The sequence below is a fragment of the Streptomyces sp. LUP30 genome (genome assembly GCF_001746365.1).
Classification (GTDB): domain Bacteria; phylum Actinomycetota; class Actinomycetes; order Streptomycetales; family Streptomycetaceae; genus Streptomyces.
Map to the genome: position 1 here is coordinate 1 of NZ_MJAJ01000017.1, position 107,223 is coordinate 107,223.

Below are 107,223 nucleotides of genomic sequence, written 5' to 3' on the forward strand. Positions count from 1 at the left end.
TGGCCGGGATCCGCCCCCGGGCATGGCCTTTCGAGGGTTGGCCCGGCAACCGCCGCGACGAGTGGCGGACCCTCACCCGTGTCGCACCTGCCCGGCAGGGCTCCTGGACGGTGACGGTCGCCGACCCCGCGGGTCTGCGCCCCGGCGCGCTCGTCCTCCTGCGCCTCGCCGACGACCCCGCGCACACCCTCCTGGAGCACATGGCGGGCGGGGGCCCCGGCCCGGAGGCCAGGACGGCGGCCCCTTCGGCGGCCCGGGCGGGTCCGGGGGCTCCGGGGGCTCCGGGGGCTCCGGGGGCTCGGGGGGCTCGGGGGGCTCTCCCTCACCCGGGCAGTCCGAGGCGCCGAAGATCCGAAGCGGCTCGGTGAACGACGCGCTCAACGGCATCAGCATCCCCATCCCGGCCGGCTGGGCCGGCCAGGAGATGACCGTGGGCGCGCAGGTGACCTCCGACTCCTCCTACAAGTGTCCGGGCGACACCTCCAAGACCTGCACGAAGGGGGGCGTGTACTCGGCGCCCGCGGAGGTGCTGAAGACCAAGGGGACGACGGCCGAGGAGGTCGCGAAGGCGGACATCGCGGCCAATTCCGTGGAGTCCTACGGCGGCACGACGTACGGCGCGATCACCTCGCACCAGGTGCTCGCCTCGAAGGCGGTGACGGTGGCCGGGCAGAAGGGCTACCTGGTGCGCTGGAAGGCGGTCACCAGCAAGGGCGCGGACGGTTACGTGGAGTCGCTGGCCTTCCCGGCCCCCGCCGACGCCAAGCGGCTGGTGGTGCTGCGCTTCGGCCTCGACGCCGACCAGAGCGCGTCCGTCATCGACACCATCACCCAGGGCATCAAGGTGTACACGGGCGGCGGCGCCGGACAGCACGTCTGAGCCGGGCCCGGCCTCGGGGAGACGGTCGGCCGGGTGGGGCGCTCCTCCGCTCGAGGAGCGCCCCACCCGGCCGGGGTGCGCGCCGCCCCCGTCCCCACGGTGCGGCGCGGGACAGGTCGCCGTCCGGTCATCCCGTGGACGGCGGCCTGAGCCTTGTGGCGAGCTCTCGTCGAGCTCTAGGTGAGGCCGAGCGCCGGCAGCACGGCGGCCTCCACGAAGCGGACCAGGTACTCCTGGTCCGCGTACTCCCCGTCCACGACCGGACGGGCCCGGATCACGCCGAACATCTGGGCCGGGACGTACTCCAGCGCCGGGTGGTCCCGCGGGACCTCGCCGCGTTCGACACCGCGCCGCAGGATCTCGCGCAGCGCGGCGATCTCAGGGTCGATGAGCGCCTCCCGCAGCGCCTTCGCGAGTTCCTCGTCGCCCGTGACGGCGTGGCCGAGCGCCTGCAGCAGCTTGGAGTCGTTGGTCGACCAGCGGCCGGTGGCCCGCGCGGCCTCGCGCAGGTCCTCGGCGAGCGATCCGGTGTCGATGCCGGACAGCCGGGCCCGGCGGCGTGAGCGCAGCGCGGCCACCACGAACTGGGGCTTGGTCTTCCACTGGCGGTAGAGCGTGGACTTGCTGCAGCGGGTGCTCGCGGCGACGCCCTCCATGGTGACGGCCTCGTAACCGCACTCGCGTACCTGGTTCAGGACGGCGTCGAAGAATTCCTGCTCACGCTCGGGCGTGAGCTTGGAGCGGCGCGTGGCGGCGACCGACTCGGGTCCGTCCGCAGCCTGCGACGTCATCTGCTCTTCCTCCCTGATCCGCTTCCGTTCCGGCCTGTGCACCGAGGGCCCGGACGGGCCCGGTCTCCAGTGTGGCGCACATCAATCGAGACGCCAGTGTACCGGTACGGGTCCGTATCGGTACACTGGCGTATCGGTACGACATCGTATCGATGGTGTATGCACGAGTTACGCGCACGGCAGCACCACTTCACCGCACCACCGTCAGCGAAGGGGCCGGGGGATGAATGCCCGCACCGAGCCTGCAGAAGCGGAGCCGGCCACACCGGCGCGGCCGCCCATAGTCCGCGAGTTCCTGCTCGTCGCAGGACTCTTCCTCGTCTACAAGTTCGGCCGGCAGCTGGTCGCCGGCCACACCGGCGAGGCCTTCCGCGACGCCCATGACGTGTGGCGCCTCGAACGATGGCTGGGGCTGCCCGGCGAAGGCACGGTGCAGTCCCTGCTGCTGCACGGCGACGCCCTGGCCGAGGTCGCGAACACCTACTACGCGACCGTGCACTTCCCCGCCACCCTGGCGTTCCTGGTCTGGCTGTACCTGCGCCGGCCCGCGCACTACGTCTGGGCGCGCCGGGTGCTGGCCGCGCTCACCGCCGCGGCCCTCCTGCTGCACCTGGCGTTCCCGCTGGCTCCGCCGCGGATGCTGGCGGCGACCGGACTGGTCGACACCGCGCGGGTCTACGGGCCGTCGGTGTACGGGCCGCCGCAGACGGACCATCTGTCCAACCAGTTCGCGGCGATGCCCTCGCTGCACTTCGGCTGGGCTCTGATGCTCGCGATCGGACTGATCGTCGCCACCCGGTCACGATGGCGCTGGCTGTGGCTGCTTCATCCGCTGCTGACCCTCCTGGTGATCGTGGGCACCGCGAACCACTACTGGCTCGACGCGATCGCGGCGGGCGTCCTGCTCGGCCTCGCACTCATCCTGATCCACGCTCCCCGAAGCACGGCCACCACCTCCGCACGCGGGCCGCGTGCCCTCGTCCCGGCCGAGGAGCCGCCGGTCCTGGTGGGAGCGGGCCGATGAACGCCAACCTGGTCGCCGTCGTCCTCTCCCTCTTCTCGGCCGTCGCCTACGCGGCCGCCGCCGTCGCCCAGGAGCGGCTGGCCTCCCGGCATCCCGGCGACGGCCTGCTGCGGCTGCTCGGCAACGGGGCCTGGTGGTGGTCGGTGGGGCTGAACGCCGCCGCCGCGCTGCTGCACGTCGTCGCCCTCAAGTACGGCCCGCTCACGGTGGTGCAGCCGCTCGGCGCGCTCACCCTGGTCGCGGCGGTGCCGATGGGCGCACGGGTGGCCGGGCGCCGGGTCAGCACCGCCGAGTGGCGGGGCACCGGCCTCACCCTGGCCGGTCTGGCCGCGATCCTGGTCACGGCGTCGGGACCCGCTCCCGAGGACGTGCTGAGCATGCCGGAGGCGGTCGCGGTGGCGGGAGCCACGGCGGCGCTGATCGGACTGCTGGCCCGGCGCGGCGCACGGCCCGGGCTGCGGCACGCGACCGCGTCCGGATTCGCCTCGGGCGTCGCCTCGGCGCTCACCCAGACGGTGACGGTGGCCGCCACGGACCGTTCGGGCTCGCTGCTGAGCATGCAGGTGATCGGAGTGGCGCTGCTGGTCGCGGCCTTCGCCACGGGCGGACTCCTGCTGTCGCAGACCGCCTACCGGGACGGCCTCGGCGCCCCGCTGGCGATGGTGACCCTGGCCAACCCGGTGGCCGCCGCGGCGATCGGCCTCGCGCTGCTCGGCGAACGGCTGCAGGGCGGCCTCCTGGGCATACTCCTCGCGCTGGCCGGGGCGGGGCTGGCGGGCCGGGGCGTGGTGCTGCTGTCGCGGGCCGCGCCGCACCCGGCGGCCGTGGCCGACGAGGACCGTCCGGTCGTCGACGACGAGGACCACCCGGTGGCGGCGGTGCTGGCCCTGAGGCCGGAGACCGCCTCGGCCGAACCCGCGCTGTTGCCCCGGCCGGCGAACGGACCTGAGCACCTGACGCCGCTGTAGCGCCACGCACACGGGGGCGCCTTCCCGGGGAAGGCGCCCCCCTTCGCCGTACCGGTGCGCGGCGGCGGCATGCCGGCCCAGCCGCGCGCCTCGGAGCGGACACGGCCCGGCCACGACCGGACCGCGCACGTCGACCCGGGCCGCGCGCGTCAGCCCAGTCCGCGTGCGTCAGCCCAGACCGCGCGCGTCCTGCTTGAGCGCGGTGTCCACGGTCAGGGCCGTGGCGACGACCAGGCTCAGCAGCGGCTCGGGCAGCTGGTAGTGGATCTGCAGGACGTAGTTGTCCGCGGTCGTGAACATCGTCTTGGCGAGGCCTTCCCAGGTCTTGGTGATCCGGGCGACCTCGTTGTCCTCGTGGTCGACGATCGCGAAGTTCCAGGCCCGCCAGTTCTCCGCCTTGATCGCGCCGACCTGTCGGCCGTCCGCGTTGATCGCGAAGTTGATCTTGCCGAAGACGTTCTGCTGGACGAGCTCACCGACCGGCTGCCCGTCGGGGCGGGTGACGATCACCCTCGACTTGAAGATCTTCGCCGGTCGGGTCAGCAGCAGCACCGGCTGCCCCTGGGCGTCGCGGATCTCCAGCTTGTGCCTCAGGTACTGGTCGAAGTCGGAGACGAAGCGCACGATCTTCCTGAGCACCCCCTGGCCGACCTGGACCACCGAGCCGAGCTGGTTGCCCTCCTGGTCCATGACCTTGTACTCGTTGGTCAGCTCGATGAGCTTGGCCTTCTGGTTCACCACCAGCACCGGCTCGCTGAACAGCGTGCCGCCGCCGGGGCCGCTCGGTGCGACGCCGGCCTGCTGCTGGACCTGGCGCCGGACCCGCTGGTCCGGCGCCGGCTGCTGCGGAACCTGCGGCGCGTCCTGCCCCGTGCCCTCGGGCTGGGTCTGCTCGGTCCACTGGACGCCGTCCCAGTAGCGCATGGTCCGGGAAGCCCCGTGCGGATCCGGATACCAGCCTGCAGGTGTGTTCGATTGCGTGGTCACCGGGGCACACTATCCCGAGGCCACCGGGGAGCTGAACAGCTCCAAGTCCCCGCGCCTCGCCGAGCGTTCACCGTCCTGACGGAGCCGGCGGGTCACTCCGTGACGATCGCCGGGTCGCTGAGGCCGGGCCGCCCGTTCTCGACGTGTCCGGCGAACCGCCTGAGGAACGCCCGGTCGGCGGCCGAGGTGACCGTGAGGTCGTACCAGCGTCGGCTCGCGTGCAGGTCGACGGTCCGCTTGAGCACGGCGCCGGGGCGCAGCCTGACGGTCGTGGTGCGCCCGCCGTAGCCGTCGGCCACCGTCAACTCCGCCGTGTCCTTGCCCCGGTGGGTGAAGATCAGCTCGACGCCGTCTCCGACGTGCCGTGCGACCACCTCGGGTCCGGTCGCCTTCCCCGCCCCCTTGAAGACGCGCAGGAATCCGTTCGGGCCGTGCACCGTCAGGTCGTGCGAGCCGCCGGAGTACGCCGAGTTCCAGGTGTCGGAGACGGTCGCGCCCGCCCCGGTGGTGTAGCTCCACGGGCCGTCGGCGCGGTTGCCGGAGGTCACCAGGAAGGCAGCTCCGGCCTTGGCGCCCGAGGCGAAGGTGAGGGTGAGGGTCCCGGCCATCGCATCGGCCGAACCGTCCACCTGAGGGGCGTACTTGAGCGGACGGGTGGGACGCGAGCCGCGCTCCTGCTTCGGCAGGACGGGGTGGGCCGGCGGGGTGGGCACATAGTCGGGGTGGCGCTCCCGGTCCGGGGGCCGGTAGCCGTCGGTGCCGGGCAGGGCGACGGGTCGGGTGTCCGTGCGGGAGAAGTCGAACGCGGAGGTCAGATCGCCGCAGACGGCGCGCCGCCACGGCGAGATGTTCGGCTCGTGCACACCGAATCGGCGCTCCATGAACCGGATGACCGAGGTGTGGTCGAGCGTCTCGGAGCAGACGTAACCGCCCTTGCTCCAGGGGGAGATGACCAGCATGGGCACCCGCTGGCCCAGCCCGTAGGGGCCGGCGGGGTGGCTGCTGTCGCCCGTGAAGAGGTCCGGCCCGACGTCGACGGTCGAACGGCCCTGCGCGGCCGAGGCGGGCGGGAACGGCGGGAGCAGGTGGTCGAAGAAGCCGTCGTTCTCGTCGTAGGTGACGAAGAGGGCCGTCTTCGCCCACACCGCGGGGTCGGCGGTGAGCGCGTCCAGGACCTGGGAGACGTACCAGGCACCGTAGTTGGCGGGCCAGTTGGGGTGCTCGGTGAAGGCCTCGGGCGCGACGACCCAGGAGACCTGCGGCAGCTTCCCGCACTTGACGTCCGCCTTCAGCCGGTCGAAGTAGCCCTCGCCCGTGCGGGCGTCCGTGCCGGTGCGGGCCTTGTCGTGGAGCGGGTCGCCCGGTGCGGCGTTCTGGAACTGCTTGAAGTACAGGAGCGAGTTGTCGCCGTAGTTGCCGCGGTAGGCGTCCTGGATCCAGCCCCAGCCGCCCTTCGCGTCCAGGCCGTCGCCGACATCCTGGTAGATCTTCCAGGAGACCCCGGCCTGCTCCAGGCGTTCGGGGTACGTGGTCCAGCTGTAGCCGGCCTCGTCGTTGCCGAGGACCGGCCCGCCGCCCTTGCCGTCGTTCCCGGTGTACCCCGTCCACAGGTAGTAGCGGTTGGGGTCGGTGGAGCCGATGAACGAGCAGTGGTAGGCGTCGCAGACGGTGAAGGCGTCCGCCAGCGCGTAGTGGAAGGGGATGTCCTCGCGGGTCAGGTAGGCCATCGTCGTGGCGCTCTTGGCGGGCACCCACTTGTCGTACCTGCCGCCGTTGAAGGCGGCGTGGCCGTCGTTCCAGCCGTGCGGCAGGTCCTGGACGAAGGCGAGGCCCAGGTCGTCCGCGTCGGGGCGGAAGGGAAGGACCTCCTTGCCCGCGGCGTCCGGCTGGTGCCAGACCGGCCTGCCGTTCGCGAGGGTGACCGGGCGCGGGTCGCCGAAGCCTCTGACGCCCCGCAGAGTGCCGAAGTAGTGGTCGAAGGACCGGTTCTCCTGCATCAGGACGACGATGTGCTCGACGTCCTCGATCGACCCCGTGCGGTGGTTCGCGGGCAGCGCCGCGGCGCGTTCCACGCTGCTGGACAGCGCGGTGAACGCCGTCGTGGCGCCCGCGAGTTGGAGAAAGCGTCGCCGGTTGACTTCGGACATGGGTGAGGCACCTCTCGTACAGAAGGGTTCTGCCGGCCGGTTCGTGACGGGATGCGCGCGCAAGGAGTTTTGCAAGGGCACCGAACGTCAGGGAAGGGTCGGATGACGCCCATGTGAAAGTCGTCGGTACGCGGGACGTGCGACAGGCCAAGAGATCGCCAAAAGGACCAGCACCGCCGGTCGCCCGGGACCGGCCCCGCTTCCTCCTGCGCCGCGTGCCGGGGCGACCGCACCATCAGCCGGCGCGGGGAGCCGGTGCGATCACCGGGGACGGCAGGTCGGAGCGGCGGGTGAGGTCGAGTGCCGGTAGGTCTTCTCTCCGCGCGAGTGGTAGGTGTTCGTCAACTGCTCCAACGTGCAGACGAGTTCGTGCACCGACCGAACGGGGTCGCGCAGGGGGCGGGGAGCGGCCGACGGGGGGCCGGTGCGCGGACACGTGCTGAGCGAGTCGCGCGACAAGGCTCTGACCGGCACTTCCGTAGAGATGCTTCCGCCTGGCGGAAGCCGCCTTGCGCGGCGACCACGGCCGTCAGGAACCTGTTCCCCATCACGGCACGCGGGGCGACGAGGCCCCGCCGACAGGGACGGGAAACGCCCATGCCTCACACCACCGCCTTCGCCAGGAACCAGTGGTACGTCGCCGCCTACAGTCACGAGGTCGGGCGCGAGGAGCTGCTCGGCCGGACGATCCTCGGTGAGCCGCTCGTCTTCTACCGGACGCAGGAGGACGGCACGCCCGTCGCCCTGCACGACCGGTGTGTGCACCGCAGGTTCCCGCTCTCCGAGAGCCGACTCGACGGCGACCGCATCGTGTGCGGCTACCACGGCTTCACGTACGACACGACCGGCGCCTGCGTCTACGTGCCGGGCCAGAAACGCATCCCGCGCACCGCGCGGGTGACCGCCTACCCGGTCGTGGAGCAGGACTCCCTGGTGTGGGTGTGGATCGGCGACCCCGCCCTCGCCGATCCGCGGACCCTCCCGCGCGCCCGGCACCTCGACTCCCCCGGCTGGACGACCGTGCGCGGGATGGAGCCCATCGACGCCGACTACGGACTGCTCGTCGACAACCTCCTCGACCTCTCCCACGAGACGTATCTGCACGGCGGTTACATAGGCACCCCCGAGGTCGCCGAGACGCCGATCACCACGGAGGTCGACGAGGGCGCGGGGATCGTGCGGGTCAGCCGGCACATGGACGACGCCGAGTGCCCGCCGTTCTACGCCCGTTCCACCGGCATCGACGGGCGGATCACCCGCTGGCAGGACATCGAGTACCACGCCCCCTGCCTGTATCTGCTGCACAGCCGCATCGCACCGGTGGGCGTCCTGCCCGACGCCGACGGCAGCGACCCGAACGGCTTCCACACCGAGATCACCTACGCCATCACGCCGTCCGCCGACGGCAAGGTGTACGACTTCTGGATGGTCTCGAGGGACTGGGCGACGGACGACGAGGAGGTCACCGAGTTCCTGCGGGGCAACAACCACACGGTGGTCATGCAGGACGTCGACGCGCTCAACCTCCTTCAGCGCACGCTCGGTTCGGAGCGCTCCGGCTACCAGGAGCTGAGCATCAACATCGACACCGGCGGCCTGGCCGCCCGCCGCATCCTCGCCCGGCTGGCGGAGGAGGGCGACAAGCCGGTGGAGAAGGTCCTGTGAGCACCGGCGACACCGGCGAGATCTACCGCGTCGACTGGCTGCCGGGCACGGACGTCCTGCACGGCACCTGCCACTGCGGCGCCGAGCACGCCTCGCAGGACCCGATCGAGATGTGGGAGTGGATGCTCGGCCACCCCGACGGACACCAGCCGCGGGGAAGCACCTCATGAGCGACGTGTACGAAGCCGAACTCGTCGTCGGGCGGCGGGAGTTCGCGGCCGAGGGAGTGCTCGCCCTCACCCTGCGCCACCCCCTGGGCGAGCCGCTGCCGGCCTGGGAGCCCGGCGCCCATGTCGACGTGGTGCTCGGACCGGGCCTGGAACGGCAGTACTCCCTGTGCGGCGACCCGGCCGACCGCGCCGTCTGGCGGATCGCGGTGCTGCGCGAGGCGGACGGGCGAGGCGGATCCGCCCATGTGCACGAGCGGGTGAGGCAGGGGGACAAGGTCGCGGTGCGCGGCCCGCGCAACCACTTCGCGCTGCGCCCGGCGCCCCGGTACCGCTTCATCGCGGGCGGCATCGGGATCACCCCCGTCCTGCCGATGCTGGCGGCGGCCGAGGCGGCGGGCGCCGAGTGGAGCCTGCTCTACGGCGGCCGCACCCGCGCCTCCATGGCCTTCACCGACGAGCTGGCGGCCTACGGAGACCGGGTCACCGTCGCCCCGCAGGACGAGGCCGGACTGCTCGACCTCGGTTCGGTGCTCGACGCGCTGCCCGAGGACGCCCTCGTCTACTGCTGCGGCCCCGGCCCGCTGCTGGACGCCGTGGAGAAGCGCTGCCCGGCCCACGCGCTGCGGGTCGAGCGGTTCCAGGCGAAGGAGCAACCGGTCGCCCAGGACGGGGCGTTCGAGGTCGAGCTGGCGCAGAGCGGCCGTACGCTCACCGTCGCACCGGGTGTATCGGTGCTGGACGCCGTGCGCGCGGCGGGCGTCGAGGTGCTCTACTCCTGCACCGAGGGGACCTGCGGCACCTGTGAGACCGACGTGCTGGACGGCACGCCGGAACACCGGGACTCCGTGCTCAGCGCCGAGGAGCGGGAGGCCGGGGAGACGATGATGATCTGTGTGTCACGGTGCCGGGGGAAGAAGCTCGTGCTGGACCTGTGACCCGAGGAACAGTGGGGCGCGCGAGTCTGCGTGCGGGCGTCGGCCGGCGTGGACGGGGTGCGTGCGGACCGGCGCGCCCGGTTCGTGTGGGGGACCCCCGCGCTTCGCCGGTCCGCCCGCCCCGTACCGGCACCCCGACCAGGGTGCCGTCGGCGACCTGAACGCCGACGGCACCCGGCCCGGCCCGGCCCGGCTGGGGAGGGGACCCCGTGGGGGCCGACCGGGAGAAACAGGAAGGCCGAGAAGGGACCGCTCGCTCACGGGCAGCCCGTCCGACGCCCGACAGGTGTCCGACGGACGTCCTCGCCGTGCACGGCGTGTCATCCACGGCCCGCAGCGGAGGCGGGAGCCTTTCGCAGAGGCGGGCGCGCCGACCGAGGTCAGCTCTCCCGGGTCGGGACCACGCTGAGGTGACTCGCGCCGCGGCGAGCGCTGCGCGCCCTGCGGGGCGTGGCCGCCGGACGGGTCTCGCGCAGCACCATGGTCAGCCGCGTGTACCCCATGTCCCGCAGGGTCCTGGGGGTCTCCCCGACGATGCGGCACTCCGTGGCGCCCCAGCGCGGGTCGGGGTGCAGGAGCGGGCGGACCGCCCCGTCGTGCTCGACGGCGCCCTCGCCGACCGCACGGATCCAGTGCGGCAGCCCTTGCCGGTAGGCGGCCTCCATGATCGGGTCCTGGGCGATCTCACGACGGATCGCCTGCAGCGCGTGGTCGTGCACGTGACGTTCGACGGCCGCCGCGAAGCCGGCGAGCATCGGCAGGCACCAGCCGGCCTCGTGGTCACCGAGAACCGAGGGCGCGTCAGGATGGAACAGGACGAACCGCAGGAAGTTGTCGCCCGGCAGAGCCGTCGGGTGGGGACTCACGTCCCGGAAAAGTGACGCGAAAGCGGCGTTGGACAGCACCACGTCCCAGCGGTGGTCGAGAACGACGGACGGGAAGGGCACGGCCTGCAGATATGCGGCGTAGTCCTGCAGATACGCCTGGGCCTCGGGACTCTCGGGGACGGGCCGCGGTACGGACCGCTGCCCTCCTGCCTGATATGCCATCGGGAGGTCACCCCTCTTGCCTATGCGGCCTTCACGCGGCGCCTCGATCCTGCTGCCCGGACGCGAGGCATGTCAACTATCGTGGCATTCCGTGGTCGTTGACGGCTGAAATTGGCCACAGTTGTGGCGAGACCTGGATGTGAGTTCGAAAAACCCGCTACCCTCCACCCAGTTCACGGCGACCGTCCGTGCCGGTGATCGTGTGCCTGTGAGAGGGACGTGAGAGACCTAGGAGACCTGTCGGTGTCGGAGGATGGCTTCGAGGTTCCGGGCGCCGCGGCGACCGTGCTGCTGTCGGCCGTCGTCGCCCGTGTCGCCGCGCTCGCCGACCGGCTGGGCGTGCCGCACGCGGAGGTCTTCGCCACGGGGCGGCTGTCCGTCGCCTCCGGGGTCCCGGAGTCCGTGGTCAAGGCCCTGCTGAGCGGCCGGCCCGCCGGGGAGCCCGACGTCCAGGCCCGGTTCCTGCAGCGCCTGGACCTGTTGCGCCGTACGCGGCTCAAGCCCAACGGCCGCAAGTACACCCAGCAGGAGATCGCCGACGGCGCCGGCATGTCGCGCCAGCAGGCGGGCGCCCTCATCAATGGCGACCGGCGCCCCACGATGGAGCACTGCGACGCCCTCCAGCGGTTCTTCCGCGTGCACGCCGGGTTCCTCACGGCCGAGGACCCGGAGGCGCTCGCGGGAACCCTGCAGCACACCGAGCAGGAACTGCTGCAGAAGCTCGCCGCGCGCGAGGCGGCCGCGGCCGCCGAGGACCCGCTGGAGCGGCTGCTGCAGGACCACGGCGTACGCGGGATCGCGTGGCGGGCGGCCCAGCTGCCCACCGACCAGCACCGCGACAAGGTCGCCGAGTGGCTGGACATGCTCCTGGAGAGCGTGAAGCGGCCCGAGTCGTGATCCGGGGGAGAAGCGTGAACATCGCCAAGGAAATGCGCCGTCTCAGCGGCGAGCTGGTCTCGGAGCTGACCCTCCCGGCCCCCTCGGCGCCTGCCGCCCTCTACACCGCCCTGTGCGACGGCATGAGCAGACGGCGCGGCCGCCCGGTCCACTTCCGCATGGCGTCCTTCCCCGCCGACACCGCGAGCGGGCTGTGGCTCGACATGGCCGACCAGGACCTGGTCGTCATCGAGGAACGCACCGCCCCCGACCACCAGTTGGTGATCCTGGGGCACGAGCTGTGGCACATGAAGGCGGGCCACTGCAGCCATCACGTCGAGGGCGCCGCGGTCGCGGCCCGTTTACTCAACGACGGGGCGGATCTCCAGGCGACCGTGCGCAGCGTCGCCGCGCGCACCCGCTTCGATCTCGCAGACGAGCGGCAGGCCGAGACGTTCGGCCTGCTGCTGGCCAGCAAGTGCCGTGCCTGGCTGCCGGGTTCGGCGCCACGCGGTCGTGGGCAGCGCGACCACCTGGCGGGCCGGATCGAGGCGTCGCTCGGATACCTCGGACCGCAGAAGTAACCGACCAGGTCCTGACGCGGGGCGGTCAGGTGCCGCTGCGTTCGCTCGCCTCGCGCAGGTCCTGCGCCGTGCCGTCGGGCAGGCCCGTGGTGACCGTGCGACGGCCCGCGCGCAGGAGTGCCCGCCAGTGGTCCCGGCTCCAGTCGGCCGGGGCGGTGGTCCGGGTGAACTCCTCGACCAGGGCACGGAACCGGTCCGGGTCGCTGTGGAACGGGAAGTGCCCGGCGCCCTCGAAGATCTCCAGCCGGCTGCCCGGCATCGCCTCGTGGGCGCCGTACGCGTGCCGTACCGGCACGACGCTGTCCCGGTCGCCCCACAGCAGCATGGTGGGCATCCCCGCCGTCAGATAGCAGCGGTCCAGCATGGTCACGACCTGCCCGCGCCAGTCGACGACCGCGCGCAGCGTGCGGATGAAGGCGTTGCGCGAGGTGGCGTCCGGCAGGGCGTCGACGAGCTGGAGCAGTTCGGGGGCGTCCTGCCCGAGGTCGGTGTCCAGAAGCCGCATCAGGCGCACGACGAGGCCGACCTGGAGGCGGGCGCCGGGCAACCGCAGGGCGGACAGCGCCAGATGGGCGCCCGGCAGCGACGCCAGGCGCAGCGCGGGGTTCACCTCCCGGCCGACCCCGCCCGCGCTGACGAGGATCAGCCGTTCGGTGCGCTCGGGGAACTGGTAGGCGAACTGCATGGCCACTCCCCCGCCGAGCGAGTGACCGACCAGCGTCGCCGACTCGACACCGAGGGCGCTGAGCAGATCGCGCAGCCCGTTGGCGTAGGCCGCCACGGAGTAGTCGGCGCGGGGCTTGTCGGAGGCGCCGTGGCCGAGGAGGTCGGGGGCGATGACGGTGTGGGTGCGGGCGAGGGCGGGGATCAGCCCGGCCCAGGTCGCCGAGGAGTCGCCGATGCCGTGCACGAGGACCAGCGCCGGCCCCTCGCCTGCCATGCGGAAGGCCCGCCGGTGCCCGTGCACGACCCGGTGGCGCAACTCCGGTTGCCCGTCGGCCGACGGACGCGCCGGTGCGGTGCGCACGGCGCGTCGCCGGGGGACGTCGATCACCTGCTCGCCTCCTGTTCCCGCCGTCCGCCGGCGCTGGACCGAAAGCCCTTCACCCCAGCGTAGGACCCGTTTCCCACCGGGGATTTCGCAGAGGTTTCGCCTCGGCTAAGCGGGCGAACCGACGCGGTGCACGGCCGGATTGTCAGTGGTGGACGGCAAGCTGGGGAGTGCGCCGCCGCACGGGGGCGTACGCGCCGTCGGGGCGCGTGGGAGACGACGCCGACACGGGGAGAGCCGACCGATGCCCACAGCCGTACTGACCGACCGCGAGCGCACCGCCGTGCAGGCCTACCTGAGGCTGCTGCACACGGTACGGGCGGCCTTCGGCGACGAGGGGAGGGGCGAGGGCGCCGGCTTCTCCGGCCCACCGCACGACCGGCTGCCTCCCGTGGTCCCGCCCGGGGTGCTGGCCGAGGCGGAGCGGGCGCTGGCGGATGCCGGGCTCACGGGCAACGAGGAGGAGTTCTTCCGGCTGCTGCACAGCTGGTGCCCCCGCGCGTGACCGCCGGGCCGGCGGCGTCAGCCGTGCCGGACCGTCACGGCCGTCGCCACCAGGCCCCGCCGGACGGTCCAGCGGCCCTCGAAGTGCCCGAGCCGCCGGCCGCCCACCACCGGGCCGGGCACGAGCAGCCGGGCCCGGAAGGTCCCCTGCGAGCCCGCGTCGGGGCCCGCGGCCGTGAGGTCGATGTCGGCCTCGCTGAAGTCCAGCCACTTACGGGTGAGGGGGAACCACGCCTTGTAGACGGATTCCTTGGCGCTGAACAGCAACCGGTCCCAGTGCACCTCGGGACGCTCCGCGGCCAGGCGTTCGTGCCGGGCCGCCTCGGCGGGCAGGGCGACGGCGGCCAGCACGCCCTCGGGAAGGGGGGCGTGCGGTTCGGCGTCGATGCCGAGGGAGGCCAGGTCGTCGACCCGGACCAGCGCGGCGGCGCAGTAGCCCTCGCAGTGGGTCATGCTGCCCGTCAGGCCGTCGGGCCACTGGGGCGCGCCGCGCTCCCCGGGCAGCACGGGCTGCGGGGCCACGCCGAGCTTCTCCATGGCCCGCCGGGCGCAGGCGCGTACCACGGTGAACTCGCGACGGCGTTTGTCCACCGCCCGCGTCAGCAGCGCCTCCTCCTGCGGGTACAGCGGCGCGTCCCCGAACTCGCGAACGCCCTCCTCGCCGAAGGCCTCCACCGCGACCACCGTCCCTGGCAGCAGATCCTCGATCACCGGGCCTCCGTCTTCCGTCCGGACTCGTCCGCGCGCTCCCCGGGCCGCCCGGGGCGTTTCGCGGGCTCCTCGGACTCCCCGGGGTCCGTGGGCAGGATGCGTCGCAGCCGGCCCGGCGGCTCGGAACGTCTGCGCCATTCTCGGGGGTAGCCCACCGACACCTCCTCGAAGCGGACGCCGTCCTGCCAGGTGGTCCGCGGGATGTGCAGGTGGCCGTAGACCATGGCGGCGACGCGGAAGCGGCGGTGCCAGTCCGCGGTCAGCGTGGTGCCGCACCACATGGCGAACTCCGGGTGCCACAGCACGTCCATGGGGTGCCGGTGCAGCGGATAGTGGTTGACGGGGACGACGGGCAGATCGCCCGGGATCTCGGCGAGCCGGCGTTCGGTCTCGGCGACCCGGGCCCGGCACCAGGCCTCGCGGGACGGATACGGGTCGGGGTGCAGCAGGTACTCGTCGTTGCAGACGATGCCGGTGCTCTCCGCGTAGGCCAGCCCCTCCGCCTTGGTCGTGCAGCCGGCCGGAAGGAGCGAGTAGTCGTACAGCAGGAACAGCGGCGCGACGACGACCGGGCCGCCTGGGCCCTCCCACACCGGGTAGGGGTCCTCGGGCGTCGTCACTCCCAGGTCGCGGCAGACCTCGACGAGGTGCTCGTAGCGGGCGACCCCGCGCAGCGGGACCGGGTCGCTGGGATGGGACCACAGCTCGTGGTTCCCGGGGGCCCAGACGACCTTGCGGAAGCGGCTCGCCAGGGTCTTCAGGACCCAGCGGATGTCGGCCACGTTCTCCGAGACGTCGCCCGCGACCAGCAGCCAGTCCTCGTCCGTCTCCGGGGCCATCGCCTCGACCAGAGCCCGGTTCTCCGGATATCCGATGTGCAGATCGCTGATGGCCAGCAGTCGTCCGGCGCCACCGGCCGTCGTCGTCACCTCGAGTCCCCGCTCACTAGACCACGCTCCGCGTTCCCGCGAACACACATGTGCTCCCCACGAGAACACATCCGGGCCCGCGGGACAAGGTCGAATCCGGCCGCCCGCGGCACCGCACCGGCCCCCACCTGCGCCGTAGCGCGCCTCTACCCGACCGGGCCCCGTTCGGGAACGAGATCGGTGAATCCGTAACACGCGTGTTGCACGCGGCACCCCCGAGAAGCCGTATGATCGCCCCAACACCACCGCCATGGATGCCCCTTCACGCAGGGCGGTTTGGTGACCCACCATTTCCCCTGCCCGGGCCGGGCCTGCTTCGCCCTGCCCGCACACCGTGAAAGGCGGCCTCGCATGGTCTCTCGCGTACGCGTCTGGCTCAACCGCACGTACGCGGAGAACGTGTTCTTCACGGATCAGCTGCGACGAAATCCCAGCGACCGGGCCGTCGAGATCCACGCCACGCACGGTGACGCCGACTCCCCCGTCCTGGCCGCCGCCGACACCGCCGAGCTGGAGCCGGAGGGCCTGTCCCCGGCCGCGTACGTGGAGTACGCGCTCGCCCAGTGCCGGCGTCGTGGCATCGACGTGTTCGTGCCGCGGCTGCACCAGGCGGCCGTCGTGGCGCACCGCGCCGACTTCGAGGCGGTCGGCACGGCGCTGCTGGCGCCGCCGCCGGAGGCGGTCGCCGTCTTCCACGACAAGGTGATCGCGTACGAGGCCGTGCAGGCGATCGGGGTGCCGGTGCCGCCGTGGTACCGGGTCCGCTCGGCGAGCGAACTCGTCTCCGCGGTGGAGGAGTTGGAGGAGGCGGGGCACAGGGCCTGCTTCAAGCCCGCGTCCGGCGCCGGCGGGGTGGGGTTCCGTGTGATCACCCGCAAGCCCTTCTCGCTCGCGCACCTGACCGGCTTCCCCAGCCCCTACGTCCAACTCGACATGGTGGTCGAGGTGTTGCGGCAGGCCGAGGAGCAGGGCGACGACCAGGTCGACTGGCTGGTCATGCCGCGACTCGAGCAGCCGGAGGTGTCGGTGGACTGCCTCACCGGCCCCGACAACGTCCTGCGGATGGCCATCGGCCGGACCAAGAACGGCCGCCGCCGGGGCTTCACCCTGCACGAGCAGTGGCTGGAGCCCGCGCGTCTCATCGCCGAGGGCTTCGGGCTGCACTACCTGTCCAACATCCAGTTCCGGATGTTCGGCGACCGGCCGGTCCTGATGGACGTCAACACCCGTCCGGCCGGCGGTCTGCACCAGCTGGCGCTGTGCGGCGTCAACGCGCCCTGGGCCGCGGTGCAGTTGGCGCTCGGCGAGGACCCGGGCGAGATCGTGCCGCCGTTCCTGGGGCAGGACTACACGGTCGTGTCGGGCCCCCGGCCGCTCCGCGCGGTCGCGCTGCCGCACCAGCGGCTGGAGGAGGCCGAGCCGTTGCTGTCGGCCGTGCCCGCACCCGGCGCTTCCACCGAGTCGGTCGCGTCCCTCGAGCCGGTCGCGGTGACGCACGCCGACGCCGCGGAGGCCCTGCCGCTGTAACCCGGCCGCCGCCCGCGGCCCGCGAGGAACAGAAAACAGCTCACCGGTATGGACCAATTCCGTCGCTCTCCTTGACAGGCGGATTGGTCCATACCAACTTTGTTGCGCACCCCTTGCACAGCTCTGCACTCCCCTGCACTCCCGGACACCCCCATTCCTTCAGGGAGATCGCGTGCGCAGCACACCCCTCGGACGCCCATGGCGTCGATTCCTCGCCCTGGTCGGCACCGCCGGCCTCGCCCTGGCCGGAGCAGTGGCCCTGCCGGGCACCGCTCAGGCGGCCAACATCCTCGCCAACCCCGGGTTCGAGTCGGGCTCCCTCTCGCCCTGGTCCTGCACCGGCAACCTCGGCTCCGTCGTCTCCTCGCCCGTCCACAGCGGCTCCAAGGCCCTCACGGGGGCGGTGAGTTCGAGTGACATCGCGCAGTGCAGCCAGACCGTCTCCGTCCAGCCGAACACCACGTACGCGCTGACCGGCTGGGTACGCGGCTCCTACGTCTACCTCGGCGTCGACGGAGGGGCCTCCACCTGGACGACGTCACCGTCGGCGTACAGCCGACTGTCGGTCTCCTTCACCACCGGGGCCTCGCAGACCAGCGCCACGATCTACGTCCACGGCTGGTACGCCCAGGGCGCCTACCAGGCCGACGACGTCAGCCTCGACGGACCGGGCGGCGGCGGCTCGGACACGCAGGCGCCGACCGCGCCCGGGGGGCTGACCTCGACCGGCAAGACCTCCTCCAGCGTGTCGCTGTCCTGGAACCCCGCGACCGACAACGTCGGCGTCACGGCCTACGACGTCTACAGCGGGTCGTCGAAGGTGCTCACGGTCTCCGGGACCTCCGCCACGGTCGGCGGGCTGTCCGCGAGCACGGCGTACTCCTTCACCGTGAGGGCACGCGACGCCGCCGGGAACACCTCCGGAGCCTCGAACTCCGTGAGCGTCACGACCAGCGCGGGCGGCGGAGGCGGTACCGGGTTCAAGCAGGCCGCGCCCTATCTGTTCGAGGGCTGGGGCGATCCCCCGAACGTGACCACGGTGATGAACGCGACCGGCGTCAAGTGGTTCACGATGGCGTTCGTCCTCGACGGCGGCGGCTGCAACCCGATGTGGGACGGCAACCGGCCGCTGACCGGAGGGGTCGACCAGAGCGTCATCAACCAGGTCCGCTCGGCCGGCGGGGACGTCGTGCCCTCCTTCGGCGGCTGGCAGGGCAGCAAGCTAGGCGCCAACTGCTCCTCCGCCGGCGCGCTCGCCGGCGCCCTGCAGAAGGTGATCGACGCCTACTCGCTCAAGGCGATCGACATGGACATCGAGAACTCGGACGAGTTCGAGAACGAGGCCGTGCAGGCGCGGATCCTCACCGCGCTGAAGACCGTCAAGTCGAACAACCCGGGGCTGAAGACCATCGTGACCTTCGGGACGTCGACGACCGGACCGACCTACTACGGCAACCGGCTCATCGAACAGGCCAAGTCGCTCGGCGCCGACATCGACGTCTTCACCATCATGCCGTTCGACTTCGGCGGCGGCTCGGACATGTACGGCAACACCGTGAACGCCACGGAGGGGTTGAAGAACAAGCTGAAGTCCACCTTCGGCTGGGACGACGCCACCGCCTACGGCCACATCGGCATCTCCGGTATGAACGGCCTCTCCGACCAGCAGGAGAACACCACCCCGGCGATCTGGACTCTCAAACCTGTTTAGGGATGGCATAAGTTCGCTAGCATCGGCGCATGCCCTACGCGCCTGAGTACCTGCACCTGGTCTTCCCCGGCACCCAGTTCGAGGCGTACCTCTACGGACGAAACAGCGATGGCGACGGCACAGGCAGCTCCGTCTCCGACCAACTCGCAACCGGCCGCAAACTGTGCAACAGCCACAGCTGGCACGTGAAGCGCGAGTTCGAGGACACCGACACCTCAGCCAGCAGGCGCCGCTACTACCGCGACCTCGAAGCCTACGTCCGCCTCCGCAAAGTACTCCGCGCCACGAACACCCTGCTCTGCTACAACGGACAGGTCTACGACCTCTCCCGCAGAGACGACCTCAAAGCCACTGCGATGCACGCCGTCGACGCCGAGGACGAAGCCGAGGGCATCCGCGACGGCAACCTCCGCGCAGCCACCTCGCAAGCACAAGCTGGCCTCCCCCACGGAAAGCTGCTGTACGGGTACGTGCGCACGTACCAGGTCTCCAGCGGGCGCCGACGCTGCACCGGGCAGGACGAAGACCCGGTCCGCGGGCCGTTCGTGCTCCAGGCGATGCAGCGCGTCGATGCAGGGCATTCCCTCAGGTCGCTCATCAGGTGGCTGAACTCCGTTCCTGAGGCCGCGCGGCCGGACGGGAAGCCGTGGGATGAGAAGTTCGCCCGGTCGGTCCTGATGAACCGCGCCTACCTCGGCGAGAGGGCCCACAAGGGCCAGTACCTGAAAGCCGTCTGGGCTCCGATCAAGGGGCTGGAGACGCCTGAGGGCCGGGCGATGTTCAACCGGGTCACAGCGAAGCTCACCGACCCGTCACGCATCATGCAGCGCGGCTCGGAAGTGGCGCACCTGTTGTCGTACCTCGCTCTGTGCGGAGAGTGCGGCGACCATGTCGTGCTGCGTCATCTGTCCGGGAGCGCGAAGCGGAAGCCGGGCTTGTGCTGCAGCGAGAAGAACGACACCAGCATCGCGGAGTTCCGCCTGGACGCGTATGTGGAGGAGGCGTTGATCGCATGGTTCACCGATAAGGCCAAGGCTCGGGCGGCGTTGGTCCCTGCGGATGACAAGGTCAAGGAGATGGCTGCCTCCGCACAGAAGCTGATCAACGCGTATGAGGAGCAGCTTCGGGATGCGCGGGCGCAGGCTGAGGAGTATGACGCGGAAGCCGGCCGGTTCAGGCTGTCTGCTGCCTCACTTGCTGGCATGGAGGCACGGCTGATGCCGCAGTTGGAGGCGGCACGGGCGAAGTTGCGCACCTACACGCGGGTGTCTCCGCTGGTGTTGCGGATGTTGGAGTCTGATGACCCGGATGTGGTGTGGAACGGACGACCTGAGGGTGAGGGGAGGCCGGCGGTTCGGGGGCTCACGCTGGATCAGAAGCGGGCGATCATCAAGGAGATCGTCACGGTGAGACTGTATCGCGCCCGGGTGTCTGGTCGGCGCCCGTTGGACGAGGGCCGTATCGGGTTGGCGTTCTTCGGCGAGCCCGGGTTCAGGGCCCAACGACTCCGTGCTCCCGAGCCCGTTGACGCTGGGGCTCCTGCTGGGGGAAGGGGATGAGCTTCCCGGCGGCGGCTACGTCGGGGGCGAACTTGCCGTTGTGGAACATCTGGACGGTGGCTTCCATCGTCTGCGAGATGAGCGTGGCGCGCTGCTCCTCGAAGTCTTCTTCTGCTTTGCGGCGTTCGACGGCGAGGCGTTCGGTGAGCGCGGCTGATTCTGCGCTGATGTCCTGCCGTAGGCGGCCCTGTTCGACTTCGAGGGCCGCCTTGAGGGCGATGTAGCTTGCGTATTCGTCTTGGGCTCTGCGTTCGGCCGTGGCGAGGTCGAGGCGTTCATTGCTGGTGTCGGCGATCCAGCGGCGGATGGTGACGAGAACGATTGCGGTGCAGGCCGTAACGGTGAGGCAGGTGCCGCCGAGGGCGCGGGTGTAGTCGTCGAGGACGATGCCGTAGAGGGTGAGGGCTAGACCTCCGAGCAGTACCGTTCCCGCCGCTGTTGCCGTGGCTCGCGTGCCGCCCGTGAACTTCATGCACACCCCCGCTTCACATCTGAGCTGCCGTCCCTCCGTTGTCGGCGGTGTCGGGGGACTCGTCCTCAAGACGCTTGAGACGCTCAATGGTTGCGTAGAAAAGTTGGCGTCCTACTTCGTCCCGAATTCCGAGCCCCTCGGCCGCTTCTTCCGGAGTAAGGGCAGAGCCTACCTGCGACCGATCCGTTTCGGACAGTGACTGAAGGGATTCGGGTGACATGAGGCCGCTCTGCACGAAGAACTCGCCGGGGTGTACGCCGAGGGCGTCGGCGATGGCCTGAAAGAAGCGGGGCTCTGGGATCGTCTGGCCGCTGAACATGCGGCCGACGCTGGATTCGGTCATGCCGGTGTCTCGCGCGAACTTCGCCTTGGCGCCGCGGCCGGTGTAGCCGGCTCGTTCGGCGGCTGGCACAACGATGTCGCGGAATCGCTGCGCGCGCGTGGGGGTCGCATCGGTCATGTCCCGTGACTCTACCTCCCTAGATAGGGAGATAGCTAGAAACTTGCTGAGGCGCAAGGGTCGCATTTGGGTCACTGACCTGCATCAATGCAGCTCGCCGCACGCCTGGAACGCATGTTCGAACGAACATTTACCTCGGCATATGCGAAACCACCCTTGCGCGCAAGCAAGAAGCGTGGCAGAGTCTCCCTCGTGAGCAAGGAACCCCCGCCCACCAGTGACAACTCCTGCCAACCCCCCATAGAGGGAGGTGACTACGTGTTCCGACTGGACGTTCCCAAGCTCCTCGAAGCCGCCAAGCAGCGCGGCGACCACCACAACGCTGCGATCGCCCGCCGGACCGGTATCGCCGAATCGTCCGTATCTCGCATCGTCCGCGGCGAGGCTCAGCCCGACCTGAACTCGGCCATGCGCTTCGCCGAGCAGTACGACCTCGACCTCCGACGCGTCATCAAGCGCGTGCCCGTAGAGGTCGCCGCATGACCCGCGAAGAACGCCTCGCGATCCTCGGCCCCGCCACCGTCGCCAAGATCCACGCCCGCGTGAAAGAAGCACCCGAGCCCAGCGACGAACTGGTCGAGAAGCTCCGCCGCATCATGACCAACCCCGGCGGCGAGATCCCGGCTCCCAGGCCGGCGGTACCTGCCGAGCCTGCGGCCGTCGCCGCCTGACTCATCACACGCCGAAGGGCCGCCCTCCTTGCCCGGCTGACGGCCCTTGATCGGCAACCCCACTCAACTCAGAAAGTGAGGCCTTCGATGGCCACATCATTGCAGACCCCCGCAGTGGAGCTCGACTGGTACGAGCAGAGCCAGCTGCGGGAGCGGAACGACTTCTCCTACCGCTCCACCGTCGACTACCAGCAGCTGCCGCAGGCGGACCGTCACGTCGCCCACCAGGCGTTGTGGGACCGGGTGCTGGTGACGGCGACGGACATGGATGTCCTGGGCGAGTGGCTGTACGTCATGGGCGGGACGGTCACGAAGGTGGATCTGCCGCACGGGCAGACGGTGTGGACGCTGGCCACGTCGACGTGGACGGACTCGCCTCGGTTCCCGGTGGTGCCGGTGTTCGTGTCGGTGACGCAGGCGTCGGACGCGCCGGTGATGCACGAGATCGCTGCGGCGGTGAAGCGATGAACACGAAGGCGCTGAATTCGCTGGCGGATCTGATCTGTCGGGCGCAGGAGCAGGACCGGACGCCGATGGGGATCGCTCTGGCGGTCGACGCGGCTGGCCGGCACATGTCGCCGGAGGTGGCGGCGGAGTTGAAGTCGCTGCGGGCTGAGGTGGCTGCGCTTCGCGAGGAGCGGCACTCGACGAACGAGGCGCTCGACGACGCGGTGCGGGAGTTGCGGTCCCGCCGCGAGGACGTGACGCCGGACGGGATCACGCAGCGGATCGCGCCAACGCAGGCTCTGCGGGAGCTGGTGGTCGACGGCGAGCATTACGCGCTGGTGCATCACAGCTACCGCACGGGCCGGGACCTGCCCGAGACGGGTCGACCGGACGAGTGGTGCACCGGCTGCAACACGGACCACGGCCCCGACGAGTGCGGCTACCGGCCCGAGACGGGCGGTGCCCGATGACGCGGGCCACGGTCGAGCCGTCCGCCTGCCGGTGGTGCGGGATCCCGAAGCGTCTGCACTGCCAGCAGTGGAAGAAGCCGGTCGGCTGGCACGAGTGGACGCAGCCGTTGCAGGAGCAGATCAAGGCGCGGATGTTGGCGCGCCGGGTTGCTCGGGCGGGTGGCCAACGGTGAACGTCCTCCTCTTCTTGTTCGCCGATCTGACCCCGGTCAGTGCCGTGTTCGGAGCCGTCGGCGCGTATGCGGCGGGTTGCTCGCTGCTGTACCTGACCTGCGACGCGGATCTCGCGGACTTCGATCCGCGGCCCGCTGTGCGTCGTGTGGTGGACGCCGGCCGTCTGGATGCGGTGTTGGTGCGGGTGGCGAATGCCCGGTTCGACGTCCGCGAGTTGGCGGCTGAGACCCGCCTGTACGCCGCCCTTTCCCTGCGCGACACCGCGATCACTGCGACCGCGCTGCTTGCCCTCCTCGTTCCTGCTCCCTCGGAGAGTGTCCGATGAACCACTCCAGCAAGCCCGGTCTGTCGTTCAACACCGGTTCAGATGCTCTGCACGGTGTGCTGCGTGTCGACCAGATCCGCAACGAGACGCTTGTGCAGTTGGTGCAGCACTGGTCGGAGCCGAAGGACCGCGACGCGATCATCGACGCGCTCGACGAGTTGGCCGGCGTGGTCTGTGGTGTGGCTCGTGAGGGCGAGTTGGACGCCGCTTTGGAGCAGGTCGAGGACGCGGCGTGCATGGACTCGGCGCAGGTTCAGGTCCACATGCACGACGTGCGTCGTCTGCTGGCGGAGCTGAAGGAGGTCGAGCACCGCACGTCGCGGTTCGCGAAGGGCGCGTCGGACATCAAGCACCCAGCGATGCTGCCGACCCGCCGCCACTTCGAGGCGAACCCGCTGCCCGAGCAGACCGACCGGCGGTGGACCGCATGAGCCACTACGAGAACGTTCCGGTGCAGGTGTACGAGGTCACCTGGCAGTCCGGGCACGTCGAGACGGTCATCGCGCACCAGGTGTCGCACGACAGCCTCCGCACGCGGGTGGCCGCGCTCGGTGACGGGGCGTTCGCTGCGGACTCCGAGGGCGCCCGGATCAAGTTCCACGCGGAGGTCGACGGGCGGTGGACGCTGCAGTTGTCGGCGCACGAGGCGGACATCCGGACGATCCGGAACGTCACCCGTGGCGAGCAGGCCCCGGGCGGTGCAGCGTGAGGGCGGCTGAGCGGGCTGAGTACATCGTGCAGTGCATCCGTGATTCCGGGTCGATGTACGAGGCGGATGCGCGCGCGTTCCTCGCCGAGCACGACGCGCACGGCCGTGCTAAGGCGCTGGCGGAGGTTACGGCGTGGCTGGTGAAGAAGGCTCGCGAGTTCCGGGCGGGCAACACCCGAAAGGCCGAGACGCAGGCCAACGCGGTCCTGTGCATGGCGTCGAAGATCAGCCGTGGCGCGGTCCGCCCCGACAACCTGCGGATGCTCCCCGACCCCGGCTTCTTCGAGGTCGACCACACCTACGAGTACCGGGGCGACCGGTTCCGTGTCCTCGCCCTGGACCCCCACCCCGTCAGCGGTGTTCTGACGGCGATCGGCTGGCTGATCGAAACCGACGGCACGTGCTTGATCTTCCGCATGACCGGTCCGGACTGGGACTCCGGCAAGTGGACCGAGGTGACCGCATGAGCACCGCGATGAAGGCCCTCGTCCACCGGCAGAAGCAGGCCGTCCTCCACCGCCGCCGCCGTCAGCTCCTCAGCGTGATCGAGGAACAGGGCGGCGTGTGGAAGACCGGCGACGTGATGCGCCTGTACCGCGAGAACGGGTGGGGCTGCTGCCGGTCCACCGCCCGAGGCGACCTGCAAGTGCTGGCCCGGCAAGGGTTTCTGGTCGAGCACGGCATGGTCAACGACCGCCGGTACGTGATCGCCGGGGGTGGCCGGTGAGCCGCTACATCCCCATCGTCGGCTACGTCCTCGCGGTCACCGCCATCGCCTGCGCCGCCACCTGTGCCGCCAGCCTCCTACCCATCGGCAACCCGCTCACCGCGTGGGCCGTGTGCGTGACGGCTGGCTGCTTCGCCACCGCCGCCGCCACCACCTGGCTGCCCTTCCCCTGCCCCTGCCACCGAAAGGACCGTCACTCATGACCGGCCCCGAGCACTACCGCGAGGCCGAGCGCCTCACCGACCAGGCCAACTCGTGGGCCAACGCCGACACGGGCTGGAAGGCCCACCTGTCGAGCGAAGAGCGGATCGCGTACCGCATGGCCGACCTCGCCGAGGCGCAGGTGCACGCCACGCTCGCCCTCACCGCCGCCACCGCCATGCAGGCCGCCGTCGACGGCTCCGAGACCGGCATGGGCTCCGCCGAATTCCACGAGTGGTACCAGGCCGCAGGCGTGAAGCCCACGAGGGGCGGTACCGCCGGATGACGACGACCGTGCAGGCCGAGGCTCCGGCCTCGGCCGCCGGCCCGGTCATCACCGAGCCCGGCATCTACCAGATGACCAACGAGGAGTACCACGCCGACCGCGGCAGCCTCTCCTCCAGCGGCGCCCGCCTGCTCCTCCCCCCGTCCTGCCCCGCTCTCTTCCGGCACGCCCAAGACAACCCCCAGGAGCCGAAGAAGACGTTCGAGCTGGGCACCGCCGCCCACAAGCTCGTCCTCGGTGAAGGCCCCGACCTCGTCCAGGTCGATGCCGACAAGTGGACCACCACCGCCGTCAAGGCCGAGGTCGCAGCCATCCGCGACGAAGGCGGCATCCCGTTGAAGCCTGCCGAGTACCAGCAGGTCCACGACATGGCCGACGCCCTACGCCGCCACCCCGTCGCCTCCGTCCTCTTCGACCCGGCCCGCGGCAAGCCCGAGCAGTCCCTGTTCTGGAGGGACCGCCCCACCGGCGTCATGCGGCGGGCCCGCTTCGACTGGCTGCCCGACGCCCGCTCCGGGCGGCTCATCATCCCCGACTACAAGACCTGCCGCTCCGCCGAACCGGGCGCGCTCGCCCGGGCGGTGGAGGAGTTCGGCTACCACCAGCAAGACGACTGGTACCGGGCCGCCGCCCGTGCCCTGAACCTGGCCGACGACAGCGCCGCGTTCGTCTTCGTCTGCCAGGAGAAGACCGCCCCGTACCTCGTGACCGTCGTCGAGATGGACGCCGAGGCCCGCCGTATCGGCGCCGCCCGCAACCGACGCGCGCTCGAAGTCTTCGCCGAGTGCACAGAGTCGGGCGTCTGGCCCGGCTACAGCGACGAGATCGCCTACCTCTCCCTGCCCACTTGGGCTGCCATCCGTGACACCGAGGAGTACCTGTGAGCTACCCCGTCGAGCGCCAAGCGCCCGCCGCAGCCCCCGCCCGCATCGGCCAAGGGACGGCCGTCGAGCAGTCTCGCGCCGTCGCCGAGGTCCAGGCCGCGATCGTCGTCGCCCAGCAAGTCCCACGCGACATCAACTCGGCGATCTCCGAGATGCGCCAGTCCTGCCAGCAGATGTTCCTCGCCGAGCGCGCGTTCTTCCGCTACTCCCGCGGCTCCGGAAACATCACCGGCGCCTCCGTGCACCTCGCCCGAGAGCTGGCCCGCTGCTGGGGCAACATCCAGTACGGGCTCGTCGAGATGCGCCGCGACGACGAGTACGCGCAGTCCGAGATGCAGGCCTTCGCCTGGGACGTCGAAAAGAACTCCCGCAACTCCTCCACCTTCATCGTCCCTCACAAGAGGGACCAGAAGGGCGGCCCGAAGCAGCTCACCGACATGCGGGACATCTACGAGAACAACGCCAACAACGGTGCCCGCCGTGTCCGTGAGGCGATCTTCGCGATCCTCCCCCCGTGGTTCGTCGAAGAGGCCAAGCAGATCTGCACCAAGACGCTGGCCGACGGCGGAGGCAAGCCGCTCCCGCAGCGCATCGCCGACGCGATCCGCGCGTTCGAGGGGATCGGCGTGGTGCAGGACCGCATCGAGACGAAGCTCGGCCGGCCGTCGGGGAAGTGGACGGAGCACGACGTGGCGCAGCTGCTGGTGGCGTTCCAGTCGATCCAGCGCGGTGAGGTCACGGCGGACGAGGAGTTCCCGCTGCCGCGGGTGACGGTCGACGAGATCAAGCAGCAGGCGACCCCGGAGACTGCAGCGCCCGGCAAGCAGGAGTGGCCGATGGCGGCGCAGCCTGGCGGTGGCGCATGAGTACCGGCCACCGTGCCGAGGCCGAACGGCACCTGAGCCAGGGGGCGTTCGTCAGCAGCCCTGAGACGCAGCACCCGGTCGACCCGGTCGCCACCGACTTCCATCTGCGGATGGCCCAAGTCCACGCCACCCTCGCGGCGGGCGAGACCGGCGCGGCTGATGTTGCCGCGTACCGGCACACGATCCAGACCATGCGGTTTGCCCTGATCCGGCACATTGCGGATGGCCTCGCCCACAGCGAGAGCGACGAAGCCCACCAGCACGCCCGCGGCCTGGCCCAATACCTCGACTCCGTCGGTCTCAACGTCGACCGCGAGGTGGACGCCCACAACGAGGAACTCTTCGGGGCCGCCTACGCCCACGCGGTGTGGGAGTCGCCGTCCGTCCGCCGCGCCAAGAGGGACGCCGAACCCCTGCCGTTCTGAGCCCGCACACGAGAGGGCGCCCCCGCGGATATCGGGGGCGCCCCGCCCAAGGCAACCACACCCCTGAACGGAGAACCACATGAGCTGGCATCTCGGCCGCCTCTGCGGCTTTGACCTGGAAACGACGGGCGTCGACGTCGAGCAGGACCGCATCGTCACCGCCTGCATCGTCGAAGTCGGCGGGAACACACCGCCCATCGCTGCGAAGTGGCTGATCAACCCCGGTGTCGATATCCCGGAAGCCGCCGCCGCGGTTCACGGCATCACCACCGAGAAGGCCAAGACGGAAGGGCAGGACGCCGCAGAGGGCGTCGAGGAGATCGTGGCCGCCCTGACGCAGGTCGTCCTCGCGGGCACGCCCATCGTCATCATGAACGCCCCCTACGACCTCACCCTGCTGGACCGCGAGGCCCGCAGGCACGGCGTCCAGCCCCTCACCGACGTCGTCGGCGACGAACTCCACGTCGTGGACCCCCGCGTGATCGACAAGCATGTCGACACCTACCGGGCGGGAAAGCGGACGCTGACCCACCTCTGCGCCCACTACGGGGTGAAGCTCGACGGCGCCCACTCCGCTGACGCCGACGCGATCGCCGCATGCCGGATCGCCTGGCGGTTGGGCAACATGCATCCGCGGCTGGCCGAGATGCCGGTGTGGGAACTACACAAGGCACAGGCTGCTTGGCACGCCGAGTGGGCCGCAGACTTCCAGCAGCACCTGCGGAGCAAGGGCAAGCCGGACGTCATCGACGGCTCGTGGCCGCTGCGCCCGGCCGCGACGGGCGGTGGCGCATGAGACTCGTCAGCGCCTCTAAGTACGCCGCCCTGCAAACCCGCTACGAGCGCACCGCCGCCGCTTTGGAGAAGGCAGAGAAGCTCGCCGCGGAACGCCAGGCCGCCAACAGCCGCCAGGCTGCCGAACTGGAGCGCCTCCGCGACAGGCACCCGGACGCGCCCGTGTTCCAGGCGCAGCCGGTCCAGGGGGATGTTGAACTGCGCCGTCAACTGAACCTGGCGCGTCGGGCCCTGCGCGAGCTGGCGGACCAGATCGACGTGTTGCAGACGTCGCATGTCGCGGACACGCGCGAGTTGCACGACCTCCGCCAGAACGGGGCGACGTCGTGAACGACCGCATCCACGCCGGTGTCACCGCCCTGTCTGTGTCGTTCGTCGGCGCTGTGGGTCTCGTCCGCTACGCCGTCACCGGCGGCCGCCGCGGCGAGCACCGTGGCCCGCGTGCCCCGCGCCGGATCGAGGTCGAGGTCCCCGGCCACCACCTGATCCCCGCCCTCGCCGGGACGGGCTGGCCTGCGACCGCGTTCCGGCACTGCATCGGCTGCCAGCGCACGGTCCCGGTCGTCGTCCACGACGGCGCCCACCGCTGCGACTACGGCCACACCACCGTCCACACCGCGGGGGTGGCGCCGTGAGTGAGTGGTCGGATCTCCCGCACTTCGAGCGGCTCGCCCTGTCCGCGAACACCCGCGACGAGCAGCTGGCAGCCGCCCGCTACACGGCCGCCCAAGCCGTCGACGCCGACGACTGCCGCCAACTCCTCGACGCCCTCGGCCTACTCCCCACCCAGCCCAAAACGAAGCGCGCGACGCCGCCGCGACCGACGACCACCGACTGCCCCACCAACACCCGGAGGTGACGTGATGCCCTTCACCCAACAAGTCGAAGACGCCTACTGGGCTTTCGCCGTCTTCGACGACCTCGGCCACGCCCACTGGACCGGCCCGACCGCCAGCAACCAGTCCCCGAAAGTCGTCGCCGGCGAAAAACCAGAGACCGCCTACCGCGTCGCGTTCCGCCTCCACCACGGCCGCCAGCCCGACGGCCCCGTCCACCCCGCATGCGGCATCCCCCGCTGCGTGGCCGGTGCCCACCTCATGGACGCCCCCCTGCGGCACGCCAACCCCGACACCCGCATCCGAAGGCCGTCCACCCGCCGACGCAACGCCTCACGCGCCGACGTGGTAGCGCTCCTCGCCGAAGGCCACTCCAACAAGGAGATCGGCCGGCGCCTGCACACCGACCCGCACTACGTCGGCCGCATCCGCGTGGAACTGGGGTTCCCTGCCTGGTCGCGGATCGCCCTGCCGATCGGGGAGTGCTGGGCGGCTCTGGTGCGGCCCGTGCACGGCGGGCACGCCAGGTGGGCGGGCCCGCTGCGGGACGGCATGCCGAACCTCGTCCACGGCCAGCGCAACCACTCCGCCCGCCGAGTCGGGTTCGCTCTCGCCCACGGGCGTGAGCCGATCGGCCGCGTCCTGCCCACCTGCGGCGCCGCATGGTGCGTGGCCGGCGAGCACGCCGCGGACGCACAGATCCGCCGCGCCGACCACCTGTACAGCCGGATTTTCTCGGGAGTCGCCGCATGACCGCCACCGACACCAGCCCCGCGCCGGTCCGCAAACCCGACTGGCGCGACAACGCCGCATGCCGCCACGAGCCCAGCGAGCTGTTCTTCCCTACCGGTACCACCGGCCCGTGCGCCGTCCAGATCGAGCAAGCAAAAGCCGTGTGCCGGCGCTGCCCCTCCATCGACGCCTGCCTCACGTTCGCACTCGACGAGGGCATTCCTTCCGGGATCTTCGGCGGCCTCACCGAAGACGAACGCCGCAAGGTGCGCAGCAACAACCCCTCGAACCGGGCCAGCATCGACGCCTTCACCGGCACCTCGCGCTCCAAAGCGCAACCCATGACCCTCGCCGAATCGATGGCCGCCTACACCGAAGACGTCGACGGGCATCGACTGTGGGTCGGCGGGCTCGGCGTCCGCTTCCAGAACGTCACATACACCCCGAACCAGGTCTCCTTCTACCTCGACCGCGGCGTGTGGCCGACAGGCAAGGTCATGCGGACCTGCAAGACCGCCGGCTGCGTACTGAGCGTGCACCTCGCGGATGAGGAAGAGCGCACCCGGTGCGGGACCACGGGCGGCTACCAGAAGCACTTGAGGGAGAAGACGAAGTCGTGCCCTGCGTGCCGTCAGGCGAATACGGACGCCGACAACCGGCTCCGACGCACCGGAACCACGAAGGCCACGGTATGAGCGACTCGTGTGCGCACTGGATCGGCGCCGAGTCCCGTTACTGCGCGGCAACGGGCGGCGTGCGCATGTTCCTGGTCGGCCTGTGCTGCCCACTGCACACCCCGAACGCGTTGCGCGGCCTGCCGGAGCCGCAGCCGGGTCCGGGCTATCCGGTCGGGGCGTGGACGACGCCGTCGCCGATCTCCGACTCGCGGGTGCACGACGCCCGCGCGGTCGCGTCCGGCAAGAGGAGGTCCAGCCCGCACGTCTACCGCGCGGCACAGGCCGCCGTCGACAAGACCACCTGACCCCGCAGAGCAGCCCCGGCCGCAGCAACCGGCCGGGGCCCAACCCCAAGGAAACACGATGACCGACCAGCCCAACACCCTCACCCCGGACGTGGTCAACGCGATCGTCCGCGACATGGACGACCCCCGCTACCCCAGCCAGATCACCGTCTTCTGTGACCACTGCGGCGTCGAGAACACCGGCGAGTACATGGTCTCGGCGGAGATGAGGAGCCGTGAGCGTCTCGCCGTGGCCCGCCAGCACCTCGTGAACAACGAGGGCTGGGAGCACACCGACGACGGCGACGACTTCTGCCCCACACACGCCGGGAGCAGCGAGTGATGGCCCGCTTCCTCGTCGGCCTGGTCCTCGGCGCCTGCGGGTCCGGGATCACCTACGTCGCCACCGACAGCCGCCACTGGGCCGCCATCACGGGGGCGGTGGTCTTCGTCCTGGTCTGGCTCGGCGAACTCATCCTCGACGACCTCCTCTGAAAGGCACCCACGACATGGGCTACTTCACCTCCGCCTACCTCGCCTACGGCATCCAGATCCCCGACACCGACGAGGACACCCTCGACCGCAGCATCCCCAAGGGAACCGAGGTCGGCCACCTCCGCGCCGGCAGGTACGACCGCGAGATGACGTTCCTCGTCACCGAGTGCACCGAGGCCGACCTCGGCGACGCCGAGACCGTGAACCCCCAGCAGGCCACCCCCGAGCAGTACGCCACCTGGGACCGGGACTTGAAGGCCGCCACGGTCGCGCTCGGGGTGGCCGCTTACGGCGAGCCGTCCTGGCTGCTCATCCCGAGCGTCTCCTAGCCACCCTCCCCGGCGGCCGTTCCCCCACGGCCGCCCACGGGGCGCGGGAGGCCCTTCCCCCACCGCCTCCCGCGCCCCACCACCCCGCCAGATCGGAGGACCCGATGCCCGTACAACCCACCCTCGACGGCACCATCCCACCGCCCGACTACCACGCCTGGGCCGACACCGTCCGACCCGCGTTCGTCCAGGTCGCCGAAACCGGCCGCCGGTTCACCACCTTCGAAGTCGCCAAGGAGTACGAGCTTCCCGAGCCGCCATGTCCCCGCGCCGACTGGGGCAATTTCGCGCAAGCCCTCGCCCGTGACGGCCTCATCGAACACTGCGGCTTCGACCGCAGCAGCCGGCCCACCGGAGAGAAGAGCGCGGTCGCCGTCTGGCGCGGCACCCGCGCCGCACAAGCCGGGAGGGCCGCATGAGCTGCCCCCGCTGCCACGCCCCCGTCAGCCCCGGCCGTGGTTTCTGCGGCGCCTGCAACGCACCCATCGGCCAGTAGCCGCACACGACAAAGCCCCGCCGTGGCGGGGCCAAGGAGAAGAGAGGAGGAGTGGTGTCAGGACTCGGGAGTGGCGAGCACGCGTTGTTCGCCGAGCGCAGCCAGTGCGCGCTCGTAGAAGTCCATTCCCACGATCACGGCCACCCGCTTGCCGCGACTGGTCAGCACGGTCGTCTCGTCGCTGTAGCGGGCACGGCCCACGGCGTCGGCGAACGAGTTGCGGACGTCGGCGATCCGTTCCTCGTGCTCAATCTTTGGCGCGGTCATAGCGAGATGGTAACGCAAACCCTTCAAAGGCTCTATGGGCTACATGTACATAAGCGCTATGATGTACCCGTGAAGCAAGGTGAATGGCACCGCTCGTGCCAACACAAGAGCTACCGCCTGACCTGCGCCGACTACGAAGCCCTCGTGGCCGAAGCGGGGAACCGGTGCCAGATTTGCGGTACGCCAGGCCCCAGCACGTGGCGCCGCAAGCTGGTCATCGATCACGACCACGAGGTCGGCCAGTGGGCTGTACGAGGACTCCTCTGCCCGCCCTGCAACACGACTCTTCCCGAAGGGCGTACCCCGGCGGCCGAGCAGGCTGCATACCTGGCCGCGCCCTGGTATGCGCGCTTCGTTCAGCCGCTCACGCTCCCGGAACCGGATGACGGTGCAGGCGTGAGCGATGGCATCAACGGCCTCTGGGAGCGCAGCGGAGACCTCTGGTTCCCCCGCAAGGGCTACTACCGCGAACCCCGGACCTGGCAATGGCTCCTGCACATGTTCGGACCGCACCGCATTCGTATCCCCAAGGAGCAAGCGTGACCGAGATCCTGACCGCCTCCGAGAGCAGCGCCCTTACCGAGCATGAGGCCGTCATCGAGCGCGGCATCAAGACCTTCTATGAGGTAGGCATGGCGCTCGCCGACATCCGCGACCGGCGTCTGTACCGCGCCGGGCATGGCACCTTCGAGGACTACTGCCAGCAGCGGTGGCAGATGAGCAAGACCCACGCCAACCGCATGATCCAGGCAGCCGAGGTCGTGGACAGCGTGACACCAATTGGTGTCACGGCCCCCGCCACCGAAAGCCAGGCCCGCGAGCTCGGCCGTGTGCCGGAGCCGGAGCGCGCCGAGGTCTGGGCCGAGACCGTCGAGCGCACCGACGGCAAGCCCACCGCAGCCGCCGTCCGCGAGACATACGAGCAGCGGCAGCAGCCCGACGACGCCCTCCTCGACGGAGACGACTGGGTCCAGCCCGCCGGCCCCGGCTTCGAAGCAGCCGTCACCCCGCCGCCGAAGCCGAAGCGCCGCCCCCTCCCCGAGGCCCTCACTGACGCCGGCCGCGACCTCGCGCGCACCGCCGAACGTCTCGTCCGCCTCACCGAAGACGACCGGTTCCCCAGGAACCGGGACACCACCCACCACCAGATGCCCGAACTCCTCGGTGCCCTGGACAACACCACCCGCCTGATCCAGGCCATGCACCTCGACCAGGCCCAGACAAGCGAAGAGGCCCGCCGCTGGTGGGCGACGAGCCTCCACAACATCTCCGACGCCCTCACCGACGTCGCCAACTCCCTCGAACAGGAGAAGTAATGAACAACCCCATCGTACCCAGCACCACCCACGACGGCCCGATCTACACCGTCGTCGACATCACTCCCGACCTCGCCAAGAAGTGGCTCGCCCAAAACACCCACAACCGCAACCTCCGCGAGCGCGTCGTCAACGGCTACGCCGCCGACATGCGCGACGGGAACTGAGTCGAAGACGGCCAGAGCATCAAGTTCGCCAAGGGCGACATCGTCCTCCTCGACAACCCGCCCGTCATCGGCGGCGCGCTCCTCGACGGCCAGCACCGCCTCAGCGCCGTCGCCACCGCCAACACCACCATCCGCATGCTCGTCGTCTCCAACCTGCTCGACAGCACGCAGGAGACCATGGACACCGGCGCCAAGCGCAGCCTCGGCGACGTCCTCAAACTCCGCGGCGAGGAGCACTACGTCTCCCTGGCCGCCGCCCTTCTCCGCGTCTTCGTGTGGAAGCACGGAGCCCGCCGCAACCTCAGGCTTGCAGGGGAAGCGCGCCCGACGCACCGCCAGCTCCTCAAGGTCCTCGAAGAGCACCCCGAACTGCGGCGTTCCGCCGAGATCGCAGGCCGCGTCAGGAGCTCCGTTCGCCTCACGTCCAGCACCGCCGGCCTGTGTCACTGGCTCTTCAACCAGATCGATCAGGGCGACTGCGCCTTCTTCTTCGCCCGCCTCTGCGACGGCGCTGGCCTGATGCCCGGTGACCCCGTCTACGCCCTGCGTCGTGTGGTGGAGAACCTCGCCAAGGGGACCGGCCGCCCCGACGAGGCGTACATGACCGCGTTGGTGATCAAGGCGTGGAACCTCTACCGGGCTGGCCAGGAAGTCCAAACGCTCGCCTTCAAGTCCGGCGGAGCGACCCCTGAGGCGTACCCCGAGCCCAAGTAGCACCACCCGCGGGGCCGTCCACCGCGACGGCCCCGCCTCTCTCCCAGATCAGAACGAACGAGAGAAGCACCGATGCCCTGGTTCAAGATCGATGACAAGGCGCACTCCCACCCCAAGTTCATGAGGGCTGGAAACGCCGCGCTCGGTCTCTGGCTGCGCTGCGGCTCCTACAGCGCCCAGCACCTCACCGAGGGCATCATCCCGGGCCCCATCGCCCAGATGTACGGCACCGCCCCACAGGCCGCGAAGCTCGTCAAGACCGGCCTGTGGCACGAACACGGCCACACCTGCGAGCGCTGCCCGCAGCCGAGCGCCGGCGACTACGTCGTCCACGACTTCTTCGAGGCCGGCCGCAACACCACCCGCGCCCAGTACGAGGCCAACAAGAACGCCGCCGCCGACCGCGCTGCGAAGAGCCGCGCGGCACGAAAAGCCGCCGGAACCGAAGACGAATCGTCGACGAAAACGAATCGATTCGAAGACGAATCGAAGACGAATCGTCCTCGAAAAGACCCCCACTTTTCGGAACCAACCGCAGGTCAGGACGTGCTGTCACACCGCACGCCTGCTGACGGTGTCACACATACCCATGCCACTACCACGCCTTTGCCGGGTACTTCCTCCGGAAGTACCCCTGCTGCAGCACGCGGGCGCGAAGCCGATCCACCGATCCGTTCCTGGGACACCCTCGGCGACCTCAAACGCGCCATCGCCGAAGCCGGACTCACCGGCGTCAGCTGGAACCTCCAGCCCTCCCAGATCGAACGCACCCGCCAAGTCCGGGACCGCATCGGCATCGCCCCCATGGTCGCCATGGCCGTCGGCAACGCCAACTACCGCGGCCTGCCCGGAAGCGCCAGCGCATGGATCGCCGACTGGGAATCCCTCGAACCCGAAGCCGCACCCCAGCAGCCAGCAGCCAGCCAACTCCCCGCCGCCGTCGGCGACAACGTCCTCCGCTTCCAGCCCGGCGCCCAACGCCCAGCCACCACGGACCTCCGCGTCCAACAGGCCGTCGACACCGGCCGCCGCCTCCAAGCCCTCGCCGACGCCCAGAACCAGGAGAACCAGTGATCACCTTCGAAGACGCGGGGCGCATCCTCGGCCTCGCCGCGGCCCGCGACCAACGCATCGTCGGAGACGCCGACGTCCTCGCCTGGTCCGCCGACCTCTCCGCAGCCGGCCTCACGCTCGCCGACGCCGAAGCCGCACTCACGGTCTTCTACCAGGAGATGGCCGCCCGCCAGCCGCAGGACCGGTTCCGGGTAACCGCGGTCGACCTCATCGACATCGCCAAGCGGGCCCGACGCGAACGCGTCGCCAACCTCCGCTACGACGGCGACCCCGACGAAACCCCCCAGCAGTACCTCAACCGGCTCCGCGCCCGCACCGCCGCTCTCGCTGACGGACGCATCGGACCCGACACCGGACTCCGCGCACTCGGCCCCGGCAGCCCCGACCCGCGGCTGATGCGCGAACTCGCCGCCGTCGGCCATGACGTACCCGGAGACGACCCCACCAGCACCCGCCGGCCGGTACGAGTCGGCCCGCTCACCGTGGCGTGCCCCGCCTGCCTCGCGCCCCTCGGCAAGCACTGCCGCAGCAACGGCCGCCCCCGCACCGTCGCCCACGCCGCCCGCCGCCGTGCCGCACGCGACGCGCACGACCTGCCCCGCGAGGACAGCGCGCAGATCGCCGCCCGCAAGGAAGCCTCCGCCGCCCACCTCAACCAGCTCACCGCCGAGCAGCGCGCCGAACTCGAACAGTTCCAGCAGCAGCTCACCGAGGAGACCGGCACATGAGCAGCAACCCGCCCGCCTGGTCGATCCGCTGCCCCTGGTGCGGCGCCCCGCCCGGATCCCGCTGCACCAGCCCCCGCGGCCGGCGCCTGCCCATCGAATCCCACGACGCACGCCACACCGCCTGGAACCAGACCAACCGCACCGAGGAGTCCCGATGAAGCCCGAGACCGAATTCGCCAACGCGGCCCGACGCCTGCGCGCTAACCCGGATGCCCAGCTGGAGCCGGAAGTCGTGGAGTACCTGGCTGACTGGCTGGGCTGCCTGCCCATGCTTGACCCGTCCGAGCGTGGCGGTGACGAGTGCGGCTGGTGCGGGACCAATCACGCCCTGCAGATCGCCCGCGTCGTGAACGGGACGAGCCGATGACCGCCGTCCTTCGGTGTGCGGGCTGCCGCCGCCGTCTCAAGCATCCGTCGCCTTCCGGGTTCGGCCCCACATGCGCCAGGAAGCTCGCAGGGAAGCCCCAGGAGGCCCGTACAGGGTCAGGGGGCCCCGGACTGCCACCCAGGCCCCCGCAACGCCTCAGAAGCGCGCCTGTGAACCCACAGCCCGGCCAGACCGAACTCCCGCTGGAGGACCAGTGACCATCGCCGACCACACCTGCATCACCGTCGCCTGCGACATCTGCGGCTACGCCTACGACGAAGACGAGTACACCGCCCACTTCCCCAGCCTCGACGACGCCCGAAAGGCCATCCACTCCCAGGGCTGGACGATCACCGCCGACCGCAAGGTCATCTGCGCGTCTGGCGACACCGAGCACCAGGCCGCCCTCGATGCCCTCATGCCGCCCGAGCCCGTCATGCAGGTTCCCGGCCAACTGGCCATCGACGGGCCGGAGGACGTCCGGTGACCCCGCTGGAGCGGCTCCTCGCCGAGGCGATCCCGACCGGCACGTTCGGCCACGCACTCCCGCCGCCCCCGCCCGAGCCCCGCCCCATCCGGCCGTGGACCCCGGAGGAGCAGGCACAGCACGTCGCCGACCTCCTCGCCGCACTCGACGGCTGGGTCTGGGACGAAGACGAACGCGCCGACCAGAGACGGCACCTCCGCGCCGTCGACGCCGCCTGACCTCACCACCCGAAGGACACCACCGTGAGCTACCCCGAACTCCTCACCCCCGAAGAGAAACTCGCCGACGGCAAGAAGCGCCTCAACATCCCCACCATCGTCGCCATCTGCGGCAGCACCCGCTTCATGCAGGAGATGACCAAGGCCGACCTCCACGAGACCGCCGCAGGACGGATCGTCGTCAAGCCCGGCTGCGACATGAAGCAGCCTCACGCCCTGTGGTCCGACCCGCTGGAGGCGGAACGACTCAAGGGCCGCCTGGACCAGCTACACCGGGCCAAGATCCGCCTCGCCGACGAGGTCCTCGTCGTCGGGAACTACATCGGCGACAGCACCCGCGCGGAGATCGCCTACGCCCGCGCCCTCGGCAAGCCCGTCCGCTTCACCCACCCCGAAGTCGACCCCACCCCCGCTGTCTGACCCGCCCACACCGGAAGGCCAACGCCATGACCAGCACACCAGCCGCGACCACCTACCTCGTCGAGTTTGGACCCGCCTGGCCCGTCCCACCCATCACCGTCGACTTCACCGACCGCGGCGCGGCGATCAACGCCGTCACCGAGCACGCGATCCCGCACTTGAAGCCGATCCTCACCGAGAAGGGCCGTCCGGAGCTGGCCGACTGCTTCTTCCGCACGGACCCGGGCCTGACTGAGGGCTCGTTCATGTGGATCAACCTGGCCGAGGGGATGAGCGCCCTGTTCTGCCCGGCCCGGCTGACGCCCGTCGACCCCGCCGCGCCCGACCCGCTCGCCTACGGCCCCACCGGCTACCGCTGCGGCTGCGGCAAGGACGCCCACTCCAACCTCGTCCCCTGCCAGCCCGACCGCCCCCGCTCCGCCTGACCGCGAAGGAGATCCGATGCCGATCAACGCCAGCTACGAAGTTCAGTGCGACGTCTGCCACGGATTCATGGACGGCCGCTACGACACCCACGAGGACGCCGAGGACGCCCGCCGGGAACTCGGCTGGGACGACCCCAACGGCGGCACTGCCTGCCCGGAGCACAACACCCGCCCCGCCGCGTCTGCCGTGTCTGGTGCGGCCGACAGCAGGCAGCCGTGAACGGGCGCGCGTCCGACCTCCGGTCGATCAGCTACGGGGGGGGCGTCCAGTCCACCGCGCTCCTCGTCCTCGCCGCGCAGGGCCGCATCGACTTCCCGCTGTTCCTGATGGCCAACGTCGGCGACGACTCCGAGAACCCGGGCACGCTCCGGTACGTCGAGGAGTACGCCCGCCCGTTCGCCGCCGAGCACGGCATAGAGCTGGCCGTGCTGGACCGAGTGAAGCGCGACGGCACCGTGGAAACCCTGTGGGGGCGTCTCACCCGCGAGGGCTCCCGTTCGCTGCCCATCCCCGTCCGCATGTCCAACGGGGCACCAGGCCAGCGCTCGTGCACCGCCGACTTCAAGATCAAGGTGATCGGGAAGGAACTCAAGCGGCGCGGCGCAACCGAGGCGACCCCCGCAACGATCGGGATCGGGATCAGCGTCGACGAGATCCACCGGGCGAACAACCGGCGCACCGAGCCGCACGAGGTCATCACGTACCCGCTGCTCGACCTCGGGCTGCGGCGTACCGACTGCGCGCGGATCATCCGCGACGCGGGCCTCCCGGTGCCGCCCAAGTCCAGCTGCTTCTTCTGCCCGTTCCACCGCCCGGAGACCTGGCACGACCAGCGCCGCGACGAGCCCGAGCTGTTCGAGAAGTCGTGCCAGCTCGAAGAACTCCTCAACGAGCGGCGTGACGAGCTGGGCAAGGACCACGTCTACCTGACCCGCTTCAACCGGCCGCTTCGCCAGGCGATCCCGGAGGGCGTGGATCTGCTGCCGATGTTCGACGAGGCCGACGGCGCCTGTGACTCCGGCTACTGCTTCACCTGACCAGGACCGGCCGGCCGTGTTGGAGCCACGGCCGGCCGGCTACCCCGATCCCACCACAGGAGGACCCGATGCCCAACACCCCCGACCCGCAGGCCGCCCGCTACCGTCAGCGCCCCAACGAGGCCGAAGCCATCCAGTGGACCGGCGACAACGCCGACGCCCTGCGCGCCTTCGCCGGGCAGCACTTCGACACCATCGACCCTGAGGACCGCATCGACGACCCCGACCAGGACGCGCAGCTCCTCGTCGAGGCCAGTCACTGGGTGGGCATCAAGCCCACGGACTGGGTGCTGAAGTTCGACGGCTACTTCGTGGCCAAGTCGGATGTGCCGTTCCGCGCGGTGTGGGAGCCCGCCGTGCCGTCTGCCGCCGAGACCACCAACCGGGCCGCTGACAAGGCGCCCGCCGACTGGATCGACGGCCACCCGCAGTTGGAGGCGATCGCTGCCGCGGTGTGGGAGCGCTGCGAGCACCACGACAGCGGGCTGATCATCGACGACCCGCGGAACATCGCGGTGGCTGCGCTCGCCGCAGTGCTGCCCGCGCCCGCAGACCAGACCGCCCGCCTGCACGACGAGAACCTCACCCTCAAGGCCGAGATCGCGAAGCTCCGCGACCTGCTCGCCAAGGAGAACCGACGGGCGAACGACGCCATCGACCGCGAGGAGATCGCAGAGCAGGCCGCCGAGCCCGAGATGGAGTACGTCGGCGGATGCACCTGCGCCCCAGGACCGGAGCGCCAGCACGCTGGACGCTGCGGCTGGGTGCCCGCGTCGCCAGCGCGCCCGCCCGCCGACCGGGCCGCGCTGCTCCGGGAAGCGGCCGAGGAGGAGCGTCCGCTGTCACCGGACTATGAGCACCCCGAGTGCGGCTTCCACTGGCACGGCCGCGACGGCATGGACATCCCGATCCGCGACGGTCAGCCCGTGTGCCCGCGCTGCGAGCTGGCCAAGGTGCAGAAGCAGCTGGCCTACGTCCAGCGGATGCGCGACGAGGTCGGTGAGGAGTGCAAGCGGCGCGGCCGGATCAAGCTGGAGCAGGCCGAGCGCATCGTCCGCTTGGAGCGCGAGTTGGACGGTGTGCGCGATCAGCTCGGCAAGGAGATGCTGCGGGCCGATGAAGCCGAGCTGCGCCGTGTGGCCGCCGAGGAACAGCCCGCCGAAACGCAGGACGACGGGCGCGCGGAGGCCCGTATCCGGGCGCTGCACCAGCAGTACCGATTCGCAGGCGACGACACCACGGACTACTGCGCGCACTGCAACCAGATCAGCGGCGGCTGGATCCCCTGGCCCTGCCCGACGATCGCCGCACTCGACGCCGAGCGGCCCGCCGTCGGGGAGCAGCCCGACACCCAGACACGGGAGGCCGGGCGTGGCTGACGTCGCGGCGAATGACGACAACTGGATGACCCACCCCGACGAACGCTGCCCCGGCTGCGGCAGCACGGGAACCCGTCGCGTCTCCGTCGACACGGACTGCCCGCGCTTCATGCAGAACGGGCGCCTCATGGCCTGCCTCGGCTGCGGCAACGCCGTGCGCTTCGACTGCCGCACACCGGACGCAGACGGCGATCTGCTGGACGACGGCTGCGGCTGGTGGTTCCAGTACCCGCTGCATGAGCAGGCGTCGAACCGGGCGTCGATGGGCCCGGCCCCGTCGTGGGACTACGCGAGGTACCGGCTGTGACCGGCCCCGCCACCCTGCCCGCCTGCCTCCCGGCCGGGATCGCCGCCTGCATGGTCGCGGCCGGGGTGGGGCGGAACAGGCCCGAGAAGCCACAGAACGGGGCCTAGGAGCCACGAACACGGCCCGCGGGTCCCCGTGGAGCCGGAAGCCGCAGAACGGCGCTGAGAACCGCCGCCCCGAAAGGAAACCCCCGTGACCGACACCCCCGCCCCCGCCATCGGCCAGATCTGGCAGGACAACGACCCCCGCGCCGGCGAGCGCCTCATCTGGATCGAACGCACCGACGACACCCACGCCCAGGTTCGACAGGTCGCCCTCACCCCGGCTGGCGAACCCGTGCCCCTGCCCGGCGTCCGCCGCACCCGCATCCGCCTCGACCGCTTCCGCCCCACCAGCACCGGATACCGCTACGTCAGCCCCGCCTGACCCCGCCCCTCGGCCGCCCCCACCCGGGGCGGCCCGAAAGGAAACCCGCCATGCCTGAGACCCCCGCCCCCGACTTCGGCAAGCCCTTCGTCCTCGTCCGCGACACCGACATCAGCGGCGTATCCGGCGTCGGCATCGTCGCCAACGGCATCCTCTGGCCCGACGGACAAGCCGTCATCCACTGGACCGGCAGCACCTACCCCACCACCACCCCGCACCCCGGCGGCATGGAATCCGTGATCGCCGTCCACGGCCACGGCGGAGCCACCCGCGTCGTCTGGCAATCCATCGAGGCCAACATCCCCAAGCCGCGCTACGGCGAGGTGTGGACGGAGCTCGTCGGCTACGTCCAGGAAGCCGTCAACGACGGCGGCCAGATCGACCCCGCCCACCTCGCCGCCTACATGCGAGAACTGCGCCACAGGGCCATGGCCCCGACGCGCGAGTGGATCCGCTCGATCACCGACCCCGACGACGGCACCGACACCCCCGCCTGAGCCGCACGCCCGACCCGAAAGGCCAGCCGTGACACCCGCCGACGAACTCCGCGCAGCAGCCGCCCGACTTCGCCAAGCCCGATTCCCCGCCGCCATGACCGCAACAGCCAGCACCGCCGCCCTGATCGCGGCACGCCTGCCGCTCGCCGACTGGCTCGACCTTTTCGCCGCCACCCAGTTCGACCCCGAAGCGGGCATCCAGGTCACCGACCGCAGCCACGAATGCGCCCTCGCCTTCGCCCGCGCGGTCCTCGGCACCCCGGACCGGCAGCCATGACCGGCGAACAACTCGCCCTCACCTGGTCGGAGCCCTGCAACACCCCATCACCCGCCAACCGGCCACCCACCCGCTTCGACCTCCGCCAACACGAAATGTGGGACATCCGCGGACAACGCATCGAACCCGCCGCCTATTGGACCGCCCACACCATCACCGTGAAGGGAGACCTCCTGTGACCCTCCTCCTCGCCGCGGTCCTGGCCCTCGCCGCCGGCTGGTGCATCGGACATCGCACCGGACGAACCCTCCGCCGCGCCTCCGCCCAAGTCGACGCCATCATCCGCACCACCATCCCCGACCCGGCGCCCATGCCCGACTGGGAGCGGATCGCTGAACAGACCCGCTACGACGAAGCCTTCGGCCAGATCACCCGCCACTGGAACGAGGACGCCGCATGACCCGGCACACCGTCAACACGATCACCAGCGACGCCCTCGACGCCCTCTACGAGCAACTCGAAGCCGCCGAAGACAGCGAGGCCCAGCGACAACTGGCCACCGCACGGGAAGCCCTCGCCTCCGCCGCAACACGGGCCGCCCGCGCCGAACACGAGCTGGCTGCGCTCCGCCAAGTCGCCCGCGGCTACTGCCCCGCCTGCGGACGCGGCGACGCCGCACCCACCGTCACCGACTGGGAACGCGAGCGGCAGCGCGCCGAGGAAGCCGAAGGCCACCTCGCCCACCTGCAAGAGAGCAGCGAGGCTGTCGGACGCTTCCTCACCCGAACCGTCGACGAACGCGACCAACTCCGGGCCGCCATCCGCCGAGTGCGCGACTACGCCGCCGACATCGAACGCAGCAGCTGGACCGGGCCCGCAATCGCCCGCCGCATCCGCGCCGCCCTCGACGAGCCCGCGGCCAGCCCGGCAGCGACCCAAGCGACCGACACCACGAAGGAGAACTGACCATGGGATGGGGATCAGCCGGATCAAAGTTCTTCAACCCCGTAGCCCACGCCCTCCAAGAAGCCGGCGCCTCCGACGAGCTGAAGGAACGCGTCCTCACACCGCTCATCGCCAACCTCCAGAACGAGGACTGGGACACCGAACTCGACTCGCTGCAAGACTTCCTCGACGACCCGGCGATCGTGAAAGCGTTCGCCGCCAATGGCATCACCTGGGACTGACCACCTGTGGCATCCTGACCGTGGCAGTACGGCATCCCGGGGATGCCACCCGCCGGCCGCGAACCGGTACCGCCTTCCGCCCCGTGCCTCCATCGAGGACCGGGGCGGACGTGCGTCTGGCATCCTGGGACAGTTCCCCCGTAGCTCAACCTGGCAGAGCGCCCGGCGGGGAGGTTGCGCGTTCAAATCGCGTCGGGGGAACGTCTTCCGGGACAAAGGCCGGAACCAGGGAACTGGATCCCTCCCGCCTTGAGCGGGTTGTGGCCCCCGGAGACGCGAACGCCCCGCCGACTAGGTATCGGCGGGGCGCTCGCATATCTGGCATCCTGAGGGTGCGGCATCCGGGTGTGAGACCTGGCGCGCGTGACTCGCTCCGTTTAGCGAGAGGTGGCCCGTCCAGGGGACGGAAGACCCCTGTGCCGCTCGCACCAGCCCGGCGCCAACCGGGAGGCATCTCGGCCTGAGAGCCCGCGCCCGCCCTCGTGAGCAGCAGACAGGGGCGGGCGCTCCCGCGTTGTCGGCGGCCGGTCGTACCATCACAGTGCGGGCTGGTTTCCATGGCTGGATCAGGCCGTGCTGCTACAGCAAAGCGCCCCCGTCATCGGTCGACGGGGGCGCAGCTGTTGGGCGGTCCCTACGGCTTCCACTCGTCGCGGTAGCCAGGGCGGTCGGCGTAGATCGCGGCCAGGCAGAGGACGCAGGACTGCAGCGCACCCGCCACCTGCACCCACACGGCATCGTCCTCACCGGCAAGGGCGAGCCGGACAGCTTCCTTGGATGCGAAGTCATACCGGGCGACGATCGCCCTCTTCGCCTCGATCTCCCGCAGCACCCGAGCCGGATCATGACCGAGGACGTGGTCGATGACCGGGCCTTCCGGCCAGCGCGTCACACGCCCATCGAGCGCGCCGCCAACCGAGGGGATCACCCGGCCGCCGTCGGCGTCCGCGACGCTGCCCGCACCATCCATCGACCACGGACCCGGCGGCGCAGCCTTCGCGATCCGCTCATCCTCGTCGAGCTGCACGCTCAACCAACGCACCAGGCCATCCATCAGCGATCCCACCCTGCGCCGTCGTCGCCGTCGAGCCAGGCGTAGTAGTTGCTGCCGCCGCCGCTGGTGTGCCGGGTGTGATATCCGCGCTCGCCGCAGTACACGGTGTCCGGCATCGGCTCCTCGCGGAACGTTGCCGCGCAGGGCGCGTCGTCCTCCGCCATCTCATCCACCGTCGGCCTCCTTCTCCACCTTCGGCCGCGTCGTCCCGGACCCCTTGCCGCGGAACACCGCCTGCACCGTGCTGAACCCAACACCAAGGCGCGCCGCGATCTGCCGGTAAGAGAGCCCGTTTCCCCCGTTCCACAACTCCCGGATCAGATCGTCGCGCTCCTTCGACCAGTCAGCGTTGCGCCTGGCCTGCTCAGCCATGATCTTGCTCTTGGCTCTGATCCGCTCCTCGCGGTCCGCGATCTGCTCGATCGCGTTAAGGGCGTCCGACACGCGGCGCACCTCCTCGTCGCTCATCCCGGCCCCTTCATTCGGTGGGCCGCTTGCCATGGACTGTAGGGGACCCCTACAGTCGGGAGCAAGCAGTCCGACTGCTGATGCACAAAGCCCCCGGCCCGGCGCTGGAACGCCATATGGGCCGGGGGCGGACCCACCCCAACAGCGACGAAAGAGCAGGTCCGCCGTGAAGCGTATCGACCCGCAACCCCAGAAGCACGACCCCCGCACCTGCAACAACTGCGCCACCCTCCGCCACCCCGCACAAGCAGCCCAAGGCCGCGCACTGGCCAAGCACCTCGCGCAGCACCCCTTCCCCCAGCAGGCGGCCCAGCGATGAACGAGCAGCAGGCATCCGCGCTCCCCGACTGGGTGGCCAGCCAACTCGCCTACCGCGCCGCGTGGGCTGACCACACGATCGCCCGCTACCTCACCGTCGGCGGCGCCACCATCGACATCACCGAAACCGGCCCCCGCGACGGCGACCTCCTCGAAGTGACCATCGCCTCCTGTGGCGGATGCCCCGCCACCCGCCGCGAGCAATGGCCGGACGGCACCTACGACTACGCCAGCCAGTTCCACCCGATCAAGCGGGCGGACGCTATCGCGATCGCCGAGGAAGCCGCCCGCGCCTGGGCCCAAGCCCACGCCGAAACGTGCCGCGCCCTGCCGCGCCCGGCGGCCGCCCAATGAGCGCCCCCACCCCGCCCCCCTGCGGCACCTGCCACGGCCAAGGCGGCACCGTGAACGACACCAGCAGCGGCGGCATCACCCGACAGAACTGGCAAACCTGCCAGCCCTGCCACGGCACCGGCGTACAAGGCGGAGGCCGCTGATGGCCTGGTTCCGCAGCCGCGACCAAACCAGCCGCGACTACCCCGCCGCCGGAACCTCCGTCACCGCCTCGGCCGGCCGGTTCTTCCGCTCCAAAACGGCCGGCGCCCGAGCAGCAGGCCGCGCCGCCGACGACTGGGAAACCCGCGACCGCCAATCCGAACGGCAACGCCGCGGCCCCTACGCCCAGTAGCCCAACCCCTGATCGGCCGGCCTCCCGCGACTCCGTTCCCCCACGGCCGCGGGAGGCCGGCTCCTCGTCCCGCTCCCGGAGGACCACCGTGCCCCGCCGCCGCACCATCATCCGCCACATCGGCCTACACGACCCGCTCGGACGGTGGGGCTTCACCGTGCTCGCGGCCTTCGCGCTCCTCAACGGGCTCATCCTGCCCGGCCTCGTCTGCACCGCCATCGCCCTCTACGCCTGGAGGAACCGGTGAAGAAACTCACCAGAGGACAGAAAGCTGTCCTCATCCTCACCACGATCCCCATGATCGCGGTCGGCATCGGCGGCGCGATCGGCACCTACGCCAACGCCGCATCCGTCCTCCACCGCAAAGAGACCGCCCTCGGCGTCGTCGCCGCCGGCGAAGGCGCCACCCTCGTCGCCGCCCTCGTCATGATCGTCGTCACCATGCTCGGACAAACCGCACCCACCACCGTGCGCGCAGCCCTCTGGCTGCTCCCTGCCGCCGCCTCCGTCATGGGCCTCGCCATCGCTCCCACCGCCGCCGAGATGGTCGTGTTCGCCCTCACCCCCCTCGCCATGACCGCCAGCGCCGAGGGCATCAGCCTGCTCGCCCGCCGCATCGTTGTGCACCGGACCGGCGTGGATGTTGAGGCGCAGCGCCGTGACTCGGCGGTCGCCCGCAGGCTGAACTGGCACCAGGCCAGCGCCGACCACCACCCCTCAAAGCGGCAACGCAAGCGGTCCGAACGCATCGCCTGGAGGCTGGCGAGCAGGGTTGCAGCGCACGACACCGAACTCCGGGACAGCCTGATGGAGGTCCAGCGAGAGCGCATCGTGCAGGGAGCGGACAAAGCACTCGCCGAGATGTTCGGCCTCTCTACGGCCGCGCAGCCCGCCATCACCCCAGCACCGGCCGGCTTCGAGGAGGCGGCGCGAGAGGCGCTCTCCGTCGCTGGCGGAGACCCGCAGGGGCCCGCAGCTCTCCCACCCGTGCAGCTGCGCAAGCGCGCGCCCAGCGAACAGCCCCCGTCCACTCCAGCCGGCCCGCTCGGCGAACCCGTGGAAGACATCCCGGCGCTCTTCGGGAAGGCGCACGCGCCGATCGTGTACTTCCTCCGCAACGGCAGTCGCGTGAAGATCGGCGTCTCGCAGAACCTTCGCCGCCGCGTCGCCGCGCTCTCGCTGCGCCCAGACGACGTCATCCGCGTCGTGCACGGACACGCCGAGTATGAGCGGTCCATGCACCGTCGTTTCGCCGATCTCCGAGTGGACGACACGGAGTGGTTCGAGCTGCGCGCCGAGCTCGCGGAGTACCTCGGCGTGGTCGTCGAGGACGCCGTGTCCGGGCGCCCGGACACGGCGACGGACAACCCGCCGGACACGTCCGGACAGCCGGACAACGCAGCGGACACAGCGTCCGGACACGAGAAGACCGAGACCACCACCGAGACTCTGACCAGCCCGGACACGCGTCCGGACAGGCCGGACCCCCTGTCCGAGATCGCCAAGGCGGCGTCCGGACCGTCCGACCTCGTCCGCTCCCTCGCCACCCACGGCGTACCCAAAGACGCCCTCGTGTCCGAGGCTGTCCGGCTGCGTCCGGACATGGTCGCGGACAGCATCCGCCGTATCGCCAAGCGCCTCGGAGAGGGGCCGTACCTGTGAGCACCGAGCAGGGAGCCGACGAGCTCCGCATGCGCGCCCTCCTCCTCACCCGCGAGGTCGGCCCCGACGCCATCCCGCCCAAGCCCAAAGGCCGGCCGCGGGATTGGCTGGACGACCTGATCGACGACGAGCACGCGCCCGCCACAGAGCCCGCAGAGGAGCCCGCCTCCGCCCCGCCGGCCGCCGCTCCCAAGCAGGGCAGCCCGAGTCCCTCCAAGGCCCGGAAGAAGAAGGCGAAGAAGACGAAGCCGGGCGTCCCCCGGGCCGCCGTCGACACCCGCCCGCCCTCCCCGCGGCAGTCCCTCGCCGACGCCTGGGACGCCGTCCCGCCCCGGTTGAAGTGGCTGGCCTACCACGCGTCCGCCGCCTACCTCGGCTGGACCGTCGGCCTCGTCGACTGGGCCACCTACGTCACCAGATGGATCGCAGCGACCGGCCCGACCAGCGGACAAGCCTGGTTCTGGTACGTCGCCGCCGCCGGGACCGCCCTCGTCTACCACCGCACCCGCGGCTGGTGGCGGCCCGTCGCCTGGCTCGCCGCCGTCCCCGTCACCTCCACCGTCGCCGGCGTACTCCTGTACGCCCCGTACTCGTAAGGACCCCTCGTGTTCGGGAACCTTGGCACCGTCGGCCTCGCCGCAGCCCTCACCTGCCTGATGATCTTCGGCATTCCGGGGGGCGGCCAGCTCAAGCCCCTCGGCTGGTGGACCACCGTGTTCGTCGCGCTCCTCGCCGCCAGCGCGTACAAGGCCGCGGGAGGCCCGTTCAGCGTCGTCCCCGACGCGGCCGGGACGGTCATCTCCTTCCTGCAGAGCTTCCTCAAGGGCGTCACGATGCCAGCCCTCGCCCTCTGCGTTCTGATCTTCATGCTGTTCAAGAAGCTGACAACCAAGCAGGTCGGCATCACCGCCCTGCTGTTCTTCTACATCGCCACCGGAGCCGGCGGCACCTGGGCCTACCTCGCCGACGCGATCGAGAACGCACGGGCAGGCCTCCAGTGACGTACCACAGCCTGCGCAAACGCGCCCCGGAACCCGAACCGGAAGCGGCCGTCGAGGAAGAGCCTGGCGGGGAAAAGCAGGCCGAGTCCGGCACCGACGAGACCTCCCCGGCCGCCCGCGGCGGCGGCCTCTGGGCAGGCATCAGCGGGCCCGGCCTCTGGCTCGCAGCCCACGGCCGCACCGACCTGGCGTGGAGCCTCTACGTGGGGTCGGTGTGGGCGATCGGCTTCTACGGCGGCTGGATCGCGGCCGGCATTGTCATCGCATGGCTGCTCACGGTCGGGCTGTTCACGCCAAAGGAGTACCTGGACCGGCTCGCCACGGCCATCGAACGCCGCTTCTCCGGCCCCGCGCAGAAGCCGCCTACCGCGCCGCCCAGCAGCGGCGGAGAGGCCATTCGCGGGCTCCTCCTCGACCTCATCGGAGAGGGGAGAGGAGTGCACCTGCGCACCGTCCTCGACCACCTCCAGGAGCACGGCCAGTGGGAGGGCAAGGAGGTGTCTGATCTGAGGCGGCATTTGGAGGCCCTGGGCATCCCCGTCCGGCCCAAGGTGAAGGTGGGCGGAACACCCACCCGCGGGGTCCTGAAAGCCGATCTCGAAGCACTCCCCCCGATCGAGGAGACGTCCCCGTCTCCCGCCCCGTCTCCCGCCGTCTGACCTGCACGTCTACCTTCTGTCTCCCCGCCGTCTCCCGCCCCTCTCCCGGGGTGGGAGACATACCTGTACCCGAGGATGCGCCATGCCGTGGATCTATGAATGCCGGGCCTGCGAAGCTCGTTCGCCTGAGGAGCGGGAGCGCCGCGACGACGCCGAGGACGAACTCGTCGAGCATCGGCGCCGCGTGCACGGCGGGCTGCGGCCGGACGCCGGCGACGAGGTGCGGCGTGTGCACGCCGCGGCCCGCGGGGATGGTGTCCTGCCGGCCGGGTGGGGGTGGGCGCTGCTCGTCCTGCTGGCGCTTTTGTTGGCGAACTGCCGGGGCTGGTGACCCCCGGCCTGCCACACTGGAGGCACGCGCCGGGACCGCTCGGCACCACGAAGGCCCCACCGGGTTCCCCCGTCCCGGTGGGGCCTTACGCGTGAATCCCGCCACCCGGACAGCCCCATCCTGCCAAGAGCCGTGGGCTGACTGGGTTACCCGCTGTCAGCGGCCCCAGGTTCACTGCGCGGCATGCAAACGATCTCGCTGAAATGCCCCTGTGGACGGTTCATGGCACCCGACGGTCGAGCCGGGCGCGGGGCCTTCCGCTGCGGGTGCGGCCTGCGCGGAATCCGGGCTGTCGAGCGCATCGACTCAGTACGCCGTTGCACCTACGGCAACTGCCGAACCCGGGCAACCACGCCAGAGCCGCTGAAGTTCTGCCTGGATCACGAGGCCGAGGCTGCGTCTCGGTTGGGCTACCTGGCCGGCACGCAGGTACTGGAGCGCTTCCTTGAACGCAGCCCTCAAACGCGGGCCCGGCACTTCGGGGGTGCGGTCGCTCCGCTACCGAAGACGACGGATCAGCCGTCGGTGGTGTACTTCGCCCGGCGGGAGGTACTGATCAAGATCGGGACGAGTGTGCGGCTTCGTCAACGTATGTCCTCGCTGGCGACCCTGGTACTGGCGACTGAGCCCGGTGATCTTGTCCTGGAGAGCCAGTTGAAGCGCCGGTTCCGCCACCTGCTGGCGGTGGGGCGGGAGTGGTTCCACCCGGGCCCGGAACTCATTGCCTACATCAACGATGTGCGTGCGGCCTCCGGAGCCCCACCAATTAGCTGACCGGCCTGATGAGGCCCCGTCCCAGAATCCGGGCGGGACCTTCGTCATGCCGGCGCTCAGCTGGCGGGTAGCGCGCTGGTGTCGCACTCCATGCACCGGAACCCAGGCGGTGGCGCGCCGTGGCAAGTCCTGCAGTTCGCGGGCGGCAGGAGCAGCTCCTCGATGCCTGTGTCGAAGACGGCCGCCAGCGCGACGAGGTCGTCAACGTCGACGTGCCGCTGCCCGGTGTCGATGGCGCTCAGCCCGAGTGCGGGGATCGCGCGGCCGACGCGCGCGAGGCGTTCCTCCACGTCTCGGTACCCCCAGTGGCGCTGCTCGCGGAGGCGTCGGACGTTGCGTCGCACGTTGTTCCCGGCCGAGCTGAGCGGGCCGCTCGCCGCCTCGCTCACGTCTGCTCCCCGTCCGGGCGCACCGGGCCCGCGCCGCGCAGCCGTGCGATCTCCGTCCGGAGAACCTGGATCGTCATCACGAACTGCTCGGTGGTGTGCGTGGCCAGATGCTCGCGCAGTGCCGCCTCCGTCTGCTCAGCGTTCTGCCGCACCAGCTCACCGGCCATCCTCTGGATCGCTTCGGGGGCGATCGGCGTAGAGGCGTGTGACGGGATCCAGGCGTCGGGGAACGGCACTCGGTCGTGGTGCCAGCCGCATTCGAGGGGGCACAGGTAACGGGTCGTACCCGCGACGGGGCTCATCCGGTCGTCTCCTCGCTGCCCGCCGGGCGCTCCCGTCGCTTCCTGTTGACCCGCTCGTGCATCAGCTCGATCAGGACGTCAGACCGTGAGCGGCCCTCCTCGACGGTGGCGTCGAAGGCTCGGCGTAGCGCCGGGTCGGCTCGGAACGTCACCACCTTGGTCTGCCCCGTCGCGGGCCTCCCGCCGCCACGTCCCTGAGTCATCTTGCCGTTCTCGTCCGGGCGGATGACGTTCCATCTGGGGTTCTGGGTAGTGATGGTCTCCGCTTCCGCCGCCTCGGCCTCGGCGCGGGTCGCCTTCCACTCGACGTCACGCCGCTCCACCTGTGGCCACCACGCCTTCTGACGTGCGTGGTAGGTCCAGCGGACGTCGGGGTCGTTGGTGATGCCTACGTACAGGAGGTTGCTCTCCTTGTCGTAGAGGCGGTAGAGCGCGGTTCGTTCGGCGGCGACCAGAGTCATGACGGCTTGACCTTCCCGTCGCGGATGCGGGCGACGTACTCGCGGGTGAACCCGGATGCCTTGACGACCTCGTTCAGCCGGCCGCGCACGGGGTCCTCGCCGCGCAGCTCGGGGAAGACCTGCGGGATCAGTTCGAAGACCCGGGCTCGGTCTGCGGCCATGCGTTCGGTGAGCTGCTGGATCTCTTCGATCTTCTGCTCGTCGGTGTCTGCCATGCCCTCAGTATGCCATCTCAGTAGGCGAACACGATAGGCCTACCCCGTTGACATGTGGAGTGAGTAGGCCTACTGTGTAGTCATAGCCAGTCGGGCACAGCACCACGGAGGCAGCAATGCAGAACACCACCCACGCCAACTGCCTCCGCTGCGGCCGCACCCTCCGTACCGCCAAGTCGCAGGCCGCCGGATACGGCGCGAAGTGCGCCGCCAAGGTCCGCAACGCCCCCGTCGACACCACCGACTACAAGACCCACCAGATCACCAGCGCCCGCGAGTTGATCGAGGACGGCGCGATCATCCCCCTCCGCTCCGTCATCTTCATCACCGTCAGCACCGACGGCACCGAGACCTACAAGACCGCCCCCACCGGGTGTACGTGCCCCGCCGGCACCAAGGGCAGCCGCTGCTACCACACCCTCGCCGCACAGATGCTGCTCGCAGCCTGAACAGGAGAAACGCATGACCGACACCACCCAGCCGCAGCCCCTCGCCGTCGACCAGGAGGTCGAGTTCGACGACGGACGCGGGAACACCCTCACAGGCGTCATCACCCTGGTCTGGGACAAGCCGAAGACCGACCCCTACGTCAGCATCGTCACCTCGTTCGAGGACCAGCCCCGCAAGTTCGTCCGCAGCTCCAGCCGGGTTCAGCGCACCGCCACCGCCGGAGCGAGCAGCGGCCCGCTGCCGGACTGCACGGTCGCGCAGCACGGGGACGAGAGCCTCTGCGGCTGCATGGGCTGCATCGAGTACACGGCCGACCAGAACGGCGACTACGGCTGCTGAGTGTCGAGCCCGGCCCTCGACAGGGGCCGGGCCTCGCCACGGTCACCGTGCTCTACCCCGTCGACTGCCTGATCGCCCGCCGCGTCCAGATGCTCGCCGACGCCCTCGCTGCCTAGGAGCCCCCGATGCCCCGTTCCGAACACCTCGCCGACATGTCCACCCGTGGCCTCCAGGAGGAACGCGAAGCCTGCCTCCAGCTCACCGACAGCAACTTGAACAGGTGCAGCGAGTCCGTGACCGAGTACCACGCCGACTATGCCGACCGGATCAGCGACGAAATCGACCGCCGAACCAACCCCTGAACCCCGCCCCACCGCCCGCCCGACCACGACAGGATGAACCACATGACCGAGCAGCCCGCGCCGCGCCCCTGCGCCTCGTGTCCGTACCGGCAGGACGTCCCCTCCGGGGTGTGGGCGGCGAGCGAGTACGCAAAACTGACCCTGTACGACGCCCCGACCCACGCGCAGCCGCCCCGGCTGTTCCTGTGTCACCAGCACGACCGTGACGACGACCGGGCCCGCGTGTGTGGTGGGTGGGCGGGATGCCACGACGGTGACCACCTGCTTGCCTTGCGGGTCGCGGTGTCGTCGGGGGAGATCAGCGTGGAGACCGCCGACGCTATCCGTGACTACGTGTCTCCGGCGCCGCTGTTCGCCTCGGGCGCGGAGGCTGCCGCACATGGCGTGCGCGAGATCCGAAGCCTCAGCCCGGACGCCTGTACCGCGATCCGCAAGATCAGCCGCAACCGCAGTGACCTCACCGCCTGACCCCTGCCGGCCTCGAACCGCCACCAAGGAGGACCCCATGGCCCACACCATCCGCTGCGCACACGATGACTGCGACGAGTACTCCTGCCGCGCCCCCTTCCAACCAGAGCCGCCCGACCTACAAGCCATCGCTCATCGAGCGGCCCTCGCCGCCGACGGGTGGAGCGACATCGAAGGCCGGGACTACTGCCCCGACCACAGCCCCTGCTAGAACCCGCCTGACCGCCCTACGCTCAATCCTCCGCCACCGAAAGGACCCCGCCATGGCCAGTCACTTCGTGGACTGCATCACGATGCAGTGGTACGCGCTTCCCACCTCGCCGTGCACCTGCCCACCGTGGGTGGGGCTCGACCCGGACGGCTGGTACCGCCTCGACTGCTCCGACCCCGCCGACCCTCGGATCGTCGAGTACGGCGACGAAGACCGCGACGACGAGGCACCGCTGACTCTGGACGACGCGATCCAGGAACTCCTCGCCCTGGAGCAGCAGGACGACCCCGCCTGACCCCGCCGCACACGCCAAGGGCCCGCCCCCGGTTCGCCACCAGGGAACGGGCCCTCACTCATGCCCGCGTACACCCGATCCGGTCACAGCACCGTCACAACCACCACAACCCACCCACACCCCGCCTACGCTCCACCCCCACCACCACCCGCACCCGCACCAACAGGGGGAAGCACCATGACCCACCACAAGACCGCCACCATCACCGCCATCGGCATCCTCATCCTCAGCGGAACCGCCGCATGCAAAGACACCAGCAGCGGCAGCAGCACGAGCAGCGGGAAGACCACCACGGGCAGCAGCAAAGCCGCCGAGGCCAAGGCCATCCCCAACTTCGTCGGCATGGGCCTCCAATCCGCCCAAGACACCGCCCAAACCGCCGGGTTCTACGCGCTGAAGTCCCACGACTCCCTCGGCCGGGACCGCAACCAGATCCTCGACCGGGACTGGAAGGTCTGCACCCAGAACATCGCGGCCGGAAAGACGGTACCGACGGACACCGAGCTGGACTTCGGCGCCGTAAAGCTCGACGAAACCTGCCCGACCAAGGACGAGAAGGCACCCTCGACGGCCGATGGGACGATGCCCGACTTCAAGGGCAAGTCGGTGAAGGCCGCACGCGCCGCCCTCGACTCCGGCACGTCGATCACCGTGAAGGACGCCAGCGAGCACCGGTTCATCCTCGTCGAGTCGAACTGGCAGGTGTGCAGCCAGAGCCCGGCCGCGGGCACCACGCTGAACGGGCAGCCGGTCGAGTTCACCGCGGTCAAGTTCGGGGAGTCCTGCCCCTGAACGCGCCTGGGGCCCCGGGGTGTGCCGCCACAGCCACCCCGGGGCCCCTGCCCAGCCCGCCACTGCCCTAGTGACGCTTACGCCCCCGCGCTTGACGCGTGCGGGCGGCTTTCCTGGCCATCAGGCTGCGGGCTGCGTGAGTGCGGCCCTCGTTCGAGATCCTCGCGGCACGGGACTTCGACATGCCCTGACGTCGCAATGCGCGATACACGGCGAAGCGCGTCCGATAGACGAACCCTGCCCTACCGCCTCGGTCGGATACCATCGCCCGCCACCATCCAGCACGATCGAATCAAAGCCTCAACACTGCCATAGCCTACGATTCAAAGGTACTCGGTCGTAGGAGGCATCCACCATGGCCAACCCGAACCAAAACGTCCGCGGCCGCGGCGGCCGCTACATGCCCAGCCCAGAAACCGCCATCCGCGACGCCAAAGCCGCAGAGGTCCGCGCCAAAGGCCGCACCTACCAGCAGGTCGCCGACGAATGCGGCTACGCCAGCAGCCGCAGCGCCTGGGAAGCTGTACAACGCGCCATCGCCGCCGTACTGAAAGAGCCCGGCGAGGCGGTCCTGCACTTCGAGTTGGAGCGCCTCGACGCCGAACTCCTCCGCCTCGACGGCCTCGAAGCCGCCGCCCGCAAAGTCCTCACCGCCCGCCACATCACCGTCAGCAACGGCCGCGTCATCACCCACCCCGAAACCGGCGACCCCATGGAAGACGACGGCCCCGTCCTCCAAGCCATCGACCGCCTCATCAAGATCGAAGATGCCCGGCGCCGCAACGGGGAGAGGCGCGCCAAGCTCACCGGCATCGAGGCCGCGGTCAAGGTCGACGCCACCGTGCACGAGGTGACGCAACAGGACCTCGAACTGCAGGAGATGCTCCGCGACGCCAAAGCCCGCGTCGCCGCCCAAGAGCAGGCGCTTCGGGACGGCCCCGGCGGCGAGGCCTGACCATGACCACCGCCGCCCCGCCAGCGGCCGGCTACCTCGACGGCCTGGACGCCGAAACGTTCGACCTCCACACCTACCTCGCCCAGTTCGACGAACGCCTCCTCGCCGATCCCGAAGGTCGGCGCACCCTCACGCGTCTCGACCCCCTCCTGTTCGCCCTCGTCTACCTCAAGCACCACCTCAAAGACGACGAAGGCCGGGTCACGTTCGGCGACGCCCACCTCGACTGGTGCCGCGCCGCCCGCCACTGGATCCGCCAACCCGCCGGCCCCGGCGAGAACCGGCACGCCTACATCGCCCCCCGCAACATGGGCAAGTCCACGTGGTGGTTCCTCATCCTCCCCACCTGGGCCGCCGCCCACGGCCACGTCCGCTTCGCCGCCGCGTTCGCAATGGCTGCCGGCCCCGCGCAGACGCATCTCGCCACGTTCAAGCGGGAGATCGACACGAACGCGCTGCTCCGCCGCGACTACCCGAAGCTTTGCACCGCAGCCAAGCGTCCGTCCGGGACCAACATCGCGGACACCCAGTCCATGTACATGGCCGAGTCCGGCTTCGTCTTCGCGGCCCGCGGCATCGACAGCAGCAATCTCGGTATGAAAGTCGGCGAGCAGCGCCCCGACCTCATCCTGTGCGATGACATTGAGCCCGACGAGAGCAGCTACGGCCCCGAACTGGCACGCAAGCGGCGCACCACCCTCGTCGACGCGATCCTCCCCCTCAACGTGTACGCCCGCGTCGTCATCTCCGGGACCGTCACACTCCCCGGCAGCATCGTCCACCAGCTCGTCAAGCACGCCCGCGGCGTCGAGACCGCCGAGTGGATCCGGGACGAGGGGTTCGAAGCCCACTACACCCCGCCGATCATCAAGACGGCGGGCGGGTATGAACGGAGCGTGTGGCCGGCGAAGTGGCCGCTGTCCTACTTGAAGTCGATCGAGCACACCAGGTCGTTCGCGAAGAACTACGCCAACGACCCCATGGGCGCCGACGGTGACCTGTGGACGCCGGACGACTTCCGCTACCCCGGCGAGGAAGGCCCGGACCCGGTCACGCACATGATGCTGTCGATCGACCCGGCGGTCACGGCGAAACGCGCCTCGGACTTCACCGGCCTGGCCGTGGTGTCGTGGTCCGCGCAGACCCGGCGGTGCACGGTGCACGAGGCGCTCGCGGTGAAGATCCCGCCGGGTGAGCAGCTGCGTGAGCGGGTGCTGGCGCTGCTCGATGAGTGGCCGCGGATCGGTCTGGTGCTGATCGAGGTGAACCAGGGGCACGACGTGTGGAAGGCGATCCTGCACGACATGCCGGTGAAGGTGAAGCCGGTCAGTCAGACCGAGCCGAAGTTCGTGCGCGCGGAGGGCGTGCTGGGCTACTACCAGCGGGGCCGGGTGCTGCACGCGCGCAGGCTGCGGGAGTTGGAGGAGCAGATGTGCGCGTTCCCGAAGGCTCCGAACGATGACCTTGTGGATGCGGCGGGGAGTGCGATCCGCAGATTCATCCCGCCGGAGAAGAAGCAGGCGGCGCCGAGCGCTGCGCGCGCCAGCTACGTGTGATCCGTGGATTCGATGGTGAAGGCCTTCCTGTTGCGGTACTGGCGGGCTTGAAGTGAGCGGCTATCCTTCGATTCAAAGGTCACGTCTGGGAGGTCGCATTGGATGACGAGCACGTCGACCTCATGTACGGCATCGCCGAACTGAGAGAGTCCCGCCCCGCCTACGACCAGGCGCAGACCTACTACGACGGCAAAGTCCCCGAGGTCTTCACCTCCATCCGTTTGCGCCGCGCCCTCGCCGTCCACGACATCGACTTCGATCTGAACTTTGCGAAGACCCCCGTCAACGCCGTCACCAACCGGCTGAAAATCGCCTCAATCACGAGCCCCGACGAGGCGACGAACACCCTCATCTCCCAGATCTGGCAGGACAACCAGCTCAACCTGGAGATGAAGAACCTGTTCCGGCGGGCCGGCGAGTACGGCGACGCCTACCTCATGGTCCTGCCCGTCGAGGACGACAAGGGCAACGTCGTTCGCGTCGAGATGTTCTACAACTCCCCGCAGACCGTCCGGGTGATCTACGCCGAGGACAACCCGCGCCGTAAGGCGTACACGATCAAGAAGTGGTGTGAGGGTAAGTACCAGCGCGCCGAGCTGTACTACGACGACCGCACCGAACGCTGGACGACCGGCGAGAACTCCGACGGCAGCAAGCCCGGCGACTGGCTGCACTGGCCCGCCGACCCGGAGGACCCGGAGTCGTGGTTCCTCCCGCACGAGTGGGGCGAGCAGCCCGTCTTCCATTTCAGGACGGACAGGCCGTATGGGGTGCCGGAGCATTACGGCGCCTACGGCCCGCAGAACGCGATCACCAAACTCCAGGCCACGCATATGGGGACGGTCGACTACCAGGGCGCACCCCAGCGGTACGCCCTGACCGAGACCGCGACCACGGACACCAGCGACCTGGAGCCCGGCGACTTCGATGACGGCGACTGGCCCCTCGACGAGAACGGTGTAGGCCCGTCCGACTCTGGCGCCGACTCCAGCCTGAAGGCCGGCCCGGGTGAGATGTGGCTGCTCCGCGGCTACAAGAGCGTGGGCCAGTTCGACGCGGCAGACCCGGACGTGTTCCTCAACCCGATTCAGTTCAACGTGCGGGCGATGGCGCAGATCACCGAGACGCCTCTGCGCATGTTCGATCCGCAGTCCTCCAGTCAGCGCTCTGGGGTTTCCTTCCAGGAGGAGGACAGCCCTTTCATCAGCAAGATCGAGGACCGGCAGACGGGCTATGGAGCGGAGACGCACGCCGCCTTCGTGTTCGCGCTGCGCCGCCTCGGCATCGAGGACCCGGTCGTCACCGTCGACTGGGTGCCTGCCCGGTCGGTGTCGTCCGCGGAGGGCTGGCAGACCGTCAAAGCCAAGATCGACGCCGGAGTGCCGCGCCGGCAGGCCCTCATGGAGGCCGGCTACCGCGCCGAGCAGGTCGACTCCTGGCTTGCTGGGGTCGACGACGCGGAACTGCAGCGGCGGGTCGACGTCCTCGCCTCCCTCGCCGACTCGGCGCAGAAGCTGGGCACGGCGAAGACGTTGGGCGTCATCACCGAGGAGCAGGTCGCCGCGCTGATGGCCGGCGCGATCGACGACCTCGAAGCCCTCGCCACGGCGCAGGAGGAGTCCTGATGCCGTACCGCAGCAAGCACCTCGCCGCCCTCGTCCAAGGCGATCACACCAGTGAAGTCGTCGACTTGGAGGACGAGATCACCGGCCAGGCGCTGCGCGGTACGGACCGGGCGTTCGAGGAGCTGATTCGCCGGATCCTCGACGCGTGGACCCGGGCGTTCGGCGGCCCCGCCCAACCCGCTATGTCGGGCGGCGCGCTACGCCAGATCCTCGCCACAGCGCAGGCCGCGGTGCGTCGCCTCCTCAGCGATATCGCCGACCGCGCACCCGGTGCGCTCTCCGACAAGCTCGGGCCGGCCCTCGCGTTGGGGGTGCGTCAGGGCACGGAGTTCGTGCGTGCCGCGTCGGGGCGCCGCGAGTCCGAGCCGCGGGTGCCGGTGGTGGGTCGTGTGCTGCGTGCTGAAGCGCATCGGCTGCGGGACATGGTGACGGAGCGCCGGGACCGAGCCTTGTTTCTGCTGCATCCGGATCGTGTCCACCGGTGGTCGCAGATGCTGGCCGGGCTAGGGGCTGCTCGGGCCGCGATTCCCGCCGTCCGCGCGCACATCGCCTGGGTCATCAACACCGCCGTGCACGAAGGCCTGGACGCTGTCGTCCGGGCGACTGCCCCGCTGCGGCTGTGGGTGTCGGAGGCGGATGCGTGCGTGCGCTGCCTCGCCTACACCGGCCGTGTCGTGGCCGCGGATCAGCCGTTCCCGGGCGGTCTGTCGTGGGATCCGCGCCAGCGCGCCGCCCGCCTGCCGGGTGTGGAAGGCCCGCCCCTGCACAGCCACTGCCGCTGCCGCGCGGTGCCGTGGGACGACGCGTGGACCACTGCCGGGATCCCGTTCCCACTCGCCCTGCGGCGTGAGGCGCACCGGTCGATCGCCTACGGCCGCGCCCGCCCCTCCGAGTCCCGCGCCGCCCGCCTGCGAGCCGTCCGCGAACTCCTGCGCACCGAACCCGACCTGCTGCCCGCGGTCGAAGCCCGAGCCCGCACCGCACTCCAAGCCGGCCGATTCCCGGCCGCCGCATAAAGCCCGGTCCCCGCGATGGGCGACCGAACACCACCCCCGTGATGGAGGAACAGATGGGCATCCACCCCAACACCGACCACCCCGACGCGATCAGCCTGCCCCCGGGCACGATCCTCGGCTACCGCGCTGACGGCCGCCCGATCCACGTCATCGCTGGCGGCGCGGAGACCGACGACGAGCCCGACATTGAGGTCGAGGTCGACGACGAGCCCGAGGCGGAGACGGACGAAGAGCCGGAGCCCGACGAGGCACCGAAGCCCAAGCCCCCGGCGCAGAAGACGGAGCCGAAGCCCGAGGACGACGACTACACGCCGCCGTCGAAGACAGAATGGGCGAAGGCGCAGGCCGCGCTGAAGAAGGCCAACGAAGACGCCAAGCGCCACCGGCTCCGTAACAAGGAGCTGGAGGACAAGGCCCGCGGCGACGAGTCCGAGCACGAGAAGGCGCTCCGTGAGGCCCGCGAGGAAGGCGAACGCCGCTACCGGGCACCGCTCGTCCAGACCGCGGCCCGCTCCGCGCTCGTCGAAGCCGGGGCGCTCGCGTTCCTCCAGGACGAGAAGGACCCCGAATCCCAGGGGGCCCGGGAGAAGGGCGAGTCGCGGCTGAAGCGGCTGCTGAAGCTGGTCGACACCGACGCCCTGGACGTCGACGACGACGGCTCCGTGTCCGGTCTGGAGGCGGCGGTGGATGAGCTGCGCCGGGACTACCCGGAGCTGTTTTCTGCGCCGGCGCGGCGGGTGAAGGCGCGGCCGACGGGTGCGCCTCGTCCGGCGGCGGTGGAGCAGCCGAAGTCGACGGCGGAGAGGCACGCGCAGCGGATCCTCGGCAAGGCTTGACAGCCGCAGGTATATTCATCACCAGGTGAATTGCTCCGCGATGGAGCGACCACCGCCTTTTGCGAAGGCGCCCGTGATGGGGCCGCGCTGACCAGCACCCCCATCACGTCGCCCGCAGGAGGGCCCCCGTGGCACGCAATACCCTTGAGGCATGGATCCCGGAGGAGTACGAGTCCTCCCGCGTCATCCAGGCGATCAATCAGATGTCCGCGGTTGAGGCGCTCGCCTCCCGCATCCCGATGGGCTCCGACACCAAGCACGTACCGCGTACCGCGGGCATGGGCGTGGACGTCGTCGCTAAGGGCGGGGCCTACGGCGAGGACACGTCCCTCAACGACGAGGTCCTGCTGACGGCGCGCAAGTTCGGCAAGGCCGCGCGCATCGCGGAAGAGGACATCGACGACTCGGTGGCGAACGTCATCGAAGCGAAGATGCTCGGCTGGGGCCGCTCCTACGCCAAGATGATCGACAACGCGTCCCTCGCGGTCAGCGCTGCGGAGAACGGCACCACGATCCCGTTCACCAGCCTGTACCAGCTGCTCAACACCACGGACGCCACGCTCTCCTACACGGGCGGCACGAACATCACCACCGCCGCCAGCACCGGCATCCCGACCTACGGCGAGTTCTCCACCGCGATCGGCAACGTCGAGTCCGGGGACTACTTCGATCCCGGTGCCATGGTTGCGATCGCGCACCCGGCGTTCCGTAAGAGCCTGCGTGGTGTCGTCGACGGCCAGTCCCGCCCGATCTTCAACGAGAACGGGCAGGGCACCCCGGACACCATCTTCGGTGTCTCGGTCCGCTGGTCCCTCGGCGCGAAGATCTCCGCGACCGCCACCAGCGCCCCGACCGGCCGTCCGATCATGGCGTTCGTCAACCCCGAGCTGCTCCTCCTCGGCGTCCGCTCCGGCCCCGAGTCCGTGTTCATCGACGGACGCGACGGCCTCTCCGCGCTGACGGACGAGTCGATCCTCAAGATGCGCGCCCGCCGCGGCTTCGCCTACGGCCACCCGGGCGGCGCAGCGATCCTCGTCGGCTGACCCACCCCCGATACCCCGCACCGCCCGTGGCTCCGGGCGGTGCGGCGGCAAGGCAGGGAGGTGAGCCATGGCAGCACGGAAGACCACCAGCAGCAGCAAGACCACGGCCGAGCAGACGCAGCCCGCCAAGGACGAGGACCGCGAGCAGCTTCGGCAGCGGCAGTTCCCGGCGAAGGTCGGCGCTCCGGCAGTCGAGGTCGACGAGCGCTCCGCCGACGGCGCGGAGGGCACCCGATACGTCAAGACGTTCGTCGTCCACGGCGACAGCTGGACGGGCGAGGAATACCAGCACGAGGCCAACAAGGCGGCCGTCGCGAACGAGGCGATCCAGCGCGGCCTCCACCCCCGCGGCGAGGCCAGCTTCTACGGCGACGAGGACCACGAGGACGGCGTATCCGTCGTCCTCACCTACTCCGTCGAGACCGTCCCGTCGTCGGTCGACCACGCACCGGAGGACACGACCACGCCCCGCGACGTGATCGAGGCCGACGGCAAGGACACCAGCAGCAGCAAGCTGGAGCCCTGACGTGGACGCCTGGGCGAGCACACAGGACGTCATCGACGCCACCGGCGTGTCCGTGACGGACCAGCAGCTTGCCCAGGCGCAGGCCGCGATCGAGGTCTTCAGCAACCGCATCTACCCCGACCAGGATCGGATGCGGACACGAGACCTCTACTGGCTGGGCCGGGCCGTCGCCTACCAGGCCGCATGGATGGCAGGTCAGTTCGGGCTGGAGTCGCGGTTGGATGCCACGCAAATCCAGCAGGATCAGGTCTCCTCCACCCTGACGGGCGACGGCCTGGTCCTCGCACCCATGGCCGCCCGCGCCTTGCGCAAGGTGTCGTGGATGCGATCCCGGACCGTGCACGTCCGCTCCGCAATCGAAGGCGCGGGCCCAGTGGGGACCGTCCTGTCGGACGCTGCGGACGACTCGCTGGTCTGGGCCCCCTACCACGGGGGTGCGTGATGCAGGCCATCGCCACCACCCGCGTCAGCATCATCCGCGGCACCACCACCGACGCCTACGGCGACGAGCAAGACACCGACACCCCCGTCTGCACCGGGGTCCCGGCCAGCCTGACCGAGCAGTCCCGCCGCGTCACCAGCCGCGACGACCCCACCCCCCGCATCGTCCGCTACGCCGTGGCCCGCGTCCCGGCAGGCACCGACGTCACCGACCAGGACCGGCTCCTCGACGAGCGGACCGGCGCCACCTACATCGTCGACGCGACCTCGTCGATGGCGAACCCCGCATCGGTGCCGGACATCCGGCTCGACCTGCGGCGCACCACCTAACAGCACACGGGGCCACATGCCTGGGGAGACCAGGCGGCCCGCACGAGACCACTCTCTGGAGAGGAGGGCGGCCATGGCACGATCCGGGATTCGGATCGATCCTTCCGCGCGAGCGCATGTCGACGCGGCGACCAACGAGTGGATGCAGGACGTCATCGGCGACGCCATCCTCGGAGATGCCCGCGACTACGTACACAAGCGCAGTGGCCGCCTGCATGACTCGTTGCGTGCCGAGTGCCACGACAAGGTGTTGCGCGTCGGCTCGCTGGACTGCAACTACGCCACCGACGTCGAGATGGGCACGGCCCCGCACGTCATCCTCCCGCGGAACAAAAAGGCCTTGTACTGGCCGGGGGCCGCGCATCCGGTGGCGCGCGTCAATCACCCCGGCACCGCGCCCATGCCCTACCTCCGGCCGGCTCTGTTCCAGCGGAGGACGGCATGACGACGCCTGTGCTGCGCGCGACGCCCGAGCTGGTGGCAACGGCCTGGCTGTCCACGGTCGTCGGTGACCGCGTCGCCACCACCCTCCCCAAGCCGGGCGTGGACGGAACCCTGTCGTGGGCTGACGGCGGGTTCGTCACTCTCGTCGTCGCAGGCGGGTCGTCGAACATCTACGTGCCGTTGCGTACCCCGGTGATGGGCGTGTCCTGCTGGGCCGCCAACCCGACCTCGCAGAAGCCGCCGTGGAACCAGGCCGCCACTCTGGCTGAGGCGATCGTCGCAGCCTGCCTCGACCACCCGAGCATCCCGCAGACGCTCACCCTGCCCGGCAGCTACCCCAGCGTGCAGGTCAAGTCGGCCTACGTGGTGGGTGACCCGCGCAGGATCACAGACGACGCCTCCTCCTACGCCCGCTACGACATCCCCGGCCTCGTCATCGCCTGGACGGAGGTCCCGTCATGAGCCGTCGGTACGCGATCCAAGCCACCGCACTCGGCGGCGACCTCCTCACCTGGAACGGGCGCGTCATCGTCCACAACAGCCGGGGCGAGCTGGAGTTCCTGATCACCGGGCCCGTCCGCATCGTCGACTGCCCGCGGAGCATCCCGCCCGAGCAGACCATCGAGCTGCGCTTCCACCCGCAGTTCTCCCACCACCAGTTCCCCCTCGTGAGGAGTGCCTACCGATGAGTCGCACTGTCCGGACCACCATGCAGCCCGACCGGGACATCGAGGTCGACGACGCCGAGTACCTCGACCTGCAGCGGATGGGGCTCCTCGTCGACGACGACGGCACCGAGCCCGAACCCCCGGCCACGGCAGCGCCCCCGCTGCCGGTCAACCCCGCGAAGAAGCCCACCGCCGGCCCGGCCGGAAGCAAGGAGAACTGACCAGTGAGCGTGATCACGACGAACTTGATCCAGGGCCCGGCGACCCTCTACAAGGGCAACTTCGGTGCCGTCGAGCCCGCCGACACGGCGGTGAACGCGGTCCCGCCCGCGAGCAGCTGGACCGACCTGGGCGGCACGCAGGACGGCGTCAAGCTGTCCGTCGACCAGACCTACTCGGAGCTGGAGGTCGACCAGATCACCCTCCGCGTCGGCAGCCGGCTGACCAAGCAGGACTTCACCATCGAGACCTCCCTCGCCGAGGCCACGCTGGAGAACCTGTCGATCTCCCTGAACGGTGGCACCGCCGCCAGCGGTGCGGGCTTCAAGTCGTTCGACCCCAACGTGACCAGCTCGGCGACACAGCCGAACTACTTCGCCGTGATCATGGACGGTCTCGGCCCCGGCGGCACCCGCCGCGTCATCGGCCGCCGCATGCTCAACACCGACTCCACGGAACTCGCCTACACCAAGGACAAGCAGACGTTGCTGCCGGTGAAGTTCGCAGGCCACTACGTGTCGAGCGTGATCACCCCCTTCCACATCGTCGACCAGGTCTAACCGGCCTTCACCTCTGTCCGATCGAGGAGCATCACCCATGGCATCCACCACTCGTCAGACCACCGCAGCCCGCAAGCGGGCCGCCGCGAAGCCCGTGGCAGGCAGCGACCCGCTGGCGGACTTTGAGCCCATCCGGATCGCAGCCGACGCTGACGTGGAAGAGGAGCGCGTGCCCCTCTTCTACATCGGTGACGACGCGTACACGATCCCGAAGAAGATCGCCCCGGGAGTCGCGCTGCAGTACCTGCGGCAGGCCCGGGAGTCCGGGCATGAGTTGGCGACGCCGCCGCTCCTGATCCGTGTCCTGGGCGAGGACGCCTACATGGCGCTGGAGCAGTCCAAGGCCGTGGAGGAGGACCAGCTGGAGCGCATCGTCAAGCTCATCGTCGACCTCGCGCTCGGGCAGGCGGAGAAGAAGGAGGGAAAAGCGCGTGGCTGACCAGCCTGCATGACTGGCTGCTCACCCCGCCATGGCTGGACCCAGCCGCAGACCGGCTGCAAGAGGTCTCCTGGGTCCTGGACCACCTCGATGACCTCGATGCCGACTTCCTCGCGATCTACGGCATCGACCTCGAACAGCAGCCGATATCGGCCCGCCGCTACTTCGCTCTCGCCTACCGCCTGACCGCCTACCAGGGCGTGATGGCGGCCCGCGCGGAAGCCGAACGCGACGACCAGTCGGCCAGCACGACCCCAACCCGCACCAGCAGTACCCCCGCGCCCACAAGCGCGGACGGCGAGAACCGCGAGGTGTCGCTAACGGCGTTCCGGATGCAGTTCCCCGGACTGGTGAGCATGGGAGGCGGATGACGTGGCCGGGGCTTTTAGGATCGCCGAGGGATACGTCGAGGTCACGGCCGACGAGTCCGGCTACGACGCCGCCATGACCCGCCTCAAGGGCGCGAAACACAGCGTCTCTGTGGGGGTCGACCTCGATGACAAAGACGCCATCGCGAAACTCGACAGGCTCGTCAAGGACCGGGTCACTAAGATCACGGCCTCCGCTGAAACCCGCGTGGCTGCCGACGAGCTGAAGAACCTCGTCCAGCGGCGCAACATCCGGATCGCGACGGCCGCCGATACGGAGACGACGGCTGAAGCTCTGGCGCACCTCACCCGGGACCGCACTGTCCGGGTCGACGTGGACTTCGACGGCACCGCCCTTGCGGACCTTTCAGCTCTCCCGCGAACTGTCGACATCTTGGCGGAGGTGAATCAGGCCGCCTACGACCGCGCTATTGCGAAGCTCGACAAACTGACGGCCGACCGCACCGTCAAGATCCGGGCGTCCGTCGACACCCGCGTCGCCGCCGACGAAATCCGCAACCTCACGGCTCGCCGCCAGGTACGCATCGGCATCGACGTCGACACGAGGGTCGCGGCCGACAGCATCGCCAACCTCACGCGGCGCCGCACCATGACCGTGCAGGCGCGCGCCGACACCACCGACGCCGCCAACAGCCTGCGCTTCCTCACCCGCGACCGCACCGTCAACGTCCGCACGCGCATGCTCGGCAGCCTCGCCGGACTCGCAGGGCTGGGCGGCAACGCGAGTGGCGGGGCCGGTGGGGTCGGCATGCTGTCGTCCCGTCTGGTCATGCTGGCCGCGGCCGCCATCGGGGCGCTGCCCACGATCGCGTCCCTCGGTCAGTCGCTGGTCGCGATGGGCCCGGCCGCCGCCCTTGCGGCGCCCGCGGTCCTCTCACTCGCTTTGGCGTTCGCTGCGGTCAAGGTCGGCACCAGCGGGATCGGGGACGCGTTCAAAGCAGCGTTTGCGCCGGCCGAGAAGTCGGCCTCCGCCGCGGCGAAGTCGACGCACTCGCTGGAGAACGCTCAGCGGTCGCTGGCGAAGGCGCAGCAGGGTGTGCAGGACGCCGAGCAGCGTGCCGCGGAGGCGCGTGTCGCGGCGGCCCGGCAGATCGAGGACGCCCAACGCTCCCTCAAAGGCACGGTGCAGGACGTCGCGGATGCCAACCGCAGGGCTGCCCAGCAGGTTGCCTCCGCTGAACGCGATCTCGCCGACGCGCAGCGCGCGGCCCGGCAGGCGCAACTCGACCTGACCGGGGCCCGCAAGGAAGCCGCGCAGGAGCTGGAAGACCTCAACAACCGGCTCGAAGACGCCCAGCTCGACCAACGCCAGAAGGTGTTGGACCTTCAGGACGCCGAGCAGGAGCTGACCGCGGTCAAGGCCAAAGGCGGCAAGGCGACGAAGGAGGAGCTGGACAAGGCGCAGCTCGCCTATGACAAGGCCGTCCAAGCCCTGGAGGAGCAGCAGACCGAGACGGCTCGCCTGCAGACGCAGACCGAGGAGGCTAACAAGGCGGGTGTCGAGGGCTCGAAGAAGGTCGTCGGGGCGAAGCAGACCATCACTGACGCCAGCCAGGCAGCGATCGACAAGACGCAGGCGCTGCAGGATGCGGAGCGGGACCAGGCGCAGACGACGGCGGACGGTCTGCAAAAGGTCATGCTGGCCGAGCGGGAAGTCGCCGACGCCCGGGAAGCCGCAAGGAAAGCCGCGGTCGATGGGGCGCGGCAGATCGCCGACGCTCAAGACGCGGTAGCCGACGCCGCCCGGAACCTCGCCTACGCGCAGGAGTCCGGTGCGGCGGCCACGAACAAGCTCGGCGACGCCATGGCCAAGCTGGCGCCGAACGCCCGCGCCTTCGTGGACGCGGTCATTGCGCAGCGAGAAGCGTGGCGGGGCCTGAAACTCGACGTACAGAACCGGCTGATGGCCGGGCTCGGGCAGACGTTCACCAGCCTGTCCACCGCGGTGATTCCGCCACTGCGGGCCGGGCTCGGCGGCATGGCCGACAACCTCAACGCCATGGCGAAGGGCGCAGCGTCCGCGGTCATCGAGCTGTCGAAGACCGGCACCCTGAAGTCGATGTTCGACGGCCTGAACGCTGGCTTCGCGAACCTTAACCGGGTGCCGGGCCAGTTCCTCACCGGGCTCACGCAGATCTCCGTCGCCGCGTCTCCGGCGTTCGCCCGTCTGACTGCCGCGGCCGGCGGGGCTGCGGACCGGATCTCGCAGCGGATCGCGACGGCGTTCAAGTCGGGTGCGTTGGAGACGTCGATCAACGGTGCGATCGAGGTGGCCAAGCAGTTCGGGCACATGCTCGGCGACCTGTTCGGCGCGCTCGGCAACATCATGAAGGCTGCGGCTGCTGGCGGCGGGGATGCGCTGGGGACGCTCGGGGCGTTGTTCGCGGAGTTGCGCCGGGTTACGGCGATGCCTGAGGTACAGAAGGCCCTCGCCTCGATCTTCCAGGCGGTCAACGCGATCGCGAAGCTGTTCGCGGGGACGCTCGGCGCGGTGATTCAGGCGGTGATGCCGCTGCTGGCGGCGCTGGCCCCGGTGGTGACCGAGTTGGCGACGCGGTTCGGGCCGGTCCTCGCGCAGTTGGCGGACACGCTGGGCAAGGCCCTGGCGCCGATCATTGACGCGCTGCTCCCGGTGATCGGTGACATCGGCGGTGTCCTGGTGGGGCTGGTGCAGGCGTTGATGCCGCTGCTGGTGCCGTTGGGCGCGGTGATCGCGGAGATCGTGAAGGCCTTGGCGCCGGTGTTCAAGTCGATCGGTGGGGCGCTGGTGTCGTTGGTGGCGGCGCTGGCGAAGGGACTCGCGCCGGTGATCACAGCCCTGGTTCCGGTGATCGGCATGTTCGGCCAGTTGTTCGCCGCGCTGGCTCCGATGTTCCCGCAGCTCATCGCCGCGCTGGTGCCGCTGATCCCGCCGCTGACTCAGCTGGCGCTGTCGCTGCTGAACCTGGCGATGCAGGTGTTGATGCCGTTGATGCCGCTGATCATCAAGCTGGCCGGGCTGCTGGCGACGGTACTGGCGGGTGCGATCGGGATCCTCGTCCCGGTGATAACCACGATCATCGGCTGGCTGACGACGTTCTCCAACAAGGTGGGCGAGGTCGTCGGCTGGATCGTCGACAAGTTCCGTTGGCTGTACGACGTCCTCGTCGGGCACAGCATCATCCCCGACTTGGTGAAGGCGATCATTAGTTGGTTCACGCAGTTGTGGACGAAGACGAAGGAGATTTACACCGCGCTGAAGACGTGGCTGGTGAACACGTGGAACAGTATCTGGTCTGGCCTCACCTCCCGCTGGAACAGCTTTTGGTCGGGGATGCGGACGTCGCTCACCAACGCGTGGGCGTCCGTGAAGTCACAGTTCACGAGCCTGAAGACGTCGCTGTCGAACACCTGGTCGTCGATGTGGACGGGCGTCACGTCGAAGGTCACGTCGGTGATCGCCACGATCAGCGGAAAGATCGCCGCGTTCAAGTCGAACATGACCAACGCGTTCTCCCTGCTGAAGACGGGGATGGGCACCGTCTGGGACGGCATCAAGTCGAAGATCAGCGCCCCGGTGAAGTGGGTCGTCGACCACGTCTACAACAACGGCATCCGCAAGATGTGGAACACGATCGCCGGGAAGATCAGCAGCAAGCTGACGCTTCCCTCGATCGCGCTGGGCTTCAACAAGGGCGGCGTCGTCCCTGGCAGCGGGAATCGCGACACCGTCCCGGCGATGCTCACGCCCAAGGAGCGCGTCCTGTCGGTGCCCGAGGTCGAGCAGCTCGGCGGCCACCGGGCAATCGATGCCATGTTGCAGAAGGACCGCCCTACGAAGACGGGCGGGAACCCCAGCCCGCAGCAGGAGCGGCAGCGGTACCAGGGGCCCGCGCAGCACTTCGCGTCGGGCGGCATCGTCGGGAAGATCACCAGCGGGATTGGTGGCGCCGTCTCCTCCGTCGCGTCGTGGGCGAAAGACCTCGTCATCGGCGGCCTCAAATCGGCGGCACAGTCGGCTATCGGCTCCCTGGTCCGCCCCCTCATCAACTCCATCCCGTCGGGCGGTGTCGGCTCCCTGATGAAGGGCCTCTCCAACAAGGCGTTGGACTCGATGCTCGGCTTCCTCGGCACGGAGGACAAGAAGGCAGTCGGCGGGCCGGCCGTACAGAAGGCCTTGTCGTGGGTGAAGACGCAGAACGGGCTGCCCTACCAGTGGGCGGGCAACGGCAACCCGTCCTGGGACTGTTCGGGTCTGATGTCGGCGATCGAGTCGGTGATCCGTGGGGAGCGCCCGCACCGTCGCTGGGCGACCGGCTCGTTCGTCGGGAACTCCGGCCCGTCCGGGTGGGTTAGGAACCTGAACTCCCCCTTCATGATCGGGGTCACAAATTCCGGCGTGGGCCACACCGCGGGCACGCTCGCCGGAATGAACGTCGAGTCCTCGGGCGGGGCCGGCGTCCACATGGGCAAGGGCGCCCGCGGCTACAACGACCCCATGTTCACCAGCCGGTGGGGCTTCGCACCCGCGGCGAAGTACGACTCGGGTGGCCTGCTCCAGCCCGGCGCGACGCTCGCGATCAACAAGACGCGGAAGCCAGAAGCAGTCCTCACCGCCGAAGAGCACGAGGCGTTCCGCTCCATCGTGACCGGGCTGAGCGCGACCGACTTCGGCGGTAGCACGGTCAACGTGTCGGTCGAGGTGAAGTCGATGACTGTCCCGTCGCCTGCCGAGGTGAGGCGCTTCGCTGAGGCGATCGCCGACCCGGTGAAGGAAGCGATCCGTAAGAGCGACAGGAGCCGTGCCTGATGGCCGCATACAGCTGGGGCGATCTCACCATCGGGCGGATCCCCCTCCGTGAGACGTTCACCGCTACGGAGGGCGGTGGCGGTGACCGCACCCTCGACCTCGAAGGGCAGGAGTCGTACCCGCCGTTGACACGGGCGCAGGTCATCGCCCGCCACGACGGCATCAACGCCCTGGTCGCAGGCCAGTGCATCCCGGTGACTTTCACGGACAAGCCCGAGCGCTCCGGCTACTACACGGTCAAGAGCGCGGGGGCGACGTACACCGAGTACCTGAACGACATGGTCACCTCGACCTGGAAGGTCAGCTTGGAGCGGGTCGGCTCCGACGCCGAAACCGACCTCCAGTCCCGGCTGACCGGCGCAGTCAGACTGAACGACTTCTCCCTGACGGGTGAGCGGTGGCATGCGCCGCCGATCGGGCACTACGGCTACTACACCGGCTCCACCAACCCGACCACCATGACCCGGACCGGGGCGGACGGGGCGATGACCGTGTACCGCGGTGTCCCCGCCAACACCTCCCCACGGTGGGGCTGTCCGCCGACCGCCTACCTGGTCGGCCGGGTGAAGGTGACGACGACCGGAGCGCAGGAGGTGTACGGCGTCGACGTCCCCCTCGCAGCGTCCGGGTGGGCGCTGTCGAACGGGTTCGTCAACGTCGCACCCTCGGCCAGCGCAACGCTGGACGTGCAGGCGTACACGGGCGGCGCCTACCACTCGAAGCTATGGAACGTCTCCGTGGCCGGCTCGGCTGCGTCGATCACCTCGTGGGACGGGGCCACGCTCCTCCGCAATGACCCCGAGATGTGCATCATGCGGCTGACCAAGGGGCTGAACCCGGGCCGGGCGACCCTCGACCTCACGCTCCGCCGCGGCTCCCGGTTCGTCGAGGGCTACCTCCAGACCGGCACGTCGGCGACGCTCGCCGCCTACCGCAGCAGCCTGGAGACCAACACCAGCTTCGCCGCATCCGGGTACGTCACCGCCACCGCCAACGACTCCGACAGTAACCGCTTCGCCGTCGGATCCGCCCGCAGCTTCACCGCGCACACCAACGGAGGCGTCATCAAGAGCAGCGCCACGGCCATGGACTTCTGGATCGGCGTCGCGGCCGGCGGCGGGTCAGCGGTGTCGGGGGACGCGGCCACCGACCTGCGGAACCAGTACGTCTCATGCATGCCGGAAGCGATCTACGGCGTGAGGAGGTAGCGCGGGTGGCTGTTCAGGAGGTTCTCAAGGCCCTGGGTTCGTGGGAGATCAAGCTGCTCCCGCAGACGCCCCGCGACGTCCTCGACGCCCTCGACTATTTTGGGCATGTCGCGATCATCCCTGGCCGGTTGGACCCGGCGCAGTACGGCGACAACTTGCTGACGACCGCCCGCTACGTGGGTGTGCTGCGGACGAAGACGATCGGCGACGACGGCAGGACGAACGCCCCCCAGGACGATCTCAGCGTAGGCGGCGTCGGCATGGCGTTCTGGCTCGGGGATGAGGACGGCAAGGGCGACGTCTACGAGAACACCGTCGCCCCCGCCTCCACTTCGTTCGCGACCGCCATCAACATGCTGCTCCCCGCCAGCGGCGCCGTCACCGCAGGCACCATCTACAGCGTGGCCGGACAGTACACAGGCAGCCACAGGTATGAATCCCCGCGGACGGCGATCGGCTACGTCTGCGACACCATGTCCACCACCAGCGTCCCCGTCTCGTGGCGGGTCAACGGGAACGCGACGCTGGACGCGGGCCCGGACAGCAACCTCTTCGTGGTGAACCCGACGTGTGTGATCACGACGAAGGACGCCGGCGAGGACATGAGCCTGCGGGCGCTCCCTGGCAGCGTGGACGTGACCCGGGATGTGGAGGACTACACCACCCGCGTCGTCCTGCTGGCGGAGGGTGAGGGCACGAGCATCGCGACGGGGGCGGCGGACGTGTCGCCGGCCACTCCGTACAAGGATCTGCACGGCAATCCGCTGAAGCTGACCCGGCTGATCAGCGAGTCGGATACGGCGTCGACGAACGCGGCCACGCGGGCGCAGTTGCAGCTGAACCGGTTCACGTCCACGCGGAATTCGCTCACGCTGTCGACGTCGGACTATGACGTGCACGGGTCGTTCGTGGTCGGGGACCGGGTGTGGGTGTACGACCCCGACTCCGGGCTTGTCGACACGTCGACAGAGATCACGTTCCGCGGCAACCGGATCAACCCGATCAAGTTGCAGGTCACGGAGACGAACTGGGCTGTCACGGACGCCTACACGGTCGCCTACCGCACCAGCAGTGGCACGTGGATCAACCTGACCGATTACACCGAGTTCGAGACCGACGCCACCAGCACTGTCACCGTCGGGGACTTCTCCCGCGCGCTCACCGACGCGTCCACCGAGCCCATCGGCTCCCGCCCCAACGCCGACACCAGCACGCCCGGCCAGCCCACCCTGATCACCCCGTTCACCGGCGTTGCCTACCTCGACAACCGCGGCTACACCCGGGCCCGCGTCATCCTCTCCTGGAACGCCCCCAACAACACCGACGGCTCCACGGTCTTCGACGGCGATCGCTACGAGATCCGCTACGCCGTCGACACCGACATGCTCTACCCCTCCACCTGGGCGCAACTCTCCGCCGCCCGCTGGCAGGACCTGCAGACCTGGAGCCAGCCTTTCGCCGCGCCGACCGGCAAATGGTCGACGATGGTCGTCAACTGGGACACCACCACCGCCCAACTCCAGGACCTGTCGCCGGGTGTCGGGTACGACGTACAGATCCGCGCCGTCGACAAGACCGGCAACATCGGCGCCTGGTCGTCCACGACCACGTTCGTTGCCTCGTCCGACAACCTCCCGCCGTCCACGCCGGCCGCGCCCACGGTGGCTGGCTCGCGGATCGCGGTGCAGGTCACGCACACCCTCGGCAAGAGCTCCGGAGGTACGTTCAACCTCGAAAGCGACCTGGACCACCTGGAGATCCACGTCTCCTATGAGCCGACGTTCACGCCGACCGCAGCCACGCTGGTGGGGAAGACTGCGGCGAACGCGTCGATGATTCAGGCGCAGATCCCCGTCGTGTTCACGGCGCAGATCGAGGAGACGTCCGCCCGCTATGTGCGGGTGGTCGCGGTCGACAAGACCGGCAACAAGTCCGGCCCGTCCGACGCCGCTTCGGCGACCGCGCTCCTCATCGACGACGCCCACATCTCCGACCTGACCGTCTCCAAGGTGACCGCCGGGACGATCACCGCGGCCTGGGTGATGGCTGGCGAGATCAAGACCGCCGACACTGGGGCGCGCGCCCGGATCTCCGCCAGTGGGTACGAGCTCTACGACACGGGCGGCACCCGCACGTTCTTCGCTGACGCTTCCACCGGCAACGTGAGCATCGTCGGGCAGATCGTTTCCGGCACAGCGGGCAAGCGTCTGGAAATCAACCCGACCGGCATTCTCCTGCCCGAGATCCGCTTCTATCCGAGCAGCGGAACCGACTACGCGTACATCAACTCCACGTCATCCGGAAGCGACAGCAACCTCGGGTTGAACTCGTCACCCTACGATGACGGCGGCGGCACACAGGTCATGTCTCGGGCCTACATGCACACGGTATCTGGGGCCCGTCTAGAGGTGGTGACTCTGTCTGGAGAATTGGCCAGGGGCGGGTACGCGACCTGCTTGACCGGATCCTTTGCTTCTGGCCATAGGAGCAGCGGGACCGACGGCGGCACGTTTTACGCGAACTCGACGTATGGGCAGGTCGGCTGGAACTTCAGCGACAGCACGAACGCCCAGTACTTCAACTTCTCGTCTGGTAAGACCTACCACATCGGCAAGTTCGAGAACTACGTTACTGCCGCCTCCAACCAGGGCTTGTTCACTGGCAGCGTCGTGCAAGCTGCGGCCTTCGCAATGACCCTGACCTACGGGCCGACTATGGACTCTGCTCCTGTACCGGTCGCGACGTGCGCGGCCGGTAGCTTCGGATCTGCCACACCGACTGTGTGGGGCGTCCAATCTTTTGGAACAACCAATTTCACCGTCGCCTGGAATAACAGCATGGGAATGCGCGTCAACTTTTGGTGTTTCCGTACCTAAGGGAAGGGGAATTGACATGCCTGACAAATGGACGATCAGTGAAACGACTGCCCTCCAGATCGGCGACTCGCCATGCTGGCAGATCACCCTTACCCGCCCTGACGGGAACAAGGTGAACCATGTCATGCCGACGTCTGCTCTCGATTGGCGGGCCGCCGAATACGGCATCGACCCCACGGACACCGAGGCGCTCATGGAGATCCTCCTCCACGAGCCGTACATGGCGGTGGTCGACGATCCGCAGCACGGACCTCAGTACGCCGACAGCGGGCCCGACTTGTGGGCGGCTGACAGCACGGCCACAGCGCGTGAGGCGCATGTCGCCCGCATCAAGGGCTGCAGCGTCCGTATCGACGTGAAAAACAACAAGGGCCTCGACCCGGTCCGTAACGGGCACCGGCCCGACATGACGCGGATCCGGAAGATGCGCGAGCAGGTCGACACCAACCGCTGGATCAAAAAGCACGGGGGCCTGCCAGAGCAGCCGCTCCCGCAGACACCCGTCGTCAAGAAGGAGGCCGGTCGTGCCTGATCCGTCTACCACCAGGCTGTCCCTGTACAAGTCCAAGTCGGACGGGTCCGAGCTGGTCAACTACACGCAGGACCTCGGCCAGAACTGGGACAAGGTCGATGCTGCGGCGGGTTTCCAGGCGGTCACCTCGTCGACCCGGCCCTCGTCCCCCTACAGCGGCAAGCCGATCATGGAGACGGACACGTCGTACAGGACGTACTTCTCCAACGGCACCAGCCCGGCCAGCGCATCCTGGGTCGAAATCCCCAACGGCAGCGCCACCTACAACAGCACCCTCACCTTCGGCGCCACCAAACAGATCCGCTTCGGCGCTTCCGGCTCCGCCGCCAACCTCGCCACCCTCACCACCGCCACCACCGACGACATCCTCTCCACCCGCATCACCGGCGACACCGCCTCCCGGTTCCTCCTCGAAGCCGACGGCGCCATGTGGTGGGGGCCCGGCGGATCCACCTCCGCCGATACCACCATCACCCGCACAGGAGTCGGCCGGCTCACCGTCGGCGGCACCAACCCCGCCCTGACCATCGGCACCGGCACCCTCCGGCCGATCCCCTCCTCGTCGACCACCGTCGCCAACACTGTCAGTCAGTCCGTTCTCGCCGGGTACACCATTCCCGCATCCGACGCGGTTGCAGGGGCCGTGTACCGGATCAAGGCGTGGGGCACGCTCGCGGTGACGGGCACGCCGACGATGACGTTCGTATGCAAGCTCGGCGGGACAGTCGGCACGGCCATGGCCGTCTTCCCGGCCGTCACGGTCCGCTCGGGCGCAACGGACGGCACGTGGGAGGCCGAGTACTACATCGCCTGCGCCACCACGGGCGCCTCGGGGACGTGGTCGCCCATGGCGAAATACACCCACAACTGGCTCACCTCGGCGACCACCTACACACTCGTCGGCCCGATCACCTCCGCACCCGTCACCCGCGACACCACCATCAGCAACGACATGGTCCTGTGCGCGACCTGGAGTGCCGCGTCTGCATCGAACACGATCACGTGCCGCGGGTTCACCGCAGGACGCGTCGCCTAAGCGCCGTCGCCCATCGGGAACGGCGGCACCGCCGCGAGATCCGGGCCGCCGCTCGCCGGCCTGCTCTCGTCGGCGGCTTCCTTCAGGCGGGTGTTCTCCTCCTGCGCCTCCGCAAGCTGCCGCTCCAGGAACGCGACGTGCGACCGCGCGAGGAGCATTTCGTCGTGGAGTTCCCGGCACCGCTGCTGGAAGACCGGGAAGGCGTCCTCGACGGGGATCGTCTGTTTGTCCTGCCGCTGGCCCATCAGGCGACCGCCTTGTCTGCGAGGTCCCGGTACCGGTCCAGGATGTTGGTGGGGTTCAGGAATGCGTGCTGGGTGAAGAAGCTCAGGTGGCTGACGATCGCGTCAGCGCGCACCACGTTCGACGCGCCGGTGGCGAGCGGCCGGTGGATGGTGTGCCACGACTCCTCCTCATCCGGGACGAGGACGCCCGGCTGCTCCAGTCCGGCGTACATGCTGCCGAGGCTGGCGAAGCAGGACACGGAGAACTGGGTGCCGGGCGGGAGCTGGAAGTCGTGGTGCAGGTACAGATCCTCGACCGTGCCTGCCTCGATGTGCGACAGCAGCAGCTCGTGCAGCTTGACCGCGAAGGGGCCGTTGGCCCAGCCGACGGGGTCCATGCAGTACATGCCGACCTCGCCCCACTCGCGGGGGATCTTCCCGCAGGCCTGGAGGAAGTACGAGCAGATGGCGTTGTTGATGATGATGGGGAACACCGCGGTGGGGGCGGGCATCTCCAGCCGGGCGCGCACGAGGTTCTCGACGGCGTTCTCGTGCAGGTAGACCAGATCGTCGTCGAGCCTCAAGTAGACCGCGTTGGGGTCGACCATCTCCCGGTAGGCGAGCCCGGTGTACCTCTGCTTGGGGAGGTTGCCGAGGTCGACACCGTCGGGCCGGTGCTTGAGGTGGAACCAGTCGAACCGTTCGGCGAGTTCGTGAGCGTATGCGATGTCCGTCTCCTGGCCCACGGGGTCCGTGTTCATGTACGCCCAGACCTCGTCGATGAGGCCACGGCGGACGTCTCGTTCCAGGTACTTGATCAGGATGCTGTACGTCCGGACTCGTCCGTAGGGTGTCCAGGCGATGACGGGGCGGCCGTCGATCATGGGGTGTCTCCTTCGGTGCTGGCGCGCTGCGCCTTCGGGTCGATGAGGTCGGCGGCGTAGCCCATGCCATTGAAGAAGTGGTGGCCGCTCTCCAGCGAAGTGGTGCCCCGCTCCGCGCGGATCTGCTCGGCGAGTTCGTGAGTGAAGGCGTCCACCAGTTCTTGGGCGCGCTCGTCGTCCATGTACAGGTGGTTGTGCGTCATCTCCCGCAGGAGCTCATCACGGGCGCTCACGACGTCCTCCTGCTGGTGCGGTGCTTCGGCGGCCACTGCCGGGACTCGGCCGTCCATGGCAGGTCGGGGTGCAGGCGGGCGAGGAGGTCGACGGTCGCCGCGTGATGCTCGGCGCGGGCGTCCGACAGTTGCCCGGGGTGGACGCGCACGAAGTACAGCGGCGTCTCCACCACCGCGTACTGGGTGTATCCGGCCTTCCAGACGCGGATCCACCAGTCCCAATCCTCCGCCGTCCCGTAGGTGCCGGGCGGGGTCGCCTTCGCGCTGTACCCGCCGAGGGATTCCCATACCTCACGCCGGATGAGGGCCTTGTCGATGAGCGGCGGCCACTGCGCGAAGTCATCGAGGGTGGCGTCCGGCAGGCTGGCCTGTACGTGGTCGGCCTCGCCGAACTGCTGCGCATACGGCACCACGAAGTCCCGGCCCCCGTCCCCGTACATTGCGGCGACGCAGCGGGCGATGCACTCCGGATGCAGCTTGTCGTCTGCGGACGCAGTGAACAACGCCTCACAACCGTCGTCGAGCGCCAGCCCGGCGGCGGCATTGAGACTGCCGGCCCAACCAAGGCGCTTCCGGTTTCGTTTGAGGCCGGCCCAGCAGTCGGGGTTCTGCTTGAGCCAGTCGTAGGTGCCGTCGTCGCCGCGGTCTTCGGCGATGTACGTGTGTACGGGGTGGGTCTGGACTCTGAGGCTGCCGAGCATGGTGGCGAGGTACGGCAACGCGTTGCGGGCGGGGATGATGACGCCGACTTTCACCACTGGTCTCCGATCCAGGCGAGGGTCTGGCGGAGGCCGTCGAGCCAGCTTGTGGTGGGCGTCCAGCCTCGGACGGCGGTGATGGCGGTGTTGTCGGTGACGACGCGCTGGAGGTCGCCGGGGAGGCGTTCGTCGTGGACGACGTCCGGGCGGGTGCCGGTGTCTGCTTCCCACAGTTTGAGGAGGTCGAGGAGGCTGAGTTCGTTCTCTGCGCCGCCGCCGACGTCGTAGGGCTCGGCGCTGCGGTAGTCGTCGAAGTTCTCTGCGATGTCGACGAGGAGCGTGGTGAAGTCGTCGATGTGGAGGATGTCGCGGGATTGGGTGCCGTCGCCGTGGACGGTGATCTGCTGCCGGTTGTAGAGGGCGCGGAGGAACCAGGTCACCCAGCCGCTCTCCGCCGTGCCGTCTTGTCCGGGCCCGTAGACGGTGGAGGGGCGGAGGATGACGGACGGCAGGCCGTACAGGTCGTCGTAGAGGCGGAGGTAGTCCTCGCCGATCCGCTTCGACAGGCCGAGGGGAGCCACCTTGCCGTCGGCGCCCGGGTGCACCTTGACCGTGGACGTGTAGATGACCGGGATGTTTCCGGCCGCGCGGGCCGCCTGGCAGACGTTGAAGGTGCCGACGGCGTTGTGGTGGAAGTCCCAGCCCGGGTCGCCGAGGCTGACTTGGGTAGAGCAGGACGCGCCAAGGTGGGCGATGACGTCGGGTTGGGCGGCGTCGACGGTTTGTTGGAAGGCGGGCAGGTCGGTGGTCGGCCGCCCGTGCTTCCTGTCCACCCCAGTGACCCGGTGGCCGCGTCGGGTGAGGGCGCGGACGAGGTGGCTGCCGATGAACCCGGACGCCCCGGTGACGAGGATGTTCACGACTCGGCTGCCTCCTGCCAGGAGACGCGATCCGGCAGTTTGTCCTCGACCTCGATAGCGACGAGCGCGGCGAGGAAGTGGGCCTGCGCCTGGGCGGCAAGGATCTGACATTCCTCTGGCTGGAAGGCAACGCTGGACGCGCAGGAATCAGCGAGGAGCCGCTTCCCCTCACGAAGATGCTCAGGCCCGTTCACGGCATCACCCTTCATCGACGGCCAGCACGTACTGTCCGTCCCCGTCGTCGCCGATCCAGCGCACGGTGTAGAAGTCGCCGTTCGGCAGGGTGACGCTCAGGCTGACGGCATTGAATCGGCATCCCGTCTCCTTGGTGGCTTCGGTGAGTCGACGTAGTGCGATCGTGGCGAGTACGAGATCGTCTGCGCTGAGGGTGCTCACGGCTTCCACCTCTCGTCGTAGTCCGGGTGTGCGGCGAACGGGGCGGCGAGGAGTCGGAGTGTCCGGCAGGGGTGCCGTTGCGGGCTGCTGCCGCCGTGGGTGGGGTAACCCCAGCGACCAGTGACGCAGATACCGCAGTCACCATCGTTCACGTCGGGGTGCTCATCGACGATGGCGCGCTTCGCTGCGACGTCGGCGAGGACACGGGACGGGTTCTGGCGAGCGATATGCTCCGCGACGAGCCAGTTCAGCCCGTCTGCGACGAGCCGGACGCCCGGGAAGGTGTGGACGCTGCACGGCTGGGTCGGGTCGACCGCATTGCCGATGTACCACGGCCCCGGCGGTGCCTCACGGGCCAGCGCCTCGTCCTCGTCCAGCCGTGCCCGCAGGAACTCCACCAGCCCGCTCACGCCGCCACCTCCGCGCGTGCGAGCCACGACCATGCGGCAGGCTCCAAGTCCTCATCCTCATCCGCGCTGTCGAACTGTCGAACCAGGAGTCCAAGCACCTCTTACACAGCGGGAAGCTGTAGCCGGTCCGGGTCCTCCAACACGCGACGGTCGGACCGCAGCTATCGAGGTTGCAGGCACAGTTCACGCCGTCACCTCCTGCGGTGCGCGGACGGCTGCTTCCCACTGGTGGTGCAACGCCTGCATGATCGACCCGGATGCTTCCCCGCGCGCCGTCATCCCGATCCGCTGACGGAGCTCCGGGTCGTCCACGAGCCGCTTCAACAGACGGCCCCACTCGTGCTCATACCGGACCAAAAACCCGTTCTCCCCGTGCCGGATCACCGCCCGATACGCCGGCGTGTCTGACGCGATCAGGGGGATCCCCAGCACGCTGGACTCCAGCCACTTCGTCGGGAACTTCGCCGAATTGAACGCCGTCCCCCGGTACGGCGCCACCCACACATCGAACTCCGACACGGCGTGCAAGTAGTGCTCGATCCGCTCCACCCAACCCAACGCACCGACCTGGCGGCCCTTCAACCCCAACCCCATCGCCTGCCCGGCGTCGATCCCCACCAACCGCACCTGCACACCACCCGGCCGCGAGTACTGCGAGATCCGATTCAACGCGCGCACGGCTTCCGGCAACTCCGCCACCGTGCTGGACGTCCCCGCCCAGCCCACATACAGCGGCCGGCCCTCCGCCGTGTAGTCGCGCGGCCGGCCAAGGTACTGCGCCGGCAGACCGTTCGGAATCACCCGCACGTCGGGCGCGTAGTCCCGCAGCACCGCGGCGAGCGGCTCGGAGCAGCAGGTGACGAGATCCGCGATGCCCATGTTGTGGGCGAGTCGGCCGAGCATGTCCCGGTCCCACACTTCGCAGGCCCGCGTGTTGGAGGGGTCGAGGTGGAAGTAGTCGTCGTCGAGGTCGAGGATCAACCTCTTGCCCTCGTCCTTCAACTTGAGCCACATGCGGGACGGGTCGTGTTGGGCGACGCGGCAGCCGACGATGGTGTCGTAGGACTGCCAGTTCTGCGGGAGTCGCGGGTGGTGGGTGGCGGTGTGGCCGAGCCACGTGAGGCTCATCGCAGGCATCACGGCCCGGTACCACGCGGAACCCGCCATGTCGGCAGACCAGAAGTGAACGCGCACGTCAGCCCCCGTCCCCCACGGCCTGTTTCACATCGGTGACGATCCGGCGGGTGATCTCGTTGATCTCCTTGTCGCCGAGATAGACCCGCACCTGTGCAGGCCTGGCCTCCATCTCAGCCAAGGGCAGCGAAGCGTTCCCAGGGATCTCCATGGTCTCCGGGGTGACGATCACACCCCGCGCACCGATGCGGTCGGCGAGAGCCTGCCAGTAGTCGCCATAGGAGTCGTCAGCTCCGAGAGCGATGCGCTGCGGAACGCACTCGTCCACGACGAGGATGAACGGCGGCCGGTCGTCCCCGGGGCCGGAGGGAAGTTCGAGGATCTGCAAGCGGGCCACAGCCGCCTCCTTCAGGTCAGGCGGTCTTGTAGGTGGGGAGCCAGGACTCGTTGTAGTAGTCGACGGTGCGGCGGATGCCCTCGTCGAGGGGGATGAAGTCGGCGGCGGTCATCCCGATCTGCTGCAGCGTCGCGGTGTCGGAGGTGACGACTGCGTTGGGGACCTCGCCCGGTCGCATCGGCAGATGCGTGATCCCGACGGGCTCGCGGCCGGTGACCTTAGCCGCGTACTCGGCGACCAGGCGGGCGATGTCGTTGACGGTGACCGACTCCAGCGGCCCGACCTCGACTGGGCGCTCGGTGGGCCCGTGCTGCTCGGTGTGCTCCAGCGCGGTCACGAACGCGCGGGCGACGTCCTCGACGTACACGCAGTCGGACACCTGCGTGCCGTCGCCGTACACCTCGATGTCCGCACCGGTCAGAGCGCGGCACGTCAGAGCGGGAAGGATCTTGCGAACTCGCGAGGTGCCGTAAGGCGCTGCGATGGACTGCCCTGGACCGTAGGCGTTCACCGGCCGGACGATCGAGATCCGGCCGCCCCGGTAGGCGTTGAACATCCGGACGTAGTCCTCGGCCGCCGTCTTGCTGATCGTGTACGAGCCCGTGCCGATGTCCCTCATAAAGGCGTTGCCGACGCCGGCGTACACGGCCGGGAGCCCGTACTGGTTGGCCGCCTCGAACACGTTCAGGCTGCCCCGGATGTTCGTCTCCGCCGAGGGCCGCGGGTTCCCGATCGTCTCCTGCGTCCCCAGCACTGCCGCGAGGTGAATGATGCCCTCGACGTGCGCGGCGAGTTCGACGACCGCGGTCTCATCGCGGACGTCGCCAAGGAAGAAGGTCTCGCCGGCTGCCATCTCGGTGTGGGGGTGGCGGTCGAAGACGACGACTTCGTGGCCGCGGGAGAGGAGTTCGCGCCTCAGGTACGAACCGATGAATCCCTGGCCGCCGGTTACGCCGTACACGCTCATGCGCTGTTCTCCTTGTCGTTGTGCCCGCAGTTGGGGCAGGGGTTGGCGGGCTGGTGCTTGGCTTTGGCGGTGTCGCGGACGGCGGTGATGGCGCTGATCGCGACGAGCATCGCGGCGATGATCGCGGTGATGTAGACGGCGGTCATCGCTGCTCCTTCGGGGCGGGCCGCGCGTGTGGGCAGGTCTTGCAGTGGCCGCATTGGGTGTGGCCGTCGGGGCAGTCGCAGCGGGGGCAGCGGGTACCGGTGTCCTGGGGGTTCACGGCGTCTCCTCGTTCCATCGCATGTCGCGGATCGCGTGGACGTAGACGGGCCTGCCGAACTGCTCGGGCAGGGCCACGCGGGCGCGGGGGTAGGTGCGGTACCGCTCCAGGTCGAAGGTGCATACGGCGTCCGTGCCGCGTCCGTCAGGGTCGGGCCCATAGCGGACGGGCCAGCATGCGACGAGACGGCGGGCGTACCAGCGGCGGGCGTGGCGCTTCTTCCACATCTGCCAGGTGGAGGCGGGGATCTCGTGGGTGATACGGGTTCGCTGGGTGAGCGTCTCGGGTGGCAGGTCGTCGGTGAGGATATTCGCTCGTAGCTGGAAGAGCCGTTGGCCGAAGATCTCCTGGCGCACCGCGACGTCCACGTCGAAGAAGAGGCCTTCGTCGACCAGGAACTGCTGCGCGAACCGCTTGAACGAGAGCGCGATGCGCTCCTCTTCGTAGTCCGGGGTCATCGGCTGCTCCATGCGGCGGCGGTCGACGGCGTGTTGACGGTGACGTCGAGGGTGGGGGTGATGACGGTGATCGAGAACCAGAACGCCAGCCCGGCGCACACGGCCCTCACGACTCGCCTGCTTCGGCGTCGGCTACGTCGGCGCGGTAGCGGGTGAGGGCGTAGTCGAGGAGTCCCATGACGCGGTGGTAGGGCACGTTGCCGCCGCCGTCGGGGAGGGTGATGCCGACCTGGGTGATGCCGTCGCCGTCGCTGTCGAAGTGCTGGGCGGCGAAGACGATGACCCATTCGGTGAGGACGCCTTCGGCGCCTTCGAGGCGCGCGACTTCTTCGATGCTCTGCGTGAGTCGCTCGTAGGCGGCTTTGAGATCGGGGTCGCTCATTGGCCTGCTCCTGCGGGTTGGTTGCGGGTTGTGGGCGGCAGGGGTCAACCCGCAAAGGTCCCCTGCCGCCGGTCCCTCTGAGAGGACCGTAAGCACTGTACCTACGATTCGTCGGAATTTGGAAACGTGGGCCTATGATTCGAAGGTACCTACGGTGCGGAGGACGCCCATGCCCACACACCCACCCCTAGGCCGCAGAGTCGAACACGACCCCCGCAGCCTGGCCTACGCCCACGGCGTCCTACCGAAGACCGCGATCCGCTCGGTCGACTGGACGCGACGGGCCCCGATCTTCGACCAGAAGACGCTGGGCTCCTGCACCGGGAACGCCGCCGCCGGACTCCTCTGCACCGACTCCGCCGCACGCCCCGGACTCACCTCCGTCACCCTCGACGGCGCGGTGCTCCCGATCGACGAGGGCCTCGCCGTCAAGGTCTACTCGCTGGCCACGCAGCTCGACCAGTTCGAGGGCGCGTACCCGCCCGACGACACCGGCTCGTCCGGCCTCGGCGCAGCGAAAGCCCTGAAGAAGCTCGGGCTGGCCTCCGGCTACACGCACGCTTTCAGCCTCGACGCCGTCAAGTCCGCACTCCAGACCGGGCCCGTCATGGTCGGCACCCCATGGCTGGAGTCGATGTTCGACCCCGACCCGAAGACCGGCTTCGTGCGCGTCGACCGCACCAGCGAGACGGCCGGCGGACACGAGTACGTGATCTCCGCCTACAACGCCAGCGCGGAAGCCTTCCGCATCGACAACTCGTGGGGCGACGGCTGGGGCATCAACGGCTCCATCTGGATCGACGAGGGCGACCTGCGATGGCTGCTCTCACAGCAAGGCGACGTCACCGTCCCGGTTTGGGCCACGGTGCCCTCCCCTCCTCCCGCGCCCACTCCTGCTCCGGATCCTCGCCTGGTTGAGGCGCTGGCTCTGATGCAGGCGTGGGCGCATGACCTTCACGTGACGGGAGCCTGACCATGGCCACAGGCCCGCAGAAGTATCCGGGCGCGTCGACCGCGTACTTCTACCAGAACAGGTGGGGCGGCGACCTCATGGAGGTCAACGTCTGTGTCCTCCACACCACCGAGGGCACGACCCTGCCGGACTACGACGGCGGCGCGATGGCTCCCAACCTGACCGCCGTGCCGGACTTCGCCGCTAAGAGGCTGCGCTGGTTCCAGCACTTCGACATCGACATCTCCTCCCGCGCCCTGCGCAACCTCGCGGGTGGCGTCGAGACGAACACTCTCAACGTCGTGCAGGTGGAGCTCGTCGGTACGTGCGACCCGGCCACCCACGCCAAGTGGACCAAGTCGGGGCAGGCGCACATCTTCTGGCCCGAGGCCCCCGACTGGGCCCTGCGCGCCGTCGCCGACTTCCTCGCCTGGGTCCACGCCAACCACAGCGTCCCGCTCACCGGCCCGTCCACGTGGCTGCCGTACCCGCGGTCCGGCGACGCCGACAGCACAGCCCGCATGACCTTCACCCAGTGGGAGGCGTTCAAGGGCATCTGCGGCCACATGCACGTCCCGGAGAACGACCACGGCGACCCCGGCGCCATCGACTTCCCCCGCCTCATCGCCCTCGCCAAGGGCGACACACCTACCCCGCCCCCTCCGAAGGAGGACCCCGTGGCTCTCACCCCCGACGAGATCAAGGCAATCGGCCGACAGGTCGTGACCGGCGCGAACGGCGCCAAGTCGCTCGACGACGCGAGCGTGGAGTGGGCGGTGTCATCGTTCCTCGGCCTCACCCTCAAGGGCGTCCGAGGCCTGGCGGCGGACGTCACCGCCCTCAAGGGCAAGGTCGACGGTCTGTCGCCGACGTTGTCGGAGGCGCAGTTGACGACGCTCGCCGCGCGGGTCGCCTCGGACCCGACACTCGCGGAACGCATTGCCGAACTCGTCGCCGAAAAGCTCGCCGCACGCCTCGCGGACTAACCCCTCCCGCCTCACAGAAGAGAGAACCTCATGAAGACCTTCGGCAGAGAACCCGTCTACATCCTCGGCGCGATCGCGATCGCCCTCAAGCTCGCCGCGGCCTACGGCCTCGACGTATCCGCCGACCAGCAGACCCTCATCAACACGTTCCTCTCCTGCGTCGTCGCGGTCGCCTCCGCGATCGTCCTCAAGTCCGGCGCGGCGGGCGCGGCGATCCTGCAGCTGGCGTCGGCCGGGCTGGCGCTGTTCGTGGGCTTCGGCCTGGACCTGTCGGCCGAGCAGCAGGCCGGATGGATGAGCTTCGTCGCGGCGGTCCTGGCGATCGTGGAGCACCGCGAGGTGGAGGCGCCGGTGCCCTCGCTGAAGGTGGAGCGGTCGAGCCCGGTGGAGCCGGGCTCGCACGTAGCCGGCGTCTGAGCAGAGGGAGTAGTTCATGCCGGATGAGCCGACGTTGGGTGAAGTCGTGCGGCGTTTCGACGAGCGGTTCGCTGACGTCCGCGACGACATCCAGCAGCTCGGCCGCCGCATGGACGAGAAAGTCGACCAGCGGATCTACGACCTCCGCCACGAGGCGCTGTCCGCGCGGGTCGGGACGCTGGAAACCCTGCGGGAGAAGGACAACGAGAAGCTGGTTGCCACCCGCCGGTGGCTGATCGGCGCGGTGATCGTGCCGCTGGTGGGAATCCTCCTCCCTGTGATCATCCTCCTCACCCAGGGAGGCGGCTCGTGAGCCGGATACAGATCCGCGCGGAAGAACGCCGCGGCCGACGCGGAGACGTCCTCGTCATCGTCGCGGCCCTCTCTTTCGGCATGGCGCTGGCGTGGATCCTGCTGTCGGTGCAGTCGCTGAATAGCGAGCTGGAGACGTCGAACCAGGCACGGGACGCCCTGGCCCGTCAGGTGCAGGCCTTGGGCGGGACCCCGGTGGCCGGCCCGCCGGGAAGCCGGGGGGAGCCGGGCGCGTCGGTGACCGGCCCGCCAGGGAAGGCGGGCGGGACAGGCCCGCCTGGGCCGCCGGGACCGTCCGGGTCTGCGGGCGCGAACGGGAAGAACGGAGCAGCCGGTAAGGCCGGCTCGACCGGGGCGGCAGGGCAGGCGGGTGCGCAGGGAGCCGACTCGACTGTCCCCGGTCCGCCAGGCCCGCAGGGAGAACCTGGGCCCGCTGGCCCGGCAGGCCCGCCTGGGCCGCAGGGTGAGGCAGGCGTCGCGGGTCCGAAGGGGGAGACGGGTGACCGCGGTCCGGCTGGGCCTGCCTGCCCGGACGGCTACTCCCTGAAGGCGCCTGCGTATGACCCGGATGCGCTGGTCTGTCGTCGTGACAGTGCGCCGACTGATGGGGGTTCGGGGGGTGGGGGTGGCGCGTTGGCGTTGGCTCTTGATCCTCAGCGCAGGCAGTACACGTAGGCGGCGGACGCCGCAGGAACTGGAGTCTGACATGGCCAACATCGTCTTCAACATCGCCCTCGGCAAGGTGGCGTGGTACGCCTCGCTGCCTGCCGCGAACGACGGCCTCGTCCTGGTGCCGTTGGAGTCGTCGGGGCTGGAGACCGACGCTGTCCTCCGCGACAAGGACGACCTCGCCGCCGTGGTCGCGGGCACTACGAACGAGCAGACGACCGTGGGCAGGAAGACGCTGGCGTCGGTCACGGTGACCGTCGACGACACCAACGACCGGGTGGCGCTCGACGCCGCCGACGTGACCTGGACGTCGCCGACCGGGAACGCGGTCGGGGCGGTCGTCATCTGCTACGACCCGGACACCACCACCGGCACCGACGCCGACCTGATCCCGCTGACGAAGCATGACGTCTCGTGGACCCCGGACGGCAACAACTTCAGCCTGGCGATCGCGGACTTCTTCCGGGCCAGCTCCACCGCGTAGCAGCAACCAGCCCTGGGAGGTGACGTGACGACCTTCACCGACGACTTCAACCGCGCCAACGGCAGTCCCGGCGCCAACTGGGTGCAGGTCAGCGGCACCTGGTCGATCATCTCCAACCAGCTTTCATCCGGCAGCGCGGGCGGCACGATCGTCCTGCGGGCTGCCGGGGCGATGGCCACCGATGACAACTTCGCCCAGGTTACGATCGCCACGACAGCGGCCGTCAGTCATGGCGTGTGGTGCCGTGGCAACGCGACGCTGACGCAGGGCTATCTGTGGCGCAATGATGGCGCGACCTGGAATCTGTTCTGGGTCGTCGGCGGGAGCTTCACCTCCATCGGCAGCTTCGCCGGTGCCGCCGCCAACGGGGACGTCGCGAAAGTCCAGGCGGTCGGCTCGACGATCAAGGGCTACGTCAACGGCGTCGTCCGCGTCTCCGTCACCGACACCGCCGTCACGACCGGGACCAGCGTCGGCATCCGCGCCGAGTCCGTCAGCACGCTGCGGTTCGATGACTTCTCCGCGGGGGACGTGACCGCGGGTGCGACGCTTGGTATCGCCTCCGCAGCCGAGACGGCACAGCCGTTCACGGGAGCCAAGGCGGCAGCGCTCGACACCGCTGGGGAAGCGGGTACCGCCCAGCCGCTCACCAGCGCGAAGACGGCGACGCTTGGTACGGCTACCGCAGCGGAGACGACGCAGGCTCTCACCGGATCCAAGACGACTGCTCTCGGTGTGGCTGGTGCGGCGGAATCCGCGCAGCCCTTCACCGGATCGAAGGCCACGGCCCTTACCCCTGCTGGCGGGCAGGACACGACACAGGCCTTGACCGGGGGCAAGTCCGCGACTCTCGGTACGGCGGGCGCAGACGAGACCCCACAACCCCTCACCGCCGCCAAGACTGCCGCCCTCGGCATCGCAGGCTCGGTCGAGTCGGCGCAACCACTGGCGGGGACCAAGTCCGCTTCCCTCGCGCCGGCTGTCGAGGAGGACACCGCCCAGCTGCTCGATGGGGGGACGCCGTCGGTCCTCGGGGTGGCGAGCGCGGTGGAGACGGCGATGCCGCTCGTCGGTATGAAGACCGCGGTCCTGTCCCCGGCGGTGGAGTCCGATACGGCGCGGCCGCTGGCGGTGCCGTCTGTCGGCGTCACGGCGCCGAGCCCAGAGCGAACGTACCGGGTTCCTGCTGAACATCGACAGCTGACGGTGGGCGCCGAGCACCGGGTGGCCGTGGTCACCGAGTCCCGCATCCTGATAGTGAGGTAGGCCGCATGTCTAGCAGCTTCATCAAGGACCCGTCCGCGCTGTTGAACTACAGCTGGGACTGGTCGGCGTGGCTGGCCGAGGTCGCCGACACGATCAGCTCGGCGACGGTGACGGTGCCGGTCGGGCTCACGGCTGTGGGGTCGCCGGTCGTGGACGGTGCGTTCGTCACCCAGCGCGTCTCTGGTGGGGTCGTGGATAGCGTGTATGCGCTGGTCTGCCAGATCACCACCAGTACTGGGCTGGTCGACGAGCGGTCGATCACTCTCACGATCAACAACCGGTGAGCAGGCTTGCGCCGCCTCGGGTAGTGCCGGGCCGCGCGTACCGTGGCCGTCCGACGGCGGGACCCGGGCGGCACTACGCCGCGGTCGTCATCTCCTCCGCGCACCGCTCCGCCTGCACCCACTCCTCCACCAGCAGTCGGTACAGGGCCTGCTCCGCGCGCGTCCACGGCCTGCCCTGCGCCCGCCGTGCGATAGCCCGGATCGCCTCATTCACAGCCGCAGCAGACCGCACGGGCCCAAGGCAGGAAGGGGTGGGGGACATACCCCCAGTTTAGAGATCCAGACGCCCCCACACTCAACGGGATCCGGGCAACCTCAACCGCCCCACACAAGAACGGCCCCACCCCTACTCTGGGCAGTGCGACCTGTACCAGAGAAGGGGCGAGACCATGCCATCCGATGCTACCCCCGACCCATACGCAGACCCCCTGCGGTTCGGCCAACGCGTCCAGATCATCCGCGAACGCCGCGGCATGACCCAAACCCAACTGGCCGGCCTCGTCGGGATCTCGCCGCACACCCTGCGCAAGCTCGAGAACGGCCAGCAGAAAGCACCCGGTCTCGAGATGGTGATGCGGATCGCCGAAGCCCTCCGCGTGCGTGACCTCGCTGACCTCACCGGACGGCCCGATGCGCACGTCGACCTGTTCATCGGGCCCGGCCACCCCCGCCTCGCCGCGGTGAAAGCCGCAGTGGACTCCTTTGCGTTGGGCTCGAGCGTCGAACCGCCTCCCGTCGCGCACCTCGAGGCCCGCCTGCACGCGGCATGGAAGGCCCGGCACGCGGCGAAAAACCACCGCGAGGCGATCGGGGCACTGCTGCCGGATCTGATCCGGGACGCGCAGGCCCTCGTCCGGGCCGCGGACTCGAGCAACGAACGCCGCCGGGCGCAGGCCCTGCTTGCGCAGACGTACTCCCTGTCGCAGTTCTTCATCGCCTACCAGCCCGACTCGAGCCTGTTGTGGCGCGTCGCCGAACGCGGCATGATCGCCGCCCAGGACTCGAGCGACCCGCACGCCATCGGCGTCGCCGCCTGGCTCCTCGCCCAAGCCCACCGCGATTCCGGACCCCGGCACCTCGAGACTGCGGACGCCGTCAACCTCGAGGCTGTCCGCTTCCTCGAGCCTCTCCTCCCAGACGCCGGCGATGACGTCCTCGCCATCGCGGGCGCCCTCGAGTTCGAGCTCGGCTACACCGCAGCCCGACGGCAGGACACGGGCACCGCGTGGCGTCACTGGGACAAGGCCAACACGATGGCCTCGAGACTTCCGGCCGACTACTACCACCCGATCACCAGCTTCAGCCAGGCCATCATGGGCGCCCACGCCGTCACGGTCGCAGTCGAGCTCCACCAGGGTGGTGAGTCTGTGCGGCAGGCTGCTCGAGCAGACGGGGCGGTCATCAAGTCCAGGCCGCGCCGGGCCCGCCACAGGATCGAGGAAGCTCGAGGCTTCCAGCTCGACGGGCAGCCGGATGTTGCGGTCGCATCGCTCGAGAAAGCCTTCGAGGCGGCGCCGGAGACAATCCGCTACAACGGCTACGCCCGCGCCATTCTGCTCGAGGAGGTGGAGTCGACGCAGGCTGCCCGCCGCCGTCGGGCGTCGGAACTCGCGGTGAAGGTCGGCATCCTGACGGCCTGACAGGGGTGGCGACCGGATTCCGGTCGGCGGCCAGTCCCGAGCGGTTCTACGGTCAGAGCGTGAGTCGGATCACCGTGACTGTGGAGGCGTGACGATGGCAGCAGAACCGGCCGTGACGAGCGGCATGCCCACCCATGAGGCACTCGCCCTGCTACCCGTCCCCGACCGCCTGTCGGACGCGCAACTCGACGGCCACATCTGCGTGTGGGGCGGCGAAGCCCTCACCACGAAGACGGCCATAGACCTCGGCAGCCGCAAGATCGGCGATCGTGTCGCGTTCCTCCGCGGCTGCCGCTTGTGCGCCGGCCGCGCAGCGCTCGACGGCCTCTTCCTGCACTCCACGGGCCCCGGCGCCTGCCAGGACTGCATGGCGGAACCCGCATGCGAGACAGGGCGGGCGTTCGGTCGCGTGATTCGGATGGGCCTGCGATGAGTCCCATGCTTACGCCCGTCTCGTATGTCCTGCAGATGCCCCCCATCCCGCCGGAGCCCGCGCCGGGCTGCGCTGCGTGTGCGGCGATCGCCGAACGGCGCGCCCGCGCACAGGCCGAGGGGGACGGCTCGCGGGTGTCGGACTGCAACATCTGGATAGGCCGGCACGAGTTCCACACGCCGCCAGCATCCACCTGACCCCCCGGCCGCCGCGAGCCGCACGCGGCCCCCGGGGACGGCCGCCCCTTCCGTCACGGGCGGCCCGGCCCGCCGCTGCGCGTACCCCCGTGCGCCGGCGGCGGGCCCCTTCAGTCGAGGTCGCCGAACGGCGCTTCGAGCGCGGCCAGGATCCGAATGAGGTTGTCGAGTAGCGCGGCCTGGTGGCCCTGCTCGATCCGGTTGACGGACTGCCGGTCCAGTCCCGCTATCTCCGCGAGCTTCTCCTGAGACAGGCGTCGCGCACGGCGTAAGTCGCGGATGCGGTCGCCGATGGCCCGGCGGCGGGCAAGGACCCAGTCGGGGGGCGGGGCGGAGGGCACCCGCCACACGCTTCCGCGATCATGGTTGGCTGTCTGTATCGCCGACCGTACATTTCTAGATCAAGCGCTTACTGTGATCGCAAGTCCTGACCGGCTAAAACACCCGTTCGGATGACGTGATCATTGACCTATTGTCTAACGACAACATTTCAGCCAAAGATGGCTGCACCCCCCACGGACCCCACAGGCACGGCGACAGGCGACACCACATGAGCGACGAGCAGCCCCACACCGCACCGGGGCTCGCCCTCACAAATCTTCAGCGCGACCGCGTCGACTTCGCCCGCAAGGACTACGAGTCCGCCCGCGCCGAAGACCTCGCCAAGCTCCCCCGCGCCCACCTCATCCTCCTCGTCGAACGCATGCGAGGACGCCTCGGCGACGCGCTGGACCTCATCGACGAGCTCTGCAGCACTCCCCCACGAGGGCCGGCAGGACCCGCCAATCACCACCGGTAAACAACTTTGTGGACGCGACCGGCCGTGCCCGGGCGGTGGCGTGGTGAGCAACTGCTCCGGCATCAGCCAGAGCACCTGGCAGTTCACCTCCATCACGGCGGGCTTCACCGGCTGACCTCCTCGGACGCCGCCGAGCCTCCCCCCGGAATCCCCCGGACCGCGGTCCGGGGGATTTTTTTTCCCGAAAGGTGTATCAGGGGCCGGGGCGCCCGCTCCTAAGAGTGCAAGACCCCACGGGGGAGCCGGGGGGACCGGGGTCTCGGGGGAAACACGGGGAGATCCACGGGGGAAGAACGGGAATCGACGGGGGATTCCCGGGGAACGGGGGATCGGGTCGGTCGGCCGCTGTCACGGGGAGCGACCGGCCGACCCGAATGCTTGCCGCCCGACGCCTCGAAGGCCGGGCGGATCCGGGGCGGGGCGGGGCACCGAGTCCCGCCCCGCTGAGCGCCCCGCCCCGCTGAGCGCCCCGCTCCGCGGGGCGCCGCGTCAGCGGCCGGCCGCGGCGCGTTCCAGACGGAGCGTCAGGATCTGGAAGGGACGCAGGGACACCGCGACCGCGCCGTCCTGCACGACGGTGGCCGGCTCCAGCGGCCGCTCCAGCAGATCGGTCACCTGGGCGCCCGCGAGCGGGAAGCCCGTGCGCAGGACGCCCGTGGCCCGGCCGCCGCGCGACTCGTAGAGCCGCACGACGACGTCGCCGGACGCGTCGTCGGCGAGCTTGACCGCCTCGATCGTGATGCCGTCGCCGTCCACGGAGACGATCGGGCCGGGTGCGTCGGCCGCGTCCGCCACGCGCAGCGGGAGGTTGAGGGCGTAGCCCTCGGCGACCGCGTCCTCGATGCTCGCGCCGGGCAGCAGCGCGTAGGCGAAGCGGTGCCGGCCCTGGTCGGCCTCGGGGTCCGGGATGCGCGGGGCGCGGACCAGGCTGAGGCGGACGGTGGTGGTGGTGCCGCCGTCCTCGCGGACGGTGCGGGAGACGTCGTGGCCGTAGGTGGAGTCGTTGACGACGGCGACGCCGTAGCCGGGCTCGCCGATGTGCACCCAGCGGTGGCCGGAGACCTCGAACCGGGCCGCCTCCCAGCTGGTGTTGGTGTGGGTGGGGCGCTGGATGTGGCCGAACTGGATCTCGGCGGAGGAGTGCGGCGCCCGGATGTCCACCGGGAAGGCCGCCTTGAGGATCTTCTCCGCCTCGTGCCAGTCGATGTCGGTCTCGAAGTCGACACGCGGGCTGCCCGCCCGCAGGGTGATGGTCTGGGTGAGCGTCGAGCCCTTGCCGAAGGAACGGGTGACCCGGATCGCGCCGACCAGCGGGTCCTCCTCGACGACCGTCACCGCGTCCGGCTCCAGCAGATCGGTGTAGCGGTTCTGGTAGTGCTTGTCGATGTCCCAGGCGTCCCAGTAGTTCGGGAGGTCGGTGTGCAGGCGCAGCAGGTTGCCCGCGTCAGCGAGGACCTCGCGGTCCGCCCGCAGGTCGTACACGGAGGACAGGGTGCCGTCGTCCGCGACCTCGACCCGGACCAGACCGTTGTCGAGCACCCGGCCGGACACCGTCACCGGCTGCGGCGGCTGCGCTCCGGTCAGCGGCGCGCTGCCGTTCGCGGGCGTCTCGACGAAGACCGGGCGGCCCTGCGGCGTGCGCACCACCTCGGCACGGGCGTACGGGCTGGTGTTGAACACCCGCAGCGACGCCTCGGGCTGCCGCTCGCCCGGCCGGCCGGCGCCCAGCGCGGCGACCGCCTCGGCGGTCAGCGCCTCCAACTCGTCCGCGACACGGGCGTATTCGGCCTCGGCCTCCCGGTGCACCCAGGCGATGGACGAGCCGGGCAGGATGTCGTGGAACTGGTGCAGCAGCACCGTCTTCCACAGACGGTCCAGCTGCTCGTACGGGTAGGCGTAGCCCGGCGCGTGCAGCGCGGCCGTCGTCGCCCACAACTCGGCCTCGCGCAGCTTGTGTTCACTGCGCCGGTTGCCCTGCTTGGTGCGGGCCTGGGTGGTGTAGGTGGCGCGGTGCAGCTCCAGGTAGAGCTCGCCGACCCAGACGGGCGCGTCCGGGTACTCGGCGCGGGCCTTGGCGAAGAACGCGTCGGGGTGCTCGACGACGACCTTGGGCGAGCCTTCCAGGTCGGCCAGCCGGCGCGCCCGTTCCATGATCTCGCGGGTGGGGCCGCCGCCGCCGTCGCCCCAGCCGAAGGGGGCCAGCGACCGGCTGCCGCCGCCCTTCTCCGAGTAGTTGCGCACCGCGCGGTCCATCTCCTCGCCGCTGAAGCGGGCGTTGTAGGTGTCGATGGGCGGGAAGTGCGTGAAGATGCGGGTGCCGTCGATGCCCTCCCACCAGAACGTGTGGTGGGGGAACTTGTTGGTCTGGTTCCAGGAGATCTTCTGGGTCAGGAACCACTCGTTGCCGGCGAGCTTGGCGAGCTGTGGGTAGGCGGCGTTGTAGCCGAAGGAGTCCGGCAGCCAGACGCCCTTGGTCTCGATGCCGAAGTGCTCGATGAAGAACCTTTTGCCGTGCACCAGTTGGCGGGCGATGGCCTCGCCGCCGGGCAGGTTGCCGTCGGACTCGACCCACATGCCGCCGACCGGCGCCCACTGCCCCTTCTTCACCGACTCCTGGATCCGCGCCCACACCTGCGGGTAGTTGTCGCGCACCCATTCGTACTGCTGGGCCTGCGAGCAGGCGAAGATGAAGTCGTCGTACTCCTCGGCGAGCGCGGTGACGTTGGAGAAGGTGCGGGAGGTCTTGCGCTTGGTCTCGCGGATCGGCCACAGCCAGGCGGAGTCGATGTGCGCGTGACCCACGCCGGAGATGGTGTGGGCGCTGGCATGGGCGGGGCGGGCCAGGACGGGGGCGAGCACCTCGCGCACGGCGGCTGCGCTGCCGGAGACGTCGTCCAGGTCGAGGGCGTCCATGGCCCGGTCCAGGGCGTGCATGATCTCGTGGCGGCGCGGCTCGTGCTCGCCGAGGTGGACCATCAGCTCGCGCAGCACCTGCAGGTCGAGGTCGAGATGCCAGACCTCCTCGTCGAGGACGGCGAGGTCGGCGCGGCGGAACGTGTAGAGCGGACGGTCGCCCGCCGTCAGGACGTCGCCCAGCAGGGTCGGGGCCGCGAAGTCGCCCGCCAGGATGTCCGGGTTGGAGGCGGCCTCGACGAGGTAGTCGACGCTCTCCCCGCCCTGCGCCGGGTTGCCGACCGGAACGTACTGGTTGAGCGGGTTGACCGCCTTCAGCGGCGTCCCGTCGGTGAGATGGACGAGGGCCTCGGCCTGGTTGCCGGGCCAGTCGCCGACGAAGCCGAGGTCGATGACGGCCTCGACGCGCCGCCCGGCCCACTCGGCGGGCACCTGTCCGCGCATCCGGAACCAGGTGGTGCCCCAGGGCGGACCCCACGGGGTGTCCATCGCGAAGGGCTCGTAGGCGGCGGCCGCGGCCTCCGCGAACGGCACGGGCTCCCCCGGCGCCTGCCAGGCCTGGACCTCGAAGGGAACGGTGGCCGCGTAGATCGCGGGCTTGACACGCTGGTGGTGGACGCGCTCGACGCGCTCCTCGATGCGGCGGCGTTCGTCATGCATGGGGAATCTCCAGTGAGGGACCACGAGATGCGGGGAGGGGCGGGGCCGGGTGCCGAGCAGACCGGAGTCCCGGTGCCTGGCGGACCGGGAGGGAAAGCGCTTTCCCTCCCGGCGTCTACCTAAGGTACGCCAGCCCGGGATGGACGTCGGTGTAGCCCTCGACCAGCCTGCGGGCCACGTTCACCGAGTCCACCAGGGGGTGCAGCGCGAAGGCCTTCACGGCCGTCGCGCGCGAGCCGGACTCGGCGGCGGCGAGCACCTCGCGCTCGACGCCCTTGACCGCGCAGACCAGCCCGGTGGCGTGCTCGGGCAGGGGGGCCACGGAGACCGGATGCGCGCCGTTGGCGTCGACCAGAGCGGGCACCTCGATGACGGCGTCCGCGTCGAGCACCGAGAGGGTTCCCTGGTTGCGCACGTTCAGGATCAGCGTCGTGCGCTCGTCGCGGGCGATGGCCCGCATCAGGGCGAGGGCGACCTTCTCGTAGCCGCCGGAGAGGTCGTCGGCGTCGCGTTCGCCCGCGCCGGCGCTCTCCCGGTTCTCGGCCATGTAGGTGGCCTCGCGTTCGGCGCGGGTGCGGTCCCAGGCGGTCAGGGCCGCCGCTCCGGGGCGTTTCATCTCCTCGTAGAAGCGGGCCTGCTGGTCGGCCAGGAAGGCGCCGCGGGTCTTCTCGACCTGCTGGTAGGCCCGTACGGCTTCCCGGTTGAAGTAGTAGTAGTGCAGGTACTCGTTGGGGATCGCGCCGAGGGACTGCAGCCAGTCCACGCCGAAGAGCTTGCCCTCCTCGAAGGAGCCGAGCAGGTCGGGGTCGGCGAGCAGCCGGGGCAGCTCGTCGCGGCCGGCGACCCGCAGGCCGCGCACCCAGCCGAGGTGGTTGAGGCCGACGTAGTCGATCCAGGCCTCCCTCGGGTCCGCGCCGAGCACACGGGCGATGCGGCGGCCGAGCCCGACCGGCGAGTCGCAGATGCCGATCACCCGGTCGCCCAGGTGCCGGGACATGGCCTCGGTGACGAGGCCGGCCGGGTTGGTGAAGTTGATGACCCAGGCGTCGGGGGCCAGCCGGGCCACCCGCCGGGCGATGTCGACGGCGACGGGCACGGTCCGCAGGCCGTAGGCGATGCCGCCGGCGCCGACCGTCTCCTGGCCGAGGACGCCCTCGGCCAGGGCCACCCGCTCGTCGTGCGCACGGCCCTCGAGGCCGCCGACCCGGATCGCGGAGAAGACGAAGTCGGCGCCGCGCAGGGCCTCGTCGAGGTCGGTGGTGGCCGTGACCTCGGGCGCGTCGGGGACGGCGGCCGCCTGCTCGTCCAGCACGCGGGCGACCGCGTGCAGCCGGCTGTCGTCCAGGTCGTGCAGGACGACCTGGGTGACCCGGCCCTCGCCGCGGTCCGCCAGGAGCGCCCCGTACACGAGCGGCACCCGGAATCCGCCGCCGCCGAGAATCGTCAGTTTCACGCTTGCACCTTTCCTGCCACGACCACCTCGACGCCCGCCTCCTCGAAGGAGGACCGGGTCGCCGGGTCGACCGGCGTGTCCGTCACCACCACGTCCAGGTCCTCGGGACCGCAGACCTTCGCCATTCCGGTTCCCGGGAACTTCGCCGAGTCGGCGAGCAGGACGACCTTGTCACCGGCCTTGATCATGGCCCGTTTCACCGGCACCTCGACGACCGTCGTGTCCATCACCTGGCCGCCCGGCCGCACTCCGCTGGTGCCGAGGAAGAGCCAGTCGGCGTGCAGCTGGCGCAGGTTGTCCTCGGTGAGGAAACCGACGAGTGAGCGGTACTCGCGGCGGACCATGCCGCCGAGCAGCACCAGCTCGATGCCCTCGTCGTCGGCGAGTTCCTCGTAGACCACCAGGTTGCTGGTGATCACCGTGAGCCGGCGGCCGTGCAGCTGCCGGGCCAGCCGGTAGGCGGTGGTGCCGATGTCGAGGAGCACCGACTGGCCGTCCGCGACCATCGCCGCCGCGCGGGCGGCTATCGCGTCCTTCTGGGCCACGCGCACCTCGGCGACCTCGGCGAAGGGCTGGTCCCCCTCCTCCGCGACGGCTCCGCCGTGCACCCGGGTGAGCAGGCCGTCCTCCTCGAGTTTGAGCAGGTCACGCCTGACCGTGGCGGGGCTCACACCCAGCTGCTCGGAGAGATCGGTCACGGCCGCGGGACCGCCGGAGCGCAGGGCCCGCAGGATGAGTTGATGTCGTCGTTCTGCCAGCACGGCATGAACACTACTCGTCATCTTCAATCAAATCTATGCTCACTTCTGCTGAGGTATTGACCAATCTCGCCAAGGGGCGCACGATTCCGGTCACGAATTGAAGAGTTTTGACGAGCTCCTCCGACGTGACGGGCTCCGTCGATTCTTCCGACGAGAGGATGCGCGGTGGACGACGACCGGCCCGAGGTGCTGCTCACCGGGCTGCTCTTCTACGACCTCGTCCTCACGGGCCTCGGCGGACCGCCGACGCCCGGCGAGGAGATCTGGACCTCGGGCATGGGCTGCGGCCCCGGCGGCATCGCCAACCTCGCGGTGGCGGCCGCCCGCTTCGGTCTGCGCACCAGTCTGGCCACGGTCTTCGGCGACGACTTCTACGGCGCTCACTGCCACGAGATCCTCGCCGGCCAGGAGGGCGTGGACCTCTCCCTCTCCCGCACGGCGCCGGGCTGGCCCACTCCGGTCACCGTCGCCCTCGCCCTCCCCCACCCACGCCCGGGCGGGGCCACCCCCACCCACGACCGGGCGCTCGTCACCCACGGGCAGGAACCGCCGTACTCGCAGGACGTGCTGATGGGCGACCCGCCCGAGGCGCGCACCGCCCTCGCGCACCTGGAGGCCGAACCGCCCGGGTGGCTCGCCAAGGCGGCCGCGAACGGCACACAGATCTACGCGGACGTCGGCTGGGACCCCACCCGGAAATGGTCCACCGACCTGCTGGAACAGCTCTCCCTGTGCCACGCCTTCCTCCCCAACGAGACCGAGGCGATGGCGTACACCCGCACCGACACCGCGGTCGCCGCGCTGGGCACCCTTGCGGAACTGGTACCGGTGGCGGTCGTCACCCGGGGCGGCGACGGCGCGATCGCCGTCGACCAGACGACCGGGGAGTACGCGGAGGTCCCCGCCCTCCCGGTGGACGTCCTGGACGCGACGGGCGCCGGCGACGTGTTCGGCGCGAGCTTCGTCGCGGCCTCGCTCGGCGGGTGGCCGCTGGCGGAACGACTGCGGTTCGCCGTGCTCGCCGCCGGACTCTCGGTCGGCCACCACGGCGGCGCTCTGGCGGCTCCCGGCTGGTACGGCGTCGACCGCTGGTGGCGCTCGCCGAGCGACCCCGAGCTCAAGCGGGCCTACGGCTTCCTGGCCGACCGCATCCCCGCGGACGTGGGCCCGCCCGTGCGGTACGCCCCGGTCACCCCGCCCGCCCCGCGGCCTTGAACACGCCCCTCCCCGACACGACGAGACCCACGCGTGTCCCTCGAAGTGCACACCGTCTGCGAAGACGCGAACAGACCGAAAGGCGGTGGGAGCTGTGCGGCTCTCACGAAGAGGCCTGCTGCGCGCGGGCCTGGCCGGCACGGCCGGCACGGCGCTCGGCGGCCTGGCGACCGGCTGCGCCGTACCGGCCGGCTCCACCGGCCGCAACATGGTGCTGTGGTACTGGGACGGCGGCCTCGGCGACACCGTCGTCAAGAACGCCAAAGCCCGTTACGACAGCTCGGTCGACCTGCGGGCCGTCAAGATCGGCGGTTACTACCGTTCCAAGCTGATCACCACCATGGCGGGCCGCGCCCATGTGCCCGACATCGCGGGACTCAAGGGCGAGGACATGGCGTCCTATCTGCCCAACGCCGACCAGTTCGTGGACCTGCGCACCCTGGGCGCGGACCGGTACAAGAGCGGTTACCTGCCCTGGAAGTGGGAGCAGGGCGTCGCCGACGACGGCACGATGGTCGGCTTCCCGATCGACTGCGGCCCCGTGGCGCACTTCTACCAGTACCCCGTCTTCCAGAAGGCGGGCCTGCCCTACGAGCCCGCCGACGTCTCCAGGGAGCTCGACACCTGGGAGAAGTTCTTCGCCGCGGGCGAGAGGCTCGCACAGCGGATCCCGGGGGCCTCCCTGCTGACGGACATCAACAGCGTCTTCGAGAACGTGGTGCAGCAGGGCGGCAAGCGGTACGTCGACAAGGACCGCAACTTCATCGGCGACCAGGAGCACGTGCGCCACGCCTGGGCGCTCGCCGTCGAGGCCAAGCGGCGCAAGATCGTCTCGAACCTGGTCAGCGGCACCCCCGACCAGCTCTCGGCCGTGGAGTCCGGCAGGCTGCCGAGCCAGCTGAACGCCTCCTGGGCCACCAGCGACATCAAGAACGGCGTGCCGAAGACCAAGGGCCGGTGGCGGGTGGCCGACATGCCGGTACGGCCCGCCAACAACGGCGGCTCCTTCCTGTCGATCACCAAGGCGTGCCGCGAACCCGAGCAGGCCTTCCGGATCATCAGCTGGATGCTCGACGCGGGCAACCAGGCACAGGGCTTCGTCGACGCGGGGCTCTTCCCCTCCACCCCTGCCTCGTACGGCCTGAAGCAGGTCCGTGAGCCGGACCCCTTCTTCGGCGGCCAGGTCACCATGGATGTCTTCGGGCCCGCCGCGCAGAAGATCGTGGTCGCCTACAACAGCCCGTTCGACGTGGCGCTCGGGCAGCCCATCAAGGACGAGATCAAGAACGTCGGGGTCCTCGGCAAGGACCCGAAGCAGGCCTGGAGTGACGCCATGAGCACATGCCGGCGCATCGCGAAGCACCTGGGGGTGAACTCCTGATGGCCACCCTCCCCGCACTGGAGAAGCCCACGGCGGTCGTGACGGAAACACCCGTCGCGCGGCCCAGAAAAGGCTTCCGCAAGCACTGGCATCTCTACGCCGCGATCTCCCCTTTCTATCTGCTCTTCCTCTGTTTCGGGCTGGTCCCCGTCGGCTTCTCCCTCTATCTCTCCTTCCACCGCTGGGACGGCCTCGGCTCGATGGAGTGGGCGGGGCTGTCGCAGTACCAGTACCTGGTCGGCGACTCCGCGTTCTGGAGCTCGATCGGGACCACGATCGTCATCTGGGCGCTGGCCACCTTCCCCATGATCTTCCTGGCGATGGTCACGGCCGTGATGCTCAACTCGGCGGTCCGTTTCAGGAACTTCTACCGCTTCGCCTACTTCCTGCCGAACGTCACGTCGGTCGTGGCCGTCGCGATCATCTTCGGCTCGGTCTTCTCCACCAACTTCGGTCTCGTAAACGCTTTCCTGCAGGGGATCGGATTCGACCAGATCGCCTGGCTGAACACGCCGTGGGGAATCAAGATCGCCATCGCGGCCCTGATGACCTGGCAGTGGACCGGTTACAACGCGATCATCTTCCTGGCGGGGCTGCAGACCGTTCCGAGCGAGCTGTACGAGGCGGCGCGGATGGACGGCGCGGGTCCCGTGCAGACCTTCTTCCGGATCACGCTGCCGATGTTGCGTCCGGTGCTGCTGTTCGTGCTCGTCGTCTCGACGATCACCGGGCTGCAGAGCTTCTCCGAACCCCAGGTGCTGCTGCAGAACACCTCGAACGACTCGACCTTCTCGGGCGGTCCCGGTCACGCCGGCCGGACCATGGTCCTCTACTTCTTCCAGCAGACCTTCGACAACAACGACTTCGGCTACGGCGCCGCCGTGGCGTGGGGCATCTTCCTCGTCGTCGTCCTCTTCTCGATCATCAACTGGCGTCTGGTGCAGCGCCGGGGCGAAGACTAGGGAGGCCCGCACACCATGGCATCCATCCAAGGAACACGGCTCCGGCGTACCCGGGGGATCGACGGTTCCCGCCGAAGAGGGATCGCGCTGCACGCCGTTCTCCTGCTCGGCGTCCTGCTCTCGGCCTTCCCGTTCTACTGGGCCGTCATCATGTCGACGCACACGTCGTCGGAGATCTTCTCCTACCCGCCCAAGCTGCTGCCGGGCACGCACTTCCTCGAGAACGTCCGCAGCCTCTTCGACGCCGTCGACTTCTTCGGCTCGATGGTCAACTCGCTGCTGGTGGCGGGGTCGGTGACCTTCCTGGTCCTGTTCTTCGACTCGCTGGCGGCCTTCGTCTTCGCCAAGTTCGAATTTCCGGGCAAGCGGTTGCTGTTCGTGTTGCTCATGTTCATCTTCATGGTCCCCGCGCAGCTGCAGGCGATCCCGCAGTTCGTGATCATGGCGAAGCTCGGCTGGATCGGCTCGATGACGGCGCTGATCGTGCCGGCGGCCGCCAACGCGTTCGGCATCTTCTGGATGCGCCAGTACATGCAGGGCGCGATCCACGACGAGCTGCTCGACGCCTCCCGCATCGACGGCGCGCACTTCCTGCGCCAGTACTGGCACGTGGCCCTGCCCGTCGTCCGGCCGGGCCTGGCCTTCCTCGGCATCTTCACCTTCATGGGCCAGTGGAACGACTACGCCTGGCCTCTGATCGCCCTCACCGACCCGGACAACGTGACTCTCCAGGTCGCTCTGTCCCAGCTCAACGGCACCCACGGCACCACCGACTACGGAATGGTCATGACCGGCGCACTGCTCGCTCTCGTCCCGCTGCTGATCGTGTTCGCGATCGGCGCCCGCCAGATCATCGGCGACCTCGCCAAGGGAGCGATCAAGTGAGCGACCCGCTGCTGGCGCTGAGCCCCTGGAAGTCCCCCGAGGTGACCTCCTGGGGGCGGCTGCCCATGAACGCCGTCGACCGGCGCACCGGAGCACACTCCCTGGACGGCGACTGGCGTTTCCAGTTGCTGCCCGCTCCGGACGCGCCGGTCGGCGGTGCCTGGTCCTCGGCTGCGGTGCCCGGCGTCTGGACCATGCAGACCGTCCCGGGCGCCGTCGACCTGCCGCAGTACCTGAACATCCGCATGCCGTTCCCGGAGTTCCCGCCGCTGTCGCCGGACGCGAACCCCACGGGCGTGTACGAGCGGGAGATCGACGTCCCCGCCGACTGGGCCGGACGCCGGATCGTGCTCCAGGTCGGGGCCGCCGAGAGCGTGCTGCTGGTGCACGTCGACGGACGGCCCGTGGGCGTCTCCAAGGACTCCCATCTGGCGGCCGAGTTCGACCTGTCGGCCGTCGTGCGCCCCGGCAGGCGGTCCGTCCTGCGGCTGACGGTCGTCAAGTGGTCGGACGCCTCGCACATCGAGGACCAGGACCACTGGTGGCACGGCGGGATCACCCGATCGGTGCTGCTGTACGCCACCGACCCGTTGCACCTGGCCGACGTGAGCGTGCGGGCGTCGGCGGAGGGCGAGCTGCGGGTCGACTGCCGGGTGCGGGACGCGGGCGGGGCGCTGCCCGAGGGGTGGTACGTCACCGGGGAGCTGGACGGACCGGACGCACCCGCGCTGGCGCAGGACGCCGCGTTCGACCTGGCCAACGCCGAGGAGGAACGCGTCTCCGCCTTCCTGGGCGAGGCGCGCCTGCACGCGCGGGTGCCCGACGTGCGCACCTGGACGGCGGAGACGCCGGAGCTGTACGGGCTGACGGTGCGCCTGCACCGCGTCGACGGCTCCGTCGCCGACGCCTCCCGGCACCGGGTCGGCTTCCGCGACGTGACGATCGTCGGCCGGGACCTGCTGGTCAACGGCGAGCGGATCTTCATCCGGGGAGTGAACCGGCACGACTTCCACCCGCTCACCGGCCGGACCGTCACCTACGAGGACATGCGGGCCGACCTGGTGCTGCTCAAGCGTTTCGGCTTCAACGCGATCCGCACCGCCCACTACCCCAACGACCCCGCTCTGTACGACCTCGCCGATGAGATCGGTTTCTACGTGGTGGACGAGGCGGACATCGAGTCCCACGACCACGCCCATGAGATCGCCGACGACCCGCGCTATCTGAACGCCTTCGTCGACCGCGTCTCGCGGATGGTGCTGCGGGACAAGAACCACCCGTCGGTCATCGTCTGGTCGCTGGGCAACGAGTCCGACTACGGCGCCAACCACGACGCGGCCGCGGGCTGGGTGCGCCGGCACGATCCGACCCGGCCGCTGCAGTACGAGGGCGCGGCCAAACGCGGCTGGGCCGATCCGGACGTCGCCTCCGACATCGCCTGTCCGATGTACGCGCCGCTGGAGGACTGCGTGGCGCACGCGGTGTCCGGGCGGCAGACCAAGCCGCTCATCCAGTGCGAGTACTCGCACGCGATGGGCAACAGCAACGGCACGCTGGCCGACCACTGGGCTGCCATCGAGGCCACCCCAGGTCTTCAGGGCGGGTTCATCTGGGAGTTCTGGGACCACGGAATCCTTCAGTCCGTGAACGACGGAAGACCGGTCGGGCGTGGGGGCGCCGGACTCTACGACAACGGTGTCGCCGCACCCGGCTACCGCTGGGCCTACGGCGGCGACTTCGGCGAGAAGGACCACGACGGCGCGTTCATCGCGGACGGCGTGGTCCTGCCGGACCGCACCGTGAAGCCGGTGATGTACGAGCACCGCGAACTCGCCGCGCCGCTGCGCCTGCAGGGCTTCCGGCACGAGGGACTGGTCCTCTCCAACCACCAGCACTTCCGCGGCCTGGAGTGGCTCGCGGGCGAGTGGGAGCTGTCGCTCGCCCACGGCGGGACGCTCACCGCGGCGGCCGACCTGCCCGACCTGCGGCCGGGCGAGTCGGCCGTGGTGCCGCCGCCGTTCGAACTGCCGGCGGACGGCGGCGAGGCATGGCTGACGCTGCGGGTGACGACGGCGGAGGATCTGCCGTGGGCGCCGCGTGGAACCGAGGTGTGCGCGCCGCAGGTGCGTCTGCGGGCGGCCGAGCCGGCGGAGGCCCCGGCGGTCTCCGGCCGCGTCGAGATCGACGCCGAGGGACTCCTCGTCCATCCGCTGCTGACCGTCTCGCCCACGCTGTCGCTGTGGCGGGCGCCCACCGACAACGACGAGCTCGGCGGCATGGCACTGCGCTGGCGGACGTGGGGCCTGGACGCCCTCGTGCGCAAGCTGCTCTCGGTCCGCCAGGAGGGCGACGGGGTGACCGTGCTCTCCGAGTACGCCGGCACGACGGGCGTGGTCCGGCACCGGCAGGTGTTCACCCCGGTCGAGGGCGGGGTGCGCGTCGACGAGCAGGCCGAGCTGCCCGAGGAGTTCGACGACGTCGCACGCGTCGGCACGGCCTTCGAGACGGTCGCGGGACTGGATCTGCTGGAGTGGTTCGGACAGGGCCCCTGGGAGTCCTATCCGGACCGCAGCGGCGGTGCGCCGGTGGGTCACCACCGCGTCCCCGTCGACGAGTTGTTCACCCCTTACCTGCGTCCGCAGGAGAGCGGCGGCCGGCACGGCGTGCGGCGCTTCACGCTCTCGGCGCCGGACGCCACGGGCCTGGCCGTCACACTGGACGAGCCACGCCAGGTCTCCGTCACACGGTTCCGCGCCGAGGATCTGACCGCCGCCGCCCATCATGACGAGCTGGTCCCGCGCGCCGGCTGCGTGGTGCACCTGGACGCGGCGCACCGCGGCCTCGGCACGGCGTCGTGCGGCCCCGACACCTTCCCCTCCTATCTCGTCGCACCGGGCGTCCACCGCTGGAGCTGGACCCTGCGCGTTCTCTGAACCTCCTCATCCGGCAACGGACTTCGCAACGGAGCAACACGTGTGTACTTCGCATGCCCAGGATCAGGGCGAGGCCGCGCAGGCCGGCGCCGGAAGACGCGGCTTCCTGCGGGCCACGGCCCTGCTCGGAGCCGCCGCCTCGGCCGGCCTCGCGCTGCCGGCCGGCGCCGAGGCCGCCGTCGGGCCGGCCCACGCCCCCTGGCGTCCCGACCCCGAGAGCCGCCGCTTCACGCTCGCCGTCATGCCCGACACGCAGTACCTCTTCGACGGTCCGAGCATCGACAGGGCGCCCGTCGAGGCGTCCCTGCGCTACCTCCTGGCACACGGGAAGGACGAGAACATCGTCTTCCTGTCCCACCTGGGCGACCTGACGCAGAACGGGGCGAAGGACGAGGTCGACGCCGTCGGCGAGGCGTTCGGACTGCTCGACCGGCGCGGGGTCGGCTACAGCGTCCTCGCGGGCAACCACGACGTGAAGTCCTCGACGACCGACCAGCGGGGTGCGACCCCGTACCTGGGCGTCTTCGGCCCGCGGCGCTTCCGGGGGAAGCCCACGTTCGGCGGGGCCTCCCCCGACGGCTACAACACCTTCCACCTGTTCCGGGCGGCCGGGCGGGAGTGGATGGTGCTGGCGCTGGACTGGCGGCTGTCGGACCAGGGCTACGCCTGGGCAGCCGACGTCCTGGCCCGGCACCCCAGAACCCCCGTCGTCCTGACCACGCACGAACTCGTCGTCGAGGACGACGCCCTCTCCGCGTACGGACAGCAGCTCTGGGACCGGCTGATCGCCGGCCACGACCAGATCTTCCTCACCCTCAACGGCCACTACTGGCCCGCGGGCCGGGCGACGCGCAAGAACGCGGCCGGCCATGAGGTCCATCTGCATCTGACGAACTACCAGAACCGCTACTTCGGCGGCGCCGCGATGATCCGCCTCTACCGCTTCGACCTCGACCGCGACGTCATCGACGTGGAGACCGTCTCCCCGTGGATCCTCGGCCGGGCCGCGCACGGGCTCAACGAGCTGGAGCGGCAGGAGAGCGAACTGAGCGGCGAAGCCGACCGGTTCACGGTCGACGTCGACTTCGCCGCACGTTTCGCCGGCTTCGACCCGGTCCCCGCGCGTGCCCCGCGGCCCACCGCGAAGGTCCTGGTACGCGACACGGTCGCCTACTGGCGCTTCGACGGCCACGACGACGGAACGGCGGTCGGCGGCACCGTACGGGACCTGTCCGGACACGGCAACGACCTCACGGTCGTCGCCGTGGGCGGCGGGGCGCTGAACTGGTCGTCCGACCACCACCCCGACCAGCCCGGGCACGGCAGTCTGGAGTTCCAGGGCTACAAGTCCCCGCTGAAGGGCGCGTATCTGCGCACGGTCGACAAGGCCCCGCTCAACTCGACCACGTTCAGGAACGGTTACACCATCGAGGCGTTCTACCGTCTCCCCGCCGACTGGGACCCCGCGCACCACGCCTGGTCGGGGCTGGTCGGCCGGACCGGCACGGGCGGCGCCGCGGGCAGGACCGGCGACGACCCGGACGAACCGCTCGCCACCCTCTCCCTGTCCGACGACCGCGAACCGCAGTGGGCGATGCGCCCGCTGAACCAGGAGGGCATCGCCACCAACTGGGGTCAGGAGACACCGCTGGAGACCTGGCGGCACGTCGCGGTCGTCAACGACGGCCGGCACACCACGCTGTACGTCGAGGGCTGCCCGGTCGTGCGCAACCCGAAGGCGGCGGCCGTCGGCATCGCCTCCGTCGGACTGCCCTGGCTGCTCGGCGGCTACGAGTACGGCGGCCGGATCGACCAGATCCTGCACGGCCGCCTCGGCGACGTGCGCATCGTCGAACGGGCGCTGCCCGTGACGTCCTTCATGAACCACTGAACCGCGGCACGAGGAACATCATGACCGAGCAGCAGCTGCCCGACTGGGCCGATCCGGCGGTCTCCCCCGCCGACCTCGACCCGCAGGGCGTGTCGAGACGTCAACTCATGCGCCGAGCAGGCCTGTTCGGCGCGGCCTTCGCGCTGGGCGGCGCGGCCGCCCCGGCCGTCGCCGCCACCGGCCGGGGCCACGGCGGCGAGGACCCGCGTCTCGCCTATCTCGTCGGCGACCACCATGTGCACTCCGTGTACAGCCACGACGCGAAGTACACGTTCTCCCAGCAGGCCCGGGCCGCCGCCCGGTACGGACTGGACTGGATGGTGTTCAACGAACACTCCAACTTCGGGCACGCCTCGTTCGGCGCCGCGCTGGAGCACAAGGAGATCCTCGAGGCCCGGGCCGAGAACCCGCGTCAGCTGATCTTCCAGGGCCTGGAGTGGTACATCCCGGCCGCCGAGCACTGCACGGTGTTCGCGGCACCCGGTCCGCACGAGGCCGACCTGCTCACGAAGTTCGAGCTCGCCTACGACGGCAAACTGCTCGGATACACCGAGGGGTCCGCGGGCGCGGCCGACACCGCCCGCAACGAGGCCCATGCCGTCAAGGCGATCAAGTGGCTGGCCGAGCAGCGCCGC

General features: G+C 69.8%; 148 protein-coding genes, 1 tRNA gene and 2 pseudogenes (1 of these 151 only partly in view). 115 read left to right on the plus strand and 36 right to left on the minus strand.

From position 1 onward, the window contains the following. Together BG482_RS45195 and BG482_RS16020 are read left to right on the plus strand one after the other, a co-directional pair. Positions 1–230, plus strand: a pseudogene (locus BG482_RS45195) (hypothetical protein); the annotation flags it as partial. Positions 231–364: 134 nt separating this feature from the next. Next, a complete protein-coding gene (locus tag BG482_RS16020; protein WP_370745798.1) occupies positions 365–880 on the plus strand; it encodes a hypothetical protein in 516 nt (171 codons plus the stop codon). Positions 881–1,056: 176 nt separating this feature from the next. Here the strand turns inward: BG482_RS16020 and BG482_RS16025 are convergent, their stop codons facing one another. After that, entirely contained in the window at positions 1,057–1,671 is a 615-nt protein-coding gene (locus BG482_RS16025; protein ID WP_069769708.1) for a TetR-like C-terminal domain-containing protein, read from the minus strand. A 223-nt stretch (positions 1,672–1,894) separates the two neighbouring features. On the opposite strand from BG482_RS16025, the gene BG482_RS16030 reads away from it, so the two are divergent. Together BG482_RS16030 and BG482_RS16035 are read left to right on the plus strand one after the other, a co-directional pair. Continuing rightward, a complete protein-coding gene (locus BG482_RS16030; protein WP_069769709.1) occupies positions 1,895–2,695 on the plus strand; it encodes a phosphatase PAP2 family protein in 801 nt (266 codons plus the stop codon). Then, positions 2,692–3,663: a hypothetical protein gene (locus BG482_RS16035; RefSeq protein ID WP_069769710.1), complete on the plus strand. Its 972-nt coding sequence runs from the start codon at positions 2,692–2,694 to the stop codon at positions 3,661–3,663. Before BG482_RS16030 ends, BG482_RS16035 begins: the two co-directional genes overlap by 4 nt. Before the next feature lie 168 nt (positions 3,664–3,831). On the opposite strand, the gene BG482_RS16040 is transcribed toward BG482_RS16035, so the two are convergent. Beyond that, positions 3,832–4,650, minus strand: coding sequence for a phospholipid scramblase-related protein (locus BG482_RS16040; protein WP_069769711.1), 819 nt, complete (start codon positions 4,648–4,650; stop codon positions 3,832–3,834). Between the two features lie 92 nt (positions 4,651–4,742). Next, positions 4,743–6,797 carry a phosphocholine-specific phospholipase C gene (locus tag BG482_RS16045; protein WP_069769712.1) on the minus strand — a complete coding sequence of 685 codons (2,055 nt, stop codon included), beginning with the start codon at positions 6,795–6,797 and terminating at the stop codon, positions 4,743–4,745. Between the two features lie 597 nt (positions 6,798–7,394). Here BG482_RS16045 and BG482_RS16050 point away from each other — a divergent pair. Genes BG482_RS16050 through BG482_RS16055 form a run of 3 tightly spaced genes read left to right on the plus strand, consistent with a single transcriptional unit; the run spans position 7,395 to position 9,567 of the window. Next, on the plus strand, positions 7,395–8,462 hold the full coding sequence (locus BG482_RS16050) for an aromatic ring-hydroxylating dioxygenase subunit alpha (RefSeq protein ID WP_069769713.1): 1,068 nt from the start codon (positions 7,395–7,397) through the stop codon (positions 8,460–8,462). Continuing rightward, positions 8,459–8,632: a hypothetical protein gene (locus BG482_RS43955; RefSeq protein ID WP_176741388.1), complete on the plus strand. Its 174-nt coding sequence runs from the start codon at positions 8,459–8,461 to the stop codon at positions 8,630–8,632. Before BG482_RS16050 ends, BG482_RS43955 begins: the two co-directional genes overlap by 4 nt. Next, positions 8,629–9,567: a PDR/VanB family oxidoreductase gene (locus BG482_RS16055; protein WP_069769714.1), complete on the plus strand. Its 939-nt coding sequence runs from the start codon at positions 8,629–8,631 to the stop codon at positions 9,565–9,567. Before BG482_RS43955 ends, BG482_RS16055 begins: the two co-directional genes overlap by 4 nt. Positions 9,568–9,947: 380 nt before the next feature. Here the strand turns inward: BG482_RS16055 and BG482_RS16060 are convergent, their stop codons facing one another. Beyond that, positions 9,948–10,616 (minus strand): hypothetical protein, encoded by a 669-nt coding sequence (locus tag BG482_RS16060; RefSeq protein WP_069769715.1) that lies wholly within the window; start codon positions 10,614–10,616, stop codon positions 9,948–9,950. A 243-nt stretch (positions 10,617–10,859) separates the two neighbouring features. Here BG482_RS16060 and BG482_RS16065 point away from each other — a divergent pair, with 243 nt between their 5' ends. After that, positions 10,860–11,513, plus strand: coding sequence for a helix-turn-helix transcriptional regulator (locus BG482_RS16065; RefSeq protein WP_069769716.1), 654 nt, complete (start codon positions 10,860–10,862; stop codon positions 11,511–11,513). 32 nt (positions 11,514–11,545) lie between these two features. Next, on the plus strand, positions 11,546–12,076 hold the full coding sequence (locus BG482_RS16070) for a toxin-antitoxin system, toxin component (protein ID WP_069769717.1): 531 nt from the start codon (positions 11,546–11,548) through the stop codon (positions 12,074–12,076). A 25-nt stretch (positions 12,077–12,101) separates the two neighbouring features. Here the strand turns inward: BG482_RS16070 and BG482_RS16075 are convergent, their stop codons facing one another. Then, positions 12,102–13,130, minus strand: a complete 1,029-nt coding sequence (locus BG482_RS16075) for an alpha/beta fold hydrolase (protein ID WP_069769718.1) — start codon at positions 13,128–13,130, stop codon at positions 12,102–12,104. Positions 13,131–13,371: 241 nt separating this feature from the next. Here BG482_RS16075 and BG482_RS16080 point away from each other — a divergent pair, with 241 nt between their 5' ends. Then, a complete protein-coding gene (locus BG482_RS16080) occupies positions 13,372–13,632 on the plus strand; it encodes a hypothetical protein (protein WP_069769719.1) in 261 nt (86 codons plus the stop codon). Positions 13,633–13,649: 17 nt separating this feature from the next. Here BG482_RS16080 and BG482_RS16085 read toward each other — a convergent pair whose 3' ends face one another. Together BG482_RS16085 and BG482_RS16090 are read right to left on the minus strand one after the other, a co-directional pair. Beyond that, positions 13,650–14,342 (minus strand): 4'-phosphopantetheinyl transferase, encoded by a 693-nt coding sequence (locus BG482_RS16085; protein ID WP_069769720.1) that lies wholly within the window; start codon positions 14,340–14,342, stop codon positions 13,650–13,652. After that, positions 14,339–15,271, minus strand: a complete 933-nt coding sequence (locus tag BG482_RS16090) for a metallophosphoesterase (RefSeq protein ID WP_069769721.1) — start codon at positions 15,269–15,271, stop codon at positions 14,339–14,341. The genes BG482_RS16085 and BG482_RS16090 overlap by 4 nt, the downstream gene beginning before the upstream one ends. A 351-nt stretch (positions 15,272–15,622) precedes the next feature. Here BG482_RS16090 and BG482_RS16095 point away from each other — a divergent pair, with 351 nt between their 5' ends. From BG482_RS16095 to BG482_RS16105, 3 genes are all read left to right on the plus strand, one after another. Beyond that, on the plus strand, positions 15,623–16,798 hold the full coding sequence (locus BG482_RS16095) for an ATP-grasp domain-containing protein (RefSeq protein ID WP_069769722.1): 1,176 nt from the start codon (positions 15,623–15,625) through the stop codon (positions 16,796–16,798). Positions 16,799–16,970: 172 nt separating this feature from the next. Beyond that, positions 16,971–18,509: a carbohydrate binding domain-containing protein gene (locus BG482_RS16100; RefSeq protein WP_256096384.1), complete on the plus strand. Its 1,539-nt coding sequence runs from the start codon at positions 16,971–16,973 to the stop codon at positions 18,507–18,509. A gap of 29 nt (positions 18,510–18,538) precedes the next feature. Then, the gene (locus BG482_RS16105; RefSeq protein ID WP_069769723.1) at positions 18,539–20,068 is read left to right on the plus strand and encodes a recombinase family protein; all 1,530 of its coding nucleotides are present in this window, start codon (positions 18,539–18,541) and stop codon (positions 20,066–20,068) included. On the opposite strand, the gene BG482_RS16110 is transcribed toward BG482_RS16105, so the two are convergent. Together BG482_RS16110 and BG482_RS16115 are read right to left on the minus strand one after the other, a co-directional pair. Beyond that, a complete protein-coding gene (locus BG482_RS16110) occupies positions 20,001–20,540 on the minus strand; it encodes a hypothetical protein (protein ID WP_069769724.1) in 540 nt (179 codons plus the stop codon). The genes BG482_RS16105 and BG482_RS16110 overlap by 68 nt on opposite strands. Before the next feature lie 13 nt (positions 20,541–20,553). Beyond that, positions 20,554–21,000: a helix-turn-helix transcriptional regulator gene (locus BG482_RS16115; RefSeq protein WP_069769725.1), complete on the minus strand. Its 447-nt coding sequence runs from the start codon at positions 20,998–21,000 to the stop codon at positions 20,554–20,556. A gap of 258 nt (positions 21,001–21,258) precedes the next feature. On the opposite strand from BG482_RS16115, the gene BG482_RS16120 reads away from it, so the two are divergent. The 25 genes and pseudogenes from BG482_RS16120 (at position 21,259) to BG482_RS16235 (ending at position 31,752) form a co-directional block, all read left to right on the plus strand. Continuing rightward, entirely contained in the window at positions 21,259–21,483 is a 225-nt protein-coding gene (locus tag BG482_RS16120; protein WP_069769726.1) for a helix-turn-helix transcriptional regulator, read from the plus strand. Then, the gene (locus BG482_RS16125; RefSeq protein WP_069769727.1) at positions 21,480–21,671 is read left to right on the plus strand and encodes a hypothetical protein; all 192 of its coding nucleotides are present in this window, start codon (positions 21,480–21,482) and stop codon (positions 21,669–21,671) included. The genes BG482_RS16120 and BG482_RS16125 overlap by 4 nt, the downstream gene beginning before the upstream one ends. An 87-nt stretch (positions 21,672–21,758) precedes the next feature. Further along, positions 21,759–22,139 (plus strand): hypothetical protein, encoded by a 381-nt coding sequence (locus BG482_RS16130; RefSeq protein WP_141746608.1) that lies wholly within the window; start codon positions 21,759–21,761, stop codon positions 22,137–22,139. Next, positions 22,136–22,588 (plus strand): hypothetical protein, encoded by a 453-nt coding sequence (locus tag BG482_RS16135; RefSeq protein ID WP_069769729.1) that lies wholly within the window; start codon positions 22,136–22,138, stop codon positions 22,586–22,588. Before BG482_RS16130 ends, BG482_RS16135 begins: the two co-directional genes overlap by 4 nt. A 169-nt stretch (positions 22,589–22,757) precedes the next feature. Next, positions 22,758–23,087, plus strand: coding sequence for a hypothetical protein (locus BG482_RS16140; protein WP_069769730.1), 330 nt, complete (start codon positions 22,758–22,760; stop codon positions 23,085–23,087). Beyond that, positions 23,084–23,518: a hypothetical protein gene (locus BG482_RS16145; RefSeq protein ID WP_069740724.1), complete on the plus strand. Its 435-nt coding sequence runs from the start codon at positions 23,084–23,086 to the stop codon at positions 23,516–23,518. The genes BG482_RS16140 and BG482_RS16145 overlap by 4 nt, the downstream gene beginning before the upstream one ends. Beyond that, positions 23,515–23,796, plus strand: coding sequence for a hypothetical protein (locus tag BG482_RS16150; protein ID WP_069769858.1), 282 nt, complete (start codon positions 23,515–23,517; stop codon positions 23,794–23,796). Before BG482_RS16145 ends, BG482_RS16150 begins: the two co-directional genes overlap by 4 nt. A 53-nt stretch (positions 23,797–23,849) precedes the next feature. Further along, positions 23,850–24,263: a hypothetical protein gene (locus BG482_RS16155; protein ID WP_069769731.1), complete on the plus strand. Its 414-nt coding sequence runs from the start codon at positions 23,850–23,852 to the stop codon at positions 24,261–24,263. Continuing rightward, complete coding sequence (locus tag BG482_RS16160; RefSeq protein WP_069769732.1) at positions 24,260–24,523, plus strand: hypothetical protein; 264 nt, start codon at positions 24,260–24,262, stop codon at positions 24,521–24,523. The genes BG482_RS16155 and BG482_RS16160 overlap by 4 nt, the downstream gene beginning before the upstream one ends. Beyond that, positions 24,520–24,726, plus strand: a complete 207-nt coding sequence (locus tag BG482_RS16165; RefSeq protein ID WP_069769733.1) for a hypothetical protein — start codon at positions 24,520–24,522, stop codon at positions 24,724–24,726. Before BG482_RS16160 ends, BG482_RS16165 begins: the two co-directional genes overlap by 4 nt. Then, positions 24,723–25,010, plus strand: a complete 288-nt coding sequence (locus tag BG482_RS16170; RefSeq protein WP_069769734.1) for a hypothetical protein — start codon at positions 24,723–24,725, stop codon at positions 25,008–25,010. The genes BG482_RS16165 and BG482_RS16170 overlap by 4 nt, the downstream gene beginning before the upstream one ends. After that, positions 25,007–25,894, plus strand: a complete 888-nt coding sequence (locus tag BG482_RS16175; protein WP_069769735.1) for a PD-(D/E)XK nuclease-like domain-containing protein — start codon at positions 25,007–25,009, stop codon at positions 25,892–25,894. The genes BG482_RS16170 and BG482_RS16175 overlap by 4 nt, the downstream gene beginning before the upstream one ends. Then, on the plus strand, positions 25,891–26,760 hold the full coding sequence (locus BG482_RS16180; protein WP_069769736.1) for a hypothetical protein: 870 nt from the start codon (positions 25,891–25,893) through the stop codon (positions 26,758–26,760). Before BG482_RS16175 ends, BG482_RS16180 begins: the two co-directional genes overlap by 4 nt. Further along, on the plus strand, positions 26,757–27,185 hold the full coding sequence (locus tag BG482_RS16185; RefSeq protein ID WP_069769737.1) for a hypothetical protein: 429 nt from the start codon (positions 26,757–26,759) through the stop codon (positions 27,183–27,185). Before BG482_RS16180 ends, BG482_RS16185 begins: the two co-directional genes overlap by 4 nt. 79 nt (positions 27,186–27,264) lie before the next feature. Then, on the plus strand, positions 27,265–27,981 hold the full coding sequence (locus BG482_RS16190) for a 3'-5' exonuclease (RefSeq protein WP_069769738.1): 717 nt from the start codon (positions 27,265–27,267) through the stop codon (positions 27,979–27,981). Next, on the plus strand, positions 27,978–28,310 hold the full coding sequence (locus BG482_RS16195; RefSeq protein WP_141746610.1) for a hypothetical protein: 333 nt from the start codon (positions 27,978–27,980) through the stop codon (positions 28,308–28,310). Before BG482_RS16190 ends, BG482_RS16195 begins: the two co-directional genes overlap by 4 nt. Beyond that, a complete protein-coding gene (locus tag BG482_RS16200; protein WP_069769740.1) occupies positions 28,307–28,615 on the plus strand; it encodes a hypothetical protein in 309 nt (102 codons plus the stop codon). The genes BG482_RS16195 and BG482_RS16200 overlap by 4 nt, the downstream gene beginning before the upstream one ends. Then, positions 28,612–28,839 carry a hypothetical protein gene (locus BG482_RS16205; RefSeq protein WP_069769741.1) on the plus strand — a complete coding sequence of 76 codons (228 nt, stop codon included), beginning with the start codon at positions 28,612–28,614 and terminating at the stop codon, positions 28,837–28,839. The genes BG482_RS16200 and BG482_RS16205 overlap by 4 nt, the downstream gene beginning before the upstream one ends. 4 nt (positions 28,840–28,843) lie before the next feature. Then, positions 28,844–29,569 carry a hypothetical protein gene (locus tag BG482_RS16210; protein WP_141746611.1) on the plus strand — a complete coding sequence of 242 codons (726 nt, stop codon included), beginning with the start codon at positions 28,844–28,846 and terminating at the stop codon, positions 29,567–29,569. After that, a pseudogene (locus BG482_RS45200) lies at positions 29,566–29,844 on the plus strand (WhiB family transcriptional regulator); the annotation flags it as partial. The gene BG482_RS16210 and the pseudogene BG482_RS45200, both read left to right, overlap by 4 nt. A 395-nt stretch (positions 29,845–30,239) precedes the next feature. Next, on the plus strand, positions 30,240–30,530 hold the full coding sequence (locus BG482_RS16220; protein WP_069769744.1) for a hypothetical protein: 291 nt from the start codon (positions 30,240–30,242) through the stop codon (positions 30,528–30,530). A gap of 58 nt (positions 30,531–30,588) precedes the next feature. Next, the gene (locus BG482_RS16225) at positions 30,589–30,852 is read left to right on the plus strand and encodes a hypothetical protein (protein ID WP_069769745.1); all 264 of its coding nucleotides are present in this window, start codon (positions 30,589–30,591) and stop codon (positions 30,850–30,852) included. Next, the gene (locus BG482_RS43960; RefSeq protein WP_176741389.1) at positions 30,852–31,004 is read left to right on the plus strand and encodes a hypothetical protein; all 153 of its coding nucleotides are present in this window, start codon (positions 30,852–30,854) and stop codon (positions 31,002–31,004) included. Before BG482_RS16225 ends, BG482_RS43960 begins: the two co-directional genes overlap by 1 nt. Before the next feature lie 14 nt (positions 31,005–31,018). Continuing rightward, positions 31,019–31,333 carry a hypothetical protein gene (locus tag BG482_RS16230; protein ID WP_069769746.1) on the plus strand — a complete coding sequence of 105 codons (315 nt, stop codon included), beginning with the start codon at positions 31,019–31,021 and terminating at the stop codon, positions 31,331–31,333. 104 nt (positions 31,334–31,437) lie between these two features. After that, entirely contained in the window at positions 31,438–31,752 is a 315-nt protein-coding gene (locus BG482_RS16235) for a hypothetical protein (RefSeq protein ID WP_069769747.1), read from the plus strand. 134 nt (positions 31,753–31,886) lie between these two features. Here the strand turns inward: BG482_RS16235 and BG482_RS16240 are convergent, their stop codons facing one another. Further along, complete coding sequence (locus BG482_RS16240) at positions 31,887–32,096, minus strand: type II toxin-antitoxin system prevent-host-death family antitoxin (RefSeq protein ID WP_069769748.1); 210 nt, start codon at positions 32,094–32,096, stop codon at positions 31,887–31,889. 69 nt (positions 32,097–32,165) lie between these two features. On the opposite strand from BG482_RS16240, the gene BG482_RS41075 reads away from it, so the two are divergent. The 24 genes from BG482_RS41075 (at position 32,166) to BG482_RS16350 (ending at position 43,264) form a co-directional block, all read left to right on the plus strand. After that, a complete protein-coding gene (locus BG482_RS41075; RefSeq protein WP_176741390.1) occupies positions 32,166–32,639 on the plus strand; it encodes an endonuclease domain-containing protein in 474 nt (157 codons plus the stop codon). Then, positions 32,636–33,412: a hypothetical protein gene (locus BG482_RS16245; protein WP_069769749.1), complete on the plus strand. Its 777-nt coding sequence runs from the start codon at positions 32,636–32,638 to the stop codon at positions 33,410–33,412. The genes BG482_RS41075 and BG482_RS16245 overlap by 4 nt, the downstream gene beginning before the upstream one ends. Further along, on the plus strand, positions 33,412–33,579 hold the full coding sequence (locus tag BG482_RS43965) for a hypothetical protein (protein ID WP_176741391.1): 168 nt from the start codon (positions 33,412–33,414) through the stop codon (positions 33,577–33,579). Before BG482_RS16245 ends, BG482_RS43965 begins: the two co-directional genes overlap by 1 nt. A gap of 135 nt (positions 33,580–33,714) precedes the next feature. Next, the gene (locus BG482_RS16255; protein WP_141746613.1) at positions 33,715–34,293 is read left to right on the plus strand and encodes a hypothetical protein; all 579 of its coding nucleotides are present in this window, start codon (positions 33,715–33,717) and stop codon (positions 34,291–34,293) included. Positions 34,294–34,365: 72 nt separating this feature from the next. After that, the gene (locus BG482_RS16260) at positions 34,366–35,367 is read left to right on the plus strand and encodes a hypothetical protein (RefSeq protein WP_069769752.1); all 1,002 of its coding nucleotides are present in this window, start codon (positions 34,366–34,368) and stop codon (positions 35,365–35,367) included. Further along, positions 35,364–36,095, plus strand: a complete 732-nt coding sequence (locus BG482_RS16265; RefSeq protein ID WP_069769753.1) for a hypothetical protein — start codon at positions 35,364–35,366, stop codon at positions 36,093–36,095. The genes BG482_RS16260 and BG482_RS16265 overlap by 4 nt, the downstream gene beginning before the upstream one ends. Further along, positions 36,092–36,253 (plus strand): hypothetical protein, encoded by a 162-nt coding sequence (locus tag BG482_RS43970; protein ID WP_176741392.1) that lies wholly within the window; start codon positions 36,092–36,094, stop codon positions 36,251–36,253. Before BG482_RS16265 ends, BG482_RS43970 begins: the two co-directional genes overlap by 4 nt. Next, a complete protein-coding gene (locus BG482_RS16270) occupies positions 36,250–36,462 on the plus strand; it encodes a hypothetical protein (RefSeq protein WP_069769754.1) in 213 nt (70 codons plus the stop codon). Before BG482_RS43970 ends, BG482_RS16270 begins: the two co-directional genes overlap by 4 nt. Before the next feature lie 214 nt (positions 36,463–36,676). After that, on the plus strand, positions 36,677–36,949 hold the full coding sequence (locus BG482_RS16275) for a hypothetical protein (RefSeq protein ID WP_069769755.1): 273 nt from the start codon (positions 36,677–36,679) through the stop codon (positions 36,947–36,949). After that, positions 36,946–37,167 carry a hypothetical protein gene (locus tag BG482_RS16280; protein ID WP_069769756.1) on the plus strand — a complete coding sequence of 74 codons (222 nt, stop codon included), beginning with the start codon at positions 36,946–36,948 and terminating at the stop codon, positions 37,165–37,167. The genes BG482_RS16275 and BG482_RS16280 overlap by 4 nt, the downstream gene beginning before the upstream one ends. A gap of 24 nt (positions 37,168–37,191) precedes the next feature. Continuing rightward, the gene (locus BG482_RS16285) at positions 37,192–37,587 is read left to right on the plus strand and encodes a hypothetical protein (RefSeq protein ID WP_069769757.1); all 396 of its coding nucleotides are present in this window, start codon (positions 37,192–37,194) and stop codon (positions 37,585–37,587) included. 26 nt (positions 37,588–37,613) lie between these two features. Continuing rightward, a complete protein-coding gene (locus BG482_RS16290) occupies positions 37,614–38,012 on the plus strand; it encodes a hypothetical protein (protein ID WP_069769758.1) in 399 nt (132 codons plus the stop codon). Between the two features lie 16 nt (positions 38,013–38,028). Continuing rightward, complete coding sequence (locus tag BG482_RS16295; protein WP_069769759.1) at positions 38,029–38,232, plus strand: hypothetical protein; 204 nt, start codon at positions 38,029–38,031, stop codon at positions 38,230–38,232. Beyond that, positions 38,229–39,050 (plus strand): phosphoadenosine phosphosulfate reductase, encoded by an 822-nt coding sequence (locus BG482_RS16300; protein WP_069769760.1) that lies wholly within the window; start codon positions 38,229–38,231, stop codon positions 39,048–39,050. The genes BG482_RS16295 and BG482_RS16300 overlap by 4 nt, the downstream gene beginning before the upstream one ends. A gap of 68 nt (positions 39,051–39,118) precedes the next feature. Further along, a complete protein-coding gene (locus tag BG482_RS16305) occupies positions 39,119–40,429 on the plus strand; it encodes a hypothetical protein (RefSeq protein WP_069769761.1) in 1,311 nt (436 codons plus the stop codon). Continuing rightward, on the plus strand, positions 40,422–40,736 hold the full coding sequence (locus BG482_RS16310) for a hypothetical protein (RefSeq protein ID WP_069769762.1): 315 nt from the start codon (positions 40,422–40,424) through the stop codon (positions 40,734–40,736). Before BG482_RS16305 ends, BG482_RS16310 begins: the two co-directional genes overlap by 8 nt. A gap of 192 nt (positions 40,737–40,928) precedes the next feature. Next, positions 40,929–41,162 carry a hypothetical protein gene (locus BG482_RS16315; protein WP_069769763.1) on the plus strand — a complete coding sequence of 78 codons (234 nt, stop codon included), beginning with the start codon at positions 40,929–40,931 and terminating at the stop codon, positions 41,160–41,162. A gap of 50 nt (positions 41,163–41,212) precedes the next feature. After that, the gene (locus BG482_RS43975) at positions 41,213–41,659 is read left to right on the plus strand and encodes a hypothetical protein (protein ID WP_069769764.1); all 447 of its coding nucleotides are present in this window, start codon (positions 41,213–41,215) and stop codon (positions 41,657–41,659) included. 94 nt (positions 41,660–41,753) lie between these two features. After that, positions 41,754–41,936, plus strand: coding sequence for a hypothetical protein (locus BG482_RS16325; protein ID WP_069769765.1), 183 nt, complete (start codon positions 41,754–41,756; stop codon positions 41,934–41,936). Further along, a complete protein-coding gene (locus tag BG482_RS16330; RefSeq protein WP_069769766.1) occupies positions 41,933–42,115 on the plus strand; it encodes a hypothetical protein in 183 nt (60 codons plus the stop codon). The genes BG482_RS16325 and BG482_RS16330 overlap by 4 nt, the downstream gene beginning before the upstream one ends. Continuing rightward, entirely contained in the window at positions 42,112–42,336 is a 225-nt protein-coding gene (locus tag BG482_RS16335; RefSeq protein WP_069769767.1) for a hypothetical protein, read from the plus strand. The genes BG482_RS16330 and BG482_RS16335 overlap by 4 nt, the downstream gene beginning before the upstream one ends. Beyond that, entirely contained in the window at positions 42,333–42,842 is a 510-nt protein-coding gene (locus BG482_RS16340; protein ID WP_069769768.1) for a hypothetical protein, read from the plus strand. Before BG482_RS16335 ends, BG482_RS16340 begins: the two co-directional genes overlap by 4 nt. 2 nt (positions 42,843–42,844) lie before the next feature. Next, complete coding sequence (locus BG482_RS16345; RefSeq protein WP_069766706.1) at positions 42,845–43,063, plus strand: hypothetical protein; 219 nt, start codon at positions 42,845–42,847, stop codon at positions 43,061–43,063. A gap of 134 nt (positions 43,064–43,197) precedes the next feature. Continuing rightward, a tRNA-OTHER gene (locus BG482_RS16350) sits at positions 43,198–43,264 on the plus strand. Between the two features lie 433 nt (positions 43,265–43,697). Here the strand turns inward: BG482_RS16350 and BG482_RS16355 are convergent. From BG482_RS16355 to BG482_RS16360, 3 genes are read right to left on the minus strand one after another with little or no spacing between them, the layout of a single operon-like run. Further along, positions 43,698–44,117 carry a DUF6221 family protein gene (locus BG482_RS16355; protein WP_069769769.1) on the minus strand — a complete coding sequence of 140 codons (420 nt, stop codon included), beginning with the start codon at positions 44,115–44,117 and terminating at the stop codon, positions 43,698–43,700. Further along, entirely contained in the window at positions 44,117–44,290 is a 174-nt protein-coding gene (locus BG482_RS43980; RefSeq protein ID WP_176741393.1) for a hypothetical protein, read from the minus strand. The genes BG482_RS16355 and BG482_RS43980 overlap by 1 nt, the downstream gene beginning before the upstream one ends. Continuing rightward, positions 44,283–44,585: a hypothetical protein gene (locus tag BG482_RS16360; protein WP_069769770.1), complete on the minus strand. Its 303-nt coding sequence runs from the start codon at positions 44,583–44,585 to the stop codon at positions 44,283–44,285. The genes BG482_RS43980 and BG482_RS16360 overlap by 8 nt, the downstream gene beginning before the upstream one ends. A gap of 166 nt (positions 44,586–44,751) precedes the next feature. Here BG482_RS16360 and BG482_RS43985 point away from each other — a divergent pair, with 166 nt between their 5' ends. The 10 genes from BG482_RS43985 (at position 44,752) to BG482_RS43460 (ending at position 50,018) form a co-directional block, all read left to right on the plus strand. Then, positions 44,752–44,904 carry a hypothetical protein gene (locus tag BG482_RS43985; RefSeq protein WP_176741394.1) on the plus strand — a complete coding sequence of 51 codons (153 nt, stop codon included), beginning with the start codon at positions 44,752–44,754 and terminating at the stop codon, positions 44,902–44,904. Further along, positions 44,901–45,257, plus strand: a complete 357-nt coding sequence (locus tag BG482_RS16365) for a hypothetical protein (protein WP_069769771.1) — start codon at positions 44,901–44,903, stop codon at positions 45,255–45,257. The genes BG482_RS43985 and BG482_RS16365 overlap by 4 nt, the downstream gene beginning before the upstream one ends. Before the next feature lie 142 nt (positions 45,258–45,399). Then, positions 45,400–45,591, plus strand: coding sequence for a hypothetical protein (locus tag BG482_RS16370; protein WP_069769772.1), 192 nt, complete (start codon positions 45,400–45,402; stop codon positions 45,589–45,591). Positions 45,592–45,679: 88 nt separating this feature from the next. Beyond that, positions 45,680–45,838 carry a hypothetical protein gene (locus BG482_RS43990; RefSeq protein ID WP_176741395.1) on the plus strand — a complete coding sequence of 53 codons (159 nt, stop codon included), beginning with the start codon at positions 45,680–45,682 and terminating at the stop codon, positions 45,836–45,838. Continuing rightward, positions 45,835–47,253, plus strand: coding sequence for a GIY-YIG nuclease family protein (locus BG482_RS16375; protein ID WP_069769773.1), 1,419 nt, complete (start codon positions 45,835–45,837; stop codon positions 47,251–47,253). The genes BG482_RS43990 and BG482_RS16375 overlap by 4 nt, the downstream gene beginning before the upstream one ends. Beyond that, on the plus strand, positions 47,250–47,849 hold the full coding sequence (locus BG482_RS16380; protein ID WP_069769774.1) for a hypothetical protein: 600 nt from the start codon (positions 47,250–47,252) through the stop codon (positions 47,847–47,849). Before BG482_RS16375 ends, BG482_RS16380 begins: the two co-directional genes overlap by 4 nt. A gap of 9 nt (positions 47,850–47,858) precedes the next feature. Next, positions 47,859–48,254, plus strand: a complete 396-nt coding sequence (locus BG482_RS16385) for a hypothetical protein (RefSeq protein WP_079141845.1) — start codon at positions 47,859–47,861, stop codon at positions 48,252–48,254. Then, the gene (locus tag BG482_RS16390) at positions 48,251–48,913 is read left to right on the plus strand and encodes a hypothetical protein (RefSeq protein ID WP_069769775.1); all 663 of its coding nucleotides are present in this window, start codon (positions 48,251–48,253) and stop codon (positions 48,911–48,913) included. The genes BG482_RS16385 and BG482_RS16390 overlap by 4 nt, the downstream gene beginning before the upstream one ends. Positions 48,914–48,995: 82 nt before the next feature. Continuing rightward, complete coding sequence (locus tag BG482_RS16395) at positions 48,996–49,244, plus strand: hypothetical protein (protein ID WP_069769776.1); 249 nt, start codon at positions 48,996–48,998, stop codon at positions 49,242–49,244. Between the two features lie 183 nt (positions 49,245–49,427). Next, positions 49,428–50,018 (plus strand): GIY-YIG nuclease family protein, encoded by a 591-nt coding sequence (locus tag BG482_RS43460; RefSeq protein WP_141744028.1) that lies wholly within the window; start codon positions 49,428–49,430, stop codon positions 50,016–50,018. Between the two features lie 56 nt (positions 50,019–50,074). Here the strand turns inward: BG482_RS43460 and BG482_RS16405 are convergent, their stop codons facing one another. The 4 genes from BG482_RS16405 to BG482_RS16420 are packed head-to-tail and all read right to left on the minus strand — an operon-like array spanning position 50,075 to position 51,385. Further along, on the minus strand, positions 50,075–50,407 hold the full coding sequence (locus BG482_RS16405; protein WP_069769777.1) for a hypothetical protein: 333 nt from the start codon (positions 50,405–50,407) through the stop codon (positions 50,075–50,077). After that, positions 50,404–50,709: a hypothetical protein gene (locus BG482_RS16410; RefSeq protein WP_069769778.1), complete on the minus strand. Its 306-nt coding sequence runs from the start codon at positions 50,707–50,709 to the stop codon at positions 50,404–50,406. Before BG482_RS16410 ends, BG482_RS16405 begins: the two co-directional genes overlap by 4 nt. Next, positions 50,706–51,170 (minus strand): GIY-YIG nuclease family protein, encoded by a 465-nt coding sequence (locus BG482_RS41085; RefSeq protein ID WP_079141846.1) that lies wholly within the window; start codon positions 51,168–51,170, stop codon positions 50,706–50,708. The genes BG482_RS16410 and BG482_RS41085 overlap by 4 nt, the downstream gene beginning before the upstream one ends. After that, positions 51,167–51,385: a hypothetical protein gene (locus tag BG482_RS16420; protein ID WP_069769779.1), complete on the minus strand. Its 219-nt coding sequence runs from the start codon at positions 51,383–51,385 to the stop codon at positions 51,167–51,169. Before BG482_RS16420 ends, BG482_RS41085 begins: the two co-directional genes overlap by 4 nt. Positions 51,386–51,501: 116 nt before the next feature. Between BG482_RS16420 and BG482_RS16425 the strand changes: the two genes are divergently transcribed. The 26 genes from BG482_RS16425 to BG482_RS16545 all read left to right on the plus strand — a co-directional run bounded on the left by BG482_RS16425 (position 51,502) and on the right by BG482_RS16545 (position 75,730). Beyond that, complete coding sequence (locus BG482_RS16425) at positions 51,502–51,834, plus strand: DUF6011 domain-containing protein (protein ID WP_069769780.1); 333 nt, start codon at positions 51,502–51,504, stop codon at positions 51,832–51,834. Between the two features lie 13 nt (positions 51,835–51,847). Next, positions 51,848–52,174, plus strand: coding sequence for a hypothetical protein (locus BG482_RS16430; protein ID WP_069769781.1), 327 nt, complete (start codon positions 51,848–51,850; stop codon positions 52,172–52,174). A 125-nt stretch (positions 52,175–52,299) separates the two neighbouring features. Further along, complete coding sequence (locus BG482_RS43995) at positions 52,300–52,476, plus strand: hypothetical protein (RefSeq protein WP_176741396.1); 177 nt, start codon at positions 52,300–52,302, stop codon at positions 52,474–52,476. Positions 52,477–52,518: 42 nt separating this feature from the next. Further along, positions 52,519–52,944 (plus strand): DUF6283 family protein, encoded by a 426-nt coding sequence (locus BG482_RS41090; protein ID WP_218108792.1) that lies wholly within the window; start codon positions 52,519–52,521, stop codon positions 52,942–52,944. A 263-nt stretch (positions 52,945–53,207) separates the two neighbouring features. Continuing rightward, on the plus strand, positions 53,208–53,450 hold the full coding sequence (locus tag BG482_RS16440; RefSeq protein ID WP_069769782.1) for a hypothetical protein: 243 nt from the start codon (positions 53,208–53,210) through the stop codon (positions 53,448–53,450). A 177-nt stretch (positions 53,451–53,627) separates the two neighbouring features. After that, the gene (locus tag BG482_RS16445; RefSeq protein ID WP_069769783.1) at positions 53,628–54,242 is read left to right on the plus strand and encodes a PASTA domain-containing protein; all 615 of its coding nucleotides are present in this window, start codon (positions 53,628–53,630) and stop codon (positions 54,240–54,242) included. A 355-nt stretch (positions 54,243–54,597) separates the two neighbouring features. Beyond that, positions 54,598–55,197 (plus strand): hypothetical protein, encoded by a 600-nt coding sequence (locus BG482_RS16450; RefSeq protein WP_069769784.1) that lies wholly within the window; start codon positions 54,598–54,600, stop codon positions 55,195–55,197. 2 nt (positions 55,198–55,199) lie between these two features. After that, positions 55,200–56,753: a hypothetical protein gene (locus tag BG482_RS16455; RefSeq protein ID WP_069769785.1), complete on the plus strand. Its 1,554-nt coding sequence runs from the start codon at positions 55,200–55,202 to the stop codon at positions 56,751–56,753. A gap of 98 nt (positions 56,754–56,851) precedes the next feature. Continuing rightward, positions 56,852–58,378: a phage portal protein gene (locus tag BG482_RS16460; RefSeq protein ID WP_069769786.1), complete on the plus strand. Its 1,527-nt coding sequence runs from the start codon at positions 56,852–56,854 to the stop codon at positions 58,376–58,378. Further along, positions 58,378–59,394: a hypothetical protein gene (locus tag BG482_RS16465; RefSeq protein ID WP_069769787.1), complete on the plus strand. Its 1,017-nt coding sequence runs from the start codon at positions 58,378–58,380 to the stop codon at positions 59,392–59,394. Before BG482_RS16460 ends, BG482_RS16465 begins: the two co-directional genes overlap by 1 nt. Positions 59,395–59,447: 53 nt before the next feature. Further along, a complete protein-coding gene (locus BG482_RS16470; RefSeq protein ID WP_141746615.1) occupies positions 59,448–60,230 on the plus strand; it encodes a hypothetical protein in 783 nt (260 codons plus the stop codon). A 128-nt stretch (positions 60,231–60,358) separates the two neighbouring features. After that, positions 60,359–61,273: a phage major capsid protein gene (locus BG482_RS16475; RefSeq protein WP_069769789.1), complete on the plus strand. Its 915-nt coding sequence runs from the start codon at positions 60,359–60,361 to the stop codon at positions 61,271–61,273. Positions 61,274–61,340: 67 nt separating this feature from the next. Continuing rightward, positions 61,341–61,799 (plus strand): hypothetical protein, encoded by a 459-nt coding sequence (locus BG482_RS16480; RefSeq protein ID WP_069769790.1) that lies wholly within the window; start codon positions 61,341–61,343, stop codon positions 61,797–61,799. Between the two features lies 1 nt (position 61,800). Then, a complete protein-coding gene (locus BG482_RS16485; protein ID WP_069769791.1) occupies positions 61,801–62,241 on the plus strand; it encodes a hypothetical protein in 441 nt (146 codons plus the stop codon). After that, positions 62,238–62,570, plus strand: a complete 333-nt coding sequence (locus BG482_RS16490) for a hypothetical protein (protein ID WP_069769792.1) — start codon at positions 62,238–62,240, stop codon at positions 62,568–62,570. The genes BG482_RS16485 and BG482_RS16490 overlap by 4 nt, the downstream gene beginning before the upstream one ends. 73 nt (positions 62,571–62,643) lie before the next feature. After that, a complete protein-coding gene (locus BG482_RS16495; RefSeq protein WP_079141448.1) occupies positions 62,644–63,015 on the plus strand; it encodes a hypothetical protein in 372 nt (123 codons plus the stop codon). Beyond that, positions 63,012–63,476, plus strand: coding sequence for a hypothetical protein (locus BG482_RS16500; protein WP_141746616.1), 465 nt, complete (start codon positions 63,012–63,014; stop codon positions 63,474–63,476). Before BG482_RS16495 ends, BG482_RS16500 begins: the two co-directional genes overlap by 4 nt. Then, positions 63,473–63,703, plus strand: coding sequence for a hypothetical protein (locus tag BG482_RS16505; RefSeq protein ID WP_069757758.1), 231 nt, complete (start codon positions 63,473–63,475; stop codon positions 63,701–63,703). The genes BG482_RS16500 and BG482_RS16505 overlap by 4 nt, the downstream gene beginning before the upstream one ends. Continuing rightward, positions 63,700–63,903 (plus strand): hypothetical protein, encoded by a 204-nt coding sequence (locus BG482_RS16510; RefSeq protein WP_141746618.1) that lies wholly within the window; start codon positions 63,700–63,702, stop codon positions 63,901–63,903. Before BG482_RS16505 ends, BG482_RS16510 begins: the two co-directional genes overlap by 4 nt. A gap of 3 nt (positions 63,904–63,906) precedes the next feature. Beyond that, on the plus strand, positions 63,907–64,461 hold the full coding sequence (locus BG482_RS16515) for a hypothetical protein (RefSeq protein WP_069769795.1): 555 nt from the start codon (positions 63,907–63,909) through the stop codon (positions 64,459–64,461). A 37-nt stretch (positions 64,462–64,498) separates the two neighbouring features. Beyond that, complete coding sequence (locus BG482_RS16520) at positions 64,499–64,900, plus strand: hypothetical protein (protein ID WP_069769796.1); 402 nt, start codon at positions 64,499–64,501, stop codon at positions 64,898–64,900. Between the two features lie 372 nt (positions 64,901–65,272). Then, positions 65,273–70,078, plus strand: a complete 4,806-nt coding sequence (locus tag BG482_RS16525) for a hypothetical protein (RefSeq protein ID WP_256096385.1) — start codon at positions 65,273–65,275, stop codon at positions 70,076–70,078. Next, positions 70,078–71,286 (plus strand): hypothetical protein, encoded by a 1,209-nt coding sequence (locus BG482_RS16530; protein ID WP_069769797.1) that lies wholly within the window; start codon positions 70,078–70,080, stop codon positions 71,284–71,286. Before BG482_RS16525 ends, BG482_RS16530 begins: the two co-directional genes overlap by 1 nt. Before the next feature lie 5 nt (positions 71,287–71,291). Next, on the plus strand, positions 71,292–74,162 hold the full coding sequence (locus BG482_RS16535) for a fibronectin type III domain-containing protein (RefSeq protein ID WP_069769798.1): 2,871 nt from the start codon (positions 71,292–71,294) through the stop codon (positions 74,160–74,162). A gap of 16 nt (positions 74,163–74,178) precedes the next feature. Continuing rightward, the gene (locus BG482_RS16540) at positions 74,179–74,694 is read left to right on the plus strand and encodes a hypothetical protein (RefSeq protein WP_069769799.1); all 516 of its coding nucleotides are present in this window, start codon (positions 74,179–74,181) and stop codon (positions 74,692–74,694) included. Further along, positions 74,687–75,730: a hypothetical protein gene (locus BG482_RS16545; RefSeq protein WP_069769800.1), complete on the plus strand. Its 1,044-nt coding sequence runs from the start codon at positions 74,687–74,689 to the stop codon at positions 75,728–75,730. Before BG482_RS16540 ends, BG482_RS16545 begins: the two co-directional genes overlap by 8 nt. On the opposite strand, the gene BG482_RS16550 is transcribed toward BG482_RS16545, so the two are convergent. The 14 genes from BG482_RS16550 to BG482_RS16610 all read right to left on the minus strand — a co-directional run bounded on the left by BG482_RS16550 (position 75,727) and on the right by BG482_RS16610 (position 83,095). Continuing rightward, positions 75,727–75,975, minus strand: coding sequence for a hypothetical protein (locus BG482_RS16550; RefSeq protein ID WP_069769801.1), 249 nt, complete (start codon positions 75,973–75,975; stop codon positions 75,727–75,729). The two genes, BG482_RS16545 and BG482_RS16550, sit on opposite strands and share 4 nt — an antisense overlap. Further along, positions 75,975–76,838 (minus strand): hypothetical protein, encoded by an 864-nt coding sequence (locus BG482_RS16555; RefSeq protein WP_069769802.1) that lies wholly within the window; start codon positions 76,836–76,838, stop codon positions 75,975–75,977. The genes BG482_RS16550 and BG482_RS16555 overlap by 1 nt, the downstream gene beginning before the upstream one ends. Then, the gene (locus BG482_RS16560) at positions 76,835–77,071 is read right to left on the minus strand and encodes a hypothetical protein (RefSeq protein WP_069740716.1); all 237 of its coding nucleotides are present in this window, start codon (positions 77,069–77,071) and stop codon (positions 76,835–76,837) included. Before BG482_RS16560 ends, BG482_RS16555 begins: the two co-directional genes overlap by 4 nt. Next, complete coding sequence (locus BG482_RS16565; protein WP_141746622.1) at positions 77,068–77,826, minus strand: glycosyltransferase family 2 protein; 759 nt, start codon at positions 77,824–77,826, stop codon at positions 77,068–77,070. The genes BG482_RS16560 and BG482_RS16565 overlap by 4 nt, the downstream gene beginning before the upstream one ends. Then, entirely contained in the window at positions 77,823–78,689 is an 867-nt protein-coding gene (locus BG482_RS16570) for an NAD(P)-dependent oxidoreductase (protein ID WP_069769805.1), read from the minus strand. Before BG482_RS16570 ends, BG482_RS16565 begins: the two co-directional genes overlap by 4 nt. Continuing rightward, positions 78,686–78,883 (minus strand): hypothetical protein, encoded by a 198-nt coding sequence (locus BG482_RS44000; RefSeq protein ID WP_069769806.1) that lies wholly within the window; start codon positions 78,881–78,883, stop codon positions 78,686–78,688. Before BG482_RS44000 ends, BG482_RS16570 begins: the two co-directional genes overlap by 4 nt. Before the next feature lie 4 nt (positions 78,884–78,887). Then, entirely contained in the window at positions 78,888–79,085 is a 198-nt protein-coding gene (locus BG482_RS16580) for a hypothetical protein (protein ID WP_069769807.1), read from the minus strand. Next, positions 79,082–79,495: a DUF6221 family protein gene (locus tag BG482_RS16585; protein ID WP_141746624.1), complete on the minus strand. Its 414-nt coding sequence runs from the start codon at positions 79,493–79,495 to the stop codon at positions 79,082–79,084. Before BG482_RS16585 ends, BG482_RS16580 begins: the two co-directional genes overlap by 4 nt. 183 nt (positions 79,496–79,678) lie before the next feature. Continuing rightward, positions 79,679–80,623, minus strand: a complete 945-nt coding sequence (locus tag BG482_RS16590; protein ID WP_176741397.1) for a glycosyltransferase — start codon at positions 80,621–80,623, stop codon at positions 79,679–79,681. Between the two features lie 67 nt (positions 80,624–80,690). Then, positions 80,691–81,026 (minus strand): hypothetical protein, encoded by a 336-nt coding sequence (locus tag BG482_RS16595; protein ID WP_069744759.1) that lies wholly within the window; start codon positions 81,024–81,026, stop codon positions 80,691–80,693. Between the two features lie 16 nt (positions 81,027–81,042). Further along, entirely contained in the window at positions 81,043–81,993 is a 951-nt protein-coding gene (locus BG482_RS16600) for an NAD(P)-dependent oxidoreductase (RefSeq protein WP_069769810.1), read from the minus strand. Then, the gene (locus tag BG482_RS44005) at positions 81,990–82,139 is read right to left on the minus strand and encodes a hypothetical protein (RefSeq protein ID WP_176741398.1); all 150 of its coding nucleotides are present in this window, start codon (positions 82,137–82,139) and stop codon (positions 81,990–81,992) included. The genes BG482_RS16600 and BG482_RS44005 overlap by 4 nt, the downstream gene beginning before the upstream one ends. Before the next feature lie 112 nt (positions 82,140–82,251). Continuing rightward, the gene (locus BG482_RS16605) at positions 82,252–82,713 is read right to left on the minus strand and encodes a hypothetical protein (protein WP_069769811.1); all 462 of its coding nucleotides are present in this window, start codon (positions 82,711–82,713) and stop codon (positions 82,252–82,254) included. Positions 82,714–82,819: 106 nt separating this feature from the next. After that, positions 82,820–83,095 (minus strand): hypothetical protein, encoded by a 276-nt coding sequence (locus BG482_RS16610; RefSeq protein ID WP_069769812.1) that lies wholly within the window; start codon positions 83,093–83,095, stop codon positions 82,820–82,822. Between the two features lie 169 nt (positions 83,096–83,264). On the opposite strand from BG482_RS16610, the gene BG482_RS16615 reads away from it, so the two are divergent. The 7 genes from BG482_RS16615 (at position 83,265) to BG482_RS16645 (ending at position 88,465) form a co-directional block, all read left to right on the plus strand. Beyond that, positions 83,265–84,068 (plus strand): hypothetical protein, encoded by an 804-nt coding sequence (locus BG482_RS16615; RefSeq protein WP_069769813.1) that lies wholly within the window; start codon positions 83,265–83,267, stop codon positions 84,066–84,068. A gap of 2 nt (positions 84,069–84,070) precedes the next feature. Next, positions 84,071–85,033 carry a hypothetical protein gene (locus BG482_RS16620; RefSeq protein WP_069769814.1) on the plus strand — a complete coding sequence of 321 codons (963 nt, stop codon included), beginning with the start codon at positions 84,071–84,073 and terminating at the stop codon, positions 85,031–85,033. A gap of 30 nt (positions 85,034–85,063) precedes the next feature. Beyond that, positions 85,064–85,450 (plus strand): hypothetical protein, encoded by a 387-nt coding sequence (locus BG482_RS16625; RefSeq protein WP_069769815.1) that lies wholly within the window; start codon positions 85,064–85,066, stop codon positions 85,448–85,450. 16 nt (positions 85,451–85,466) lie between these two features. Then, positions 85,467–85,763, plus strand: a complete 297-nt coding sequence (locus BG482_RS16630) for a hypothetical protein (RefSeq protein WP_069740723.1) — start codon at positions 85,467–85,469, stop codon at positions 85,761–85,763. Between the two features lie 705 nt (positions 85,764–86,468). Beyond that, positions 86,469–86,915 carry a hypothetical protein gene (locus BG482_RS16635; RefSeq protein ID WP_069769816.1) on the plus strand — a complete coding sequence of 149 codons (447 nt, stop codon included), beginning with the start codon at positions 86,469–86,471 and terminating at the stop codon, positions 86,913–86,915. 24 nt (positions 86,916–86,939) lie between these two features. Then, complete coding sequence (locus tag BG482_RS16640) at positions 86,940–88,181, plus strand: hypothetical protein (RefSeq protein WP_069769817.1); 1,242 nt, start codon at positions 86,940–86,942, stop codon at positions 88,179–88,181. Positions 88,182–88,186: 5 nt separating this feature from the next. Further along, positions 88,187–88,465: a hypothetical protein gene (locus BG482_RS16645; protein WP_069769818.1), complete on the plus strand. Its 279-nt coding sequence runs from the start codon at positions 88,187–88,189 to the stop codon at positions 88,463–88,465. A 73-nt stretch (positions 88,466–88,538) separates the two neighbouring features. On the opposite strand, the gene BG482_RS16650 is transcribed toward BG482_RS16645, so the two are convergent. Next, positions 88,539–88,679: a hypothetical protein gene (locus tag BG482_RS16650; RefSeq protein WP_256096386.1), complete on the minus strand. Its 141-nt coding sequence runs from the start codon at positions 88,677–88,679 to the stop codon at positions 88,539–88,541. A 175-nt stretch (positions 88,680–88,854) separates the two neighbouring features. On the opposite strand from BG482_RS16650, the gene BG482_RS16655 reads away from it, so the two are divergent. Beyond that, positions 88,855–90,105: a helix-turn-helix domain-containing protein gene (locus BG482_RS16655; RefSeq protein ID WP_069769820.1), complete on the plus strand. Its 1,251-nt coding sequence runs from the start codon at positions 88,855–88,857 to the stop codon at positions 90,103–90,105. A 94-nt stretch (positions 90,106–90,199) separates the two neighbouring features. Continuing rightward, entirely contained in the window at positions 90,200–90,538 is a 339-nt protein-coding gene (locus BG482_RS16660; RefSeq protein ID WP_069769863.1) for a hypothetical protein, read from the plus strand. A gap of 307 nt (positions 90,539–90,845) precedes the next feature. Here BG482_RS16660 and BG482_RS16670 read toward each other — a convergent pair whose 3' ends face one another. After that, the gene (locus BG482_RS16670; RefSeq protein ID WP_069769864.1) at positions 90,846–91,076 is read right to left on the minus strand and encodes a helix-turn-helix transcriptional regulator; all 231 of its coding nucleotides are present in this window, start codon (positions 91,074–91,076) and stop codon (positions 90,846–90,848) included. 209 nt (positions 91,077–91,285) lie between these two features. Here BG482_RS16670 and BG482_RS41100 point away from each other — a divergent pair, with 209 nt between their 5' ends. Beyond that, on the plus strand, positions 91,286–91,534 hold the full coding sequence (locus BG482_RS41100) for a hypothetical protein (RefSeq protein WP_079141851.1): 249 nt from the start codon (positions 91,286–91,288) through the stop codon (positions 91,532–91,534). A 489-nt stretch (positions 91,535–92,023) separates the two neighbouring features. Here BG482_RS41100 and BG482_RS16680 read toward each other — a convergent pair whose 3' ends face one another. The 3 genes from BG482_RS16680 to BG482_RS16690 all read right to left on the minus strand — a co-directional run bounded on the left by BG482_RS16680 (position 92,024) and on the right by BG482_RS16690 (position 97,321). Continuing rightward, entirely contained in the window at positions 92,024–95,107 is a 3,084-nt protein-coding gene (locus tag BG482_RS16680) for a glycoside hydrolase family 38 C-terminal domain-containing protein (protein WP_069769823.1), read from the minus strand. 115 nt (positions 95,108–95,222) lie between these two features. After that, positions 95,223–96,560 carry a 6-phospho-beta-glucosidase gene (locus BG482_RS16685; RefSeq protein ID WP_069769824.1) on the minus strand — a complete coding sequence of 446 codons (1,338 nt, stop codon included), beginning with the start codon at positions 96,558–96,560 and terminating at the stop codon, positions 95,223–95,225. Further along, positions 96,557–97,321 carry a DeoR/GlpR family DNA-binding transcription regulator gene (locus tag BG482_RS16690; RefSeq protein WP_069769825.1) on the minus strand — a complete coding sequence of 255 codons (765 nt, stop codon included), beginning with the start codon at positions 97,319–97,321 and terminating at the stop codon, positions 96,557–96,559. The genes BG482_RS16685 and BG482_RS16690 overlap by 4 nt, the downstream gene beginning before the upstream one ends. A 165-nt stretch (positions 97,322–97,486) precedes the next feature. Here BG482_RS16690 and BG482_RS16695 point away from each other — a divergent pair, with 165 nt between their 5' ends. The 7 genes from BG482_RS16695 to BG482_RS16725 form a co-directional block, all read left to right on the plus strand. After that, on the plus strand, positions 97,487–98,536 hold the full coding sequence (locus tag BG482_RS16695) for a carbohydrate kinase family protein (RefSeq protein WP_069769826.1): 1,050 nt from the start codon (positions 97,487–97,489) through the stop codon (positions 98,534–98,536). A 94-nt stretch (positions 98,537–98,630) separates the two neighbouring features. Further along, positions 98,631–99,917: an ABC transporter substrate-binding protein gene (locus BG482_RS16700; protein ID WP_069769827.1), complete on the plus strand. Its 1,287-nt coding sequence runs from the start codon at positions 98,631–98,633 to the stop codon at positions 99,915–99,917. After that, positions 99,917–100,879 carry a carbohydrate ABC transporter permease gene (locus BG482_RS16705; protein ID WP_069769828.1) on the plus strand — a complete coding sequence of 321 codons (963 nt, stop codon included), beginning with the start codon at positions 99,917–99,919 and terminating at the stop codon, positions 100,877–100,879. The genes BG482_RS16700 and BG482_RS16705 overlap by 1 nt, the downstream gene beginning before the upstream one ends. A 15-nt stretch (positions 100,880–100,894) precedes the next feature. After that, positions 100,895–101,764: a carbohydrate ABC transporter permease gene (locus BG482_RS16710; protein WP_069769829.1), complete on the plus strand. Its 870-nt coding sequence runs from the start codon at positions 100,895–100,897 to the stop codon at positions 101,762–101,764. After that, positions 101,761–104,697, plus strand: a complete 2,937-nt coding sequence (locus BG482_RS16715) for a glycoside hydrolase family 2 TIM barrel-domain containing protein (protein WP_069769830.1) — start codon at positions 101,761–101,763, stop codon at positions 104,695–104,697. The genes BG482_RS16710 and BG482_RS16715 overlap by 4 nt, the downstream gene beginning before the upstream one ends. A gap of 40 nt (positions 104,698–104,737) precedes the next feature. Further along, complete coding sequence (locus BG482_RS16720; RefSeq protein WP_069769831.1) at positions 104,738–106,588, plus strand: LamG-like jellyroll fold domain-containing protein; 1,851 nt, start codon at positions 104,738–104,740, stop codon at positions 106,586–106,588. A 20-nt stretch (positions 106,589–106,608) separates the two neighbouring features. Further along, positions 106,609–107,223, plus strand: partial view of a PHP domain-containing protein gene (locus tag BG482_RS16725; protein ID WP_069769832.1) — the 5' end (the start) only. The gene runs 1,053 nt beyond the window's last position; the window shows 615 of its 1,668 coding nt (coding positions 1–615); it begins with the start codon at positions 106,609–106,611; the stop codon falls past the right edge of the window.

Bases quoted from the DNA above. Each gene is read 5' to 3' on its own strand.
- BG482_RS16025 (WP_069769708.1), bottom strand. From the start codon at position 1,671: ATGACGTCGCAGGCTGCGGACGGACCCGAGTCGGTCGCCGCCACGCGC.
- BG482_RS16030 (WP_069769709.1), top strand. From the start codon at position 1,895: ATGAATGCCCGCACCGAGCCTGCAGAAGCGGAGCCGGCCACACCGGCG.
- BG482_RS16035 (WP_069769710.1), top strand. From the start codon at position 2,692: ATGAACGCCAACCTGGTCGCCGTCGTCCTCTCCCTCTTCTCGGCCGTC.
- BG482_RS16045 (WP_069769712.1), bottom strand. From the start codon at position 6,797: ATGTCCGAAGTCAACCGGCGACGCTTTCTCCAACTCGCGGGCGCCACG.
- BG482_RS16050 (WP_069769713.1), top strand. From the start codon at position 7,395: ATGCCTCACACCACCGCCTTCGCCAGGAACCAGTGGTACGTCGCCGCC.
- BG482_RS16055 (WP_069769714.1), top strand. From the start codon at position 8,629: ATGAGCGACGTGTACGAAGCCGAACTCGTCGTCGGGCGGCGGGAGTTC.
- BG482_RS16060 (WP_069769715.1), bottom strand. From the start codon at position 10,616: ATGGCATATCAGGCAGGAGGGCAGCGGTCCGTACCGCGGCCCGTCCCC.
- BG482_RS16070 (WP_069769717.1), top strand. From the start codon at position 11,546: ATGCGCCGTCTCAGCGGCGAGCTGGTCTCGGAGCTGACCCTCCCGGCC.
- BG482_RS16080 (WP_069769719.1), top strand. From the start codon at position 13,372: ATGCCCACAGCCGTACTGACCGACCGCGAGCGCACCGCCGTGCAGGCC.
- BG482_RS16095 (WP_069769722.1), top strand. From the start codon at position 15,623: ATGGTCTCTCGCGTACGCGTCTGGCTCAACCGCACGTACGCGGAGAAC.
- BG482_RS16105 (WP_069769723.1), top strand. From the start codon at position 18,539: ATGCCCTACGCGCCTGAGTACCTGCACCTGGTCTTCCCCGGCACCCAG.
- BG482_RS16110 (WP_069769724.1), bottom strand. From the start codon at position 20,540: ATGAAGTTCACGGGCGGCACGCGAGCCACGGCAACAGCGGCGGGAACG.
- BG482_RS16115 (WP_069769725.1), bottom strand. From the start codon at position 21,000: ATGACCGATGCGACCCCCACGCGCGCGCAGCGATTCCGCGACATCGTT.
- BG482_RS16125 (WP_069769727.1), top strand. From the start codon at position 21,480: ATGACCCGCGAAGAACGCCTCGCGATCCTCGGCCCCGCCACCGTCGCC.
- BG482_RS16130 (WP_141746608.1), top strand. From the start codon at position 21,759: ATGGCCACATCATTGCAGACCCCCGCAGTGGAGCTCGACTGGTACGAG.
- BG482_RS16135 (WP_069769729.1), top strand. From the start codon at position 22,136: ATGAACACGAAGGCGCTGAATTCGCTGGCGGATCTGATCTGTCGGGCG.
- BG482_RS16145 (WP_069740724.1), top strand. From the start codon at position 23,084: ATGAACCACTCCAGCAAGCCCGGTCTGTCGTTCAACACCGGTTCAGAT.
- BG482_RS16150 (WP_069769858.1), top strand. From the start codon at position 23,515: ATGAGCCACTACGAGAACGTTCCGGTGCAGGTGTACGAGGTCACCTGG.
- BG482_RS16155 (WP_069769731.1), top strand. From the start codon at position 23,850: ATGTACGAGGCGGATGCGCGCGCGTTCCTCGCCGAGCACGACGCGCAC.
- BG482_RS16160 (WP_069769732.1), top strand. From the start codon at position 24,260: ATGAGCACCGCGATGAAGGCCCTCGTCCACCGGCAGAAGCAGGCCGTC.
- BG482_RS16170 (WP_069769734.1), top strand. From the start codon at position 24,723: ATGACCGGCCCCGAGCACTACCGCGAGGCCGAGCGCCTCACCGACCAG.
- BG482_RS16175 (WP_069769735.1), top strand. From the start codon at position 25,007: ATGACGACGACCGTGCAGGCCGAGGCTCCGGCCTCGGCCGCCGGCCCG.
- BG482_RS16185 (WP_069769737.1), top strand. From the start codon at position 26,757: ATGAGTACCGGCCACCGTGCCGAGGCCGAACGGCACCTGAGCCAGGGG.
- BG482_RS16190 (WP_069769738.1), top strand. From the start codon at position 27,265: ATGAGCTGGCATCTCGGCCGCCTCTGCGGCTTTGACCTGGAAACGACG.
- BG482_RS16195 (WP_141746610.1), top strand. From the start codon at position 27,978: ATGAGACTCGTCAGCGCCTCTAAGTACGCCGCCCTGCAAACCCGCTAC.
- BG482_RS16210 (WP_141746611.1), top strand. From the start codon at position 28,844: ATGCCCTTCACCCAACAAGTCGAAGACGCCTACTGGGCTTTCGCCGTC.
- BG482_RS16220 (WP_069769744.1), top strand. From the start codon at position 30,240: ATGAGCGACTCGTGTGCGCACTGGATCGGCGCCGAGTCCCGTTACTGC.
- BG482_RS16225 (WP_069769745.1), top strand. From the start codon at position 30,589: ATGACCGACCAGCCCAACACCCTCACCCCGGACGTGGTCAACGCGATC.
- BG482_RS43960 (WP_176741389.1), top strand. From the start codon at position 30,852: ATGGCCCGCTTCCTCGTCGGCCTGGTCCTCGGCGCCTGCGGGTCCGGG.
- BG482_RS16230 (WP_069769746.1), top strand. From the start codon at position 31,019: ATGGGCTACTTCACCTCCGCCTACCTCGCCTACGGCATCCAGATCCCC.
- BG482_RS16235 (WP_069769747.1), top strand. From the start codon at position 31,438: ATGCCCGTACAACCCACCCTCGACGGCACCATCCCACCGCCCGACTAC.
- BG482_RS16240 (WP_069769748.1), bottom strand. From the start codon at position 32,096: ATGACCGCGCCAAAGATTGAGCACGAGGAACGGATCGCCGACGTCCGC.
- BG482_RS43965 (WP_176741391.1), top strand. From the start codon at position 33,412: ATGAACAACCCCATCGTACCCAGCACCACCCACGACGGCCCGATCTAC.
- BG482_RS16255 (WP_141746613.1), top strand. From the start codon at position 33,715: ATGCTCGTCGTCTCCAACCTGCTCGACAGCACGCAGGAGACCATGGAC.
- BG482_RS16260 (WP_069769752.1), top strand. From the start codon at position 34,366: ATGCCCTGGTTCAAGATCGATGACAAGGCGCACTCCCACCCCAAGTTC.
- BG482_RS43970 (WP_176741392.1), top strand. From the start codon at position 36,092: ATGAGCAGCAACCCGCCCGCCTGGTCGATCCGCTGCCCCTGGTGCGGC.
- BG482_RS16270 (WP_069769754.1), top strand. From the start codon at position 36,250: ATGAAGCCCGAGACCGAATTCGCCAACGCGGCCCGACGCCTGCGCGCT.
- BG482_RS16290 (WP_069769758.1), top strand. From the start codon at position 37,614: ATGACCAGCACACCAGCCGCGACCACCTACCTCGTCGAGTTTGGACCC.
- BG482_RS16295 (WP_069769759.1), top strand. From the start codon at position 38,029: ATGCCGATCAACGCCAGCTACGAAGTTCAGTGCGACGTCTGCCACGGA.
- BG482_RS16305 (WP_069769761.1), top strand. From the start codon at position 39,119: ATGCCCAACACCCCCGACCCGCAGGCCGCCCGCTACCGTCAGCGCCCC.
- BG482_RS43975 (WP_069769764.1), top strand. From the start codon at position 41,213: ATGCCTGAGACCCCCGCCCCCGACTTCGGCAAGCCCTTCGTCCTCGTC.
- BG482_RS16325 (WP_069769765.1), top strand. From the start codon at position 41,754: ATGACCGCAACAGCCAGCACCGCCGCCCTGATCGCGGCACGCCTGCCG.
- BG482_RS16330 (WP_069769766.1), top strand. From the start codon at position 41,933: ATGACCGGCGAACAACTCGCCCTCACCTGGTCGGAGCCCTGCAACACC.
- BG482_RS16340 (WP_069769768.1), top strand. From the start codon at position 42,333: ATGACCCGGCACACCGTCAACACGATCACCAGCGACGCCCTCGACGCC.
- BG482_RS16345 (WP_069766706.1), top strand. From the start codon at position 42,845: ATGGGATGGGGATCAGCCGGATCAAAGTTCTTCAACCCCGTAGCCCAC.
- BG482_RS16355 (WP_069769769.1), bottom strand. From the start codon at position 44,117: ATGGATGGCCTGGTGCGTTGGTTGAGCGTGCAGCTCGACGAGGATGAG.
- BG482_RS16360 (WP_069769770.1), bottom strand. From the start codon at position 44,585: ATGAGCGACGAGGAGGTGCGCCGCGTGTCGGACGCCCTTAACGCGATC.
- BG482_RS16365 (WP_069769771.1), top strand. From the start codon at position 44,901: ATGAACGAGCAGCAGGCATCCGCGCTCCCCGACTGGGTGGCCAGCCAA.
- BG482_RS16370 (WP_069769772.1), top strand. From the start codon at position 45,400: ATGGCCTGGTTCCGCAGCCGCGACCAAACCAGCCGCGACTACCCCGCC.
- BG482_RS16395 (WP_069769776.1), top strand. From the start codon at position 48,996: ATGCCGTGGATCTATGAATGCCGGGCCTGCGAAGCTCGTTCGCCTGAG.
- BG482_RS43460 (WP_141744028.1), top strand. From the start codon at position 49,428: ATGCAAACGATCTCGCTGAAATGCCCCTGTGGACGGTTCATGGCACCC.
- BG482_RS16410 (WP_069769778.1), bottom strand. From the start codon at position 50,709: ATGAGCCCCGTCGCGGGTACGACCCGTTACCTGTGCCCCCTCGAATGC.
- BG482_RS41085 (WP_079141846.1), bottom strand. From the start codon at position 51,170: ATGACTCTGGTCGCCGCCGAACGAACCGCGCTCTACCGCCTCTACGAC.
- BG482_RS16420 (WP_069769779.1), bottom strand. From the start codon at position 51,385: ATGGCAGACACCGACGAGCAGAAGATCGAAGAGATCCAGCAGCTCACC.
- BG482_RS16425 (WP_069769780.1), top strand. From the start codon at position 51,502: ATGCAGAACACCACCCACGCCAACTGCCTCCGCTGCGGCCGCACCCTC.
- BG482_RS16430 (WP_069769781.1), top strand. From the start codon at position 51,848: ATGACCGACACCACCCAGCCGCAGCCCCTCGCCGTCGACCAGGAGGTC.
- BG482_RS43995 (WP_176741396.1), top strand. From the start codon at position 52,300: ATGCCCCGTTCCGAACACCTCGCCGACATGTCCACCCGTGGCCTCCAG.
- BG482_RS41090 (WP_218108792.1), top strand. From the start codon at position 52,519: ATGACCGAGCAGCCCGCGCCGCGCCCCTGCGCCTCGTGTCCGTACCGG.
- BG482_RS16440 (WP_069769782.1), top strand. From the start codon at position 53,208: ATGGCCAGTCACTTCGTGGACTGCATCACGATGCAGTGGTACGCGCTT.
- BG482_RS16445 (WP_069769783.1), top strand. From the start codon at position 53,628: ATGACCCACCACAAGACCGCCACCATCACCGCCATCGGCATCCTCATC.
- BG482_RS16450 (WP_069769784.1), top strand. From the start codon at position 54,598: ATGGCCAACCCGAACCAAAACGTCCGCGGCCGCGGCGGCCGCTACATG.
- BG482_RS16455 (WP_069769785.1), top strand. From the start codon at position 55,200: ATGACCACCGCCGCCCCGCCAGCGGCCGGCTACCTCGACGGCCTGGAC.
- BG482_RS16465 (WP_069769787.1), top strand. From the start codon at position 58,378: ATGCCGTACCGCAGCAAGCACCTCGCCGCCCTCGTCCAAGGCGATCAC.
- BG482_RS16470 (WP_141746615.1), top strand. From the start codon at position 59,448: ATGGGCATCCACCCCAACACCGACCACCCCGACGCGATCAGCCTGCCC.
- BG482_RS16480 (WP_069769790.1), top strand. From the start codon at position 61,341: ATGGCAGCACGGAAGACCACCAGCAGCAGCAAGACCACGGCCGAGCAG.
- BG482_RS16495 (WP_079141448.1), top strand. From the start codon at position 62,644: ATGGCACGATCCGGGATTCGGATCGATCCTTCCGCGCGAGCGCATGTC.
- BG482_RS16500 (WP_141746616.1), top strand. From the start codon at position 63,012: ATGACGACGCCTGTGCTGCGCGCGACGCCCGAGCTGGTGGCAACGGCC.
- BG482_RS16505 (WP_069757758.1), top strand. From the start codon at position 63,473: ATGAGCCGTCGGTACGCGATCCAAGCCACCGCACTCGGCGGCGACCTC.
- BG482_RS16510 (WP_141746618.1), top strand. From the start codon at position 63,700: ATGAGTCGCACTGTCCGGACCACCATGCAGCCCGACCGGGACATCGAG.
- BG482_RS16520 (WP_069769796.1), top strand. From the start codon at position 64,499: ATGGCATCCACCACTCGTCAGACCACCGCAGCCCGCAAGCGGGCCGCC.
- BG482_RS16530 (WP_069769797.1), top strand. From the start codon at position 70,078: ATGGCCGCATACAGCTGGGGCGATCTCACCATCGGGCGGATCCCCCTC.
- BG482_RS16540 (WP_069769799.1), top strand. From the start codon at position 74,179: ATGCCTGACAAATGGACGATCAGTGAAACGACTGCCCTCCAGATCGGC.
- BG482_RS16550 (WP_069769801.1), bottom strand. From the start codon at position 75,975: ATGGGCCAGCGGCAGGACAAACAGACGATCCCCGTCGAGGACGCCTTC.
- BG482_RS16555 (WP_069769802.1), bottom strand. From the start codon at position 76,838: ATGATCGACGGCCGCCCCGTCATCGCCTGGACACCCTACGGACGAGTC.
- BG482_RS16590 (WP_176741397.1), bottom strand. From the start codon at position 80,623: ATGAGCCTCACGTGGCTCGGCCACACCGCCACCCACCACCCGCGACTC.
- BG482_RS16600 (WP_069769810.1), bottom strand. From the start codon at position 81,993: ATGAGCGTGTACGGCGTAACCGGCGGCCAGGGATTCATCGGTTCGTAC.
- BG482_RS44005 (WP_176741398.1), bottom strand. From the start codon at position 82,139: ATGACCGCCGTCTACATCACCGCGATCATCGCCGCGATGCTCGTCGCG.
- BG482_RS16605 (WP_069769811.1), bottom strand. From the start codon at position 82,713: ATGACCCCGGACTACGAAGAGGAGCGCATCGCGCTCTCGTTCAAGCGG.
- BG482_RS16610 (WP_069769812.1), bottom strand. From the start codon at position 83,095: ATGAGCGACCCCGATCTCAAAGCCGCCTACGAGCGACTCACGCAGAGC.
- BG482_RS16615 (WP_069769813.1), top strand. From the start codon at position 83,265: ATGCCCACACACCCACCCCTAGGCCGCAGAGTCGAACACGACCCCCGC.
- BG482_RS16620 (WP_069769814.1), top strand. From the start codon at position 84,071: ATGGCCACAGGCCCGCAGAAGTATCCGGGCGCGTCGACCGCGTACTTC.
- BG482_RS16625 (WP_069769815.1), top strand. From the start codon at position 85,064: ATGAAGACCTTCGGCAGAGAACCCGTCTACATCCTCGGCGCGATCGCG.
- BG482_RS16630 (WP_069740723.1), top strand. From the start codon at position 85,467: ATGCCGGATGAGCCGACGTTGGGTGAAGTCGTGCGGCGTTTCGACGAG.
- BG482_RS16635 (WP_069769816.1), top strand. From the start codon at position 86,469: ATGGCCAACATCGTCTTCAACATCGCCCTCGGCAAGGTGGCGTGGTAC.
- BG482_RS16645 (WP_069769818.1), top strand. From the start codon at position 88,187: ATGTCTAGCAGCTTCATCAAGGACCCGTCCGCGCTGTTGAACTACAGC.
- BG482_RS16655 (WP_069769820.1), top strand. From the start codon at position 88,855: ATGCCATCCGATGCTACCCCCGACCCATACGCAGACCCCCTGCGGTTC.
- BG482_RS16660 (WP_069769863.1), top strand. From the start codon at position 90,200: ATGGCAGCAGAACCGGCCGTGACGAGCGGCATGCCCACCCATGAGGCA.
- BG482_RS41100 (WP_079141851.1), top strand. From the start codon at position 91,286: ATGAGCGACGAGCAGCCCCACACCGCACCGGGGCTCGCCCTCACAAAT.
- BG482_RS16680 (WP_069769823.1), bottom strand. From the start codon at position 95,107: ATGCATGACGAACGCCGCCGCATCGAGGAGCGCGTCGAGCGCGTCCAC.
- BG482_RS16705 (WP_069769828.1), top strand. From the start codon at position 99,917: ATGGCCACCCTCCCCGCACTGGAGAAGCCCACGGCGGTCGTGACGGAA.
- BG482_RS16710 (WP_069769829.1), top strand. From the start codon at position 100,895: ATGGCATCCATCCAAGGAACACGGCTCCGGCGTACCCGGGGGATCGAC.